This is a genomic window from Allobosea sp. P2_B12, assembly GCF_056404835.1.
Genome location: NZ_JBFUDG010000015.1, coordinates 1 through 100819, shown reverse-complemented (window position 1 = coordinate 100819; position 100819 = coordinate 1). Strand labels below are relative to the sequence as shown.

Below are 100819 nucleotides of genomic sequence, written 5' to 3'. Positions count from 1 at the left end.
GGCCCGGGCGGGCGATGCCGGCAAGGGCTTCGCCGTCGTGGCCTCGGAGGTGCGCACCCTGGCGCAGCGCTCAAGCGCCGCCGCCAAGGACATCTCCGGCCTGATCTCGTCCTCGAACATGGAGGTCGGCGAGGGCGTCAAGCTGGTGCGCCAGGCCGGCGACCAGCTGAGCCAGATCCTCGGCCATTCCCGCAAGGTCGCCGCCACCATCGCCGACATCTCCTCGGCCGCCGGMGAGCAGGCCAACGGCATCGACGAGATGAGCCAGGCGGTGGCCCATCTCGACGAGATGACCCAGCAGAACGCCGCGCTGTCCGAACAGAGCGCGGCGTCGGCCGCCTCGCTCTCCTCCCGCATCGGACAGCTCAACGACCTCGTCGCGGCCTTCAGGACTGGGCCGGACGGGGCGGGGACCGCGGCGACCTACCAGCCGCACGCACCAGCCCCGACCGAGCCGGCGCGCCTGCGCAAGCTCGCCGAGGCCGCTTTCGTGCAGACCAAGGCTCAGGCACCCGCGCCGCGGCCCGCAGCCGCCGCGCCGGCCGCACGAGCCCCGGCCAAGAAGGTCGCCAACAGCCGCGCCAGCGACTCCGGCTGGGAAGAGTTCTGAGCGAACCGGCCTTCCTTCGGAAAGCCTGAAACGGGGCCTGGATCGCGACGCGGTTCAGGCCCCGATCATGTCGAGGCCTGAACCGCCGCGCAGGCGGGCGGCGTCCCGCAGCGGCGGCGCGCCAAAGAGCCGCCGATACTCCCGGCTGAACTGCGACGGGCTGTCATACCCGACCCGGAAGCCTGCCGAGGCGGCATCGAGCGCCGTGCCGAGGATCAATCGCCGCGCTTCCTGCAGGCGCAACTGCTTCTGGTATTGCAGCGGGCTCATCGCGGTCACCGCCTTGAAATGCTGATGCAGAGCGGACGGGCTCATGCTCGCCTCCTGCGCCAGCGTCTCGACGCTGAAGGCCTTGTCGTAATTGCGCTTGATCCAGCCGATGGCGCGATTGACCTGCTGCAGCCGGCTTTCGCCGGTGGCGATCTGGCGCAGCCGCGCCGCCTGCTCCCCGGTCATCAACCGATAGAGGATTTCCCGCTCTGCCAGAGGCGCCAGCATCGCGATGTCGCGCGGGGTCTCCAGCAGCCGTACCATTCGCAATGCCGCGTCGAGCAGTTCCGGCGCGACGGGATTGAGCGCCAGGCCAGGACCCGCACCATTGCTGGCCTGCTCGTCCACATCCGTCTCCAGCATGATCGAACCGAGCAGGACGGGATCGAGATTGAGGCGGACGCAGAGATAGGGCCGCTCGGCAGTCGCCTCAACGACCTGTCCGATGACAGGCAGATCGACCGAGACGACGAGATACTGGCTGCGGTCATAGCGGTAGACCTGGTTGCCGAGCATCACCTGCTTGCGGCCCTGGACGATGATGCAGAGTGCCGGCTCATGCAGCACGTGCAGCGGCTCGGTCGGCTGGCAGGAGCGGATCAGGGCGAGGCGCGGGATCGCCGTCTCGTGCACGCCATCGGCCGCGACCAGCCGACCGACCAGCGCCGCCAGCTCCTCGATCTGTTGCATGGGCCGCCTCCATCATTCCGTGGGCGTCTCGGCGACGCCGCCTTGCTGGGCTTTCATACAATGATTTGCCGCGCCTGCGCGATTGGAAAACGCCTTCCCTGGAGGATCGTGCAATCCTTGCGTCGCATCGGTCTACCGCATGCCGGCCCCGGCGGGGCATTGCTCTCCCCACACCAGCCGCCCCTTCCGGACGGATCGGTCACCACAGGAGAGCATCATGTCTGGACTTGAAGGCAAGGTCGTCGCCATCACCGGCGCGAGCAGCGGCATCGGCGAGGCGACCGCACGGCTGCTCGCCGCCCGGGGCGCACAGGTCCTGATCGGCGCAAGGCGGGGCGATCTGCTCGAGAAACTGGCCGGCGAGATCGCGGCTGCCGGCGGCACGGTGCGCCAGCGCGTCGTCGACGTCACCGATGCGAGCGATGTCGAGGATTTCATCGGCTATGCCGAGGTCGAATTCGGCCGGGTCGACGTCGTCGTCAACAATGCCGGGCTGATGCCGCTATCGCGGCTCGACGCCGGCAAGATCGACGAATGGGACCGGATGATCGACGTCAACATTCGTGGCGTCCTGCATGGCATCAGGGCCGGGCTGCCGATCATGAAGCGGCAGGGCTCCGGGCAGTTCGTCAACATCTCCTCGATCGGCGGCCATCAGGTCTATCCGACCGCGGCGGTCTACTGCGCGACGAAATTTGCGGTGGTGGCGATCTCCGAGGGCTTGCGCCAGGAGCATGACGACATACGTGTCACTGTGATCTCGCCCGGCGTCACCCGCTCCGAGCTCGCCTCAACCATCACAGACCCCGGCGCCCAGGCCGCCATGGCCGAGTTCCGCCAGATCGCGATCGAGCCGGAGGCCATCGCTCGCGCCATCGCTTTCTCGATCGAGCAGCCCGGCGATGTCGATGTCAGCGAGATCATCGTGCGGCCGACGGCCAGCCCGTATTGAACCTGTTGCTCGCGCAGCGCGACTGCGGGTTCTGACCATTGAAGTTTGGAAGATCGGATTTTGGGAAGAGCCCAATGTCCTGGAAGACCCTGGAGACCCGACCATGCCTTTGACAAACATGCTTCAGTCGCTGAGCCATTTCGCCGCCGGCTTCGTTCCCTCCGCCCGGCCGACCCGTTCGCTTGAGATCGCGATGGTGGACGAGGCCGACGCCTTCGCCCGCGCCGCGCTCGGCCGCTGGGCGACCGAGGACGGCGCGATCGTGATCGAGCTGCGGCCCGACGGCCGCTACAACAAGGCCAAGCAGGCGACGCCTGCCTGGTATCATGGCCGCTACGAGGTCGATCGCTCGCAGCTCTATTTCGAGAGCGACAGCGGGCAGGTCGCCAAGGGCGAGATGCGCCGCGGCGTGCTCAGCATCGGCGAGAAGCAGTTCCGCCGCGCGCGGCTCACGCCCGAGCTCAATAGCCGACCGTGAAGCGGCGACGGCTGTGGGCGGGCTTTTCAAGCTCGTCCACCAGCGCGATCGCATAATCCTCGGCCGAGATTTTGCTCTCGCCGTTGCCATCGACGAGAAGCTGGTCGAGGCCGAGGCGGAACGTCCCCGTGCGCTCGCCCGGCGCGATGATCGCCGAGGGTGACAGGAAGGTCCAGTCCAGCGTCTTTTCCTGCTTGAGCAGCTCGAGATAGGCGCCGCCCTTCCGGGCCTCGTCGAGATAGATCGCCGGGAATTCCGGCGTATCGACCAGCTTCACGCCCGGCGCGACCTCGAGGCTGCCGGCGCCGCCGACGACGAGATAGCGCTTCACTCCGGACTGCTTCACCGCCCCGAGCAGGGCGTCAGCATCGCTGGCGAGGTAATGGACCGAGCTGATCGCCACATCATGGCCGGCAAGCAGCGTAGCGAGGCCGTCCTTGTCGAGGATGTCGCCCTTGACGGCGGTGACGCCCGGCAGCGCCGACACCTTTTCGGGGTTGCGCACAATGGCCGTGACCGTGTGGCCGCGCGAGACCAGCTCGGAGAGGATGCGCGAGCCGATGAAGCCGGTGGCGCCGATCAAAGCAATGCTCATGACAGAGGTCCTTTCTTGTGGTAACCAACGGATACCAACGATCCAATGGAACCCACATGGCCCGCTCCGTGCCTTCCGTAAAGAAGGCACTTTCGCGAGACATGGTCACCCCGGGGAAACCGCATGCTGCAACGCCCCGATCCTTTCAGCGCGCAATGCCCGACGCGTCAGGTCCTCGACCGTATCGGCGACAAATGGGCCGTGCTGATCCTGATCATGCTCGACCGCGAGACGCTGCGCTTCAACGAACTGCGCCGCCGCATCGAGAACATTTCGCAGAAAATGCTGTCGCAGACGCTGAAGAGCCTCGAACGCGACGGGCTGGTCAGGCGCGAGGTTTTTGCCACCGTGCCGGTGACGGTCGAGTATTCGCTGACCGACCTCGGACGCACGCTGGCGGCAACGGTGCAGGCGCTGACGCTCTGGGCCGAGAGCCATATCGGTGCGGTGCAGGAGGCGCAGCGGCGCTATGACCGCGGGGAGGTGCGCCTGTCGTGAGGCCCGGGGTCAGCCCTTGCCGGTCAAGGGCTTGGCGCCGTCGAAGAAGTCGGCCCAGATTTCTGGCGGCGGCCCGTCGTCGCGGATCTCGCTCGCCTTGAAGGCATCTGGCGCGGTCTGCGCGAGGTCATCCCATTCGATCGGCATGGCAACGGATGCGCCGGGGCGGGCCCGCGTCGAATAGGGCGCGATCGCGGTCGAACCCCGGCCGTTGCGAAGATAGTCGATGAAGATCTTGCCCTTGCGGGCCTTCTTCGACAGCGTCGCGGTGTAGAGCGACGGCTCCGCTTGCGCGATGGCCTGGGCGAAATCCCGCGCGAAACACTTGACGCGGTCCCAATCCGCCTTGGGCTTCAGCGGCATCACGACATGGTAGCCCTTGCCGCCGGAGGTCTTGAGCAGCGTCTTGAAGCCCAACTCCTGCAGGCGGTCGCGCACCGTCAGCGCGCCGTCGCGGACGCGTTCCAGCGGGACGCCGGGATCGGGATCGAGATCGAAGATGATCTGGTCGGGTGTCTCGACGGTGTCGATCGCGGCACCCCAGAGATGGATTTCGACGGTTCCGAGCTGCACCAGCGCTGCCAGCCCATCGAACTCGCGGATGAAGAGCAGCTCCTCGCCATCCTTGTCCTTCTTGCGCAGGACGGCGTCGTGCATGCCGGGCATGGCATGCTTCTGGAAGAAGGAATGCCCTTCGATCCCGTTGGGCGCCCGGACGAGGCTGAGCGGGCGGTCCACGACATGAGGCCGCATCAGCGGCCAGACCGTCGCGTAGTAGTCGAGCAAGCCCTGCTTGGTCAGGCCGATATCGGGCCAGAGCGGCTTGTCGGGGCTGCTGAGCTTGACCTGCGTCGTCTCGCGCGCGACCGATGGCTTCGGGCTCGCCTTGGCCTTGGCCGGTTTGGCCTTTACCGATTTGCCTGCCGGGGCTTTCGCGGGCTTGGCATCTGCCTCCTCGACAGGCGCCGGACGCTCGGCGACGACATCGTCGGCCGGCTTGTCCTCGCGCAGGCCGAGATAGCTCGCATGGCGCAACGTTTGCGAGGCCGTCCAGGCACGGAACTCGACCTCGGCGACCAGTTCGGGCTTCACCCAGACGATGCCGCGCTCGCGCGCCGCCGCGCCCTCAAAGGGCGAGGCCTTGGCCGTGATGGCATCGAGCTTCGCCTTCAGCGCAGCGGCGGATTTTCGGCTGAAGCCGGTGCCGACGCGGCCGGCGGGCTTGAGTTCGCCGCCCTCATGGTAGCCGGCGACGATCGAGCCCAGCTCGTGTTTAGAGCTCTTCGACGGCACATAGCCGGCGATGACGAATTCCTGGCGCTGGGTGCATTTCGACTTGATCCAGTCGCGGCCGCGCCCGCTGCGATAGGGCGCGTCGGCGCGCTTGGAGATGACGCCCTCCAGCCCCATCCGGCAGGCATGGCGCAGCATGGTCTGGCCCGGCTCGACGAAATGCTCGCTGTAACGCAGCGGCGTCTCGCCCTCGATCCTGTGGAACAGGGCCTCCAGCCGCTCCTTGCGCGCCAGCAGCGGGTCGACCTGAAGATCCTCGCCGTCGAGATGCAACAGGTCGAAGGCGAAGAAGACGAGCTGGCCGGTGCGTCCTTCCGACAGCGCCTCCTGCAGGGCCGAGAAGGACGAGAGCCCGTTTTCGCCCAGCGCCACGACCTCGCCATCGATCAGCGCCGTGTCGCAAGGCAGATCGCCCAGTGCCTTTGCCAGGGTCGCGCCGAAGCGATCGGTCCAGTCCAGCCCCGAACGGGTGAGCAGCACGGCCTTGCCGTCCTCGATGCGGGCCTGCAGCCTGTAGCCGTCGAACTTGACCTCGTGCAGCCAGGTCTCGCCGGCCGGCGGCTTGTCCTGAAGCGTCGCGAGGCAGGGTTCGACAAAGCGCGGCAGCGTGTCGGCAGCCTTTTTCGTCTTGCGCGCGCTTTTGGTCTTGGTCTTGGCTGGGGGCCTTGGCTTGGCCTCCGCCGAACTGACATCGTCGCTGCCCGGCCGCTTGGTCCTGGCCCAGATTTTCGGTTTCGCCGCCTTGCCGGCGCCGACATTCTCGACGCTCAGGCCCGACTTCACCGAGTTCGGCGCGCTTTGGAGGATGTCGCCGTCCTGGCGGGCGGCCGCGTCGTCGACCTTGATCAACAGCCAGTTGTCGCGTTTCTCGCCCGGGCGCGGCTTGAGCCGGACGAGGTGCCATTGGCCGTCGAGCTTGTGGCCCTGCAGGATGAAGGAAAGGTGGCCCTTCTCCATGCCGAAAGCGGGATCACCTTCCGGCACCCAGCGCCCCTCGTCCCAGACGATGACCGAGCCCGCGCCATACTGGCCTTCGGGAATCGTGCCCTCGAAGCTGCCATATTCAAGCGGGTGATCTTCGACATGGACGGCAAGGCGCTTCTCGTCGGGGTCGAGGCTTGGCCCTCGTGTCACCGCCCAGGACCAGAGCACGCCGTCATGCTCGAGCCTGAGATCGTAATGCAGGCGCCTTGCGGCGTGCTTGTGAATGACGAAGGCGCCGCCGCCCTGCGCCGCAGCGGCCTTTTTGCGTGCCGCGGCGCCCTTGGGCTCCCTGGTGAGGGTGAAGTCGCGCTTGGCGCGATAGAGGTCCAGCGTCGCCATCGCCTTGCTCCTCAGGCCGATTTACGCGCCTTGGCGGCCGGTTTCTTGCCCGTCAGATTCTTGGCGCCGGCTTTCGCGGGCGCTGCCTTCTTTGCTGATGCCGGATTGTCGGCGACCGCATCGTCGTCCCCGGCGAGGCTCTTCTTCAGGGCATCGAACAGGTTGACGACATTGGCTGGGCGTTCGGCCGCCTGAACGACGGGCGGCTTCTTGCCCTTCTGCTTGGCCTGGATCAGCGCCAGCAAGGCCTCCTCATAGCGATCCTCGAAGCCCGACGGGTCGAAGCTCGCCTGCTTCTTGTCGATAATATGGGTCGCGAGATCGATCAGTTCCGGGTCGATCTTGGTCTTGGCCATGCCGCGGAAGATTTCGTCGGGTTTGCGGACCGTCTTGTCGTAGCGCAGCGTCGTCAGCAGCAGCCCCTTGTCGAAGGGCTCGATCATGACCGGGCGTTCGCGGCGATAGAGTACGATGCGGGCGATGCCGGCCTTCTTCTGGCGCGCCATCGCCTCGCGGATCACCGCGAAGGCCTCCTCCGAGACATCGTCGGCGGGCGTCACATAATAGGGCGTGTCGAAATAGATCTGCGGGATGTCGGCGCGATTGACGAACTGCTCGATCGACAGCGTGTGCGAGGATTCGATCTGGACGGCGTCGATCTCGTCCTCCTCGACGAGCAGGTACTCGTCGTCACCGATCTCGTAGCCCTTGACCTCGTCGTCATCGCCGACCGGCTTGCCGGAGACGCTGTCGATGTACTGGCGCCGGACGGTGTTACCGGTCTTGCGGTTGATGACGCGGAAGGAAACCTTCTCGCTGTGGTCGGTCGTTCCCGTCAGTTCGACGGCGCAAGAGACCAGCGAGAGCTTGAGATAGCCCTTCCAGGCGGGACGCGGCGCCATCAGGCGGCCCTCGCCTCAGCGAGGCGCGGAATGGCCGCCAGCGCATCGGCGCGGACCAGATCCTCGCGCGACGGCGACGGGATCGGGTCTTCCAGGATGGCGAGCAGCACGTCGCGGTCGAGCTGGCCGTTGCCGATCACGCTGGCGAGTGCCTCGCGCGTCTCCCGCTCCGCCCGCAACTGCGCGCTGAGCGCGATGATGAGGCGATCCTTGTCCGACATACGCATGACGCTACACCCGCGGTTCGTGATACCAGCCCAACGGACGGCCTCGTGACTGGTTCCGCCCGGAGCGCTGGCGTTTCCCGCGATTTCGTGTATACCGCCGCCATCCGGCCTCAAAAGCCGGCTGCGCGACCCCTCCCCGATGAGGCGCTCGCGGGCTTCGGACCCTGCTGGACGACATCCCGGCTCAGGCCCGCCAGATCAACACCCAACCGAAGGATCACACGATGTCGATCACTGCCGAGCGCAAGACCGCGCTCATGAAAGAGCATGCCATCAAGCTGAACGACACCGGCTCGCCGGAAGTCCAGGTCGCGATCCTCACCGAGCGCATCAACAACCTGACCGGCCACTTCAAGTCGCATGTCAAGGACAACCATTCCCGTCGCGGCCTGCTCAAGATGGTCTCGCAGCGCCGTTCGCTGCTCGACTACCTGAAGAGCAAGAGCGAGCCGCGCTACAAGACCCTGATCGAGAAGCTCGGCATCCGCCGCTGATCGACGCCTGACTCCGACGCCCGGTGCGACATCGCTCCGGGCGCTTTTCTAAGGGGTCGCCGCAATGGTGCGGCTCAAAACCCCGCTACAACGCGGCAGCCGCATGGGGCGGCCTGCCGCATGACCCGCCGGGCGTCTTTCGCCCATGGCAGGATCGCCAAGCGCTCGGGCGCGATTTTTCGTCCTGAACCGAGCGTTTCGCCGTCTTGCCCATGGGCTTGAGGCGCGAAGGCGGGTCGCATCCGATCCGAAAGACGCAATCCATGTTCGATGTACAGACCGAAGAACTGATGTGGGGCGGGCGCAAGCTCGTGCTCGAAACCGGCAAGATCGCCCGCCAGGCCGACGCCGCCGTCCTCGCCACCTATGGCGAGACCGTCGTGCTCGCGACCGTCGTTTCGGCGAAGTCGCCCAAGGCCGGGATCGACTTCTTCCCGCTGACCGTGAACTACCAGGAAAAGACCTTCGCCGCCGGCCGCATTCCCGGTGGCTATTTCAAGCGCGAAGGCCGCCCGACCGAGAAGGAGACGCTGGTCTCGCGCCTGATCGACCGGCCGATCCGCCCGCTCTTCGTCGAGGGCTACCGCAACGAGACGCAGGTCGTCTGCACCGTGCTGCAGCATGACCTCGAGAACGACCCCGACATCGTCGCGATGGTCGCCGCCTCCGCTGCGCTCACCCTGTCGGGCGTGCCCTTCACCGGCCCGGTCGGCGCGGCTCGCGTCGGCTATTTCGACGGTGCCTACAAGCTCAATCCGCTGGTCGACGAGATCAAGGAATCGCAGCTCGACCTCGTCGTCGCCGGCACGCCCGACGCCGTCCTGATGGTCGAGTCGGAAGCCAAGCAGCTCTCCGAGGAGATCATGCTCGGCGCCGTGATGTTCGGCCACAAGCACTTCCAGCCGGTCATCGATGCGATCATCCGCCTGGCCGAGAAGGCCGCCAAGGAGCCGCGCGACTACACCCCGGCCGACAACTCCGTCGTTCTCGACGCCGTGCTCAAGCTGGCCGACAAGGACATCCGCGCCGCCTACCAGATCCGCACCAAGGCCGAGCGCTACAAGGCTCTCGACGCCGCCAAGGCCAAGGTCGCCTCGCTGATCTCGGAGACGCCGGACGGCAAGACCACCTTCACCAAGGAGCAGGTCGGCGGCCAGTTCAAGGAAGCCCAGGCCAAGGTCGTCCGCTGGATGATCCTGGACGACAGCGTCCGCATCGACGGCCGCGACCTCAAGACGGTCCGCAAGATCGTCGCCGAGGCCGGCATCCTGCCGCGCACCCATGGTTCGGCCCTGTTCACCCGCGGCGAGACGCAGGCGCTGGTCGTAACCACGCTCGGCACCGGCGACGACGAGCAGTACATCGATTCGCTGGAAGGCACCTACAAGGAGACCTTCCTGCTGCACTACAACTTCCCCCCCTATTCGGTGGGTGAAGCTGGCCGCATGGGTTCGCCCGGCCGCCGCGAAATCGGCCATGGCAAGCTCGCCTGGCGCGCGATCCGGCCGATGCTGCCGGCGAAGTCCGAGTTCCCCTACACCATCCGCGTCGTCTCGGAGATCACCGAGTCGAACGGCTCCTCCTCGATGGCCACCGTCTGCGGCACCTCGCTTGCCCTGATGGATGCCGGCGTGCCGCTGAAGGCGCCGGTTGCGGGCATCGCCATGGGCCTGATCCTGGAAGGCGAGCGCTTCGCGGTGCTCTCCGACATCCTGGGTGACGAGGACCATCTCGGCGACATGGACTTCAAGGTCGCCGGAACGGCCGAGGGCATCACCTCGCTGCAGATGGACATCAAGATCGCCGGCATCACCGAGGAGATCATGAAGGTCGCCCTCGACCAGGCCAAGGGCGGTCGCGACCACATCCTCGACGAGATGAACAAGGCGCTGTCGACCTCGCGCGGCCAGCTTGGCGAGTATGCCCCGCGCATCGAGACGATGAAGATCCCGGTCGACAAGATCCGCGAAGTCATCGGCTCCGGCGGCAAGGTCATCCGCGAAATCGTCGAGAAGACCGGCGCGAAGGTCAACATCGAGGATGACGGCACCATCAAGATCGCTTCGGCCGACGGCAAGTCGATCGAAGCCGCGATCAAGTGGATCAAGTCGATCGTCTCGGAAGCCGAGCCGGGCATGATCTATGACGGCACGATCGTGAAGATCATGGAGTTCGGCGCCTTCGTGAACTTCTTCGGCGCCAAGGACGGTCTCGTCCACATCTCCGAACTGGCCGCCCAGCGCGTCCAGAAGGTCTCGGACGTCGTCAAGGAAGGCGACAAGGTCAAGGTCAAGTTCCTCGGCCAGGACGACCGCGGCAAGATCCGCCTCTCGATGAAGGTCGTCGACCAGGAGACCGGCGAGGACCTGACCGAGAAGCTGAAGGCCCAGCGCGATTCCGAGAAGAGCCGCGAGAAGCAGTCGGCCGAGTGATCGCCCGCATGTGAGGCTTTGGCTTCACGTGAAACAATGAACGCCCCGCATCGCAGGATGCGGGGCGTTTTTCGTTTTGACTCCCACGTCATGCTCGGGCTTGACCCGAGCATCTCTTGCCGGATTCGATTTCCGGCGCTTCTCGATTCCGAGATTCTCGGTTCGCTGCTGACGCATCGCCCGAGAATGACGGCTGGCGACGGTGATTGTAATAGTCTAGACATATGCCGGTTCTAGGATACCGGTCATGACACACCATCGAATCATCTCACTCGACGACCTCGCAGCGCTCTATCCCAACCCGATCGCGCCGGCTTCGGTCGCCAAGGAGATCGACCATGTCGATGCGAATTACGCCGCGCTGATCGCCGCCTCGCCGTTTTTCGTGCTCGCGACCAATGGTCCGGAGGGCCTGGATTGTTCGCCGCGCGGGGATCAGCCGGGGTTTGTTACGGTCCGGGACGCGAAAACGCTCCTGATTCCCGACCGAAGAGGCAATAACCGTCTGGATTCGTTGAAGAATATCCTGTTCGATACGAGAATCGGAATGCTCTTCATGATACCCGGTTACGGCGAGACCTTGCGCGTCAACGGAGTCGCGACGCTTTCCGACGACCCTGAGTTGTGCGGGCGCTTCGAGATGGCTGGAAAGCTCCCGGCCTGCGTCATCGTGGTCACGGTGGAGAGCATCTACTTCCAGTGCTCGCGCGCCGTGGTCCGGGCCGACCTCTGGAACCCCGCCAAGCATGTCGCGAGAGGCAGCGTGCCGAGCGCCGGGCAGATCCTGCGCGACATCACGGCGCGCGATGCCGCCGTCGAGACCTTCGACGGGGAGGCTTATGACAAGGCGCTGCCGGAGCGGGTCAAGGCGACGCTGTATTGAGGAGGCGCTGGAAGAACCCCTCTCCTGTAAGGAGAGGGGTAGGGGTGAGGTGTCGGCCCCTCGACCAGTAAGACGAACATTCGCAGCGGTCAGGTTACGGCCAAACGTCCGACGGCCGACCCCTCACCCTGCCCTCTCCCTACGGGAGAGGGTTCCCCGCGCCGGACTCGCGGCGCGGATAGATTTTCAAAGCAGCCCTTCGTTCCCGGCCAGCACCTTCAGGTTCACATCCGGCCTTGCGCCGACATGGCTGATTATTTCGGCTGCGGCGAGCGCGCCAAGGCGAAGGGAATCGCGGGTCTCGCGCCCCGAGGTCAGGCCGAAGAGGAAGCCCGCCGCGAAGAGGTCGCCGGCGCCGGTCGCATCGACCAGGCGCTCGATCGGGAACACCGGCTCCTCGACGATGCCGTCGGGCGTCACGGCGAGCGCGCCCTTCTCGGAGCGGGTGACCACGGCCAGGATGCCCTCCTGCCGCAGGGCGGCCAGCGCGTCCTCGAAGGCGGCGGCTTGGTAGAGGCTCTTCAGCTCATGCTCATTGGCGAAGACGATATCAACCATGCGGTTGCGGATCAGGCCAACGAACTCATCGCGGTAGCGGTCGACGCAGAAGGAATCCGACAGGGTGATCGCGACCTTGCCGCCGGCCTTGTGCGCGATCTCGGAGGCCTTGCGGAAGGCGTCCTTGGCCGCCGGCGGATCCCAGAGATAGCCTTCGAGATAGATGATGTCGGCGTTCTCGATCGCCTTGGCGTCGACATCGGCGACGGTCAGGCCCTGGCAGGCGCCGAGATAGGTGTTCATCGTGCGCTCGCCATCGGGCGTGACGATGATGAAGGAGCGCGCGGTCGCGGGGCCTTCGGTTGCGAAAGCGGTGTCGAAGGCGACGCCGAGCGAGGTCAGGTCATGCCGGTAGAGCTTGCCGAGCTCGTCGGCCTTGACCTTGCCGATGAAGGCGCCCTTGCCGCCGAAGGAGGCGAGACCGGCGATGGTGTTGGCGGCCGAACCACCCGAGATGACCTTGCCCGGACCCATCGCGGCATAGAGCGACTCCGCCCGAGCCTCGTCGATCAGGGCCATCGCACCCTTGGTCAGGCCGTGCTGTGCCAGGAAATCCTCCTCGGCGGAGGCGATGACGTCGACGATGGCGTTGCCGAGGGCAAGGACGTCGGTGCGCGTGCTGGTCATGGAGAGCCCAATGCTGTGCGGATGAGGGTTGACGGAAAGGAATTCAAAGGGATGGCGGGGCGTGTCGCATCCAAGCGGGCGGGGGTCAAGCGAACAGGCCTCAACCCGCCCCTTCCGACCGTGCCCGCCGTGCCGCCGCCTCGTCCAGCACCTCCGCGAGACGCTTTAGCTCATCGGCCTCCAGCTCACCGATCTCGCGGGCGAGACGGTTCGCCAGCAAGGTCGCTTCCGGTTCGAGTCCGGCGGTATCGACGGTCACGCGGGGATGCGAGAGATCGGCCAGCCGCACCAGCTCGTCGGCCTCGTCCCAGATGACGCCGAGCACATGGATCACGCCCTGGATCAGGGTGAAGGTCGGGCGGCCGCGCTTGCCGTGCTCCAAGGCAGAGAGATAAGCCGGCGTCACGCCGAGCACGCCAGCCATCTGCGCCAGCGTGATGCCGCGCTGCGCCCTGTGGTCGCGCACGCGCTGTCCGAAGGGCGTCACGGCACGGCCTCGCGGGCGCGGCGCAGCCTGACATAAAGCGCGCCAGAGCCGCCATGGCGGGCCTGCGCCTCCTCGAAGCCGACGACGAAGGGACGCAGATCTGGCAGCCGCAGCCAATGCGGCACCACACGACGCAGCACGCCGCGCTCATCGCCGAACAGGGAAGTGCCGGCCGCGCCCTTGCCGGTGACCACGAGGGCGAGCCGCGTGCCCCGCCCCTGCTCGCGGCGCAGGAAGGCGCGCAGCGCCAGATGGGCCTCGTCCTGGCGCATGCCATGCAGGTCGATGACCGCATCGACGCTCTGCTGGCCGCGGCGAAGCTGGGTGCGCAAGCGGTCTTCGAGCGGCGCCAGAGGCGGCGGGGCAGGAACGGTCGGTTTCGAGGGCTTGAAGCTGGCGGGGGTGGTCGGCTTAGCCTCGACGACGGGCGCGGGCGGGACGACGACCGGCTCTGGCTCGATCGGCGCGCGACCCGGCAGCGGCTTGACTGAGCGCGCGACCTGGCGCCAGAGCGCGAGATCGGCCTCCGACAATGTCCGTCCCCGCCGCGAGCGCATCTTTATCGCCCGGGATCGGTCGGCCAGAGCACGGTGAAATCAACCGCGTGCCGGATCAGCCCGGCGCGGTGGCCCGCGCTGGCGCCCGAACCGACGAAGAGATCGAGCCGGGCCGGGCCCAGGATCGCCGAGCCGGTATCCTGCGCGATGGTCAAACGCGCCAGACGCTCCGTGCCACCGACGCCATCGGGCAGGGTCGCATCGATCCAGACTGGCAGCCCATAGGGCCAGACGGTGCGATCGATCGCGATGCTACGCAGTGGCGTCAGCGGCAGGCCAGCCCCGCCGATCGGCCCGGATTCCGCCGGCAGGTCATCGCGGCGGGCGAAGAAGACGAAGGAGCGGTTCAGCCGGATCAGGTCGCGGGCGAAGCCGGCATCGGCCTTCAGCCGCGCGATCAGCCGGTCCATGGTCATCTCGGCAGGGGGAATATTCTCGCGCTCGCTCAGGGCTCGACCGAGCGAGGTATAGGCGTGGCCGCTGCGGCCGGAATAGACGAGGCGGGTGACGGAGCCGTCGGGCAGGCGGATGCGGCCGGAGCCCTGAACCTGCAGCACGAAACGATCGACGGGATCGCGCATCCAGAGAATCTCGAGATTGCGGCCATCGAGTGCGCCGGTCTCGATCGCGGTGCGATCCGGGAAGGGCTCCAGGCCCTTGGCGGTTCGGCGCGCCGCAGACAACGCCGTGTCGAGACCGGGCCAGGCGTCGTCGGGCATCCGCGTCACGAGTTCGGGCGGGCGGCCATAGAGCGGCGTCGGATAGGTGTCCGAGCGGGTCAGCGATCCCTGGAATTCAGGCTCGAAATAGCCGGTCATGAAACCGGTCGCGGAGCCGGTCGGACGGATGCGCCAGAAGGAGAAGTTCCGTTCGAAGAAGGTTCTTGCCGCTTCGCTGGCGACGGGGCCGGTCCCAGCCAGCCGGCGCGCCTTCTCGCAGACGGATGCTAGCGCGGCAGGCACAGGCACCGAGGCCCTGAGCGGCGGCTCGGCCTGGCAGCCGCGGGCGAAGATCGCAAAGGCGGCGGCGTGGTCGTCGCCCGACCAGCCCGCGATCTGCGCGGCTGTGAGGGGCTCGGCGCTGGCGCCGGGCGGCAGGGGCGGGGGAGATGCGGCCATGACGCTCAACGGCGTCCAGCAGGCTGCGAGCAGCGCCAGTGCGACACCGGCGCCACGGATCACGCGGCGGATTCGGTGGCGACCAGCAGCCAGTTGGGATCGCGGCTGCCGAGCTGACGCGAGAAGGTCCAGATGTCATTGACCGTCGAGACGGCCTCGGCGCTGCCATCGACCACGGCACCTGCCGCATCGCGGGTGACGCTGATGAGCTGCGAAACGAAGGCGATGGTGACCTGAGCCGTCTTGCCCTTCACATCGACGCCAGTGATTTCGGCCTTGTCGATCGAGACGAAGTTGGACTCAGCCTTTTCGCCACGCTTCTCGCGATCGGTGATCGCCTGTTCGAAGCCGTCATAGACCTCCTTGGCGAGGAGGCCCTTCAGCATCTTGCGATCGCCGCGCGCGAAGGCGGTGACGATGGTCTCATAGGCCGACTTGGCGCCGCCAAGGAATTCGCGCGGATCGAAGGACGGCTCCTGCCGCACGACCGCGTCGATGCCGGCGATGATCGGGGAATCCGGCGGAGCGATGTCGCTCCAGCGATCGGCGGAGGGCACAGGGGCCGCTGCGGGATCATTGGCGGCGGCACCGGGCAGGCGGATGACATTGTCACGCTTGGCGTCGGCAGGGGACGCCTGGTCGGGCCGTAGCGGCGGCGCCTCGCGGCGCGAGAACGGATCGGCAGGCGGTTGCTCGTTGCCGGTCTTCTGGCCGAGCACGGAGCGCAGCTTCCAGGCGACGAAAACGGCCAGAGCCAGGAAGACCAGAGTCGTCATGTCGAAGGAATTTTGCATCGAAAGCTGACCCGAGGCTCCAGTCGCAGTTGCAGAGATCAGCGACCCCTGCGGAGCGCTGCTTTGCGTCATATGGTGAGGTAGGCTCGTAACATCCACCCCCCTGCTTGTGAAGGCGGCTTCTTGTGTCGCGCTTTGGTCCGTGATAGCCGACGCCCGCGTCCAGCCGGAGAGCGGAGCGCAGTCCCGCGTACCAAGATCAGGTGCCGGACTTCCCGAGACAGCCTGCCAGAAGCGATGGGACCGATGGCCAACGAACTCCCCAACGGCAACGGTGCCGGCACCGGCGACACTGCGCCGAGCATGAGCGCCCTGATCCAGTACACCAAGGACTTCTCCTTCGAGAACCCGAAGGCGCCGCGCGGGCTCGGCCAGCAGCAAGCGCAGCAGGGTCCGCAGATGTCGCTGCAGGTCAACGTCTCGAGCAACGGGCTCGGCGACAACGACTACGAGACCGTGCTGCGCCTGGAGGGCAAGGCCGAGCTCGACAATGAGACGCTGTTTGCCTTCGACCTGAGCTATGGCGGCGTGTTCCGCCTGCTCAACGTGCCGGAGGAGCATATCCATCCGGTCCTGGTGATCGACTGCGCCCGGCTGCTCTTCCCCTTCGCACGGCAGATCATCGCTGAGGCGGTGCAGAATGGTGGCTTCCCGCCGTTTTATGTCCCGCCGATCGACTTCGCGGCGCTGTTCCAGCAGCGCATGCAGGAATTCCAGAACCAGCAGGGCGCGCCGCTCGCCTGAGCCGACTGCGACAATCCGACCGATCCAAAAGGGCCCTGAGGGGCCCTTTTTCATGCCCGCTATACCCCCGTTCCCCTGCCCTCGCCCTTGTGGCCGGCAGGCAGGCTCTCCATCTCGGACTCCATCAACAGGCGGACGGCCCCAGGGCCGCCCGCCATTTTCATGATGCCGGAGGACCGATGGACCACCTGATGACGCTCGCCGCCGACCCCACAGTCTGGGCTGCTCTCGGCGCACTGATCGCCATGGAGGTCGTGCTCGGCATCGACAACCTGATTTTCATCTCGATCCTGACCAACAAGCTGCCCGAGCATCAACGCTCACGCGGTCGCAAGATCGGCATCGGGCTGGCGCTGATCCTGCGGCTCGCCTTGCTCGGCACTGTCGCGATCATCGTCCAACTCACCGCGCCGATCTTCTCGGTCTTCGGCAAGGCCTTCTCCTGGCGCGACCTGATCCTGATCGCCGGCGGCCTCTTCCTGGTCTGGAAGGCTACGAGCGAAATCCACCACAAGGTCGATGCCGATCATGGGCCGGACGTCTATGACGGCGGTAAGGTCGCGGCCGTGACCTTCGGCGGCGTCATCGCCCAGATCCTCCTGCTCGATCTGGTGTTCTCGATCGATTCGATCATCACCGCCGTCGGCATGACCGACCACATCCCGGTCATGGTCATCGCCGTCGTCTTCGCGGTTCTGGTGATGCTGCTCGCGGCCGACCCGCTGGCGCTGTTCATCGAGAAGAACCCGACCATCGTGATGCTGGCTCTGGGCTTCCTCCTGATGATCGGCGGCACGCTGATCGGCGAAGGCTTCGGCGCGCATGTGCCCAAGGGCTACATCTACGCCGCGATGGCGTTCTCGGCCGCGATCGAGGGGCTCAACATGCTGTCGCGGCGCGCCTCCCGGAAGAAGGGCGGCTGAGGCTCAGACCCGTCTCAGACCTCTTCGGTGATGCCGAGATAGCCGCGCCAGAGCTGGGTCTTGCCGAGTGAACGGATGAAGGCCTCATGCGCGGCGATGGCGCCTTCGTCGAGGCGCGGCGCCAGAGGCCGGAGCCGCTGCGGGCGCTCCACCGCGATGCCGGCCAGACCGCCGCGGCCGACTTCGGCCGCCCCGAGGACGAGCGAGGCCTGCTTGCCGCCTATCAGCTCGATATAGACCTCGGCCAGGATCTCGGCGTCGAGCAGCGCGCCGTGCCTGGTGCGGCGGCTGTTGTCGATGCCATAGCGCGAGCACAAGGCGTCGAGACTGTTGGATGCGCCGGGGTGCTTGCGGCGCGCCATCGACAGCGTATCGACGACGAGAGAGGGCTCGATCGGTCCGCGCCCGACACGCTTCAGCTCCATGTTGAGGAAGCCGACATCGAAGGCGGCGTTGTGGATCACCAGCCGCGCGCCCTCGATGAAGCCGATGAACTCGTCGGCGACCGCGGCGAAGACCGGCTGTGGCGCGAGGAAGGTGTCGGACAGGCCGTGGACCTTGAAGGCTCCCTCCGACATAGGCCGCTCAGGATTGATGTAGCAATGGAAGCTGCGGCCGCTCGGGCAATGGTTGAGCAGTTCGACGCAGCCGATCTCGACGATGCGGTCGCCGCCATTGGCCTCGACGCCCGTGGTCTCGGTATCGAGGACGATCTCACGCATGGGTTTCTACCTCGCTCTCGGTCAGGCTCTGCGCACCCCGGCCGGGCCGGCCGGCGAGCACGCTCAGGATAGAGCCGACCTGCCGGCGCGCGGCCAGCACGCTGCGGGCCGTGTCCACAATGAAATGGGCTCGCTGGCGCTTCTGCGCATCGGGCATCTGTCGGGCCAGGATCGCAGCGAACTTCTCTTCCGTCATCCAGGGACGGGCGAGGACGCGCTGGCGCTGGATCTCGGCGGGGGCGCTGACGACTAGCACGGCATCGCAGCGGCTCTCGCCTTGCGTCTCCAGCAGGAGCGGCACATCGAGCACGGCAAGCCCCGCTCCCGTCTCGCGGCAGCGGCGCAGGAAGGCGGCTTCCGCCTCGCGCACCAGCGGATGGATGATGGTCTCCAGCCGGCGCAGCGCCTCCGGGTTGCCGAGCACGGCGGCAGACAGTGCCTGCCGATCGACGACGCCGTCGCGAACCACGCCGGGAAAGGCCTCGCCGATCGGCCCGACGGCGGGGCCACGATAGAGCGCATGGACCGATGCGTCGGCGTCATGGACGGGAACGCCGCGCTCGCGGAACAGGCTGGAGGTGGTCGACTTGCCCATGCCGATCGAGCCGGTGAGGCCGAGGATGAAGGTCATCGCGTGAAAGCCCGGATGAAGGCGATTGTCCGCTCGACCATGGCTTGCCCCTGCCGAATCAGTCCCTGAGGATATCGGCTTCGAGCTTCGCACGCAGTGCCGGCGTCACCGCCGGCGTGACGCCGAACCAGCGGGCGAAGCCCGGCACTGCCTGGTGCAGCAGCATGCCGAGGCCATCGACCGCGATGCCGCCACGGCGCTCCGCCTCCAACAACAGAGGCGTCTTCAACGGGACATAGACGATGTCGTCGACGATCGTGCCGGGGCGCAGGCCGGCAAGATCGAGATCGAGCGGCGGCTGGCCGTGCATGCCGAGCGCCGTGGTGTTGACGATCAGATCGGCGGCGGCGACGAGGCCGGCGCGCTCATGCCAATCGGCCGCTTCCACGGGCGCGCCCAGCGCTTCCGCGAGGTCGTCGGCGCGGGCGCGGCTGCGATTGACGAGGAGGATGCGACCGAGACCGCGGGCCTTGAGCGCAAAGGCGATGCCGCGCGCCGCGCCGCCGGCTCCCAGCACAAGGGCAGCGCCGACCCGCTGGTCCCAACCCGGAACGGTGGCATCGAGATGGGCGAGGAAACCGGAGACATCGGTATTGTCGCCGCAGAGGCGGTCGCCCTCGCGCCAGACCGTGTTGACCGCGCCGACCGCGCGCGCCGCCTCGCTGACATCATCGAGCAGCGGCAGCATCGCTTCCTTGTGCGGCACCGTGACATTGCCGCCCGTAAAGGCGCCTGCGCGAATCCCGTCCACGAAAGCCGGCAGATCGGCCGGCGCGACATCGACCCGCTCATAGGAGCCAGCGAGGCCATGCTCAGCCAGCCATGTACCGTGGATCAGCGGCGAGCGCGAATGAGCGACAGGGTGGCCGATGACGAAACAGCGGGGAGGCATGGAGGTCGTGTCCGAAATTAGCGGGCGAGTTGGCCGAGATCGCGCAGCGCCGCGAGGACAGCAAGCAGCGGCAAGCCGAGAATGGTGAAATGGTCGCCGTCGATCCGCTCGAAAAGCTGGGCGCCGGGACCTTCGATCTGGTAGCCGCCGACGCTCGACAAGGCAGCGTCTCCGGCCGCATCGAGATAGCTGATGATGAAGCCCGGCGAGAGCGCGCGCATCGTCAGTCGCGCGACCGCGACGCCCTCGACGACGGGTGCGCCGTCCCGCGCGATCACGAAGGCGCTGCGCAGTTCATGTGTCCGGCTGGCCAGTGCTGCGATCTGGTCGGCCGCCGCCATCCGTGTCGGCGGCTTGTGGAAGGCCTCGCCATCGCAGGTCAGTGTCTGGTCGGCGCCCAGCACGATGCGACCCGGCTTGGCTTGCGAGACGGCGAGCGCCTTGGCGCAGGCCAGCGCGGCGGCCACGGCCTCAGGCGCGGCACCGCCCGCCAGCAGCGGCGCCTCGATCGCGCGCTCGTCGATCTCGGGTCGGACGATCTCGACGGGGATGCCCGCCGCCAGCAGCATGTCGCGCCGCGTCGTGCTGCCCGAAGCGAGCAGCAGCGGCTGGTTCGACAGCCAGAGCGCGGCCGCGCTCATGTCGCGATGAACTTCATGCGGTGGTCGCGCAGCAGATCGAGGATCGAGGCCGCCGTCTCCTCGATCGAGCGCCGCGTCACATCGATCACCGGCCAGCCCTTGCGGGCGCAGAGCCTGCGCGACTGGGCCACCTCGTCGGCGACTGAGGCCGGATCCACATAGGGCGTCTCGTCATCGGCCTTGAGCGAGAGCAGCCGGTTCTGGCGGATCTGCACGATGCGGTCGGGGCTGGCGACCAGGCCGACGATCAGCGGCTTCTTGATGTGTTCGAGTTCGGCCGGCAGCGGCACATTCGGCACCAGCGGAATGTTGGCGGTCTTGATGCCGCGATTGGCGAGATAGATCGAGGTCGGAGTCTTCGAGGTCCGGCTGATGCCGACGAGGATGATGTCGGCGCTTTCGAGATCGCCGCCGAGCTGTCCGTCATCATGCAGCAGCGTGTAGTTCATCGCGTCGATGCGGCGGAAATATTCGGCATTGAGTACGTGTTGTGCACCGGGCTTCGGGGCGGAAGCCTGGCCGAGATAGGACTGGAATAGCGACAGCACGGGCTGCAGCACTGACAGGCAGGGGCAACCCAGCTCTCGGCAGAAATTCTCCAGCCGAGCCGACCATTCCGGCTCGACCAGGGTGTAGAGCACGACACCGGGCGAGGCCTCGATCTCCGCCAGCACACGCGCCAGCTGCGCCTCCGAGCGCACCAGCGGGTAGACATGCTCGATCGCCGAGACGGTCTCGTATTGCGCGGCTGCGGCACGGCTGACCGCGATCAGCGTCTCGCCGGTCGCGTCGGAGACGAGATGGAGATGAAAATAGTTGCGGGCCACGGTGGCTCCCGGGTCGAGGCGGCGTCAGCCACCTCTAGCCCGCCGGGCCGGCAAAGCAAATTGGCGCTCGGCGAAACGCCGGATTCGGACTGAGACCGAGCCACGGTCCGGCGGGACAGACCTGGGGAACGCTGTGGACAAACGGACAGGCGAAAGGGCTGCGCCAACGCGTCTGTATAACTCTCGCTTTCCATCAACAGGCCGAACCCTGTGGGGACAGGGAGCAGTGTTTCACGTGAATCATTTTGGGGGGTGACTCCGTCACCGCGGATTCGGATGGGTTAATAAACCGTTAACGGACCCTGTCGGCTTGTCGGCAGCGTACGAACATGGGCCGATCGCCTGTGGACTGGTTGTGGACAGTCCTGCGCCGGGCTATTTGCCCCCCTCCAAGAGTCAAAGAAGAAGATTCTCTCTCAAGAATCATATTTAAGAGAGATCGGGATGGATGGCCGATGAGCACCGCGACTGAGCACGAACCGGCCTTTCTGAAAGCGCTGTCCGGCCAGACGCTAACGACCCCTCCGATCTGGATGATGCGGCAGGCCGGGCGCTATCTCCCGGAGTATCGTGCGCTTCGTGCCAAGGCCGGGAGCTTCCTCGATCTTTGCTACAATCCGGAGATGGCTGCCGAGGTCACCCTGCAGCCGATCAGGCGTTTCGGTTTCGATGCGGCGATCCTGTTCTCCGATATTCTGGTCGTGCCCCAAGCGCTGGGCCAGAAGCTCTGGTTTGTCGAGGGCGAGGGTCCGAGACTTGAGCCTGTCGCCGATCTGACCAGGCTTGGCGAGATCGATGCTCAGGCCAATCCGGATGTACTTGCGCCGGTCATCGAGACGGTTCGCAGGGTCAAGGCGTCATTGCCACGGGAGACGGCCTTCATCGGCTTCTGCGGGGCTCCCTGGACGGTTGCGACCTATATGGTCGCCGGGCGCGGCACGCCGGATCAGGGCCCGGCCAAGGCATTGTTCGGCAGCAACCGGATGCTGTTCCAGATGATCATCGACCGGATCGTCATTGCTTCGATCGATTATCTCTGCGCGCAGATCGAGGCGGGGGTCGATGCCGTCCAGATCTTCGATAGCTGGGCCGGATCGCTGGGGCCGGAGGATTTCGAGCGCTGGTGCATCGAGCCGACCTATCGTATCGTTGAGGGCGTCAGGACGCGGCACCCTGAGACGCGCATCATCGGTTTCCCGCGTGGGGCTGGCCGGCTGATCCCGCATTATGTCTGGGCGACGGGCGTCGATGCGGTCGGGCTCGAAACCGATATCGACCGGGCGTTTGCGCGCGACGAGATCCAGTCGCTGGTGCCGGTCCAAGGCAATCTCGATCCGCTGGTGCTGCGCGCCGGGGGACCCGAACTCGAGCGCGAGGTCGAGGCCGTGCGTGCGGCATTCGGCGACGGTCCCTTCGTTTTCAATCTCGGCCACGGTATCCTGCCGGACACGCCGATCGCCCATGTCGAACGGCTGCTCGCCGCGGTTCGGGCCTGAAGGCATGATGGAGCTCAATCCCAATGTATGAATGGATCAAGGCCTTCCACGTTATGGCGGTGATCGCCTGGATGGCCGGCATGCTCTATCTGCCGCGGCTGATGGTCTACCATGTCGAATCGCCGGTCGGTTCGATCCAGTCCGAGACCTTCAAGATCATGGAGCGGCGGCTGCTGAAGGGTATCATCAACCCCGCGATGATCCTGACCTGGGCGCTGGGCTTGTACCTCGCCTGGAGCGCCTTCGGCTTCAAGGGTGGCTGGCTGCACGGCAAGCTCCTGCTGGTCTTCATCCTGTCGGGCGTTCATGGCTATCTCGTCGGGCGGGTCCGGGCCTTCGCCGAGGACCGCAACGACAAGTCGGCGCGCTTCTACCGGATCATCAACGAAGTGCCGGCCGTGCTGATGGCGGCGATCGTGATTCTCGTGATCGTGAAGCCGTTCTGACGATTTGCGGTTTCCCGCTTGAGCAGGACGAGATTTCCGGCTATCAGGAGCGTGCGCTTCTCCAGCGTTCTCCCTGTTGTCGATGGTTCGTGAGCCGACTGCCGTAGCAGCCGCTCGTGGCGCGCACTCTCCGCGCCGTCCGTCCGAGCCTGTCGACCCTTCCATTACCGTCCTGGTTCCGGCCATCTGCGTCGGGACATTTACGATCCGGGTGCCCCATGCGGGAAATCAAACTCCAAGACCTCAAGGTCAAATCGCCGACCGAACTGCTCGCCTTTTCCGAGGGGCTCGAGGTCGAGAACGCCAGCACGATGCGCAAGCAGGAGCTGATGTTCGCCATCCTGAAGCAGCTCGCGGCCAAGGACACCGAGATCCTCGGTGAAGGCGTGGTCGAGGTCCTGCCCGACGGCTTCGGCTTCCTGCGCTCGCCCGATTCCAACTATCTGCCGGGGCCGGACGACATCTATGTCTCGCCGACGCAGATCCGGAAGTTCGGCCTGCGCACCGGCGATACCGTCGAGGGGCCGATTCGCGGACCCAAGGATGGCGAGCGCTATTTCGCCCTGCTCAAAGTCAGCACGATCAATTTCGAAGATCCCGAGAAGATCAAGCACAAGATCAATTTCGACAATCTGACGCCGCTCTATCCCGACGAGCGCCTGCGCCTCGAAGTCGCCGAACCGACCAAGAAGGATTTCTCGGCCCGCGTGATCGATATTGTAGCCCCGATCGGCAAGGGCCAGCGCGCCCTGATCGTGGCGCCGCCGCGCACCGGCAAGACGGTGCTGCTGCAGAACATCGCGCAGTCGATCACCACCAATCACCCGGAATGCTATCTCATCGTGCTGCTGATCGACGAGCGTCCGGAAGAGGTCACCGACATGCAGCGCTCGGTGAAGGGCGAGGTCGTGTCCTCGACCTTCGACGAGCCGGCGACCCGCCACGTCCAGGTCGCCGAGATGGTGATCGAGAAGGCCAAGCGCCTGGTCGAGCATGGGCGCGACGTTGTGATCCTGCTGGATTCGATCACCCGCCTCGGCCGCGCCTACAACACCGTGGTGCCGTCCTCGGGCAAGGTCCTGACCGGCGGTGTCGACGCCAATGCCCTTCAGCGGCCGAAGCGCTTCTTCGGTGCGGCCCGCAATATCGAGGAAGGTGGCTCGCTGACCATCGTTGCGACCGCGCTGATCGATACCGGCTCGCGCATGGACGAGGTGATCTTCGAGGAGTTCAAGGGCACCGGTAACTCGGAAATCATCCTGGACCGCAAGGTCTCGGACAAGCGCATCTTCCCGGCGATCGACATCCTCAAATCCGGCACCCGCAAGGAAGAGCTCATCACGCCGAAGGATGTGCTGGCCAAGACCTATGTGCTGCGCCGCATCCTCAACCCGATGGGCCCGCAGGACGCGATCGAGTTCCTGATGGACAAGCTCCGCCAGACCAAGCAGAACGCCGACTTCTTCGACTCGATGAACACCTGATCCGCCTGACACACGGGCCCGGTCGATCGATTCGGACCCGTGATGGCAGCGTCTTGCTTTCCAAGATCACGGTTCCCGCGGCCGCCTCGCTAGCGCAAGTTCGAGCTCATGAGCGAGCCTGACATTCATCCCACGATCGTGGCGTTGTCGTCGGGCTCCGGCCGTGCCGGTGTCGCCGTCGTCCGAATCTCGGGACCGCGCGTCCGATTCGTCCTCGAAACGATCGCTGGCGGCGTGCCGCAGCCGCGCCAGGCAGCCTTGCGCCGGCTTCGCGACGAGGCGGGCGAGGTCATCGACAGCGCGCTCGTGCTGTATTTCCCCTCCCCTGCGAGCTTCACCGGCGAGGATGTCGCCGAATTCCATATCCATGGTGCGCGGGCCGTGCTGGCGCGGCTGCTGGTCGTTCTATGCGCCCTGCCCGGTCTGCGTCTGGCCGAATCCGGCGAGTTCACCCGTCGCGCCTTCGAGGCCGGCAAGCTCGACCTCGCAGCGGTCGAGGGCCTGGCCGACCTGATCGATTCGGAAACGGAATGGCAGCGTCGCCAGGCCTTGCGCCAGATGGAAGGCACGCTTGGCGACTCGGTCGGGCGCTGGCGGTCGGCCCTGATCGAATCCATGGCTTTGCTGGCGGCCGAGATCGACTTCTCCGACGAAGGCGATGTGACGGGGCCGCTGGTGGAGCAGGCCCTGACGGGTGTGACGCTGGTGCTACCGGAGCTGAGCGCGGCGCTTGGCAGCTTCGCGATGGGCGAACGCGTGCGCGAGGGTTTTGTCGTGGTGCTGGCCGGCCCCCCCAATGCCGGCAAGTCCAGCCTGATGAACGCGCTCGCCCGGCGCGATGTCGCGATCGTCTCGCCGGTTGCCGGAACCACGCGCGATGCGATCGAGGTTCGGCTCGATCTCGCGGGGCTGCCGGTCCTCCTGGTCGATACAGCGGGATTGCGCGATAGTGTCGATCCGATCGAGTCGGAGGGCGTGCGGCGCGCCCGGGCTCTCGTCGCACGGGCCGATCTGGTTTTGAGCCTGCGCGCTATCGATTCGGAGCCGGATCGAATCCATCGAGAGGCCAACTCGCTCGCGATTGCGACCAAGGCGGACCTTTCGGGGCCGCCGTCGCTGCCGGGGGAATTGCCGATTTCGGTGGTTTCGGGCGACGGCCTCGAAGCCTTGCTCACGGCGATCGTCGGGCGGCTCTCGGGGCTGACTCAAGCCGAGCCCGCCCTGCTGACGCGGGAGCGGCACCGCGTCGCCGTCGCGCAGGCGATCGTCGCACTAGAGCATGCCGTCGACGGCCGGCACGGGCAGGCCGAGCTTCTGGCGGAAGACATCCGCGTTGCCGTGTTGGCGCTCGAGCGCCTGCTGGGGCGGATCGATGTGGAGGATGTGCTGGACCAGCTCTTTTCCGGGTTCTGCATCGGCAAATGACGGTGTGCGCTCCGGCGTAAGCCCCGAGAAAAGCGGACGAATCCGATAATCATTGACCCGCGGCAGCCGCTTCGATAGCGATCAGCCATGTCCCTTGATCCCATCGAAACGCGTTACGACGTCATTGTCGTGGGCGGCGGCCATGCCGGCGTCGAGGCTGCCGCGGCTGCGGCACGCTATGGCGCGCGCACGGCGCTGGTGACGCATCGCATCGACACGATCGGCGTGATGTCGTGCAATCCCGCGATCGGCGGGCTCGGCAAGGGCCATCTCGTCCGCGAGATCGATGCGCTCGACGGTCTGATGGCGCGGGCGGCCGATCGTGCCGGCATCCAGTTCAGGATGCTCAACCGGCGCAAGGGTCCGGCCGTGCGCGGCCCGAGGGCCCAGGCCGATCGCAAGCTCTACCGACAGGCGATCCAGGACCTGCTCGCTGAGCAGGCCAATCTGTCGATCCTCGCGGGCGAGGTTTTTGATATCGACATCCGGGACGGCCGGGTCGCGGCGGTGCTGATGGCCGATGGACATCGATTCGCGGCCGGAACGGTCGTGTTGACGACAGGCACCTTCCTGCGCGGGCTGATCCATATCGGCGAAGCCAAGATCCCGGCGGGCCGGGTCGATGAGGCACCGTCGCTCGGCCTGTCGGTGACGCTGGAGCGCCATGGCTTTCCGCTGGGGCGGCTCAAGACCGGCACGCCGCCACGTCTGGATGGCCGCACGATCGACTGGGCTGCGCTGGAGATGCAGGCCGGAGACGATCCTCCCGAGCCATTCTCGACCCTGACGGATAAGATCACGACGCCGCAGATCTCGTGCGGGATCACGCGCACGACGCTGGCGACGCATGATCTTATCCGGGCCAATCTCCATCGCGCGCCGATGTTTTCCGGCCAGATCGAAGGGCGCGGGCCGCGCTATTGCCCGTCGATTGAGGATAAGGTCGGCCGTTTCGGCGATCGCGACGGGCACCAGATCTTCCTCGAGCCCGAGGGCTTGGACGATCCGACGGTCTACCCGAACGGCATCTCGACTTCGCTGCCGGAAGATGTGCAGCTCGGCGTTCTCGCAACGATTCCGGGCCTGGAGCGCGCCGTCATGCTGCGGCCGGGCTATGCGATCGAGTATGATTTCGTCGATCCGCGGTCGCTGCGGAATACGCTGGAAACCCGGGCGGTCGGGGGGCTGTTCCTGGCCGGGCAGATCAACGGCACGACGGGTTATGAGGAAGCCGGCGCGCAGGGGCTGTTTGCGGGCTTGAACGCGGCGCGGCGCGCAGGCGGGGCCGAGCCCGTCGTGTTCGAGCGGACCTCGTCCTATATCGGCGTGCTCGTCGACGACCTCGTGACACGCGGCGTTACGGAGCCGTATCGAATGTTCACGTCGCGGGCGGAGTTCCGCCTCTCCCTGCGGGTGGACAATGCCGACGAGCGGCTGACAGCGCTGGGATCGACCCTGGGAATTGTGGGGTCGCGGCGCCAGGCTGCCTATGCGACACGGAGCGCGGCGATCGAGAGCCTGCGGACAGGGCTGCAAAACCTCTGGCTCACGCCGCAGCAGGCCGAGGCCGTCGGGCTGCAGCTCAATCGCGATGGCGTGCGGCGCAGCGCCTACCAGATCCTGTCCTATCCCGATGTCGGCTTCGAGCGGCTGGCGGCGATCTGGCCTGAGCTTGCTGTCTATCCGCCGGGTATTGCGGCCCGCGTCACGGCGGATGCGGTCTATGCGGTCTATCTCGACCGGCAGGCAGCGGAGATCGCGGGCTATCGCCGCGACCAGGCGTTGAAGGTGCCCGAGGATCTCGATCTCGACGGTATTTCCGGGTTGTCGAACGAGCTCAAGGCTAAGCTCGCCAGTGAACGGCCAGCCGATCTGGCGCAGGCGGGGCGGATCGAGGGCATGACACCGGCGGCGTTGACGCTACTTGCGGCCCATGCGCGGCGCGGCCGCCGGGTTCAGCAGACTGCCGAGCCGGCGGTCTGATTCGTGGTTGTTGATAATTCCGACCGCGCTCGCGCTTTGCGCTTGACGCCTGTTTCACGTGAAACAGAGGAGCGTCTGGCCCTGCTGGTCTCGGAGCTGGAGCGCTGGCAGGCCGCGAAAAATCTCGTCTCCTCGGCGACGCTCGCGGAGGTCTGGACGCGCCATATCGCGGATTCGCTCCAATTGTTCGGATTGGCGCCCGAAGCCTTGCGATGGCTCGATCTCGGCTCTGGCGGCGGATTTCCCGGCCTGGTGATCGGTATCTGCCTGGCAGAGCGATCAGGCGGGCATATTCACCTGGTCGAGAGCAACAGCCGAAAATGTGCCTTTCTCCGGCATGCGGCGCGCCTGACCGGTGCCCCGGTGACCGTTCATGCTGCGCGCATCGACGATGTGATCGATGATTTTACCGGCAAGATCGATGTCGTCACCGCCCGTGCGCTGGCGCCACTGCCGCAGCTTCTCGACTGGTGCAAAGACCTGTTGAGAACCGGGACGCTGGGACTCTTTCCCAAGGGACAACATCTAGATGCGGAATTGACGGACTCGTCCAGATATTGGAAGATTCAGGCATCAACGGTTTCCTCCGTCACGGATGGCGCCGCCCGGATCCTGATGGTCCGCGCGGCCGAGAAACGGGCCGATCAATGACCGATCTCACACCTATTGCCCTGCCGCGCCGCCCGCGCGTGCTGGCACTCGCGAATCAGAAGGGTGGCGTCGGTAAGACGACGACCGCGATCAACCTCGGGACGGCGCTGGCGGCGATCGGCGAAAAGGTGCTGATCATCGACCTCGACCCGCAGGGCAACGCCTCGACGGGGCTCGGCGTCGATCGCCGGAGTCGCAAATCCTCGACCTATGACGTGCTCTGCGGCGATGTCGGCCTCGGCCAGGCGATGCAGGAGACGGCGGTCCCCGGACTTTTCCTGGCGCCGTCGACGCTCGACCTTCTTGGGGTCGAGTTGGAGATCGCGTCTTCGAAGGATCGGGCCCATCGCCTGAAGAACGCCATCGACGAGCTGGTCTATGACCAGCGCTGCTCCGATTTGACCTATGTCCTGATCGACTGCCCGCCATCGTTGAGCCTGATCACGATCAACGCGATGACGGCGTCCGATGCGGTTCTGGTGCCGTTGCAATGCGAGTTCTTCGCGCTCGAAGGCCTGAGCCAGCTGCTCAAGACGGTCGAGCAGGTACGCGCCGGCCTCAATCCGCGCCTGATCATCCAAGGCGTCGTGCTGACCATGTACGACCCGCGCAACAATCTGTCGGGCCAGGTTATGGCCGATGTGCGCGAGTTCCTCGGCGACAAGGTCTATGACACGGTGATTCCGCGCAATGTCCGCATCTCCGAGGCGCCTTCCTACGGCAAGCCGGCGCTGCTCTATGATCTGCGCTGTTCGGGTTCGCAGGCCTATCTGAAGCTGGCGTCCGAGGTGATCCGGCGCGAGCGCGCCTTGCGCGCCGCAGCCTGAGCCCATTTTTGCGTAGAGGTTGACGAGGATGGCAATGGCCGAAGAACAGGGGCGTTCACGCCTGGGCCGGGGTCTGGCAGCGCTGATCGGCGATGTCGGCGATGAAATCGGTGCATTGGAGCGGGCTCGCGGCCAGCGCCGCGTGCCGGTGGAGTTCCTGCGGCCGAGTGCGCGCAATCCGCGGCGCAATTTTGTCGAGGTCGATCTCGAGGAGCTAACGGCGTCGGTGCGGGAGCGCGGCATTCTCCAGCCGATCATCGTGCGGGCGATCTCCGGCATGCTCGATGCCTATGAGATCATAGCCGGCGAGCGGCGCTGGCGGGCGGCGCAACGCGCCGGCCTGCATGACGTGCCGGTGATCCTGGTCGAGGCCGATGATCGCGAAGCCCTCGAGATCGCGATCGTCGAGAACGTCCAGCGGACGGATCTGAATGCGATTGAGGAGGCCGCCGGCTATGAGCGGCTGATCGCCGAGTTTAATTACACGCAGAATGACCTTGCCCGTGTGATTGGCAAGAGCCGCAGCCATGTCGCCAACACGCTGCGCCTGTCGAAGCTGCCCGAATCGGTTCGACAGATGGTCAGTGATGGGACGGTCTCGGCCGGTCACGCCCGTTCCCTACTGTCCGTTTCGGACCCGGAATTGATGGCGCGGAAGATCATCGACGAAGGCCTCAGCGTTCGCGATATCGAGCGGATCGTGCAGGATGAATCGCGCGGCGAGACCAAAAGCATCTCGACCAAACCGAAGATCGAGAAAGATCCCGACACCCGCGCCGTCGAGAAGGCGCTGGAGGAGGCTCTCGGCCTCTCCGTTTCCATCGCGCATCGTGCCAATGGCGGCGGCGAGATGAAGATCAGCTATAAGACGCTCGAACAGCTCGACGCGTTGTGCCGGCGGCTGAAGGACTGATTCGGCTCTATTCGCCGCGCCCGGCTGGTCTTCCCAGCCTCGCCAGCGTCCAGAGCGCGCGTGTCGCGCCAGCCTTGCCAATGTCGCCGTCGCGGCGCGCGGCCAGCGTGGCGGTGCCGAGCAGGGTGACCGCCTCCATCAGCTTGGCGGTCGTCCAGTTCGTCAGGGCGACCTCGGTCGCAGCAATGCGCGGATAGGGCAGGCGCATCGCCGCCACCATGTCGCGTGCGCTGCGTCCTGCATCCATACCCTGGCGAGCCTTCAGCAGTGTCAGGGTGTGGCGCAGCACGGTGCCGAGCATCACGCCGGGGTCGAGCCCCTCGCCGGCGAGCTTGGCCTGGGCGAGGTCGAGAGCGGGCAATTTGCCGGAGAAGACCGCATCGACGAGCATGGCCTGTTCACGCTGGGCCGTGTCGCCGACGACAGCCTCGATATGCGCCTCGCTGACGGTTGTTTCGGACCCGACATAGAGCAGCAGCTTTTCGATCTCGCGGCGCGAGGTCTGGCGATCGCCGCCCAGCAACCCGGCCAGATGGTCCCGGCTGGCGCGATCGATGGCCTTTCCGGATGCGCGGACCATTTCATCAATGATTCCAACGAGATCGCGAGCCGCATCGCCATAGCAGGGCACGGCAAGCGCCGTCCGCGCGCGCTCGCAGGCGGTGCGCAGGGGGTTGCTGCGCTGGAGATCGCCGGCCTCGACGATGACGATCGCATCCTTCGAGGGCGTCGTCAGCAGGGGTTCAACGGCGGCCAGCAATGGTTTCGACGTTGGTGAGACCCGAATGGCCCGCCGGCCGCCGAAGAGCCCGATCGTGTTGGCCTCGTCGACGAGCTTGAGCGGGTCCGAGGCAATGTCGTCACCGCTCATGCGGACGAGCTGGAAGGCGTCGCCGGCGTCATCGACATGGGCGCGGGCGAGCGCGGAGGCGCGTTCCGAGACGAGGCCGGCATCGGGTCCGTAGATCAGGACAAGGCGGCAGGCGGGGTCGAGCCTCGCCAGCGCCCGGTCGGCCTCATGCGCCTTGATGGCGACCATGGTCGCGTTCCAGCCTGCTCAGCCGGCGACGAGGTCGGCGGCCATCTGCCCGCGAATCAGGGTCGCGAGGTTCTTCGCGGCGCGAATCTGTGCGTCGCGGGCGGCGCGGACCGTGGCGAAGCGCTGCGACGAGCGCTCATAGGGCGCGCGGACGATATTGGTCCCGAAGGACACGACCTTGCCGGAGCCGATTTCCGTCACCGTCCAGGTTGCTGTGGCGACGAGGATCGCTGAATCGGCGCGGCCATTCGCATAATCCACGGTGACGACCTCGAGCGCTTCGGCGATCTTGGCGTCGAGCTTCAGCCGCTTGGTGCGATCGGGCTCGCCGCCGCCGTCGAGCTCGAAGACCAGCTCGTTGCGGAGATAATGGCCGACCAACCCCTTGATCTCGGGGATCTCGACCTCTTTCATCGCATTCCTGACGCTGCCGCCGGTCACGCTGGCGGTATTCTCGGCATAGAGCGGCTGCAGGCATCCGCCTGCCAGCGCGGCCATGCCCATGACGGCGGCCAGCATTGCGCGGCGGCTCGGCTGGGCGTCGCGGTTTCCGGCTTCAGACGACGACATTCACGATTCTCCCGGGCACGACGATGATCTTCCGGATCTCGCGGCCGTCAAGCGCCTTGGTGACGATCTCCGACGCTCTCACAAGCGCCTCGACCGCCACCGTATCCGCATCCGCGGGCACGGTCACCTCCGCGCGCTTCTTGCCGTTGACCTGGACGGGCAGCGTCACGCTGTCGTCCTTGAGCAGGCCTGCTTCCGCGTCGGGCCAGTTGGCTTCACCCACCAGGCCCTGCTGGCCGAGCGCCTGCCAGCATTCCTCGGCCAGATGCGGCATCATCGGCGCCACGAGCTGCGTCGCGATCACGCCCGCTTCATGCAGGGCGAAGGCGACGTCAGGGGTCAGCGCCGCGTCCTCGGCAGCGGCGTCCAGCGCTCTTCCGATGGCGTTGGTCAGGGTGTAGACATGGGCGATGCAGCGGTTGAAGCCGAGGCGCTCGATATCGTTGCCGACAGCATCCAGCGCGCGATGGCTGGCCTTGCGCAGGGTTTCCGCCGCCTCACCGAAGCTCGCAGGGCGGGGCGCCGTGTTGCCGGTGCGCTCGGCGATCTCGCTCAACAGCCGCCAGAGGCGCTGGACGAAGCGCGCCGCGCCCTGAACGCCCTCATCGGTCCAGATCACGTCGCGATCCGGCGGCGAATCGGAGAGCATGAACCAGCGCGCGGTGTCGGCGCCGTAGGAGGCAATGATGTCGTCGGGATCGACGACGTTCTTCTTCGACTTCGACATCTTCTCGATCGCGCCGATCTCGATCGGTGCGCCGGTGTCGACCTGGAAGCCCCGGCGATCGGCCCCGGCGCCCTCGATACGGACGTCGCCGGGCTCGACCCAGTTGCCATCGGCGTCGCGGTAGGTCTCGTGGACCACCATGCCCTGCGTGAACATGCCCGCAAAAGGCTCGTCCAGCCCGGCATGGCCGGTCGCCTTCATGGCGCGGGTGAAGAAGCGCGAATAGAGCAGGTGCAGGATCGCGTGCTCGACGCCGCCGATATACTGGTCGACGGGCAGGAAGCGGTCGACGACCTTCGGGTCGGTCGGGCTTTCCGTCCGCCACGGATCGGTGAAGCGAGCGAAATACCAGGACGAGTCGACGAAGGTGTCCATGGTGTCGGTCTCGCGCCGGGCTGGCCTCCCGCATTGCGGACAAGCGACGTGCTTCCAGCTCGGATGATGATCGAGCGGGTTGCCTGGCTTGTCGAAGGAGACGTCGTCGGGCAGCTTCACCGGCAGGTCGGCGTCGGGAACGGGCACCGTGCCGCAATCGGCGCAGTGGATCACCGGGATCGGGCAGCCCCAGTAGCGCTGGCGGGAGACGCCCCAGTCGCGCAAACGGAAATTGACCTTGCGGGCGCCGACCGGGCGGTTGCCGCGGGTTTCGCCTTCCAGCCGGCGGGCGACATCTTCTTTCGCCTCCGGAATGGTCATACCGTCGAGGAAGCGCGAATTGATCATGCGGCCGTCGTCGACATAGGCGGTGTCGGTGACGACGAAGCTCTGGGGATCGACGCCTTCGGGGGCGACGACCGGGGTATTACCCAGGCCATACTTGTTGACGAAGTCGAGGTCGCGCTGGTCATGGGCCGGGCAGCCGAAGATCGCGCCGGTGCCGTATTCCATCAGGATGAAATTGGCGACATAGACCGGCAAAGTCCATGTGGGATCAAAGGGATGCGCAACACGCAAGCCCGTATCGAAGCCGAGCTTCTCGGCCTTGTCGATGTTCTCCTGGGCCGTGCCCGTGCGCTTGCACTCCTCGATGAAGGCCTGCAGGGCAGGGCTCTGAGCGGCAACCATCTTCGCAATCGGATGATCGGGGGCGATGCCGATAAACTTCGCGCCGAACAGCGTGTCGGGCCGCGTCGTGTAGACCTCGATCTCGTCTGCCTCAACCGCTTTCGATTCGAGAGCGAAACGAATCAGCAGCCCTTCCGAGCGGCCGATCCAGTTCTTCTGCATCAGGCGGACCTTGTCGGGCCAGCGGGTCAGGCCCTCCAGCGCGTCATGCAGCTCCTGGCCATAGGCCGTGATCTTGAAGAACCACTGCGTCAGTTCGCGGATCTCCACGGGTGCGCCAGAGCGCCAGCCCTTGCCGTCGATGACCTGCTCGTTGGCGAGCACGGTCTCATCGACGGGGTCCCAGTTGACCTTGGCGGTCTTGCGATCGACCAGCCCTGCCTTGAGGAAGTCGAGGAACATCTTCTGCTGGTGGCGATAATAAGAGGGGTCGCAGGTCGCGAACTCCCGGCTCCAGTCGAGCGACAGGCCCATGGACTGCAGCTGCGCCCTCATCGAGGCGATGTTGGCGTAGGTCCATTCACGCGGGTGGACGTTCTTGGCCTTGGCGGCGTTCTCGGCGGGCAGGCCGAAGGCGTCCCAGCCCATCGGATGCAGCACGGCGAAGCCCTTGGCCCGCTTGTAGCGTGCGACCACGTCGCCCATGGCATAGTTGCGGACATGGCCCATATGGATGCGCCCCGAGGGGTAGGGGAACATCTCGAGGACGTAGTAGCTCGGGCGCGGGTCGTCGTTGCGCGTCTCGAAGAGCTTGCGCTCCTCCCAGACGGCACGCCATTTCGGCTCGGATTCCTTGGGATTGTAGCGTTCGACGGCCATGGTAGCGGGCTATTCTTGCATGATCGGATGTGGCCGGACTAGGACACCATTGAGGCCACGCGGTCAACGCCGCGCCAGGCATGAGGGATGCGAGATGAGCGATACGGTTACGCGATTGGCCGAGACGAAAGCCGCGATCGCCCGCGCAGCGCGCGATTTCGAGCGCGAGCCGGATTCGGTGACGCTGATCGCGGTCTCCAAGACGATGCCGGCGGAAGCGATCCTGCCGGCGCTCGAGGCCGGGCAGCGCGTCTTCGGCGAGAACTATGTCCAGGAGGCCAAGGCCAAGTGGCCGGGGCTGAAAGAGCGCTTTCCCGATGCCCAGATTCATATGATCGGGCCGCTCCAGTCCAACAAGGCGAAGGAGGCGGTCGAGCTGTTCGACGCGATCCACTCGCTCGACCGCGAGAGCCTCGCCAAGGAGCTGGCGCGCGAGATCGGCCGCAGCGGCAAGGCGCCGACCCTGTTCGTACAGGTCAACACCGGCGACGAGCCGCAGAAGGGCGGCGTCAGCCCGAGCGAGATCGACGCCTTCCTCGATCTCTGCCGGGTGCATCATGGCCTGGTGATCGAGGGCTTGATGTGCATTCCCCCGGCGGAGGATCCGCCGTCACCGCATTTCGCGCTGCTGGCCAAGATTGCGGCGAAGCACGGCCTGCGCGGCCTGTCGATGGGTATGAGCGCCGATTACGAGGCGGCGATCCAGCTCGGAGCGACGCATGTGCGGGTCGGCAGCGCGATCTTTGGGGCGCGCGGTTAGATTAGCCGATGCGCATCACGCAGCGCCGCGCCAGCCGGGGCAGGACCTTGGCGAAGACATGGCCCTCGACAGCGACGCAGCCGGCCGTCGGCGTGAAGCCCGGTCGCGCGAGATGCCAGAAGATCGCGCTGCCGCGACCGCGAATCACCGGCGCATCGTTCCAGCCGAGTTCGACCACGACGTCGTAGAGATGGTCGTCGCGCTTCAGTCGTTCCTCCGCTTCGCCAGGCGGGCGGTCGATCAGGCGGTTGTAGCGGCGGTCGGACGCGTCGTCGCACCAGGCGTCGCGCGGGCCTATGGCGCGCATCGGCAGAAGCGTGCGCGGGCGACTGACGCGGTCGGGCCGGAACAGCACGCTGCGCAACGGCAAGGCGGCGCGCGGCGTGCGGCCATCGCCCTCGCGCTTCAGCGTGCCGATTCCCGAGCGACCCAGCGCGCAGGGAAAGGCCGCTCCCCCAGCGAGCAGAAAGCCCTTCCGACGGTCGCGGATGGAGGCGAAGACGCGCAACGCGGTCAGGCGCGGGGGACCACCATGGCCGCGACGAGACGCCCGATTCTCACGTTTTCTCACGGGAATTCCATAGGGCGTGACTTGCGGTCGCGATTCAGCGGGCTCATGGTGATCCGTCATTTCTCGTGCGAACGAAGCTTCATGCCCGCCCTCCATCATATCCTGCTGGTCGATGACGACCAGACCCTGCGAGAGGCCCTTGCAGAACAGCTGGCGCTCTATGACGAGTTCAAGCTTGCCACGGCCGGAACCGCGACTGCCGCCGTCAAGGCCGTTCAGGCCGATCGAATCGACCTTGCGATCATGGATGTCGGCCTGCCGGACATGGACGGGCGCGAGGCGGTCAAGCTGATGCGCAAGAACGGCTTCAAGAGCCCGGTCATCATGCTAACGGGCCAGGGCTCGGACGCCGACACCGTGCTGGGGCTGGAGGCCGGCGCCAACGACTATGTCGTCAAGCCGTTCAAGTTCGCCGTGCTGCTGGCGCGAATCCGCGCCCATCTGCGGCAATACGAGGCGAGCGAGGACGCGGTCTTCCAGGTCGGGCCGTACACCTTCCACCCGGGCTCGAAGCTGCTGGTCAGCGAGAAGGGCTCGAAGACCAAGCTGACCGAGAAGGAAACCGCGATCCTGCGCTTTCTCTATCGCGCCGGCCGCAAGCCGATCGCGCGCGAGGTCCTGCTGCAGGAGGTCTGGGGCTATAACAGCCAGGTCACCACGCACACGCTCGAAACCCATATCTACCGGCTGCGCCAGAAGATCGAGCCCGATCCGGGCAATGCCCGGCTGCTCGTGACGGACGCCGGCGGCTACCGGCTTAACCCCTAAACCCGTGGCACTCGACGACGACATCGCCCTCTTGGCCCGGCAGCCCTTGCTGAGCCTGATGGAACGCGATGCGCTAAGGCTCGTCGCCTTCGCGGCGGAAAGCCGCATCCTGCGCGCCGGCGACATCCTGTTTCGCATCGGCGAGCCGTCCGATGGCGGGGTGCTGATCATCTCGGGTGCCGTCGCCCTCACCAGCCGGGAGGACGGGCAGCCGGCCGAGGAGATCGTCGGGGCCGGCGCGTTGATCGGCGAGATCGCGCTCTTCACCTCGGTCGCCCGTTCGGCCACCGCGATCGCGCGCGAACCGACCCAGGTGATGCGGCTGTCGCGCAGCGTCATGCGCCGCGTGCTGGCCGAGTCACCGGCCTCGGCGCAGGCCGTGGCGACCGCGATCAGCGACAGGCTGCGCGGCTTCGTCGACGAGTTGACGGCGGTTCAGGACGCGCTGACGGCGATCGACCGCCGGTAAGGCTGCGACAGCCTGACGTCATGGTCGGACCTGTCTGCGACCATCCACGTCTTTACCGACGAATGTGGTGGTCAAGACGTGGATGGTCGCCACAAGGGCGAGCACGATGCCAAGATCACAGCTCCAGCGTTACCGTCACCGGCACATGGTCCGAGGGGCGCTCCCAGCCCCGCGCCTCGCGCAGGAAGGTGACGTCGCGCAGGGCCGGCTTCAGCCCGTCCGAGAGCCAGATATGGTCGAGCCGGCGGCCGCGGTTCGAGAGTTCCCAATCGGCGGCGCGGTAACTCCACCAGCTGTAGAGCTTCTCCGGCTCGGGCCGCAGCGTGCGCGCCGCATCGGTCCAGCCGAGCTCCGTGCGCAGCCGCTCCAGCGTCGTGGTCTCGATCGGCGTGTGGCTGACGACATCAAGGAGCTGCTTGTGGCTCCAGACATCGTGCTCATAGGGAGCGATGTTGAGGTCGCCGAGCAGGATGGCGGGGCGGGCGGTCGGCCGCTTTGCGATGCCCCAGGCGCCGATCTCGTCGAGGAAGGCGAGCTTATGGGCGAACTTGTCGTTCTTCGCGGGGTCGGGAATATCGCCGCCGGCGGGAATGTAGAAATTATGGATCGCGACGCCGGCTGCGGCGCCCGCGCCCTTGTCCAGAACGGCGGTCATGTGGCGGGCGTCGTTGCGTCCGCACATCGCCATGGCGTCCTTCTCGCTGAAGGGCAGCTTCGAGACGATGGCGACGCCGTTATAGCCCTTCTGGCCGATGAAGGCCTGATGGACATAGCCGGCCTTCTCGAAAGCCTTGGCTGGAAACTGCTCGTCGGGCGTCTTGGTTTCCTGCAGGCAGAGGATGTCGGGCGCATGGGTGGCCAGGAAATCCGTGACCATGCCGATCCGCAGCCTGACGGAATTGATGTTCCAGCTTGTGACGGTGAGTTGCACGCAAAGAGGTTCCGGCGGAAGGGTGCCGGAAACTGGTTTGCTGGCGCGCAAAAGGCAAGCCGTTTCAGGCGGCTTGCGGAGCGATGCCCGTGTCAGTGACCGTCAAAGCTTGCGCTGGTAGTCGATCACGAAGTTCTTGGCGTCGGGCCGGCGCTGGGTGTCGAGATTGTAGAGCGCGACCGAGGTCTCGTAGCCCTGCGGGTCGATCACCACCCATTGCTTCAGCACGTTGGCGACCAGGTCGAATTTCAGCGTGATTTTCGAAGTCCCGCCCAGCGTCGAACGATCCTCGAGGCGCACGGAGAGCACGTCGCCATCGATGCCTGCGCCGGTGATGGTGCCGTCGCGGGCGAGATCCATCTTTTCGCGCACCAGGAATTTCAGCGGCGTCTGCCCGAGCGAATAGATGTCCTGCGTCGCCAACTTCTTGTCGCGAACCGCGACCGAGGTGCCGTCCGCGATCACTTCGATCGTCGCCGGAGGCTCGTATTCGAAGCGCATCTTGCCAGGGCGTTGGATGTAGATGCGCCCTTCGAGGCGGCGCCCATTGGCGGCGAACTGGATGAAGTTGCCCTGCAGGGAGGTGAAGCTGTTGAGATAGGTATTGAGCCGATCGATCGCCTCTTCCTGCGTCGCTGGTGCACCGGCCTTGGCACGAACGGGTGTCGCGGCGGGCCGTGCGGGTTCCGTCGCCACGGTGTTTGCGGCCGATGAGGATGCCGGCTGCACGGCAGCGGCTTCGGCGACGCGCGGCAGGCCTAGACCCGGCGGCCGGCTTGGCGGCAGAGGCAGCGGGCGCGCGACTGCGGGCCTTGCGGCTGCCGGCTTGGACGGCTGCAGTTGCAGCGGCTGCGCTGCCAGCGAGGCAGGCAGGGCCGCGCAGCCGAGCAGAGTCACAAGGGCAAATTTGGCCCGACGCGTCGGGAGCGATGTCATGAGCAGGTCTGCTCCATTCCTGTGTCGCCGCAGTTCTCGCAGCGACCGGACACATATGTTGCGCATTCTTCCGCTGCCGGCATGGCGCGCGGCAGCTCAACGCTGCGGGTGCGCGAGAGGTTGCAGCACCCTGATGGCAATTTGAGGACGCAGGCCAGCAACCGCAAGGGCTGACACGCCTGAGAGCCGCTCAATCCTCGTCTTCGCGTGCTCGTCCGGTCTCGACGAGGATGTCGCGTTTGCCGGCGTGGTTGGCGGGTCCGACGATGCCTTCGTTCTCCATCCGCTCCATGATCGAGGCGGCGCGGTTGTAGCCGATCTGGAGGCGGCGCTGGATGTAGGAGGTCGAGGCCTTCTTGTCGCGCAGGACCACCGCAACCGCCTGGTCGTAAGGATCGTCGCTCTCGGCCTGACCCATGCCGGTCTTGTCGAAGACGGCGCCGTCCTCGCCCTCGGCTCCGGCCTCTTCCTCCTCGGAGGTGACGGCGTCGAGATATTGCGGCCGGCCTTGCGTCTTGAGATGGGCCACGACCTTCTCGACCTCGCCATCGCTGACGAAGGGGCCGTGCACGCGGGTGATGCGCCCGCCGCCGGCCATGTAGAGCATGTCGCCCTGGCCGAGCAGCTGCTCGGCGCCCATCTCGCCCAGGATCGTGCGACTGTCGATCTTGCTGGTGACCTGGAAGGAGATCCGCGTCGGGAAGTTCGCCTTGATCGTGCCGGTGATGACGTCGACCGAAGGCCGCTGCGTCGCCAGCACGACATGGATGCCGGCGGCGCGCGCCATCTGGGCGAGGCGCTGGATCGTGCCCTCGATCTCCTTGCCGGCGACCATCATCAGATCGGCCATCTCGTCGACGATCACGACGATGTAAGGAAGAGGCTCGAGGTCCATGACCTCCTCCTCATAAACAGCCTCGCCGGAATGGCGGTCGAAGCCGGTCTGGACGGTGCGGGTGATGACCTCGCCGGCGGCCTTGGCCTCGACCACGCGCGCATTGAAGCCGTCGATGTTACGCACCGAGAGCTTCGACATCTTCTTGTAGCGCTCCTCCATCTCGCGCACCGCCCATTTCAGGGCGACGACCGCCTTCTTCGGGTCGGTCACGACAGGCGTGAGCAGATGGGGAATGCCGTCATAGACCGAGAGTTCGAGCATCTTGGGATCGACCATGATCAGCCGGCACTGCTCGGGGGTCAGCCGGTAGAGCAGCGACAGGATCATGGTGTTGATCGCCACCGACTTGCCCGAGCCGGTGGTGCCGGCGACCAAGAGATGCGGCATCTTGGCGAGATCGACGATCACCGGCTCGCCGCCGATGGTCTTGCCCAGCCCCAGAGCGAGCTTGTGCTTGGAGCTCTCGAAATCCTGGCTGGCCAGCAATTCGCGCAGGAAGACCGTCTCGCGGCGGGCATTGGGCAGTTCGATGCCGATCGCGTTCTTGCCGGGGATCACCGCCACACGCGCCGAAATCGCACTCATCGAACGCGCGATGTCGTCGGCGAGAGAAATCACGCGCGAGGACTTCGTGCCCGGCGCAGGCTCGAGTTCGTAGAGCGTCACGACCGGGCCGGGGCGCACCTGCGTGATCTCGCCGCGCACGCCAAAATCCTCGAGCACGCCTTCGAGCAGCGTGGCGTTCTGCTCCAGCGCATCCGTCGAGATCGCGTTGGCCGGCAGTTTCTTGGGCTCGCCGAGATAGGTCAGCGGCGGCAGTTCGAATTCGTCGCGATCGAGCAGGGAGGGCTGGGCCTCGCGCTGGATGCGCTTTCCCGTCTTCGGTGCAGGCGGTGGCGCGGTCACGCGCGGGGCGTTGAGGTCGCGCAGATCCTGAGGGCCGTCGTCATCGAGATCGAAAGGCGGGTCGAGATCGCGCCCCGTTGCCTTGGTGGAGCGGGGCGCGGGAAGCGGCTCGGGGTCGAAGGCGGGCAGCGTCGGGCGCACGCCCTGTTCGCGACGAGGGCCGTCCTGGAATTGCGGTTCGCGGCGGACACGGCCGGCAGCAGGCATTGGAGCGCCGCCATGCTGCGCTCCCTGAGCGGCCGCCGCGGGTGGTTGCGGCAGGCGACGCAGGATCGCGCCGCGCAGCGCCATCGCGCCATGGGCAAGCCAGCCGATCAGGATTACGGCGATGCCGGGCTCGTCCTCGCGGCGGTCCTCGCTCTCGGACCAGGATTCGTCGGCATCGTCGGCATCCGCGATCGGATCCTCGTCGCTGACGAAGCCGAAGCCCGCGGCAGCCGTGACCGCCAGGATGGCGATGCCGGCATAGAGGAAGCCGACGAGGCCGCCGAGCGCATTGCCGGCGATGCCGGCGAGGTTGCGGGTGCCGAACAGGAGGCCGTCGCCGATGACGCCGCCCATACCGGTCGGCAAGGGCCAGCGCGGTGTCGCCGGCAGCGCGCTGCCGACGGCGGCCGTGGCGGCGACGCCGACGACCCAGAGGCCAAGCTTGAGCGCGCCACGGTCGAAGAGATGGAAGCGAACCAGCCGGAGCGACCAGATCACGGGCGGGAACAGCAGCGCGATGACGCCAAGCCCGATCAACTGCATCAGCAAATCGGCGATCATCGCGCCGGGCCGGCCGAGCCAGTTTTTGACGGCGCCGCTGGTGGCGTTGTTGAGGCTGGGATCGTCGACCGACCAGGTCGCGAGCGACAGGGCTACGGCGGCCATCAGGGCCAGCACGGCGAGACCCGTGATCTCGCTGGCGCGGCGCGACAGGAACTCCCGCACCGGATCGGGCAGGCGGTCCATCAGCGATGAAGAGCGTCGGATCGTGCGCATGCGGGGTTAGCCGTCATCCCTGGGCTTACGGGCCGCGTCGCATCGGCCATCGCGATCACGTTAGGAAGGCGAGGTTAAGACCCGCTTAACCTTGGGGCCCCTGACGGCATCCGACAGCAGGTTGCGGAACGCTGCGGTCACGTCCGCATTGTCCGGATGGTTCTTGGAAGCGGGAGGTCACGATGCTGGATGGAAATGGAGAGAAAGTCGCGACGATCGCGCGGATCTGGCGCGGCCGGGTCCGGCCCAAACGGGCGGACGAATATGCCGATTATTTGCGGACGGTCGGCGTGACGCCGCTCCTGGAGAAGGCGCTGGGTGCGCAGATGTTTCGCGAGGACCGGCCGGGCGAGACCGAGTTCATCACGATCTCCTATTGGGAAAACGTCGCGGCGATGTCGCGCTTCGCCGGGCCGGACCCGCGCAAGATCCATCATCTGGAGCGGGATGCGGAATTCCTGATCGAACTGCCTGAAAGCGTCCAGGTGCTCGATATCGCGTTGAACAAGCCGGCGGCTGGGTAAGGCTCTCGGCCAACAAAAATCCCCGGCGGTTGCCCGCCGGGGATTGTTTCACGTGAGACGCAAAGATCGTGGGTGCGATCAGTCGTGATAGGCGCGCTCGCCATGCTCGGCGATGTCGAGGCCTTCGCGCTCGGCATCGGGAGCGACGCGCAGGCCGACGATGACGTCGACGATCTTGTAGAGGATCAGCGAGCCGACACCGCTGAACACCAGCGTGAACAGCACTGCCTTGACCTGCGCCATAAAGGCCGTGCCGAACTCATAGGCGCCCACGGCCAGTTCGCCTGGCTTGGACGAGTAGTCCGGGATGCCGGCGCCGCCGAGATCGACATTGACCAGGATGCCGGTCGCCAGGGCGCCGAGGATGCCGCCGATGCAGTGGATGCCGAAGACATCGAGCGAGTCGTCATAGCCGAGCGCGTTCTTCACCGTCGAGCAGAAGATGAAGCAGACGATGCCGGCGACGAGGCCGAGCACGATGCAGCCCATCGGTCCGGCGAAGCCAGCGGCCGGGGTGACCGCGACGAGGCCGGCGACGGCGCCGGAGACCATGCCCAGCATCGAGGGCTTGCCCTTGACGGCCCATTCGACGAAGAGCCAGGCGACCGCCGCCGCCGCCGTGGCGACGAAGGTGTTGACCATGGCCAGCGCGGCGGTGCCGTTGGCTTCCAGGTTCGAGCCGGCGTTGAAGCCGAACCAGCCGACCCAGAGCAGGGCGCCACCGATCAGGGTCATCGTCAGCGAGTGCGGGGCCATCAGCTCCTTGCCGTAGCCGATGCGCTTGCCGAGCAGGATGCAGCCGACCAGACCGGCGATGCCGGCGTTGATATGGACGACGGTGCCGCCGGCGAAGTCGAGCGCGCCCCATTTGAAGAGCATGCCGGCATCGGCGTTGACGGCGTCGAGCGCGGCCTGTGCGGCGACCTTGCCGTCAGCGCCGGCATCGACGAGCGCCTTGGCAGCGTTGCCGACGAGATCGGGGCCGCCCCAGTACCAGACCATATGGGCCATCGGGAAGTAGATGAAGGTGACCCACAGCACCGTGAAGAGCAGCAGCGCCGAGAACTTCATGCGCTCCGCGAAGGCGCCGACGATCAGCGCCGGCGTGATGCAGGCGAAGGTCATCTGGAAGGCCATGTAGAGGAATTCGGGGATGACGACGCCGTTCGAGAAGGTCGCCGCCGTGGTCGTCGCATCGACGCCCTTCAGGAAGGCCTTGGAGAAGCCGCCGACATAGTCGTTAAGGCCGCCGCCATTGGTGAAGGCGAGCGAGTAGCCATAGGTCACCCAGAGCAGCACGACGATGCTGGTGATGGCGAAGACCTGCGTCAGCACCGAGAGCATGTTCTTGCTGCGGACCAGGCCGCCATAGAACAGCGCCAGGCCCGGGATGGTCATGAGCAGGACCAGCACGGTCGAGCTCATCATGAAGGCGACGTCGCCCTTGTTGGGCACGGGGGCGGGGGCGGCGGCCGGGGTCTGCGCGAGCGCGGCGCCGGCGGCCGCTGCGAGCGCCAGTCCGACAAGCCCGGCCCGGTTAAGGCTCTTGAAATTCATTGTTGGAAACTCCTGACAGAAAGATCTGGGCTCAGAGGGCGTCGCCGTCGGTCTCGCCGGTGCGGATGCGCACGGCTTTCTCGATGGACGAAACGAAAATCTTGCCGTCACCGATCTGGCCGGTGCGGGCGGCTGCCGTGATCGCCTCGATCACCTTGCCGACGAGCTCGTCGGATACGGCGACCTCGATCTTGATCTTCGGCAGGAAGCTCACGGCGTATTCGGCGCCGCGGTAGATCTCCGTATGGCCCTTCTGGCGGCCATAGCCTTTCACCTCGGTCACGGTCAGGCCGTGCACGCCGATGGCGGTGAGCCCGTCGCGCACCTCCTCCAGCTTGAACGGCTTGATGATAGCCATCACGATCTTCATCTGAAGGGTTTCCCCGTTTACGCCGCCCGGAAGTCAGCCCCGGCGATCTCGTTGCGCTTCGCGCGCCGTGTTGAGCCGCAGCGCGTCGTTCAGGCGCAATTCAAGGCGCGTGCCAACTGCCCCGGCGGGAAGCGGGGTTCCGCGATGATCCGAATCGCGCGCGCGCCTGTGATTCCAGCGCGTGCAGCATGCTCAGAGTTTGTGCGAGTGATGAAAACTTTGGCTTATGCCTGAAAAGTGATCAGCCGAGATCGGGGCGCGGCCGGATCAGGCCTTCCTGGGCCACGGAGGCGACCAGCCGGCCCCCCCGATCGAAGACCAGGCCGCGCGAAAAGCCACGCGCCCCGGAGGTCGAGGGGCTGTCCTGCGCGTAGAGCAGCCATTCGTCGGCGCGGAAGGGGCGGTGGAACCAGAGCGCGTGGTCGAGACTGGCGCCCTGGATCTTCTCGTCGAAGACCGTCGTGCCGTGGGCGATCAGGCTGGAATCGAGCAGCATCAAATCCGAGGCATAGGCGAGCACGGCCTGGTGGATCGCCGGATCGTCGGGCAAGGGCTGGATCGCCTTGATCCAGACGTGGAATTTCGGCTCGCGCGAGCCGGCACCTTCGGCGTAGCGCGCGAATTCGACCGGCCGGATTTCGATCGGCCGTTCGCGCTGGTAATAGGCGCGCACCGCCTTGGGCATATTGGGCAGGACGCTGCGGTTCATCGCCTCCCGGTCGGGGAGGTCCTCCGGCATCGGCACGTCGGGCATCGGCATCTGGTGCTCGTAGCCGGGCTCCTCGACCTGAAACGACGCCGACATCGCGAAGATCGCCTCACCCTTTTGGATCGCGAGCACGCGGCGCGTGGTGAAGGAGCGGCCGTCGCGCAGGCGGTCGACCTCGTAGATGATCGGGATGGCGGGATCGCCGGCCAGCAGGAAATAGGCGTGCAGCGAATGCGGCTGGCGGCCCTCGACCGTCTTGCAGGCGGCATAGAGCGATTGCGCGATGACCTGCCCGCCGAAAACGCGGGGCCAGCCGACCTTGGGGCTGTGACCGCGGAACAGATTGCGTTCGAGCGGCTCGAGGTCGAGGATCGACATCAGGGAGTCGCTGATCTGGGACATGGTCTTGGACGCTCGGCTCGCAGGCGGGTTGACGGTCCGGCCAGCTTGGGGACTAGAGATCGGCCGGTCGTGCCGCATCAGCACCGACCGATCCGGGGCCGTCAAGCCGGCGTAACCGTCCAGCATCCGCGAGGAGGACAGCAGATGACCGTTGTGAGCGAGCCGCGCGAGGCGATCGTGATCGCAGGTGGCGGCATTGCCGGGCTGTCGCTGGCGCTCGCCCTGAAGCAGGCGCTCGGAGCGGGGTTTTCGATCGTCGTGGCCGATCCTGCGCTGGGCGCGGCTCCGCGTGCCGACAGCCGGGCCTATGCGGTCGCAGCGGCGGCGCAGGCGATGCTGCAGGCGCTGGGCATCTGGGATGCGATCGCCGCGACCGCCCAGCCGATGACCGAGATGATCGTCGCCGACAGCCGCAGCGGCGATGTCGTGCGGCCGGTGTTCCTGACCTTCGACGGCGAGGTCGAGCCCGGCCAGGCCTTTGCCCATATGGTCGAGAGCGCGGCGCTGGTCGGCGCCTTAACCGAAGCCTGTCGCGAGGCGGGCGTCGTGCTTCGGGCCGAGGGCGTTACCGGCTTCGAGAGCAGTGAATCCGGCATCGCGGTCACGCTGACGGCCGGCGCGGTCCTGCCCGCTCGGCTGCTGGTCGCGGCCGATGGAGCCCGCTCGAAGCTGCGTGAACAAGCCGGGATCGGCTGGGTCGGCTGGGACTATGGCCAGTCGGGGCTCGTCGCGACGATCGGCCATGAGCGGCCCCATGGCGGCCGCGCGGTCGAGCACTTCCTGCCGTCAGGGCCCTTCGCCATTTTGCCGCTGACGGATGGTGGCCGGCTGGGGCATCGCTCCTCGATCGTCTGGACGGAGGCCGCCGAGAACCTGCCGGCGCTGCTGTCGCTCGACGCGATCGACATGCTGGCCGAAATCGAGCGGCGCTTTGGCCTGGAACTTGGCGAGATTGCGCTGGAAAGCCCGGTCTCGGCCCATCCGCTCGGCTTTGGCGTGGCGCGGCGCTTCGTGGGCGAGCGCCTGGCGCTCCTCGGCGATGCCGCGCATCTGATCCATCCGATCGCCGGACAGGGCCTCAATCTCGGCCTGAAGGATGTCGCGGCGCTGGCCGAGACGATCGTCGACGCGGCCCGGCTCGGGCTCGATCCCGGCACGGCCGATGTGCTCGAAGGTTATGAGCGGGCGCGGCGCTTCGACACGGTGGCGATGGGCGCGGTCACGGACGGGCTGAACCGGCTGTTCTCCAATGATGTCACGCCGGTCAGGCTGGCGCGCGATCTGGGGCTCGGTCTGGTCGACCGGCTGCCGCGGCTGAAGCGCTTCTTCATCCGCGAGGCGGCGGGCGTGAGCGGGGCGCCACCGCGGCTGATGAAGGGCGAGGCGCTTTGAATCTTTGAATCAAGTCGCTTTGCACAGGAACGCGCCGTCATCCCGGTTTGCCCCCGGGATTCATCATAGAGCTGTCGAGTCTTACGATGGATTCCGGAGCGGCGCGGCTACGCCTCTTGTCCGGGATGACGACGTGTTTCCCGTGAAACATAAGTCAGATCGAGCGCCGCTCACTCCTCCAGCGCGCGCGCCTCTTCCGGCAGCATGATCGGGATGCCGTCGCGGATCGGGTAGGCGAGCTTCGCCGCGCGGCTGATCAGCTCCTGTCGGGTAGCGTCGTATTCCAGCGTCGTCTTGGTCAGCGGGCAGACCAGGATCTCGAGCAGCTTGGGGTCGATGCGGGTGGCGGGTTCGTTCGTCAGATCGGTCATGTGCGTGTCTTCCGTTGGGCGCGCCCGCTCAGGGCGTCTTGCGCGGCAGGTCGGCGAGCATGCCGGCCGCCACCATCAGCTTCGGCAACGAGAGGCCCGAGGCGACAATCGCCTGGATCGTGCTGCGGGTCCGCTCGGCATCCTCACGGCGTTCTTCCTGCCAGGACTCGAGCGTGCCCTTGCCGCCATCGCGTGAGGCAATCTCGCGCGTCAGGCTCGCCTGCGCGTCGGACAGCGTCTCGATGGCCCGTTCGCGGGCCAGGCGCTCGTAATCGTCCGTCGCCGGCACCGCCAGGGCCGAGGCGGCGAAGGCCGACAGACCGAAGATCGAATCGACTCCGAAATGAATTCGGGCGACGTCGGCAATGTCGCGCTTGGCCTGGTCGGCGATGTCGACGATGTCGGTCGCCTGCGCCAGAGACGGCAGGCCGGCGATGCGCGCTGCCAGCGTCTCCGGTACGCCGTCGGTGGTGAGGACGGCGATCCGGGCCTGACGCGCCTGTGCCGCTGCGTCTGGCAGCAGAGCATCGAGATCGGCTGCGAGCGCTGCCACGCCCGCGGCGTAATGCGCGACAGTCGGCTCGATCGCGCCGGGCTTCGCCACGCCCTTGCGCAGGAACCAGCCCATCCGGTTCGTGACCAGTTCCTGCACGGCGGCATAGAGCCCGAGCTGGACCTTGCCTGGCAGCTTGGCGTCGAGCGCATCAATGGCGCCGTTGAGCGCGATCAGATCGAAGGAATCGCGTGCGATCGCATAGGCAGCGGCGATGGCAGGCGCCTGGGCATGGGTCAGCGCGGAGAGCACCGGCACGAGCGCTGGGCCACCACGGTTGACGATCGCGTTCGCCAACTGGGTCGCGACGATCTCGCGGCGCAGCTTGTGGCTGGCGATTTCCGGCGCATAGCGCTCGCGTAGGGCCTGCGGGAAATAGCGGACCAGTTCGCTGTTGAGATAGAGATCATCCGGGACTTCGGATTCCAGCAATGCGTCGTGCAAAGCGAGCTTGGCATAGGCGAGCAGCACCGCGAGCTCGGGCCGGGTCAGGCTTTCGCCACGCTTCTCGCGCTCGGCCAGCACCGCGTCGCTGGGCAGGTATTCGACCGTGCGGTCGAGCCTGCCATCGGCTTCGAGCGTCTGCATCAGGTAGCGCAGGCCCGGCGTCGCGGCCTGGCCCTTCGCTTCCGTCAGCGAGAGCGCCAGCGTCTGCAAATAGTTATTGCGCAGGACGAGCAGCCCGACCTCGTCGGTCATCTCGGCGAGCAGGGCGTTGCGGTCGTCCTCGGCGAGGCGGCCATCCTTCACGGGGCCGGCGAGCGCGATCTTGATGTTGACCTCGACGTCGGAGGTGTTGACGCCGGCGGAGTTGTCGATCGCGTCGGTGTTGAGCTTCACGCCCTTGCGGGCCGCCTCGATGCGGCCGCGCTGGGTCGCGCCGAGATTGGCGCCCTCGCCGATCACGCGGGCCCGGATATCGGTGCCGGTGACCCGGATCGCGTCATTGGCGCGGTCGCCGACCTGCGCGTCGCTCTCGTCGGTGGCGCGGATATAGGTGCCGATGCCGCCGAACCAGAGCAGGTCGACCCTGGATTTCAGGATCGCGGTCATCAACTCAGGCGGCGAGACCTCCGGTTTGGGGAGATCGAGCAGTTCCTGCAGTGCCGGCGAAAGCGGGATGCTCTTGGCCTGGCGCGAGAAGATGCCGCCACCCTCCGAGATCAGCGACTTGTCGTAGTCCTGCCAGGAGGAGCGCGGCAGATCGAACAGGCGCTGGCGTTCGGCCAGAGACTTGGCCGTATCCGGGGTGGGATCGAGGAAGATGTCGCGGTGGTCGAAAGCGGCGACCAGCCTGATCTCGGGCGAGAGCAGCATGCCGTTGCCGAAGACGTCGCCCGACATGTCACCCACGCCTGCCACGGTGAAGGGGGTGGTCTGGATGTCGATGTCGACTTCGCGGAAGTGGCGCTTGACCGCCTCCCAGGCGCCGCGGGCCGTGATGCCCATCTTCTTGTGGTCGTAGCCTTGGCTACCGCCCGAGGCAAAAGCGTCGCCAAGCCAGTGGTGCTTTTCGAGCGAGAGCGCGTTGGCGGTGTCCGAGAAGGTCGCGGTGCCCTTGTCGGCGGCGACGACGAGATAGGGGTCGTCGCCGTCGTGACGCACCGTGTCGGCCGGCGGGATCACGGTCTCGCCGTCGAGATTGTCGGTGAGCTCGAGCAAAGTCCGCACGAAGATGCGGTAGCTCTCGGTGCCCTCGGCCAGCCAGGCCTGACGGTCGGAGGCGGGCGGCAATTGCTTGGGCACGAAGCCGCCCTTGGCGCCGACCGGCACGATGACGGCGTTCTTGACCTGCTGTGCCTTGACGAGGCCGAGCACCTCGGTGCGGAAATCCTGCGGCCGGTCGGACCAGCGCAGGCCACCGCGTGCGACCTTGCCGAAGCGCAGATGGATGCCCTCGACGCGCGGCGAATAGACGAAGATCTCGTAGAGCGGACGCGGTAGCGGCAGGGAATCGACCCTGGCGCAGTCGTATTTGATCGAGATGGTGCCGCGCGGCTGCCCATCAGTGCCGATCTGGAAGAAGTTGGTGCGTAGCGCCGCGTCGATCAGGTTGACGAGGCGGCGCAGGATGCGGTCCTCGTCGAGGCTGGTGACGGCGTCCAGCGCGGTCTCGATCGCCGCTCGTTCGCTCTCCGTCCTGGCAGTGCGCTCGGCATCGCTCAGGCGCGGGTCGAACTTGGCGATGAACAGGGCGACCAGGCCCGAGGCGATGCCGGCATGGCGCGTCAGCGCGTCGGCGATGTAGCCCTGCGCATAGGGCGCGCCGACCTGGCGCAGATAGCGCCCGAGCGCGCGCAGCAGCGCCGCCTCGCGCCAGGCGAGGCCCGCCGCCAGCACGAGTTGGTCGAAGCGGTCGGATTCGGCCAGCCCCCGGAACTGCGCCATCAGCGCGGCTTCGATGGTCGGGTCGAGGCTGATGACGTCGATCTCGCCGTCGTCGGCGCGCTCCAGCGTCATGTCGTGCAGCCAGACGCGCGTGCTGTCGGTGGCCTCGCCGGAGGCCGGCTGGGGCGTGATGTTGTAGGTGCGCTCGTTGACGACGCGGAAGCCCATATTCTCCAGCACCGGCACGCGGGCCGAGAGCGAGATCGCCGCGCCGCGGGAAAACACCTTGAGATTGGCGCGCGTGACGGGGTCACCCTCGCGGCGGTAGAGATTGACGGCGCGAGCGCGCTCAGGCGTCAGCTTCTGCAGGATGTCGATGTCTTCGAGCGTGTCGGCAGGCGAGAAGCGGTCGCGATAGGCTGCGCCAAACGCTTCCGAATAGCGCTCGGCCAGGGTGCGGGCGGCGGGGCCGGCTCGTTGTTGATCGAGCACGTCCTTGAGCCCGTCGCTCCACGTCCGCACGATCGCGCTGATGCCGGATTCGAGCGTGGGACGATCGATCTTCGGGGTTTTGCCCTCGTCGCGACCGATGATGTAGTGCGTGCGGGCGAGCGGCCCTTCCGGATAGGCCGGATAGGCGGCCGAGATGCGGCCCTGATAGATGCCGGCGAGGAATTCGCCGACGCGGCGGCGCACGCGGGTGTCGTAGCGGTCCTTGGGGATGAAGACGAGGATCGAGACGAAACGGTCGAACTCGTCGACGCGGGCGAGCGCGCGGATGCGCGGCCGCTCGGTGAGTTGCAGAATGGCGAGCGCGAAGCTCTCCAGCGTGCCGGCGTCGATCTGGAAGAGCTCGTCGCGCGGATAGGCGTCGAGCACGTTCAGCAGGGAACGGCCCGAATAGCTCGCCGGGTCGAAGCCGATGTTCTTGACGACCCGGTCGATCTTGAGGCGCAAATAGGGGATATCGCGCGCGCTGCCGGTATAGGCGTTCGAGGTCAAAAGGCCGACAATGCGCAGTTCGCCGTCGAGCCGGCCATCGGGCGTGAACAGCTTGACGCCGACATAGTCGAGATGGACGCGCCGGTGCACCCGGCTCTTGACGTTGGCCTTGGTGATGATCAGCGCCTGCGGCTTGGCGAGGAAGGCGCGAATCTCCGGCGTCGTGACGACCATTTCCTTGTTCTTGCGCAGCACGCGCACCGAGGGGTCGCGCAGGATGCCGAGGCCCGAACCGTCGATCGGGTCGGCGGCGGCGTCTCCGCCGGGGAAGCGATAGGCGCGGATGCCGAGCAGGGTGAAGTTGTCGCTGGCGATCCATTCGAGGAACTGCAGCGCTTCAGTGACCTCGTCCTCCGGCAGCGGCGGCGGGTTGCCGCGATAGGCCTGGATCACCTCGGTGATGCGCCCGCGCATCGCCGCCCAATCCTCGACCGCGAGGCCGACATCGGCATAGACGCTGTCCAGCCCGGCGCGAAGCCGGTCGCGGGCTTCGGCCGAATCGATCCGTTCGAGGTGGATCTGGATCAGACTTTCGCGGCGGGTGCCTTCCGGCGCGCGGCCAGCGGCTTCCCCTGCCAGCGAGACGAAATGCCCCTCGCCATCGCGCGCGACGGCCAGGATCGGGTGGGCGACGAGGCGCGGCTCGTAGCCCTGCTCGGTGAGTTCCGACAACGTTGAATCGAGTAGAAACGGCTTGTTCTCGTTGACGACTTCCAGGATCGTGAGCTGGTGTTCGCGATCCTGTCCCGTGAAGGACTCGTCGCGGAAGCGCAGGTTGATCGTTTCGGGACGCCGGGGCGCGGTGAGGTGCTCGTAGGCGGCCGCCGCGGCACGCGCCAGCATGTCGGCCGGCAGGGCTTCGAGATCCTCGGCGACGGCCCGGCCATAGAGCAGGCCCGGAAATTCGGCCGGCATCGGCCCCGACAAGCCGGCGGCAGCGCTCTGGATTGCGGAAACGGCCGCAGCCGTCGCATTGGTCACGCGCTTGCCCATGGTCCACCCCTGTTATTTTGCCGCAGCGATGACATAGGCTGTGGCGCCTTTCAATCTCGGCGCGACGCAGGGCGACGACCCGGGACGACACGACAGGACGTAACATGACGGTAAAACATGACAAACCGAAGCCCGGAGAGACGCCGGCACGGCAGGACGTCCCTCCTGCCGCGATGGCGCTCGACCTGAAGGCGGGCACGCTTTGTGCCGAGAATCAGGCCTATTTCGACAAATGCCTGGAAAAGCTCGGTTTTGTGCCGAATGTGCTGGTCTGTTACGCCCATGACGACGCCAAGCTCTCGGCGTTCGCGGCCTTCTACAACGACCTGATGCTGGCGCCGTCGGGCTTGTCGAAGCTGGAGCGGGAGATGATCGCGGTCGCGGTCTCCAGCGTAAATCGCTGCTACTACTGCCTGAGCGCCCATGGCGCGGCAGTGCGCCAGCTCTCGGAGGATCCGGTGCTGGGCGAGCTGATGGCGATGAACTACCGCGCGGCCGATCTGTCGCCGCGGCATCGCGCCATGCTCGATTTTTCCGTGAAGCTGACGGAGACGCCGCACCTGATCGGAGACGTGGATCGCGCCGCACTTCGGGCGGTCGGGTTCAGCGAGCGCGACGTCTGGGATGTCGCTGCCGTCGCTGCCTTCTTCAACATGTCGAACCGGATGGCTTCGGCTGTCGATATGCGGCCCAACCCCGAATATCATCGGCAAGCGCGCTGAACGGAATGGCTCATAAGAAAAACGGCCGGCGAGAACGCCAGCCGCTGAGTTGGCCTGGACTGGATGGCCCGGCTCCACCGGATTCCCGGGGGGCTGGGGGGCTGACAAACCGGAGATCGGCAGAGCCGGGCCGTCGAGGCAACATCACTATTCGAACCGCGCAACAGGGCGGACGCTTGGCCTGATCGGGGCGAAAATGCGGCGATGCTGACGAAGCCGTGATCGAAACGCCAGCGGGTGATCACGGAGCCAGACCCGGCACCGGCTGGTTCGTCAGCCCGGATTGCGCGCCAGTCGGCATTGCTTGCCAGCGCAGCATCGCGAGAGCATCATCGGCTGCCAAGCATCAGGGCGGTCGCAGGCGATCGCCGATCGGGAGGCGCAATGAGCGAGAGCGACACGCCGCAATCGCAGCCGACGGCCGGGGTCATCCCGTTCCCCGGCGCAACGAAACCGGCCACAGTCACCTTCGACCGTCGCGAGCTTTCGGAACTGCTCAACCTCTATGGCCGGATGGTCGCGGCCGGCGAATGGCGCGACTACGCCATCGATTTCCTGAAGGACAAGGCCCAGTTCTCGGTCTATCGGCGTTCGTCGGAGGTGCCGCTCTACCGCATCGTCAAGGATCCGGCGCTGGCCAAGCGCCAGGGCGCCTATTCGGTGGTCGCCGCGACGGGGCTGGTGCTGAAGCGTGGCCCGGAACTGTCGCGGGTGCTGCGCGTGCTGGACAAGAAGCTGAGCGTGGTCAGCTAGAGTCTTCCGGCGCTTACGCCGTTGGCGGCGCTGCGCTTCCCTCGCCCAGTTCCTTCTGCATCAGCATCTGGTCGAGCCAGCGGCCGTGCTTGAAGCCGATTTTCTCGGCGACGCCGATCAGGCGGAAGCCGGCGCGCTCATGCAGGCGCCGCGAGCCGATCGAGGCGCCGGTGCCGTCTCCGATCACGGCGATCATCTGGCGGAAGCCGCGGCTGGCGCAGTCATGCATCAGCCCGGCAAGCAGCGCACTGCCGATGCCCGAACCTTGCGCGCCGGTCGCGATGTAGATCGAGTTCTCGACGGTCGCGCGATAGGCCGGACGCGGGCGATAGGCGTTGGCATAGGCATAACCGAGCAGCAGGCCGTCGCGCTCGGCTGCGAGATAGGGGTAGCCGCCGGCCAGGATCGCCTCGTAGCGCCGCAGCAGCTCGGCCTCGTCGGGGGGCTCGATCTCCCAGGAGGCGGTGCCATTGAGCACGGCGTCGCCATAGATCGCGGCGATGGCGGGAATGTCGGTGGGGGTCGCCGGGCGGATCGAGAGCAAGGTCATGCCGCGATCATGGTCCGGCCGGACCTTAAAAGAAAAGCCCCGGCCTTGCGGCCGGGGCTCGTGTCTCATGCAGGGCGGAGATCGTTCAGCGACGATCGCCGAAGAGCTGCAGCAGCATCTGGAACATGTTGATGAAGTTCAGGTAGAGCGACAGCGCGCCGTTCACCGAGAGCTTCGCGGCCGATTCCGCATCCATGTCCGAAGACAGGTACATGTCCTTCAGGCGCTGGGTATCCCAGGCGGTCAGGCCGGCGAAGACCAGGACGCCGATCACCGAGATGGCGAAGGACAGCGCGCTCGAGGCCAGGAAGATGTTGACCACCGAGGCGATCACGAGGCCGATCAGGCCCATGATCAGGAACGAACCCATGCCCGAGAGCGACTTCTTCGTGGTGTAGCCGTAGAGGCTGAGGCCGCCGAAGGCCGCCGCCGTGATGAAGAAGACCTTGGTGATCGACTCGCCGGTGAAGACGACGAAGATCGACGCCATCGAGACGCCCATCACCGCCGCGAAGGCGAAGAACATGGCCCGCGCGGACGAAGAGCTCATGCTCTCGGCCTTGAACGAGAAGAGCAGGATGAAGGCGAGCGGCGCCAGCATCACGACCCATTTCAGCGGGCTGGTGAACAGCGTCACGCCGAACGGCGACAGGATCGCCTTTCCGGTCGGCGCATAGCCGGCGATCGCCAGCATCGAGATGCCGATCGCGGCAAGACCTGTGATGGCCAAGCCGATCGACATGTTGTTGTAGACGCCGAGCATGAACGAGCGCAGGCCCTGATCCATCTCGACGGCGCTGGTCTGCTGGGCGCGGCCGGCACCCCAGACTGGAGCATTGCGGTCGAAGTTGCTCATGGAGCGAGTTTCCCCTGACAGTGATTCCGAAGACGGCATCGCCCCCGGCGATGGCCTGTCGTCGCACACAACCGTGGCGATGCACGGAATATGAGGGGGTTCGCCGGTTCTTACAAGGGGCGTGCAAGGGGCCTTCATGGTTAAGACGCCGCGCTTTATAGAAACGCGACGCCCCAACCATGCAAAATTACATGCGTGTAATGTCTATCGCGAGTCGTTCATAGATAGTCATCATAAATTCCGCAGGTGAGAAGCCGGCGCTTTCGATAGTATTTTCAGCGTGCCGGTGAGCCCGAACAGCACAGTGACGCCGACGGCCGCAGTCGCGGCCAGTAACGCCCCGGTGGGGTCACTGACAAATTCGATCTTCATCACTTGCGTCACGACGCCCCAGCCCGCGAGAGCCCCCGCGACAACGCCGAACAGCGCCGAGACGAGTCCGATCGCGGCGTATTCGAGGGCGTACGACGAAAGTATAAAGCGGCGTGTTGCCCCGAGGGTCTTCAGGATCATCGCGTCATAGAGCCGCGCCCGTTGTCCGGCGGCCAGGGCTCCGCCCAGGACGAGCAGGCTGGCGGCGATGGCGAGGCCCGACGCGCCGCGGATCGCGGTGGCGAGCTGGCCGACGATGGTGTTGATCGCCTCGAGCGCGTCCTTGACCCGCACGGCCGTCACCGAGGGGAATTCCACGGCGAGCCGGCGCAGCAACGCGGCGTCGGTTCCGCCTGCGCCATTGGGCGCAGGCGTGATGGTGGCGAGATTGGTGTGAGGTGCGCCCGCGAAGGTGTTGGGCGAGAACAGCATGACGAAATTGATGCCGAGCGAGCGCCACTCGACTGCGCGCAGATTGGCGACGCGCGCCGTGATGTTGCGGCCGAGCACGTTGACGGTGAGCCTGTCGCCGATCTTCAGTCCGATGCCGGCGGCGTTCTGCGCATCGAAGGAGACCAGCGGCTCGCCGCGATAATCGGCCGGCCACCACTCGCCTTCGGCGAGCTTCGAGCCCTCGGGGAGGGTGTGGGAATAGGTGATGCCGCGGTCGCCATCGAGCACCCAGGCGGATTGCTCGGAGGCCTTGATGTCCTCGGCGCGCACCCCGTTCACCGAGACGATGCGGCCGCGCATCATCGGCACGCGGGCGAGCGTCGCTCCGGGACGCTCCTCGTGCAGGACGGCGTCGAAGCGGGCCGAATCGGCGTTGGGGATGTCAAGGAAGAAGAAACTCGGCGCCGCCTGCGGCAAGGCCTGCGTGAGCTGCCGGGTCAGGCTGGTGTCGATGAAGGCCAGCGCCGAGAGCAGCGCGACGCCCAGACCCAGCGACAGCACCAGCGAGGGCGTCAGTGCGCCGGGTCGGTAGCTGTTGGCCAGCGCCATGCGCAGCGAGGGGTTCTTCGGGCGCGGCAGCTTGCGGGCGAGCCCCATCAGCCCCGTGGAGACGCCACGCAACAGCAGGAAGATCCCGGTCATCACGGCGATGTAGATCAGCGCGATGCGCCGGTCATAGGCGAAGGCGAGCGCGACGCCGACGAGACCGGCGAGCGCCAGCGCGCAGATGGCGAGGTAGATCGCGCGCGGACGGCGGGCATCGGGTTCGATCTGGTCGCGAAACAGCGCCGAGACCGGCACGTCATGGGCGCGGCCGAGGGGCAGGATCGCGAAGACGAGCGCCGTCAGCAGCCCGTAGAGTGCGGCGACGCCGAGTTCGCCCAGCGCCAGCGTCGGCTCGAAGGGCACGGGCAAGACGGTCTTGAGCGCTGCGCTGAGCGCGAAGGGGGCGGCTGCGCCAAGCGCGAGGCCGATGCCGGTGCCGAGCACGGCGACCAGCATCACCTCGGTGAGATGGATCGCAACGACGCGGCCGCCGGTGGCGCCGACCGCCTTCATCGTGGCGAAGTCGAGCTTCTTGGCCTCGACGAAGCGGCGCACGGCATTGGCGACGCCGACGCCGCCGACGAGCAGCGCGGTCAGGCCGACCAGGGTCAGGAACTGGGTGAAGCGCTCGAGATTGCGCTGGAAGCCGGGATTCGCATTGGCGCGGGAGCGGATTTCCCAGCCGGCATCGCGTTGCTGCGTGCCTGCATCGGCGATCAGCGCGTCGAGGGCGTCGTCGCCGGATGCCTGGGGCGGGAGCGCGACGCGGTAGGTCCAGCGCACCAGGCTGCCGGGCTGGAGCAGGCCGGTGGCGCGCAGCGCCTCCTGCGAGATCAGCAGGCGCGGGCCGAAACCGACGCCAGCGGCGATCTTGTCGGGCTCGGAGACGAGATTGGCGCGAAGCTGCACCCGTGCCGCGCCGATCAGGACGACATCGCCGGGCTTCAGGTCGAGCCGGCCGAACAGGACGGGATCGGCAACCGCGCCGAACACACCATCGCGCTGCCCGAGCAATTCCGCGACGGGGTTCTGCGGCTCGGTGACGAGGTCGCCGATGCCGGGATAACTCGCATCGACAGCCTTGATCTCGACGAGCGCCGCGCCCTTGTCGCCGGCATTGGCCATGGCGCGCATCGTCGCGATGGTCGAGACCGTGCCCTTGCCGGTGAGGAAGGCGAGTTCCTGCGGCGTTGCCTCGCGATGGATCAGGCTGAAGGCGGCATCCCCGCCGAGGATGCGGCGGCCTTCGCGCGACAGGCCTTCGGTCAGGCCGCGCGAGGCGGAGGCGACGGCCGCGATCGTCATGACGCCAAGCGCAAGGCAGGCGATGAAGACGCCGAAGCCGCGCAAGCCGCCGCGCAGATCGCGCCAGGCAAGACGGAAAGCGAGCGCGATTGCGGAGGTGCCGGAGGGTGCCGCGGGCGCGGGCTTGACGGTGCCGTGCATGGTCAGGCCACCACAGCGTCGGCGTTGGCGGGAACGTCCGTCTCGATCCGTCCGGCGCGCAGGCGCACGGTGCGGTCGCAGAGCGCGGCCAGCGAGAGGTCGTGGGTGACCAGAACAAGCGTGGCGCCGCGCTCGCGCCGCAGCGCGAAGATCAGGTCGACGATCGAGCGGCCGGTGTTTTCGTCGAGATTGCCCGTCGGCTCGTCGGCGACGAGGATGGTGGGGTCAGGTGCGACGGCGCGCGCGATGGCGACGCGCTGCTGCTCGCCGCCCGACAACTGCGCCGGGTAGTGGTCCATGCGGTCGCCGAGGCCGACATTGCGCAATTCGGCCTCGGCGCGGGCGAAGGCATCGCCGGCTCCGGCCAATTCCAGCGGCAGGGCGACGTTCTCGCGCGCCGTCATCGTCGGGACGAGATGGAAGGACTGGAAGACGATGCCGATATGGCGGCCGCGGAAGACGGCGAGACCGTCCTCGTCGAGCGCGCCGAGCTCCTGCCCGGCGACCTTCACGCTGCCGGCGTCAGGTCGCTCCAGCCCGGCCATGGTCATCAGCAACGTGGACTTGCCGGAGCCGGAGGGGCCGACCAGCCCGGTCGCCTGCCCGGCGGCGAGCGACAAAGAAACGCCCTTGAGGATATGGACGCGGGCGGCCGCACGCCCCAAACTAAGTTCGACATCCCGCAATTCGATCGCCGGCTGCTCTGTCGGTGGGACGCGCACTTCGCTCATCATCCAATGATCCTGACTTCGACATCCATCAGCGTCCCTGCTCGCACCGAAACGCGGCCCGAGCGGGGCAAAACGCCGTCGCGCCCCTTAGAGGGCCGATATGGGCGTGCCTGGGCGCTTGTCCAATCTCTCTGCGCCGCATTGTTGTGTTTCCTACTGTTTCCGGTTGCGAGCATGTCCCAGACTTCGGCCCAGACATCGACGCCGGCGCGTACCCTGAAACTCGTCGCGCTCGGCGACAGTCTCACCGCCGGCTACAACCTGCCGGGCAGCGCGGCGTTTCCGCCGGTTCTCGAGCAAGCGTTGCGCCAGAAGGGCATCGCTGTCGAAATCGTGAATGCCGGCGTTTCGGGCGATACGGTCCAGGGCGGGCTCGAGCGGCTCGACTGGTCTGTGGCCGACGGGACGGACGGCGTCATCGTCGAACTCGGTGCCAATGACGCCCTGCGCGGGCTCGACCCGGCGACGACCCGCAAGGGGCTGGAGGCGATCATCACGCGGCTGAAGGCGCGCGGCATCCCGGTCCTGCTCACCGGCATGTATGCGCCGCGCAATCTCGGCCCGGATTATGCGAAGCGTTTCGACGCCATCTATCCGGAGCTTGCGAAGAGCCACGGGCTGGTGCTTTACCCCTTCTTCCTGGAGGGCATTGCGGGCGACCGCGCGCTCAACCAGCCCGATCTGCTCCATCCGACGGCTGAAGGCGTCCGCGTCATCGTCCGCACCATCCTGCCCACGGTCGAGCGCTTTCTTTCGACGCTGCCGGCCAAACCCTGACGGGCCTCCCGGCTCGCCAGTCTGCTTCCCGTCTCATCTGCTGATCGCGCGCCTTTCGCCCGCTGCTTCCGGAGTTGCATCGCCATGGAATACCGCCGCCTTGGGCGCACCGATCTGAAGGTCTCGGTGATCTGCCTGGGAACCATGACCTGGGGCCAGCAGAACACCGAAGCTGAGGGCCATGAGCAGATGGACTACGCCCTCGACCAGGGCGTCAATTTCTTCGACACGGCCGAGATGTATGCGATTCCGCCCAAGCCGGAGACGCAAGGCGCGACCGAGCGGATCATCGGCAACTGGTTCAAGGCCAGGGGCAATCGCGACAAGGTCATCCTCGCCTCGAAGATCGTCGGGCGCGGCACCAGCGACTGGCTGCGCGACGACAAGGGCCCGACGCGGGTCACGCGCAAGCAGATCGTTGAGGCCGTCGACAAGAGCCTGAAGCGGCTGCAGACCGACTACATCGACCTCTACCAGGTCCATTTTCCCGAGCGGCCGATGCCTTGGGGCTCGAATCCGACGCGCTTCTCCAAGGCGGCCTTCGATCGCCCCGACGACGAGACGCCGATCGCCGAGCAGCTCGACGCCTTCGCCGAAATCGTCAAGCAGGGAAAGATCCGCCATCTCGGCCTCTCCAACGAGAGCGCCTGGGGCACGATGAGCTTCGTGCAGGACGCAGCCGCCCGCGGGACGCCGCGTGTCCAGTCGATCCAGAACGCCTACAGCCTGCTCAACCGCACCTTCGAGACGGCGCTGGCCGAGATCGCAATCCGCGAGGATGTCGGGCTTCTGGCCTATTCGCCGCTGGCGCAGGGCTTCCTCACCGGCAAATATCTCGATGGTGCGCGGCCCGCAGGTGCGCGCACGACGCTGTTCGACCGTGGCCAACGCTACCAGGGCGCCGGCACGGAAGACGCGATCAAGCAGTACCTCGCCGTCGCCAGGGAAGCGGGCCTCGATCCCGCGCAGATGGCGCTGGCCTTCGTCAATTCGCGCGCCTTCGTCACCGCCAACATCATCGGCGCGACCAAGATGGAGCAGCTCAAGACGGATATCGCCTCGATCGGCGTGACGTTGTCGCCGGAGATCGAGGCGAAGATCGACGCGATCCACCAGCTCGTGGGCAATCCCTGCCCCTAGGAGCCCGCTTTCGTCATGGTCGGGCTTGTCCCGACCATCCATGTCTTCGCTTGTCCAGCCCTGTGACCAAGACGTGGATGCTCGCCACAAGGGCGAGCATGACGGCCGCGAGCATGGGCGCTGTCGCTTAAGGCGGCATGTGCCCGGCTTTTCGTCTCGCCAGAGTCACAAAAAGCTGGCACTGATTCGCACATGCCGAGGCTGTTCACAGCTCTGGAGATTCCCGCCGAGGTTGCCTCGGCGTTGACGCTGCACCGGGGCGGACTGGTCGGGGCGCGCTGGATCGATCCGGCCGATTACCACATCACCTTGCGCTTCCTCGGCGATGTCGATCGCAGGACAGCGAATGATCTCGACGAATTCCTCGGCGATATCCGCAGCTACCCCTTCGAGGTGACGCTGGACGAGATCGGCAGCTTCGGCGGCGACAAGCCGCGCGCCGTCTTCGCGCGGGTGCAGCCGAATGCGAAGCTCAGCGAGCTCCAGGCCGATCTCGAGCGGCTGATGCGCCGGCTCGGCCTGCCTCCCGAGGGGCGCAAATTCGTGCCGCATGTGACGCTGGCACGCCTGCGCGACACCTCGCCGATGGATGTCGCGCATTATCTCAGCGCCCATCCGATCATCCGCCCGATCACCTTCACGACACGGCGGCTGGCCTTGATGTCGTCGCGCGATTCGGTCGGCGGCGGGCCTTATGTGCTGGAGGCGGCCTATCCGCTGGGGCCGTCCTATCCGAACCGGATGGCACGCGGCGAATTCCAGCGGAGATGACGATGCCTAAGCGACTGGGCCCCGATGCCCGCAACGAAGCCCTGACGACGCTGACCGGCTGGAAGCTGGTCGAGGGGCGCGAGGCCATCACCAAACGCTTTGTCTTCCGCGATTTCAGCGAGGCCTTCGGCTGGATGACCCGGGTGGCGCTGCTGGCCGAAGCCATGGACCACCACCCCGAATGGTCGAATGTCTACCGCACCGTCGAGGTGACGCTGGCGACGCATGACGCCGGCGGATTGACCGAACTCGACGTCAAGCTCGCCCGCGCGATGGATGCGATCGCCAGCTGACCGGCCAGACCGTTACTCCGAAGGGGTGCGCCAGGCGGCGAGCGGCCGGGTCAGGGGCGCCGGCAAGCGCTTGATGGCGGTCTTCAGTGCCGGACGCAGCCGTTGCAGCCCGAGCCCGCAGGCGATTTTGCCCTTGAGCGAGAGCGGCAGAGCGCGATCCGCGACGAAGGTGGTGCCGTCGGCATGTTCCAGCTTGTAGGGATCGGCTGGGCCAAGCAGATCGAACACCGTGTTGCCGCGCGCTTTGGCGCCGGCGAAGCTGTGCTGGATCAGGATGCCGCCGACGCCGCCGCGCTCATGGTCGGGGTGCGAAGCGATGACATGGCCGAAGCTGGTGCCCTTGCAGTCGAGCGACAGATCGATGCCGATCGGCTGCCCGCCGCAGCGGATCAGCGCGATCCGCAACGGTGAACCGCCGGCCGCGTTGCCGGCGAGATCGCGGAAGAAGGTTGCGAAACGAGGATCCGAGATCGCCGGCGCGATGATGCCATGGCGCCGCAGCGCAGCCTGCTTCATCGCGACCGCCTCGCCGGACAGTTCAGCAGCCTCGGGGCCGGGCGAAACCAGATCGAAGGTCAGCGGGCCGCGCTCGGCCAGCCGGCGCAGCCGCCTGCGATGGTTCGAGCGCTCGCGCGCCGGATAGGCCTGGCTTGGACCGTCTTGCCCGACGCGACGAGCGAGACAGGCGAAAGGCGCCTCGATCTGCTCGGTGGCGGCTGCCCCGGTCAGCAATCCTGAAACGGCCAGCACCGAATCGGCGCGGAGCTTGCGGGCCTCGAAGATGTCGGCCTTCAATGCTCGAACAGCGCGCCAGCCCATGCCCAGCAACATGGCTTCGTCGCCGGTCTGCTCGACCAGGACGTCGCCGAACTGCGCGATCGGGATGCCCATGAAGCGCAATGTCGCGATGCCGAAGCGGCGCTGGCGGACCAGCGGCCAGACCATCACCAGCCTGCCGTCACGGCGCAGCGTCACGATGCTCAGGCGCGTCTGGGCGTCAAGATAATGCGCGGCCCAGTGGCGCAGCACGACATGGCTCTGGAAGACCTGATGCGGCAGGGCGGCGCGCTCGAAAAGTGCGTCCCACTCCTCGCGCAGCGCCAGGAACGCCTCGACCTCATCGACCAGGCCGAGGCGAAGCGTCGCGTCGCGAGTGGGTGCCGCGCGCCGCTCGTGGCTGGCGCCCTCTGTCGCGCTAGGGCTTGCGACGAGCGTCACGAGGCCGGCGCCCGCCGCCAATGCGCGAAAAGCCGCTTCAGCCCGGCGAAGGGGAAGCGCGCCAGATAGGGCAGCAGCAACAACGGGTGACGCGCGGCGAAGGGCGCGTCGTGCTCGACCATGTGGCGGATGGCGAGGATGGGATAAGGCGAGCGCAGCGGCCGGAAATCGGGGTTCCACAGGCCCGGCGCGTCGGATTGGGCGTACATCAGGCCGATCATCCGGTTGCGCGAGAGCGAATAGAATTTGTGGCGGTCCTGCACGCGACGGAGCATGGCGATGCCGTCCTCAGCCGTGCAGGCGGGGAAGCCGATGATCACGGTGCGGAAATGCGCCATCGAGGCCTTGGCGGGGATAGCTTCGAGTTCGGCGAAGCTGGCGCGGATCAGGGCGAAGGTACTCGCCTCATCGTTGGGACCGGCCGGGCTCACCGCGAGGCGCACCGTGTCGAGCTTGGCGGCCTGACGGGTGAAGGGGCAGACCGCGCCGCTGCGGCCGAGATCGACATGGCTGCCCATGAGATAGCCCTCGACCCAGCCGAGCAGGGTTGCGAGATCGCCGCCGGGCGCACTGGCAGCCTGTGCCCGGGCGGCTTCGATGCCCAGCAGCGCAGCGCTTTCGTCCGCCGAAATGGCTTGCGTGTCCAGCATTGGCCTCGTCCGCGCGATGGGAGACCAGCCTCTAGCAGAGCCGTCTTAGGGAAGCGTTGCGGGTCGCCCGGCGCGGCGCGCGGGTTGCGTTAGGGGCTGGTTAAGGCTGGTGCCCAGCCGCAAGCGCGCAACGCTGCTTCCATATGCGCGGGCGGCGGCGCCTCGACGTGGATCGGCGGCTTCTTGCGGTAGAGCGGGACGGTGACGGCGCGCGCATGGAGCTGCAGGCCGGGACCACCCTCGCGCGGTGCATCGCCATAGATTTCGTCGCCGAGCATCGGCCAGCCGGATGAGGCGCAATGGACGCGAAGCTGATGCGTGCGGCCGGTCAGCGGTTCGAGTTCGAGCCAGGCGAGGGGGCCGGTCTCGCCGGTGCCGCGTCCCATGACCCGGTAGCGCGTCTGCGAGGGCAGGCCATCGGGATCGACCTTCATCCACCAGCCGCGATCGGGCGCACGCTTGCCGAGCGCGAGGTCGATCAGGCCCACATGGGCTTCAGGGCTGCCCTGCACGATCGCCCAATAGGTCTTGTCGATCTTGCCGTCGCGGAACATCTGGTTGAGCTCGGCCATGGCGCGGGGATGACGGCCGAGGATCAGGCAGCCGGAGGTGTCCTTGTCGAGCCGATGCGCGGCTTCGGGACGGCGCGGCAGGCCGAAGCGCAGTGCGTCGAGATGGTCGGTCAGGACCGGGATGATCCGGCGCTTGGCCTGGGGTCCGCGATGCGAGGGGAGCCCGGCCGGCTTGTCGATGACCAGCATCATCGCGTCGCGATAGAGCAGCGGAAACGGCAGCGGCGGCTCGTCGCGTAGCTGTGAAATCTCTGGTCGGTCGGGCGCGGTCATGGCATTGCGCTAACGAAGGCCACCGTGCGGCGCAAGCACGAGCCGCTCTGCGGCAAGGCCACGGGAAGAATGATGAGCGAGAACGAACAAAAGAAGCGCGGCTTCTTTTCGAGATTGTTCGGCACTGAGCCGGAGCCCGATACGCCTGCGCCCGCCGTTCCGGCCGTGCCTGCCGAGGTGCCGCCCGAGGCTCCGCTCGAGGACGCGCCGATCGCGCCGGAACTGCTGAGCGGCGAGGCCGGCCCGCTGCCGATCGCCATGCCGGAGCCCGCGCCGGTCCAGGCTGCGCCGGTGATCGTGGCGCCCGTGGCTGCGCCCGAGCCGAAGCGGAGCTGGTGGCGCCGGCTGACCGAGGGGCTGTCGCGGACCTCGTCTGCGCTGACGACCGGGATCACCGACCTCTTCACCAAGCGCAAGCTCGATGCCGGCACGCTGGAAGACCTCGAAGACATCCTGATCCAGGCTGATCTCGGCCTCGCCACCGCAGCCCGCGTCGCCAAGGCGGTCGGCGACGGCCGCTACGACCGGCAAATCGAGCCCGCCGAGGTCAAGGCGATCCTGGCGCGCGAGGTCGAGGCGATCCTGACGCCGGTGGCGCAGCCGCTCATCATCGACGCCACGAAAAAGCCGTTCGTGATCCTGATGGTCGGGGTCAACGGCTCGGGCAAGACGACGACGATCGGCAAGCTTGCGGCCAAGTTCCGGGCCGAGGGCAAATCCGTGATGCTGGCTGCCGGCGATACCTTCCGCGCGGCGGCGATCGAGCAGCTCAAGGTCTGGGGCGAGCGTACCGGGGCGGAGGTCGTCTCCGGCAACCAGGGCGCCGATGCCTCGGGGCTCGCCTTCGAGGCGCTGCAGAAGGCGAAGGCCGCCGGCACCGACGTGCTGCTGGTCGATACCGCCGGGCGATTGCAGAACAAGACGGGTCTGATGGACGAACTCGCCAAGGTGGTCCGCGTCATCCGCAAGCTCGATCCCGAAGCGCCGCATGCGGCGCTGCTGGTGCTGGACGCGACCGTCGGCCAGAACGCGGTCAGCCAGGTCGAGGCCTTCCGCGAGACGGCCGGCGTCACCGGGCTGGTGATGACCAAGCTCGACGGCACGGCGCGCGGCGGCATCTTGGTGGCGCTGGCCGCGAAATTTTCTCTGCCGGTGCATTTCATCGGCGTCGGCGAGAGCGTCGAGGATCTGGAGCCGTTCTCGGCCCAGGACTTCGCCCGCGCTGTATCTGGATTGGGAGAAGCGGCATGACGAGCGACAGCGGAGCCGAAACGGCCGAGGCCGTGACGGAGAAGATGCTTCATCGGCGCAATGTCCACCCGATTTTGAAGCTGGCGCTCGAATTCGGGCCGCTGGCGATCTTCTTCTTCGCCAATTCCTATGGCGACCGGCTGTTCGGCGTCGCGAGCGACCGGCGCATCTTTGTTGCGACCGGCATCTTCATGGTCGCCTCGCTGGTGGCGCTCGTGCTGTCGCGAATCCTAATGGGCTACCTGCCGCGCATGGCGATCGTCAATGCGGTCGTGGTGTCGGTGTTCGGCGGGCTGACGATCGCGCTCGACGATGCCTTCTTCATCAAGGTGAAGCCGACCATCGTGAACGCGCTGTTCGGCTGCGTTTTGCTGGGCGGTTTGTATTTCGGCCGCTCGCTGCTGGCGCTGGTGCTGGAGACGGTGCTGCAGCTCGACGAGGAGGGCTGGCGCAAGCTGACCCTGCGCTGGGGCCTGTTCTTCTTCGTGCTGGCGGCGCTGAACGAGGTGGTCTGGCGCACGCAGACCCAGGACTTCTGGGTCGCCTTCAAGGTTTGGGGCGTGATGCCGCTGACCATGCTGTTCGCGCTGGCGCAGACGCCTCTGATCCTGAAGCACGAGATCAAGCCGGTGAAGGCAGCCGAATAAGCTACTCTTGCCATTTGGCGCGATCTCTCCCATTTTATGCCAAATGGATGAGATTGCATGAGCGCCTTGCTGCAGGTCGATACGACGGCTCGCGACTTCCTGCCGGAGCCGATTTCTGATGCGGAGGCGGCGGCGATGTTCCGCGCCGCCGTCAATCTGTTCCGGCTCTGGCGCCTGACCGACGAGCAGGCCGCGATGCTGCTCGACCTGCCGGCACGGAGCTATGGCCGCTGGAAAGCCGGGCAAATCGGCCGGATCTCGCGCGACGGCAAGGCCAGGCTCTCCAACCTGATGGGCATTCACAAGGCGCTGCGGATCATCTTCCGCGAACCGCAGCGCGGCTATGACTGGATCCAGGCGGCGAACGCGGCCTTTGCCGGGCGCTCCGCGCTGCAGGTGATGCTCGGCGGCGAGTTGACCGATCTGATGCGAGTCCGGCGCTATCTCGACGATGAGCGGGGCGGCTGGTGATCGACCCCGCCGGGATACCCGTCGCCGAGATCGGCTGGCGGGGCGCGGTCAGGATCATCCGCAGCCTGTTCCCGCCGATCGATTTGTTCGAGGACATTGCCGATCCGGCCGATTGGCCGCTGCTGCTGGCTGCCGAGCAAAAGACCAATCCGCGCCTGATGGAAGCGATCGGCAATCTCGATCTGGTTCCCCCGGCCAGGCGCGTCGCCGGCCCGGGCGCGAGCTGGCTGATGGCGCCCTTCACCCATGTCAGTCCCGACCGGCCGAGCCGCTTCTCCGCCGGGCGCTTCGGCGTGCTCTATGCCGGCGACAGCTTCGAGGTGGCGCTGTTCGAGACGGTGCATCACCATGCCCGCTTCATGGCTGCCACGAAGCAGCCGGCGGGCTGGACCTCGCAGTTCCGCGAGGTCTTACTCGACATCTCGGCCTCGCTGCATGATCTGCGCGGGCTGGGGGCGGCCGGTGCCCCGATGCTCGACCCGGCCGATTACGCGCAAAGCCAGGTGCTGGGCGGCCAGCTGCGCGATGCGGGCTCCGACGGCGTGGTCTATCCGAGCGTGCGCCGCGCAGGCAGGGAATGCGTCGGGCTGTTCTATCCGGACGGTGCCTCGAACCCGGTGCAGGGCCGGCATCTCGACTATCACTGGAACGGCGAGCGGGTGGATCTCTATCGCGATCGCAGCGCCGGCGAGGTCTACCGGATCGTGGAAGCGTAGCGGTCCGGCGGTCAGGTCCCGCTCTCGCGCATCCGCGTGACCTTGTAGGGCTCGCCCCTGGCGTCATAGGTCGTCCATTCGCCGACCTGCTGGCCCTTGTCGAAATGGCCTGAGCGCAGTCTGGTCCCGTCCTTGCGAAACCACTCCCAGTAGCCGGTGAACACGCCGTCGAGCTTCTGGCCCCTGGCCCAGAGGCTGCCGTCCCTGTGGAGCTTTTCGAACGGGACTGCGTCAGCCACTGCCGGTCCTCCTATTTCGGCGCCATGCGCAACGCGCCGTCGAGGCGGATGGCGCTGCCGTTGAGCATGTCGTTCTCGACGATGCTTTTGACCAGCGCCGCATATTCCGAGGGCTTGCCGAGCCGGGACGGGTGCGGCACCGAGACGGCCAGCGAGGCGCGGGCTTCCTCGGGCAGGCCGTCGAACATCGGCGTCTCGAACAGGCCGGGCATGATCGTCATGACGCGGATGCCCACCGAGGCAAGTTCGCGCGCGATCGGCAGCGTCATGCCGGCGACGCCGGCTTTCGAGGCGGCATAGGCAGCTTGGCCGATCTGGCCGTCCTCGGCCGCGATCGAGGCGGTGCAGATGAAGACGCCGCGCCCGCCATCGACTGTGACCGGGTCGAGGCCGGCAAGCGCCGCGGCCGATTTCGCGATCAGGCGGAAGGTCCCGGTCAGGTTGATCGCGACCGCCTTCTCGAACAAAGCGGTGTCATGCGCGATCAGCTCGCCGGTCTCGCGCTTCTTCGAGACGATGCGGCGGCCGGGCGCGATGCCGGCGCAGTTGACGACAATCCGGGCGATGCCCTGGGCGGCGCGGGCGGTGGCCAGCGCCTGATCGACGGAAGCCTCACTGGTCACGTCGCAGGTCACAAAGAGCCCGCCGATCTCGGCTGCGACCTGTTCGCCGCGCTCGGCGTTGAGGTCGAACAGCGCGACCTTGACGCCGTGCCCCGCCAGCATGCGCGCGGTGGCCTCGCCGAGGCCCGAGGCGCCGCCTGTGACGATGGCGGCGATGGAGGAATCGAGCTGCATTGGGCCTGTCCTGATCCTGAAAGGTCGATGGACGCGTTTAAGCCTCCGACCCGTCGGCTCCAAGCCGGATTCTTCGTGCGCCGCTTGGCGGACCTCTTGTGCGTGGTTTCTCGCGAGGCCACATCTTTCGACATTGCGGGTAGGTTGCGATCGCGGAATCATGCGGCATCACCACCGGCCCTCAGGAGGGGCAGAGATGAGCGACGGTTTCACCTCCCGTTTCACGGAGGAAGAGATGGCTGCGATCCGCAAGAGCCTGCGCGACGAGGCGCGTTTCGGCTCGGAATTCCTCGCCCGGCTGAAGCGCGTGGCGAAGCGGATACCGTTTGCCGAGGATCTGCTGGCGGCCTGGATTTGCGCCCGCGATCCGGCGACGCCGCGCCGTGTCCGGCTGACGCTGCTCGCCGCTCTCGGCTATTTCGTGTTGCCGGTCGATGCTCTGCCCGACATCATGCCGATCCTCGGCTTCACCGATGACGCGGCGGTGATCGCAGCCGCGCTCGCGGCCGTGGCGGGCTCGATCACGCCCGAGCATCGCGAGAAGGCCAGACAGGCGATGGCGGAGCTCTGAGGCAGGCTCAGAACGTCAGCACGACTTTGCCCTTCGCCTTGCGGTCGCCGATCAGCGCATAGGCCTCGGTCCAGCGCTCGACCGGGATTTCCGCATGGACATGGGCGCGGATATGGCCGGCGGCCGCCCAGCCCAGCAGCCGCTCCATGTTGCGGCGCTGGGCCGCCGGCTCACGCTGGACGAAATCGCCCCAGTACACGCCGCGCAGATCGCAGCCCTTCAGCAGCAACAGGTTGAGCGGGATTTTGGGGATCGCGCCACCGGCGAAGCCGACCACGAGATAGCGCCCCTCCCAGGCCATCGAGCGGACGGCGGGCTCGGCCAGATCGCCGCCGACCGTGTCGTAGAGCACGTCGACGCCGCGCCCTGCGGTCAGCCGGCGCAGGCCAGCCCGGATGTCCTCGGTGGTGTAGTCGATCTCCTCCTGCGCGCCGTGCTCGCGGGCGAGCGCGAGCTTGTCGGCCGAGGAGGCGCAAGCGATGACATGAGCGCCGAGCAGCGCGCCGATCTCGACCGCCGCCAGCCCGGCACCTCCGGCTGCACCGAGGATCGCCAACGTCTCGCCGCCCTTCAGCGAGGCGCGCTGGATCAGCCCGTGCATCGCCGTGCCATAGGTGACGAAGAGGCCGGCCGCCTGCGCGTCGTCGAGGCCAGGGGGGATTTTCACCGCCGCCTCGGCCGGGACCACGACCTGCTCGCGCGCGGCGCCATAGCCCAGCCAGGCGGCGACGCGCTCGCCGATCCGCCAGCCGGCGACGCCTTCACCGATCGCGGCGACGGTGCCGGCGCATTCGGCCGATGGCGAGAAGGGCAGGGCCGGCTTGGTCTGATAACGGTTCTCGATGATCAGCGTGTCGAAGAAGTTGAGCGCCGCAGCCTTCACCGTGATCGCGATTTCGCCCGGGCCCGGTGTCGGCTCAGGGACGTCGCGGATGACCAGCGTCTCGGCCGGCCCATGGCGTTCGCAGAGCAATGCCCTCATCGTTGCCTCACCCGCCGCGACCCTCGTTGCGGAGCCGAATGTGCCATGGGTTCGGGGCGAACGAAACGGCCTCGCGGCCGGCTCGGGCATTCGCATTTTCGCCAGGATCGTGACACTCTATGCACTGAGCTTGCGCCATCACGCCCGTCAACGGGTGGTAAAGGCAGTGTTAAGATTTTTAATGACTGATGGCGGTCCATGATCATCTCGTCTCTCCGCTCCGGCGTCACCGCCTCGCCCCGCCCGACAGTCCTCCTCGCCATGCTGGCAGGCTGTACCGGTCTCGCTTTGTCGCCCATGGTCGCCATGGCGCAGCAGAAGCCGCGCCCCGCGGCAGCAGCCGCTGCGGCCACCCCCGCGGCCGCCGGCCAGGGCCAGGCGATGCTGCTCGAGACTGCCGGAAAATGGCAGGCCTTCTCCTCGCAGCAGGGCCGCGCCAAGGTCTGCTACGCGCTGTCGAAGGCTGAAAGCCGGCTGCCCGCCAATCTCAAGGATGTCGAAGGCCTGCTCTTCGTCGCCACGCGCCCGAGCGAGGGCGTGCGCAACGAGATCAGCTTCGTGCTGAATTTCGACCTCAAGGAAGATGTCGAGCATCAGGCGATCATCGGCACGGAGCGTTTCGCGCTGGTCGCCAAGGGCCAGAACATGTGGCTGAAGAATCCCGCCGAGGAGCCGCGCATGCTGGATTCGCTGCGCAAGGGCTCGGCGCTGGAGATCAAAGGTACGTCGAAGCGCGGCAATGCGACGGCCGACAAATATTCGCTCGCGGGCATGAATCAGGCCGTCAAACGCGCCGAAGACGCCTGCAAATAGGTCGGCGAATGGAATTCGCGAGCGTGAGCCGTTTGACGCGGCTTTCTGCGCTTCCGGTGCTCACGGACTGGTGTCCGCTCCGCTCCGGTTCTCGTCCGTCACGCCAGCCGGCTCACGCTCGCGAATTCCATTCGCCGTCCTGCGTTGTGCAATCTGCGGCCATGATTTCGCGGCTGGGCTTTCTCGTGCTATGAGCCGCAGCCATTCGGGCCTTTGACGCCCGACCCGAGCCAGAGTTCCGATGACCCTCTCCGTTCTAGAACCCGCCGCGCCAGCGGCCGAACCCGTTTTGCAGCGCCTGTCGCTGGTCGGGCGCACGCGCGCCGGGCTTGCCGAGGCGCTGGCCGAGATCGGCGTGCCGGAGAAGGAGCGGCGCATGCGCGTCGGCCAGCTCTGGAACTGGATCTACCACTACGGCGTGCGCGATTTCGCGCAGATGACCACGATCGGGAAGGCGCTGCGATCGGCGCTGGCTGAACGCTTCACGCTCGACCTGCCCGAGGTCACGGCCGAACAGATATCCACCGACGGCACCCGCAAATGGCTGATCCGCATGGCCCCGACCGGCCCGCGCGACCGCGGCGCCGAGATCGAATGCGTCTATATCCCCGAGGTCGATCGCGGCACGCTTTGCGTCTCCAGCCAGGTCGGCTGCACGCTGACCTGCACCTTCTGCCACACCGGCACGCAGCGCCTGGTGCGCAACCTGACGACGGAAGAGATCGTTGCGCAGTTGATGGTGGCGCGCGATCGGCTCGGCGATTTTCCGGGCCGCATCGCGCCCGGCGGTGCCTTCGTGCCCAATGATGGTGGGCGTTTCGTCTCCAACATCGTCTTCATGGGCATGGGCGAGCCGCTCTACAATTTCGACGGCGTGCGCGATGCCATCGACGTCATCTCGGACAATGAGGGGCTCTCGCTCGGGCGCCGCCGCATCACCGTCTCGACCTCGGGCGTCGTGCCGCAGATCGGCCCTCTGGGCTCGCAGATGAGCACGATGCTGGCGATCTCGCTGCATGCAGTGCGTGACGATCTGCGCAACGAGCTCGTGCCGCTAAACAAGAAATATCCGATCAAGGATCTGCTCGAGGCCTGCCGGACCTATCCCGGCGTCTCGAACGCGAAACGCATCACCTTCGAATACGTCATGCTCAAGGGCGTGAACGATACCGACGCCGAGGCGCGCGAGCTGGTGCGGCTGCTCAAGGGCATTCCGGCCAAGATCAACCTGATCCCGTTCAACCCCTGGCCGGGCACCCGCTACGAGTGCTCGGAGTGGGACCGGATCGAACGTTTTTCCGAGGTCGTCTTCAAGGCCGGCTACGCCTCGCCGGTGCGGACCCCGCGTGGGCGCGACATCCTCGCCGCCTGCGGCCAGCTCAAGAGCGAGACCGAGAAGCTCTCAGCCCGCGCCCGGCTGATGCTGGACCAGGACGAGGTGTCCGACGCATCGCTGGCGGGCTGACCGCGATGCTGCGCTGGCTTCTGCTGATTCCGTTCGCGCTGGTGATGGCGATGGCTGCCGGCCTCATGGCGATGATGGTCGCGAGCGTCGTCTCGCCTGGCATCGCGCTGCTGATCGGCGGCGGTTTCGAGCGGCTGCTCGACGCGCTGTTCGGGCTTGCCGACATGGGCGTCGACCCCGGCCCGACCGCCGTTGCAGCCGTCTCCCTGCTTGGGCGACTCGGCTTTGCGATCATCGTCGCGCCGGTCGTGCTGGTCGCGGTCGGTTCCGAGCTGTTTTCCTTGCGCAGCGGGCTGATCCAGAGCGGGCTGACCGGACTGTTGTCGGCACTGCTGCCGTTGGCCCTGCTCGGCCTGTCACGGACGCCCACCGGCGCCGAGGCGCAGATTATCGGTGCGCTGGTCCTGGTCGGGGCGGCGACGGGTTTCGTCTACTGGCTGATCGCGGGGCGTGGGGCGGGCGGAGAACGGCCGCTCGCCTGATCCGGCGTTTTTCGGTCGGTCAGTCCCCGATCGCGACACCTTCTCGCCTGCCGTCCGCGCCACCAACGAAGCCTTCCGGCGTCTTGACGATGGCCTGAATGCCCGAGGTCATCTCCAGCAGCCGGACCTCGTGACCTTTCGCTTCGAGCGCCGCCTTCCAGGCTTCGGCTTCCGTGCCCTTTTCCAGTTCTGTCGGGCCATTGCGGCTGCCGAGATTGCCGAGATCGACGGCGTTTTGCGGATTCATCTTCCAGTCGAGCAGCGCCACCAGCGTCTTGGTAACGAAGCCGATGATCTGGCTGCCGCCGGGCGAGCCGACCACGGCATAGAGCCGGCCGAAGGCGTCGAAGACCAGTGTCGGCGCCATCGAGGAGCGCGGGCGCTTGCCGGGCTCGACGCGATTGGCGACCGGCTTGCCGTCCTCTTCGGGAACGAAGGAGAAATCGGTCAGCTCGTTGTTGAGCAGGAAGCCGCCGGCCGTCATCAGCCGCGAGCCGAAACCGTCCTCGATCGTCGTGGTCATCGAGATGGCGTTGCCTTCGGCATCGACGACCGAGATGTGGCTGGTGCCGTTCTCGATGCCCTCGGAGGGCGCGAGCAGTTGCGCGCGCTTGTTGGGCGGCTCCCCGGCCCTGGCGCGGCCCATCGACTTCTCGGGGCTGACGAGGCTGGCACGCGAGCGGATATAATCCCGATCGATTAATCCCGGCAGCGGAATACCGATGAAGGCGGGGTCGGCGAGGTAGAGATTGCGATCGGCGAAGGCGAGGCGCCCGGCCTCTGCGAACCAGTGGGCGGCTTCCACGCCCGGACCCATCCGGGCCAGATCGCGCGTTTCGAGGATGCCGAGCATCTGCTGGACGGCGACCGCGCCTGAGCTTGGCGGGCCCATGCCGCAGATGCGCCAGATCCGGTAGGCGCCGCAGACCGGCTCACGCTCCTCGACCTTGTAGGCGGCAAGGTCGGCCGCCGTGATGTCGCCGGGATTGGTCGGGTGGCCGGTGACGGTGGCGACGATGTCCTGCGCGAGCGGCCCCGCGTAGAAGGCCTGCGAGCCGTTGGTGGCGATGGCGCGCAGGGTTTCGGCGAAGGCCGGGTTGCGCAGGATCGTGCCGATCGCCTTCGACTTGCCGTCCGGCTCGTAGAAATAGGCGGCGGCGCGGGCGTTCTTCGCCAGGTTCGTTTCGCCGGAGAGCAGGCCGTTGAGGCGCGGCGAGATGGCGAAGCCCTCTGCGGCCAGCTTGATCGCGGGTGCGATCACTTGGGCCCAGGGCAGGCGGCCCCAGCGCTTATGAGCCTCTTCCAGCAGCTTGAGCGTGCCGGGGACGCCGACGGAGCGGCCGCCGACGACCGCATCGACGAAGCGCATCGGCTTGCCGTCGGGCCCGATGAAGCGGTCGGGTTTGGCGGCGGCGGGTGCGGTCTCGCGCCCGTCCAGCGTCGTCACCTTCCGTGCCGCCTCGTCCCAATGGACGAGGAAGGCGCCGCCGCCGATGCCGGAGCTTTGCGGCTCGACCAGATTGAGCACGAGCTGGATCGCGATCGCCGCATCGGCCGCGCTGCCGCCGGCCCGCAGGATGTCGCGCCCGGCGGTCGCGGCGAGGGGATTGGCGGCCGCCACCATGAAGCGCTGAGCCGTGCCATGCGCCTTGGCGATGCGGCCCGTCGCGGCTTCAGGGGCTGGCGCGAGCGTTTGCGCGGCGGCAGTGCCGGCCGACATGGCGAGGGCCAGCAATACGACGACGAGACGCCGGAGTGGGATGTGTTGGCTCGGAAGCGAGAGCATGGTCCGAACTCCTGACGGATGGTGTCGGGAGATTAGTCCGCAAGAGCCCGTCCGCGCCACGTCCGCATTCGCCAAAGCCGTATTCTGTTGGCCGCTTTCGTCTTGGACCGGTCGCCCGCGACGGCTAAGGTCCGAATCGTTGTTCCCGAGACACTGCCAAAGGGGCCCCGGCATGTCGTTTGCGTTTTCCACGGTCGTTCGCCGACCGCTCATCGTCGCGCTTGCCGCGCTGCTTGGCCTCGCGGCGGCCGGTTGCGGCGTCAACAATGTGCCGACGCTGGAGGAGCGGGCCAAGGCGAGCTGGGGCGAGGTGCAAAACCAGTATCAGCGCCGCGCCGACCTGATCCCGAACCTGGTCGAGACGGTGAAGGGCTATGCCGCGCAGGAGCGCGAGGTGCTGACCGCCGTGGTCGAGGCCCGCGCCAAGGCGAGCCAGGTGAAGGTCGATGCCTCGACCATCACCGACCCCGCGAAGTTCAAGGAATATCAGGACGCGCAGAACCAGCTCAGCGGCGCGCTCGGGCGCCTGCTCGTGACGGTCGAGCGCTATCCTGATTTGAAGTCCAATCAGAACTTCCTCGCCTTGCAGTCGCAGCTCGAAGGCACCGAGAACCGCGTCGCGGTGGCGCGGCGCGACTACATCCAGGCGGTGCAGGCCTTCAACACCGAGATCCGGACCTTTCCGGGCGTGATCTGGGCCAAGCTGTTCTGGGGTGCCAAGGCGATGGAGAGCTTCACCGCGACGTCGGGAGCGGAGCGGCCGCCGGCCGTGAAGTTCTGAAACGCCCGTTTCTCCCTTCGATGTCCAGCAGGTGCCTGAAACGCGGGGAACCCTCTCCCGTAGGGAGAGGGCAGGGTGAGGGGTCGGCCCTCCTCCGAATGATGCGCAATATTGCCGCGTCGTGCCGCTGGCTTGGTGCTCCGCTGATCCATGGGCCGACACCTCACCCCTGCCCCTCTCCTTACAGGAGAGGGGTTCTCTGGCGTGTTTCGGCGCTCCTTCTCCTCGTGCTCTGGAGCGGCCTCGCACTGGCGGCCGATCCGACCTATCCCGCGCTCACCGGGCGGATCGTCGATGGGGCCAACCTGATCGCGCCCGAGGCAAGGCAGCGGATCGAGGCCAAGCTCAAGGCGCATGAGGACAAGACCTCGGACCAGCTCGTGGTTGCGACGGTGCCGTCCCTGCAGGGCATTGGCATCGAGGAGTTCGCCAACGGTTTATTCCGGTTCTGGAAGCTCGGCGAGGCCAAGACCAATAACGGCGTGCTGCTGCTGGTCGCGCCGAACGAACGCAAGGTCCGGATCGAGGTCGGCTACGGGCTCGAAGGCGCGCTGACCGATGCGCTCTCCAAGGTCATCATCACCACGGCGGTGGCGCCGAAGTTCAAGGCGGGCGACTTTGCCGGAGGCATCGAGGGTGGCGTCGACGGCATCCTGAGCATTCTCGCGGGGGATGCCGAGGAATGGCAAAGGCGCGCCAGCGTCCGCAGCGACGACCTATCCGGCATCGACGTCATCGCCATCGTCTTCGTGGTGGTGTTGCTTTTCATCCTTTTTGCGGCGTTCGTGAACGAATTTCGCGGCACTGGCGGCACTCGGCGCCACCGGCTGCGCAATGGCAGCTGGGTGACGCTGCCGCAAAGCTCGGGCTGGAGCACCGGGTCGAGCTCGAGCGGCGGTGGCTGGAGTTCGGGCTCAAGTTCAGGCGGCGGCTTTTCCGGCGGCGGCGGATCGTCAGGCGGCGGCGGTGCCTCGGGAGACTGGTGATGGATGAGCAGGATCGGGATGCGATCGCCGAGGCCGTGGCCCACGCCGAAAGCCAGACGGCGGCCGAGATCGTCGTGGTGATCGATCATGCGGCGTCGAGCTATCGGACGGTGCCAGTGGTGATGGCGCTGTCGCTGTCGCTGCTGGTGCCCTGGCCTCTGCTCGCGATGACGGCCACCAGCGCGCCGCGCATCTTCCTGACCCAACTCGTCTGCGCGGCGCTGCTGCTCTGCGGGCTGCTCTGGTATGGCCGTGGCGGCCGTTTCGTGCCGGGCTTCGTCAAGCGCCGACGTGCCCATGACGTGGCGCTGCGCGAATTCACGGCGCGCGGCCTGACGCGAACCCGCGGGCGCACCGGCGTGCTGTTCTATGTCGCCATCCAGGAGCGCTATGCCGAAATCCTCGTCGATACCGGCCTCGACGGGAAGGTCGATCAAGCCGTATGGGACGGGATCATCGAGCCGGCGCTGCTGGCCGCACGCGAGGATCGGCTGCGGGACGGGCTGATCGACGCCGTCCGCGCGGTTGGGGCCGTGCTGGCGACGCATGCGCCACGCACGGCCGACGACATCGACGAGCTGCCGAACAAGGTGGTGATTCTGTGAGAGCGCCTCAGCGGGCGCTGCGTGCTGCCCCGAGGATCGCGCCCGGCATCAGGCCGTATTTCCCGGGCACCTCCGCCTGCACGAGTACGACATAGCCGTCCGCCTCGGGCGCCTGTGTCGCGGCGATCGGCGCTGTGATGACCGCTTCCTTGCCGTCCCAGTCGCCGATGCGGGTCATGCCGCGCACGACATTGGCATAGGAGACAGTCTTGCCCTGGTTCTCGCCGCGCGCGATCGGCACCGTGACCATCCGCGTCGTCGCCACGACCCAGACACCGGCGGCGCGCTCGAGGGGCTCGTTTTGCGGCGCGAGCGTGACCTGCAGCGTGCCGGAATCTTCCTTCAGAGACAGTTTCGTGACGAAACCCGTGCCCGATGGCGGCTTGGCCGCCCGCTCGATCTCGACCTTGTCGGAGCCGACGACATGCGAGGCGCCGTTGATCACCGCCTGTGGCGTGTAGACCTGCCCGTCACCGCGCGCCTTGGCGTAGAACTTCTGACGCTTGGCGAAGCTGTCCTTGCCGAGCGTGTCCTTCCAGCCGAGATAGTCCCAATAAGTCACCGGCAAGGTCAGCGCGATCACGTCCGGCTGTTTCGCCAGCTCGACGAAAAGTGCGTCCGCCGGCGGGCAGGACGAGCAGCCCTGGCTGGTGAAAAGCTCGATAACGGCCTTGGGCTGCTTGTCCGCAGGCTCGGCGCGCGCGACCGCAACGCCGAGCGAAAGCAGGGCGACGGATGCTGAAACGAGGGGCGCGAGACGGATCATGGCTTGAACTCGGCGAGACTTATACATCTCAGGCGTTACCAAAGCGCCCAATCCATCTCACTTGGAAATCACGTTGCCTTGAAAACCGGGATCTGCGCAACCGCCATTCCGGCTTCGGCAGCGGCTGCCGTGATCATCGTCGGCCGCCAGCGCCGGTGCATCCAGAGCCATTGCTCGGGATACTCGCGCACCCAGCCTTCGACGACCGCCGTCATCATCGCCATTGCACCCTGAACGTCGATCTCGCCGGCGGCGTCGCGCGGCAGGTCGAGCGGCGGCGTCAGCTGCAGCCGGAAGCGCTGGTTCGGAAGGCGGATGACCCGCACGCCATGGACAGGACATTCGAAGCGGCGGGCGAATTTGCCGAGGATCGGGTTGGTCAGGGCCGGGCGCCCCATGAAGGGCACCACGACACCACGGGTGAAATGCTGGTCGATCAGCATGCCGAGATGGCCGTTGCGCTCCAGCACACCCTGCATGGCGAAGGCCGCGCCCTGCTTGGCGGCGGCGAGCCCACCCATGGCGCCTGAGCGGATCTCGTGGACGACGCTGGCGATGGCGGGGTCGTTGGGGGCGCGGAAAACGGCGGTGGTGTCGAGATCGTAGGCGGCGGCGCAGATCGCCGGCAATTCCCAATTGGCGAGATGGGCGGAGAAGATCAGGCCCGGCTTCTCGTCATCCTTGAGCGCGATGAAATGCTCGATGCCCTCGACCTCGACCCGCGAGGGCGCGTCGGGATTGAGATAGTCATAGTCGAACAGGGTCTTGAGATGAGCGTATTCGGCAGCGGTGCGGCCGAGATTCTCCCAGGCGCCGCGAGCGATGCGCCGCACTTCCGGCTCCGCCATTCCGGGAAAGGCCGCGCGGATATTGGCGAGCGCGACGCGGTTGACCGGGAGCAGCGGGCTCGCGGTCCGCAACAGCCAGCCGCCGAGATCGCTCGAGCGCTCCGCCCCGAGCAGGCGCAGGAATGCGAACAGGGCCCGGATCAGGCCGATCATCGCCGTGGCGCCGGCGCGCGCGGCCAGGGTCTTCAGTCGTCTCAAGTTTGTCCGGCCTCAACTGCGCCCGAACGGCTCGCGAGACCGGGCTGGAGCCGCGACTTGCGGCAGGAACGCGGTTTCGTCAAGTTTTGTGGGTGTCAGAACGTCACGACGACCTTGCCGAAGACCTGCCGGCCTTCCAGACGCGCCAGCCCCTTCTCGAAATCTTCGAGCGGAAACACCGAATCGATCACCGGCTTCATGCCCGATGCCATCTTCTCGAGCGACTGGCTGATGTTCTCGATGCGGCAGCCGAAGGAACCGGTGATGCGGTATTGCTGCTGGAAGAGCTGCATCAGGTTCATCGTGGTCGAGGCGCCGGAGGTCGCGCCGCAGGTGACGAGCCTTCCGCCGCGCTTGAGGCAGAGCAGCGAGCCGTTCCAGGTGTCGGCGCCGACATGCTCGAAGACGACATCGACACCCTTGCGCTTGGTGAGCTGGCGCACCTCGCCCTCGAAGCGCTCGGTCTTGTAGTTCACGACGAAATCGGCGCCCAGCGCCTTGGCCTTGGCGCCCTTCTCGTCGTCGCCGACGGTGGTGTAGACCGTGCAGCCGATCGCCTTGGCCATCAGGATCGCGGCGGTGCCGATGCCGGAGCCGCCGGCATGGACGAGCACGGACTCGCCGGGTTCGAGCTTGGCATTGTCGAACAGCATGTGCTGGACCGTGCCGAAGCCGATCGGCGCGCAGGCGGCGTCCTCGAAGGAGACGCCTTCAGGCGCCTTGATCACGAGGCGCGCGGATTTGTTGAGAAACTCCCGGGCGAAGCCGTCGATATGGAAGCCCATGATCCCCGCGACGTTCTCGCAGAGATTGTCGCGGCCCTCGAGGCAGGCCTTGCAGTGGCCGCAGGTCTCGGCGCCATAGGCGGTGACGGTGTCGCCAACCTTCAGATTGGTGACGCCCTCGCCGACGCAGACGATCTCGCCGGCCGCCTCGACGCCGGCGGCCTGCGGCATCTTGCGCTTGGCGAAGGCCATGCCGCGAAAGCCCCAGATGTCGAGATAGTTCAACCCGATCGCGCGGATGCGGATCTGAACTTCGCCTGGGGCCGGCGGGGGAGGCGGTTCGATCTCCTCGAGACGGAGGTCGCGGTCGCCATGAAGCTGGAGGGAGCGCATTGGAAATTCAGACTTTCAAAGACGATCCGGCCATGCTCGCGAGCTGTGGAACACGGCCAGGATTTCGATGCGGCCATCTCGGACGCGATAGGGGAGAATATAAGGCGTACCCGATAGCACGAGTTCGCGGGTGCCGTGTTCACGGCCGGGATGCCCGATATCGGGATGCTGCGTGAGAGCAGAGGCTCTCGCTTCGATCAGTTCGAGCAGTGTCGCCGCGGCCGGTCGGCTGTCGCGCGCGACATAGGCGAATATCTCGTCGAGTTCCCGCAGAGCCCGACGCGTCCAGGTCAGCTTCACGCCGCTCGAATCCGATACTTCGCGAAGACAGCCTTAACCTCGTCGGGCGTTGCGAACTCGCCTCGATCCGCTTCGGCGATGCCTTCCTTGATGCGCGCGATTTGCCACGCGTTGAGTTCGACATAGCTCTCGATCGCCTTGGCGGCGATCCAGTTGCGCGAGCGGTCGGTGTCGGCGGCCAATGCGTCGAGCTTGGCCAGCATCTCGTCGTCGAGGCGGATGGTGAAGGCTGCGGTCATGGCAAACTCCTGTGGAGGTTCGCTCCGGTTCGGAATGAACCTAGCATAAGCGTCGCATTCGGTCGATCTCAGCGATGAACGCCGAGATGGGCGGTCACGCCGCCATCGATCGGAATCACCGTGCCGGTGATGTAGGCTGCTGGTTCGCTCATCAGGAAGGCGGCGAGGCCTGCGACCTCCTCCGGCTTGGCAAAACGCCCTGCAGGGATCTGGCCCTGCATCTTGTCGCGATAGGCGGCGTAGGGCGCCATCATGTCAGTGTCGACGAAGCCCGGCGCGATGATGTTGACCGTGACCCCGCGCTTGCCGGTCTCCACCGCGAGCGTCTTGGCATAGGAGATCAGCGCGCCCTTGGAAGCGGCGTAGGCTGCGTTGCCGGGGTTGCCGCGCAGCGCCGCGACCGAGCCAATCGCGACGATACGCCCGGCGCGGGCGCGAATCATGTTGCGCATCAGGCTCTTGGCGAGCCGGGTGAAGGCCCAGAAGTTGACCTGCATCGCCGCTTCGGCCTTGTCCTGGACCATCATCGCGGCCAGCGAATCATAGGGTTGGCCGGCATTGTGGATCAGGCCGAAATAGCTCTCGCCCTCGCGCTCCTCGCAGAAGGCGTCGAGGGCGGCCTTGTCGGAGAGGTCGAGCGGCAGGGCGTTGACGCTGCGGCCCGGGTGGGCCTGTGCGATCTCGGCGGCGAGCGCCACGGCCTGGTCGCCCGAGCTGCGATAGCTGAAATCGACATCGTGGCCGGCCGCGGCAAGCGCGCGCACGATCGCCGCCCCGACCCCCTTGGCGCCGCCGGTGACGAGAACTTTTGTCATGGAAGAACCGGGGTCATGCGCGCGCAGGCTCCGCGCTCAGGACGAGCGAGGTGTTCTGGCCGCCGAAACCGAAGGAATTGGAGAGCACGGTGCGCACCGTCGCGTTGCGCGCGACATTGGGCACGACGTCGAGCGCGATCGCGGGATCGGGCGTGGTGTAGTTGATCGTCGGCGGGATGCGGCTGTTCGCGATGGTCAGGAAGGAGATCACCGCCTCAACCGCGCCGGCCGCCGTCAGGGTGTGGCCGAGCATCGACTTATTCGAGGACATCGGCAGTCTTGCCATGCGCTCGCCGAAGACGGCGGCGCAGCTCATCGCTTCCATCTTGTCGTTCTCCGGCGTCGAGGTGCCGTGGGCGTTGATGTAGTCGACATCGTCGGGGGCGAGCCCGGCATCGGCCAGGGCGTCCTGCATGGCGAGGATCGCAGGCTTGCCGTCCGGGCTCGAGCGGGTGCGATGGAAGCCGTCGCCGCGTTCGCCGCAGCCGGCGACGATGCCGAGGATGGTCGCGCCGCGCGCGAGCGCATGGTCGTAATCCTCCAGCACCAGCGCGCCGGCGCCTTCGCCCATGACGAAGCCGTCGCGGTTCTTGGAGAAGGGCTTGGCGGCGGCCTCCGGCGGATCGTTCTGGGTCGAGAGGGCCGAGAGCAGCGAGAAGCGGATCAGCGCCTCGGCATGGATCGAGCCGTCCGTGCCGATGCAAAGCGCAGCCTGCGTCTCGCCGCGCCGGATCGCCTCGACGCCCATCTGGATCGCGGTCGCACCCGACGAGCAGGCAGTCGAGAGCGAGATCGGCGAGCCCTTGGTGCCGAACGTATCGGCGACATGGTCGGCGACCGTGCCGAACAGGAACATCTCGTGCATCGCCTTGAATTTCTGCGAGGCGGCAGCACGCAGCAGTCCGTCATAATCGACATCGCCGTCGATGCTCGCAGCCAATTCCTGCTTCTGCGGCCATTCCATCTCGACGGGCGGCACCGCCATGAAGAGTTCACCCGGAAAATCGCCGGGCGCACCGAGGCCGCTTTGACCGACGGCTTCCTCGGCTGCCAGCATGGCGAGCTTTTCGGAGAGCTCTGGCGCCGTGAACGAGCCGTCGAACAGGAAATCGACCGTGCCGCCGATCGTGGTGCGTAACCCTTGCGTCGGAAACCGCTCGATCGCGTGGACGCCGGAACGGCCTGCCGTCAGGGCCTCCCAATTGACATCCTTGCCCTGGCCGAGCGAGGTGACGATGCCGAGCCCGGTGACGGCGACGATGGGCCGGCCCTTGGAGTCGCGGTGGGACAATGTCTGGTCGATTGCGTTCATGGCCATGGTCCTTACGCAGTGCCCAGGCGAGCCGCGCCCTCGCCGCGCCAATGGCCGGCGCCGGTGACGATCGCCTCCTTCGCCTGCCCGGTCGACAAGGCGGCGGCGGCGAGCGCGACCGAGACCGGGAAGGCGGCCTCGACGGCATGGCCGACAAGGTCGCCCGTGGCGATACGTCGGGTCTGAGGCAGGGTGGCGATAGCGGCGGCTTCTTCGGCCGTGATGCCGGCGGCGCCGGTCGCGGCGGAGACGGCCAGGGCGCCGGACGAGACGGGGCCAAGCCCAGCCAGCAGGCCGCGCAGTGCGGTCTCGACCGTGCCGGGCTGGCGCTTCGAGCGGGTGGCTGCGACCTTGTCGAGCGTCGCATGCACGCGGGCGCCGCGCGCGGCGGCGCGCGCGGCGGATTCGAGCACGAGGAAGCCCGACGCGCTGCCGGTGATCACGCCTGGCGCGTCTTCACGGGAGAAGACGGGGGCGAAGTCGCCTTTGCGCAGATAGCCGCCGAGTTCGAACAGCAGCAGCATGTCGCGACGCTCGGCATTGTAGGAGCCGCCGACCAGCATGATTTCAGCCTGGCCCGACGCGATGCGGGCATGGGCGGTGCGGATCGCATCGACGCCGGCCTGCTCCTCGCCCATGAAGGTGCGCGAGGCGCCGGTGATGCCATGGACGATGCCGATATTGCCGGCCAGCAGGTTCGAAAGCTGTGCCAGGAACAGCGTCGGGCGCAGATCGCCCATCAGCCGCTCGTTGAGAAAGGAGCCGGGTTCGTTGGCGCCGCGCAGGCCGGTCAGGATGGCGCCATCGACGGCATGATCGCGCTCGCCACCGCCGGCTGCGACGATGACCTGGAGGATCGACTTGGTCTCGGCATCGTCCTTGATACCGGCGCCGTCGAGCGCGAGGCCGGCGGCATAGACGCCGAGGCGCTGCCAGGGCTCCATCTGGCGCTGGTCGGATTTCTTCGGGATCTGCCGGTCGAGTTCGAGCGGCTTCAACGGGTGCACCGGATAGGGTGCGAAGCTCGCGGTGTCGACGATTGGCGCGGGCGTTCCGGCAAGCGCGGCCGCATGGGCCTCGATGCCTTCGCCGAGGCTGGAGGCGAGGCCTATTCCTGTGATGACGACGTCGCGCTGCATGGTCAGGCCTGTTCCGGTACGAGGCCGATCGCCTTGATGCGGGCCTCCATCAGGGTCCGCATGTCGGCCGGGAAGGGCATCAGGCGGAAACGAAGCTGCGCATCGCAGATCGGCTTGCCGTCGATGGTGATCGCGGCCTTGGTCGCGGCATAGCCCGAGCCCTCGATCACCAGTTCGGCGGTGACGTCGAGAACGGCGCCGGGCTCGACGAAGGTGCGAAAGCGCGCCTTGTCGACCGTCATCAGGAAGGGCATTTGCGTCAGCCCGTTCAGGCCGAGCAGGAGATAGCCGGAGGCCTGCGCCATGGTTTCGGTCAGCAGCACGCCCGGCACCAGCGGGTGGCCGGGGAAATGCCCCTCGAAGACCGGGCTGGCGTCGGCTGCCGGGACGGTCGAACGCGTCGTGATGCGCTTTTCGCCCGGCTCGAAAGCCACGACCGTGTCGATCATGTCGAAATATTCGAGGCGCATGCGCTTCCGATCGTCGATGACGCGTGTCGAAGCCCGCTCCGACGCGGCTATGCTCTAACGGCTGAGGCCGTCCCGCTCAAGATCGTCCATCCTGAACGTCCATAGCCCCCCGGCCCGAGGATCGCCATCGGCGGCTCGGGAAAAGGGGCTCAGGGGGTGTCGATAGTGTCTGGCTCAGGCCGCTTTGGCGGCGACGAGATCGTCGATGCGCTTGCAGAGGTTTTCGAGCACGAAATACTGCTCGGCGGGGGCCTTGCCCTCGTTGACTTCCTGCGTCCACTGTTCGAGCGGCAGCTTGATGCCGAAAGCCTTGTCGATCGCGAAGGCGATGTCGAGGAAGGCGAGCGAGTCGATGCCGAGATCGGCAATGGCATGGCTTTCCGGCGTGATCTTCTCGCGTGGAATGTCGCAGGTCTCCGAAATAATTCCGGCGACCGTCTCGAACGTGGCGGACATGCGGGTGCTCCCGTCTTTGATGATGGAGGCGGACGACATCCGGGCGCGGGTGTTAGCCCTGCGCCTGCCCCAAGCCCCCCGCCAAGGATGACTGTGACGCCCCCTTACACCGGGGGGCGGGAGAGGACAACCTTGCCGGTCGCCGGCTGCCATGCCGTCATGCTCGGCCTTGTGCCGAGCATCCACGCCTTGAACGTCTGTCGTCAGCGAAGACGTGGATGGTCGGGACAAGCCCGACCATGACGATGAGTGCTCAGCGCGACGCCGAACTCAGGCGGCGATGCCGCGCAGGACGTAGTGCAGGATGCCGGCGTTCTTGAAGTAGTCGATCTCGTCCAGCGTATCGATGCGGCAGAGGATCGGCACCTTCTTCACCGTGCCGTCGGCATAGGTGATCTCGGCTTCGAGCATCTGGCGCGGCTTGACCGTGGCGAGGCCGCGGATCGTGACGCTCTCGTCGCCCTTGAGATCGAGCGAAGCCCAGCTCGTACCTTCCAGCAGTGTGAAGGGAACCACGCCCATGCCGACCAGGTTCGAGCGGTGGATGCGCTCGAAGCTCTGCGCGATCACGGCCTTGACGCCGAGCAGGTTGGTGCCCTTCGCGGCCCAGTCGCGCGAGGAGCCGTTGCCGTATTCGACGCCGGCGAAGACGACCAGCGGCACCTTCTCCTGCTGGTAGCGCATCGCCGCGTCATAGATCGGCAGTTCTTCCTTGCTCGGATAGTGGATGGTGTAGCCGCCCTCGCGCCCGTTGGGACCCATCATATGGTTGCGGATGCGGATATTGGCGAAGGTGCCGCGCATCATCACCTCGTGATTGCCGCGACGCGTGCCGTACTGGTTGAAGTCAGCCACCGCGACGCCATGCTCCGAGAGATAGGCGCCGGCGGGCGAGGCCGCCTTGATCGAACCGGCTGGCGAGATGTGGTCGGTGGTGATCTTGTCGCCGAACAGGCCGAGGATGCGCGCGCCGACGATCTCGGTGACCGGCGAGGGCGTCTTGCTGATGCCCTGGAAATAGGGCGGGTTCTGGACGTAGGTCGAGGCGTCCTCCCAGGCATAGGTCTGGCTTTCCGGGGTCTTAACCGCCTGCCAATGCGCGTCGCCCTTGAAGACGTCGGCATATTTCGCCTCGAAGATGGCGCGCGTGACGTTCTCGCGGATGAAGCTCTGGATCTCCTTGTTGGAGGGCCAGATGTCCTTGAGGAAGACGGGCTTGCCATCCGAACCGAGCCCGAGCGGCTCGGTCGTCAGATCCATCTGCACCGAGCCGGCGAGCGCATAGGCGACGACCAGCGGCGGCGAGGCGAGATAGTTGGCCTGCACGTCGGGCGAGACGCGGCCCTCGAAGTTGCGGTTGCCGGAGATGACGGCGCCGGCGATCAGGCCCTGCTCGTTGATCGCCTTGGAGATCGGCGCCGGCAGCGGGCCGGAATTGCCGATGCAGGTGGTGCAGCCGAAGCCGACCAGGTTGAAGCCGAGCGTGTCGAGATCGGTCTGGAGACCGGCCTTGGCGAGATATTCGGCGACGACCTGCGAGCCGGGCGCCAGCGAGGTCTTCACCCAGGGCTTGACCTTGAGGCCCTTGGCGACGGCGTTGCGGGCGAGCAGGCCCGCCGCCATCAGCACCGAGGGGTTCGAGGTGTTGGTGCAGGAGGTGATGGCGGCGATGACGACGTCGCCATGGCCGAGATCGAAGGACTGGCCCTCGACCGGCACACGGCGGGCGATTTCGGTGCCCTTCTTGTATTCGGTGTCCATCGCGGCCTTGAAGCCGCTGGCGACGCCGTTCAGGTCGATGCGGCCTTCCGGACGCTTGGGGCCGGCCATCGAGGGCTGGACCGAGGAGAGGTCGAGCTCCAGCGTGTCGGTGAAGACCGGGTCGGCGGTCTCGATCGTCGCGAACAGGCCTTGCGCCTTGCTGTAGGCCTCGACCAGCGCGATCCGGTCGGTGCTGCGGCCGGTCGTGGTGAGGTATTCCAGCGTCTCGGCATCGACCGGGAAGAAGCCGCAGGTGGCGCCGTATTCCGGACCCATATTGGCGATCGTGGCGCGGTCGGCCAGCGTCAGGTTGTAGAGGCCCGGCCCGAAGAATTCGACGAACTTGCCGACGACGCCCTTCTTGCGCAGCATCTGGGTGACGGTCAGCACGAGGTCGGTGGCGGTGATGCCTTCCTTGAGCGCGCCGGTCAGCTTGAAGCCGATCACCTCGGGCAGCAGCATCGACTGCGGCTGGCCGAGCATCGCGGCTTCCGCCTCGATGCCGCCGACGCCCCAGCCGAGCACGGCCAGGCCGTTGACCATGGTGGTGTGCGAATCGGTGCCGACGACCGTGTCGGGATAGGCGACCTCGACCTCGACACCGTCGATGGTCTCCTTCCGGGTCCAGACGGTCTGGGCGAGGTATTCGAGATTGACCTGGTGGCAGATGCCGGTGCCGGGCGGGACAACGCGGAAATTGTCGAAGGCGCCCTGGCCCCATTTCAGGAAGCGGTAGCGCTCGGCGTTGCGCTCATATTCGAGCTCGACGTTCTGCGCGAGCGCCTTGGGCGTGCCGAACTCGTCGACGATGACCGAGTGGTCGATGACGAGATCGACCGGGACGAGCGGGTTGATCTTGGCCGGGTCGCCGCCGAGCGCGACGACGCCGTCACGCATCGCGGCGAGGTCGACGACGGCGGGAACGCCGGTGAAGTCCTGCATCAGCACGCGTGCCGGACGGAAGCCGATCTCCTTGCCGGCGGTGCCCTTGTCGGTCAGCCAGGCGACGAAGCCCTCGATGTCGGCCTTGTAGACCGAACGGCCATCCTCGAAGCGCAGCAGGTTCTCGAGCAGCACCTTCATCGAGAAGGGCAGTTTCGAGATGCCGGTCAGGCCGTTCTGCTCGGCGAGCGGCAGGGAATAATATTCATAGGACTTGGTGCCAACCGTCAGTGTCTGGCGGCATTTGAATGAGTCGAGCGAAGCCATGCGGGCTGATCCTGATCAAGGGGTTGCGGTCGCGAACCGACAGACGCCTTGCGGGATCGCCGGATCGAAGGCCTAATGCGCATGACGCGCGCGCCGCCTCGGGAGTGCCCGAGCCCCGCGCCGGATCGGCGTGCGGCGTAGCCACGGGTTCTATAGAGCAATTCCAAGAAGCCCGCTACATGAACGAAGCGCATTCACGCTCTGTCCTGACGTTCCGGAAGACGCTTCGGCCTTGACGCCATTTTCGTACCCCGCTCTCACCCTCAGCGCTGAGACTCTCGGCTGCCGTCGCGGCGGCCGCCTGATCTTCGACGGATTGGACTTTCGCCTTGGAAATGGCGAGGTGATCGCGCTGACGGGGCGCAATGGGGCCGGCAAGTCGAGCCTGCTCGCGATGCTGTGCGGACGGCTGCGGCCGGATGCCGGAACGATTCGGGTGGAGGGCGCGCCCGAGGCCCCAGCGACTGAGCTGATCCACCTCGTTGGGCATCGCGACGGGCTGAAGACGGCGCTGACGGCGCGGGAGAACCTCGCTTTCGCGCAGGCGCTGCTCGGCGGCGACGCTTTGTCGGCGGCAGAAGCCCTGGCGGCTGTCGGGCTGCCGCATGTCGCGGCGCTGCCGGTCGGCTATCTCTCGGCCGGGCAGCGCCGGCGTGTCGCGCTGGCCCGGCTTTTGGTGTCGCGGCGGCCGTTTTGGCTGCTCGACGAACCGATGGCGGCACTCGACCTTGCCGCGCAGTCGATGCTGACGGGGTTGATGCGGGCGCATCTGGCGCAGGGCGGGGCGATTCTGGCCGCGACGCATGGTCCGCTGGGGCTCGATGGCGCGCGGGAATTGAGGATCGGCCCGTGACCCGCGCCTTTCTCGCCATCCTCAGGCGCGACCTCGCGCTGGCCTCGCGTGCTGGCGGCGGTGGCGAACTCGCGCTGGTCTTCTTCCTGACGATCGTGGTGCTGGTGCCGTTCGCGCTCGGCCCGGATCTCAATCTGCTGTCGCGAATCGGTCCGGCCATCCTGTGGCTTGGGGCTCTGTTGTCCGTGCTGATCGGGCTCGACCGGTTGTTTCAGGCCGATGAGGAGGATGGTTCGCTCGACCTGATCCGTGCATCGGTGCTGCCGCTCGAACTCGCCGTGCTGGCCAAGGGACTGGCACATTGGCTGACCACCGGCCTGCCGCTGGCGCTGGCGGCGCCGCTGCTCGGCCTGCTCGTGGCCTTGCCGCCCGAGGCGATGCTGCCGGTCGCCGCGACGCTGCTGGTCGGCACGCCGGCACTGAGCTTCATCGGCGCAGGTGGTGCGGCGCTGACCGCCGGGTTGCGCCGGGGCGGGCTAATCCTGCCTGTTCTGGTCGCGCCATTGACCGTGCCGGTGCTGATCTTTGGCGTTTCGGCGGCGAACGCCGCGCTCGGCGGGACGATCCCGTTCCTGACGCCGTTCCTAATCCTGTGCGCGCTCTCGCTCGCGGCCATCGTCATCGGCACGCTGGCCGCGGCAGCAGCCCTGCGACAGGCGGAGTAGTCCGGTCAGGCCGATGGCTTGCTGTGCGGCTCGGCGCGTTGCCCGCTCAATTCGACGGCGCAGCCATATTGGGCGGCGAGCCGGGCCACGATCACCGCGACATCTGCGATGCGGATCTCGGGGACGGCATGCCGGAGGCGGATCTCCTCGACGGTCGTGTGAACGTCGACGATCCGAGATTCGCTCGCCTTCAAGCGGATCGTCGCCTCGACCTCGCGCTGGATGTCATCTGACAATCGCTCGGGCATGGATTCTCCTTTTCCGCTACGGGAGGTTAGCGGGTCGAGGATCAGTCGGCAACCCCAAGGGGAAATATATCAATTTCTTCAAACTGTTAGCAAACAGCTGCGACGTCGCCGAATGAGTCCGTGTCTATCCGTGCTCATAAAGCGGTGATCCCCACGAATATTGATTGCCCGCCAAATAGGTGCAATGTGTCTCTTACTCATTCGGGGTATTTAGCGGAATCGATCGATGACGGCATTGGAGCGGCCTGAGCGCCTTCAAATCATGTTAAGTCAGAGTGAGTTGCGGGCTCTGGAAGACTGGCGTTTCGACAAGCGGATGCCGAGCCGGGCGGCGGCCGTGCGCGAATTGCTTCGTCGTGGCCTAGCGGCGGAAGGCTTCAGCATCGCCGGAGAAGGCGTTCGTTCGCAGGATTTCGGTGTCGTCGGCCAGGACAATTCGCCCGAATCGGCGCAAGAGGAAAGCGGCTGATCCGCTTCGCGTCGTCGGTGTCGCATGATCCGCAAGCGCATTGCTGGCGCGGGCCCACATTGGTAAAGCTGCCGGGGCAGCTGTGGGGCAGTCCCCGAGCATGATGCGATGACATGGCTGGCCTGATCGACCTGGCAAATCCAACGCGCTTCATGCGCCTTTCGGCTGTCGTGCTGCCCTGGCTTACGGGCGCGGCCGTGCTGCTGCTGGCTGTCGGTTTCTATCTCGCCTGGTTCGTCGCTCCGGCCGACTATCAGCAGGGCGAGACCATCCGCATCATGTTCGTGCATGTGCCCGCCGCCTGGCTGGCGCTGATGTTCTATACGGTGATGACGATCGCGGCGCTTGGAACGCTGGTCTGGCGGCATCCGCTCGCCGATGTCGCGCAGAAGGCAGCGGCTCCGATCGGCGCCTGCTTCGCCTTGATCTGTCTGTTGACCGGCGCCTTCTGGGGCAAGCCAATGTGGGGCACCTATTGGGTCTGGGATGCGCGTTTGACCTCGGTTCTGGTGCTGCTCCTGATCTATCTCGGCATCATCGCGCTGTGGCGCACGCTGGACGAGCCGTCCCGCGCCGGCCGAGCGGTTGCGATCCTGACGCTGATCGGTTTCGTCAACGTGCCGATCATCAAGTTCTCGGTCGATTGGTGGAACACGCTGCACCAGCCGGCCTCGGTGCTGCGCCTGGACGGGCCTTCGATCCATCCCTCGATGCTCTGGCCGCTTCTGATCCTGGCGGTCGGCTTCACCTGCCTGGCACTGGCGCTGCATCTTGTCGCGATGCGCGCCGAGATCATGCGCCGGCGGGTGCGCACGCTGACGATCCTCGAGGCCGAGCGGCTTGACGGGCTTGCTGCCCAAGGATTGCCGGCATGAGCACGCTCGGCCCCCATGCCGGTTTCATCCTGGCATCCTATGCCGCCGTCGTGATCGTGCTGGGCGGGCTGATCGCGACTGTCGTCCTCGATCACCGGGCGCAGAAGCGGGCGCTCGCGGCGCTGGAGCAACGCGGCGTCGGCCGTCGCCCGGGGCAGGCTGCGCCATGAGCCAGGTCGAGAGCAATCCGGTCGAGGGCGACCAAGTCGAAAGCGACAACGAGATCGCGCCGCGCCGGCGTTCGTCGCTGGTCTTTCTCATTCCGTTGCTGGTGTTTGCCGCCCTTGCCGGGGTTTTCCTGGTCGGGCTGTTTTCCGGCGACAGCAGCAAGGTGCCGTCCGCCCTGATCGGCAGGCCAGCGCCGGCCATCACGCTGACCGCGCTCGAAGGGCTGCAGCGCGACGGGCGCCCGGTGCCGGCCTTCGGCATGGCCGATCTCGCGGCTGGGCGCGCCACCATCGTCAACGTCTTTGCGAGCTGGTGCGCGCCCTGCCGGGTCGAGCATCCCTTCCTGGTGGCGCTGGCGGATGCGCCCGCCGTCAAGGCGGGCAAGGTCGCGGTCGTCGGTCTGAACTACAAGGACGAGGCCGAGAATGCCCGGCGCTTCCTCGGCGCGCTCGGCAATCCCTATTCCGCCGTCGGCGTCGACCGGCCGGGACGGGCCGCGATCGAATGGGGTGTCTATGGCGTGCCAGAGACCTTCGTGATCGGGCCGGATGGACGCATCCTGGAAAAGCATGTCGGCGCGCTCGACGCCGCGAGCGCCGGCAGGTTGCTGGCGCGGGCGATGGCGGGGAAGTAACCGAGAGCGTCATGCTCGGGCTTGACCCGAGCATCTCGTGACCAGAAACTTCCGGTGCCTCATCCGGCCTGAGATTCTCGGATCTTCGCTTCGCCCGAGAATGACGGCTTTACGCTGCCAGTTTCCCGCCCATCAGGCTGTCGAACATGCCGCGGCCATCGGTGCCGCCGGTGAGCGAATCGATCAGGTTCTCGGGATGCGGCATCAGGCCGAGCACGTTGAAGCCGGGCGAATAGATGCCGGCGATGCCGTTCAGCGAGCCGTTGGGATTGGCCTGCGCCGTGACCTGCCCTTGCGCGTCGGCATAGCGGAAGGCGACGAGGCCCTCGCCTTCGAGCCGCGCCAGCGTTTCGGGATCGGCGATGTAGTTGCCCTCGCCATGGGCGATGCAGACATCGATGACCTGCCCCTTGGCATAGGCTGATGTATAAGGCGTATCCGCGCGCTCGACCGTCAGGTGCTGGCGGCGGCAGACGAATTTCAGATCGGCATTGCGCATCAGGATGCCCGGCAGCAGGCCTGCCTCGCAGGCAATCTGGAATCCGTTGCAGATGCCCAGCACATAGCCGCCGCGGGCGGCATGGGCCCGGGTCGCGTCCATGATGTTGGCGCGGCCGGCGATGGCGCCGGTGCGCAGGTAGTCGCCATAGGAGAAGCCGCCCGGCAGCACGACGAGATCGATGCCGGCGGGGAGATCGGTGTCGGCGTGCCAGACATGGGCGACGCTGGCGCCAGCCTGCTTCAGCGCCTTGGCGACGTCGCCGTCGCGGTTGGAGCCGGGAAAGGTGATGACGGCGGCTTTCACGGTGTCAGCCCTCGATCTCGACGCGGTAATTCTCGATCACGGTGTTGGCTAGCAGCTTGTCGCAGGCCGTCTTGAGCGCGGCCTCGGCGGCCGCTTTGTCGCTACCTGCGAGCTCGATGTCGAAGACCTTGCCCTGGCGGACGGAACTGAGGCCGTCGATGCCGAGGGATTTCAACGCGCCTTCGATCGCCTTGCCCTGCGGATCGAGCACGCCGGTCTTGAGGGTGACGGTCACACGGGCTTTCATTGGGCTCTCCGGCAGGGCGTTACCGGCGTGGCTTAGCGGCGAATCGGTGCCGGCTCAACCTTTTCGCGCGGGATGCTGTGATTCAGCGGCCGCGCCATGCGGCAATCGCATCACGGCGCGCCGCTTCGGCGTCCTGTGCAACCGCGAGCGCGACGACGAGGCGGTTGGCCTCGCGGCCGTGCAGGATCGCAGTGGCGGCGCTCTTGCCGGATGCGTCCTTCGCCCGGATTTCGACGAGGATGCCGGCGACGCCTTCGGCCTCGAAGCGGGTCACGGTCGTGGTGCTCTTGGTTGGGCCTTTCGGCTTGGTCTTCTTGCGGCTGCGGCTCTCGTCGGTTGGCGGCTTGGAGAAGATGCGGGCGAGGCTGGCCGGGTCGGTCCTGAGTGCCTGCTCCATCCGCTGTGCCTCTGGACCGGCAAAGGCGACGACCGAGGCAAAACCCTGCTTGCTGCAGGTTTCGCGCGGGCAGAACACCATGCTGCGCGCCTCGAGCCCTTCATTCAGGACCCAGGAGCCGATCGGCAGCGGTTGCCAGCCCTGCGAGGCCGGGAGTTCGGCGATGCCGGCGCCGAAGTGGCTTGAGCACGCCGACAGCAGCATCGTACAGCCGAGAATCAGCGCCGTGACATGGAAACGGGAGCGCATGCGCTCCCGTTTTGAGGTCGATGGGGGCATTGCCCGGAAGCTCACCGCACCGCGCTTGCGCTTACTGGACCAACCGGGGGCCGGCCGGACCGGCCTTCTCGTTCTCGCCGAGGATGCCGAGGCGGCGCGCCACTTCGGTATAGGCCTCGATCAGCCCGCCCATGTCGTGGCGGAAGCGGTCCTTGTCCATCTTGTCCTTCGACTTGATGTCCCAGAGCCGGCAGGAATCGGGGCTGATCTCGTCGGCGACGACGATACGCATCATGTCGCCTTCCCAGAGACGGCCGCATTCGATCTTGAAATCGACGAGGCGGATGCCGGCGCCGAGAAAGAGACCGGAGAGGAAATCGTTGACGCGGATGGCGAGCGCCATGATGTCGTCGATCTCCTGCGGCGTCGCCCAGCCGAAGGCGGTGATGTGCTCTTCCGAGACCATCGGGTCGTTCAGCGCGTCGTTCTTGTAGTAGAACTCGATGATCGAGCGCGGCAGCTGCGTGCCCTCCTCGAGCCCCAGCCGGGTCGAGAGCGAGCCGGCGGCGACGTTGCGCACGACGACCTCGAGCGGAATGATCTCGACCTCGCGGATCAGCTGCTCGCGCATGTTCAGCCGACGGATGAAATGCGTGGGAACGCCGATATCGTTCAGATTGGAGAAGATGTGCTCGCAGATGCGGTTGTTGAGCACGCCTTTGCCGTCGATCACTTCATGCTTCTTGGCGTTGAAGGCGGTGGCGTCATCCTTGAAGTGCTGGATCAGCGTTCCGGGCTCGGGTCCCTCATAGAGGACCTTCGCCTTGCCTTCGTAGATGCGACGGCGGCGATTCATTGGGATGTACCGTGGCTTGAGGAAATCCAAAGGTCGGCCTTTCTCTGGACGCAGGTCGCCCTGCGGCGGGATCTGGGCCCCTGATCAGCCGGTCCTGCACGAATCCGTGCTGATTCCGATCAGGTTGGAATCAGCGTAGACCGCGCTGCCGGCCGGCTCAATGCGCCGACGCCCGAGATGGCCGTCGTTGCGCCCGCTATATGGGCCTTCTGCACTGCAAACGCAACAAACCGGTCTTTGGCGACCGCGAAACCGGGACGCGGCTCGACCTCAAAACCGTCGCGCGTGGCCGTCGATCCCGGATTCCGGACTGGCCCTGCCCGACCGGCGGCCCTATATGGCTGGCAAGCCCTTTTCCGCGCCCGCTCGGGCACGCTTCTTTACCAAGAGGACGAAAACCGCATGTCGACCTTCGATCAGCGCAAGGACGCCTTCGAGAACAAGTTCGCCCATGACGAAGAGCTGCGCTTCAAGGCGACGGCGCGGCGCAACAAGCTGCTCGGCCTGTGGGCGGCGGAGAAGCTAGGCAAGAGCGGTGTCGATGCGGACGCCTATGCCAAGTCGGTCGTCGTGGCCGATTTCGAGGAGGCCGGCGATGAGGACGTTGTGCGCAAGGTCAAGGGCGATTTCGTGGCGGGCGGTGTTACCGTCGCCGACGACGAGGTGCGGCGCGTGATGACGGAGCTTCTGATCCGGGCCGCCGAAGAAATCCAGGCCGGGCGCTGAGACGTCGGGCGCCGAGGCTGGCGGCTGCGCCCGAGTGCGCGCCGCCTGAAAACGCAGGGCGTGCAAAAACGCAGGACGTAGTTGAAGCGGGCGCATGGGCGCCCGTTTGCATTTCCGCTGCGCTCCGGTCCACTTTGGCGCACCCGCCTGACGCTCCAAGAGCGGGCCTTTCAACGGATGAAACGCACCATGGCCACATCGACCGTCCTGTCCTCGCTCGCGGACCGCCTTGCCAAGGGCGACACCATCGTCTCCGCCTGGTGCGGCCTGCCCGATCCCAGCATTTCCGGGCTCTTGGCGAAGGAGGGTTTCGATGCCGTGACGCTGGATATGCAGCACGGGCCGATCACGCTCGGCGAGGTGATCAGGGCGGTGCCGCTGATCAATGCTGCCGGCAAGCCGGCGATCGCGCGCATTCCGGTCGGCGAGTTCCAGAACGTCTCGCGGCTGTTCGATGCCGGCGTTTCCGGCGTCATCGCCCCGATGATCAACACCATGGCCGATGCGCGGCAGTTTGCGGCCTATTCGAAGTATCCGCCGATGGGCGAACGGAGCTGGGGCAGCTATGGCGGGCTCGGGGCGTCGGGGCTCGACGCCAACGCCTATCTGCGCGAGGCGAACCGCTTCTCGTTGTCCTTCGCGATGATCGAGACGCGCGAGGCGATGGCGATCCTCGACGATATCCTGGCTCTCGATGGCATCGATGCCGTCTTCGTCGGCCCGTCCGATCTCTCGATCGCTCTGTCCGGCGGCAAGGAGCTCAATCCGGGCTCAGCCGAGACCGACGAGGCGATCCGCCACATCATTTCGCGCGCCTCGGCGGCAGGCAAGACGGCGGCGGTCTATGCGCCGTCCGCCGAGCGGGCCAAGGCCTTCCTCGATATGGGCGCGAAGCTCGTCACCGTGATGAGCGACAGCGCCTTCCTGCGCAGCGCGGCGAGCACCGCCCTGAAGGTGCTGGGGCGCTGAAGCCCACCCACTTTTCGGGCCGATGCTTCAGGCGTTGACGCCCTCGCGCGCCTTGAGCGCGGCGTAATAGGCCCAGAGCAGGCGCGCGGCGACGCCGCGCCAGGGCCGCCAGCTTTCCGCGAGAGCCTCCAGCGCGGTTGCCTTCGGCCGCGCCGGCAGGCCGAAGGCAACACGCGCCGCCTCCTGGATCGCGAGATCGCCTGACGCGAAGCCGTCGCGATGGCCGAGGCAGAACAGCAGATAGATGTCCGCCGTCCAGGGGCCGATCCCCGAGACGGCGGTCATCCGCGCATGGACCTGCTCGGGTGTCGCCGTTTCCAGCGCCTCGAGGTCCAGCCGCCGCAGGGTGATCGCCTCGGCGACGGCGCGCATGGTGCGCTGCTTGGGTCGCGACAGACCCGAGAGCCGCATCTCGTCATCGGTCGCTGCCAGAATCCGTTCCGGGGTGAGCTGGCCGAAGACCGATTCCACCCGGGCCAGGACGGCGCGTGCGCTCGCGACCGAAAGCTGCTGCGAGACGATGATCGCGGCGATCCCGGCAAAGCCGCCCTCGCGCCGGCGCAGCGGCGGGATGCCGGTCCGCTCGATGATCGCCGCCCAATGCGGATGGAGCGCGCGCAGGGCCGCCATGCCCTCTTCGAGATCGGCGTCGCAGGTGATTCGATGAGTCATTTGCGTCCAGTACCATCACTCCCTGGCCGGTTGGCGTCAGCAGCGCTGAGGGCTGATGCCCGATTCGTCGCTTGGCTGTCCCCGGGGCAGATCCTAGACAGGCAGCATGGCGTCGTCCCCTGCCCAACCCGTTTTCCGCTTTGCGCCGAGTCCGAATGGACGGCTGCATCTCGGGCACGCCTTGTCGGCGCTGACCAATGAGCGCTTCGCCGCGAGTATGGGTGGGCGCCTGCTGCTGCGGATCGAGGACATCGATCGCGAGCGCTGCACACTGGGGCTGGAACAGGCGCTCCGCGACGATCTCGCTTGGCTCGGGCTGGGCTTCGAGCCCAAGGTGCGGCGGCAGTCCGAGCATTTCGGCGACTATGCCGTTGCGCTCGCCAAGCTACAGGCGCGCGATCTGGTTTATCCCTGCTTCTGCTCGCGCCAGGGGGTGAAGACGGCCGTCGCGGCCGAGGCCGAGGTGGCGAGGCTCGGCCGGTTCTGGCCCGTCGATCCGGATGGCGCGCCGCTTTATCCGGGCACCTGCCGCGCTTTCGATCGCGAGGCAGCAGCCGCGCGTATCGCAGCGGGCGATCCGCATGTGCTGCGTCTCGCCATGGACCGCGCCATCGCCGAGGTGGGCGATGGCGCCTTTTCCGTCATCGACGAGGACGGGGGCACGGAAACGGTCACGGTCCAGCCGGCGCGCTGGGGCGATGTCGTGCTGGCACGGCGGGACGTGCCGACGAGCTATCATCTCTCCGTCGTGCTCGATGATGCGCTGCAGGGCGTGACTCATGTCGTGCGCGGGCGCGATCTGGAGGCCGCGACCGACATTCATGTCGTGCTGCAGCGCCTGCTGGGGCTGCCGACGCCGCTCTATCATTTCCATGAGCTTCTGACCGATGACAGCGGCCGCAAGCTGGCGAAGAGCCGTGCGTCGGAAAGCCTCGCCGATCTCAGGGCGCAGGGTGCCACGGCTGTACAGATCCGGCAGCAGCTCGGCTTCGACTGAGCGGCTCAGCCGACGCCGAGCCAGTTCAGCCAGGCGGCGGTGGTGACGAGCGAGAGCAGGGTCGAGAGCGTGATCGCGCTTGAGGCGTCGGCGACGCCTTGGCGGTAGCGCTCGGCGAAGAGATAAGCGTTGATTCCGCAGGGACAGGCGGCGAAGAGCACGGCGACGCCCGACCAGTGCGCCGGCATATCGAAGACCTTGGTCGCCAGCAGGTAGACAATCAGCGGGTGCAGGCCGAGCTTGAGGCCGCTGAGCACGGCCGGCAGGGCAAGGCCGGATTCAAGGCCGTAACGCCGCATGGCAATGCCGAGGCTGATCAGTGCGCAGGGCACGGCGGCATTGGCGATCAGATCGATCAGCGTCCAGAACGGCACTGGAATCTGCGCAATGACGGGCCGTACGAGCACACCGAGGATGATCCCGATGATGATCGGATGCGTGAACAGCCGCCGGAACAGCATCGTCACCGAGGCCGAGCGGCCTTCGGCCAGCAGGGTCGCGATGGTCATCGTTACCGGCAGGTGGACGGCCAGTAGCAGCCCGAGCGGGACCGCGCCGGCATCGCCATAGGCCTTCAGGATCATCGGGATGCCGACGAAGACGGTGTTGGACTGCGCCGCCGAAAACCCGGAAACGACGAGCTCGGGGCCCTTGCGCGCGAAGACGCGGCTCGCGATCAGCATGGCGAGCGCCCAGACGACGGTCAGCCCGGTGAAATAGGCGATCCAGTAGCCCCAGGGCTGCGCCGTGGGGATGTCGGCCTTGGCCAGCGTCCTGAACAGCAGGCACGGCACCGCCAACACGAAGACGAAATCCGACAGGCCCTCGCCGGTGGTCTCGCGCAGCAGCTTCGTCCAGCGCGTGAGATAGCCCAGCGCGATCAGGCCGAAGACGGGCAGAACGACGAGAAGGGCGGCGAGCATGGGCGCGGCATTCGCGGGAGCGACAGAAGGAGCTTTGCCGGTGTGCCTTTGGAGTCAGGAAGTCAAGCTGTCACTGCAGAGCAGGGCCGCTTATGGGCCGCTGGCACGCGATCAGCGCAACAGGGCGACCGCTCCGCCGGCACGCTCAATCAAACCCTGGATCTCGTCGCGCTGGCGCTTGAACTCGGCCAGGGTCGGGCCCTGCAGCTCGCGGCCGCGGGGCACGCGGATCTTCATCGGGTTGACGAAGTTGCCGTTGACCTTGACCTCGTAATGCAGATGCGGGCCGGTGGAGAGGCCGGTCGAGCCGAGATAGCCGATGACCTGGCCCTGGCGGACCTTTGCGCCCGGCACGATGCCGTTGGCGAAATTCGACTGGTGCGAATAGGTCGTGACATAGCCATTGGCGTGCTGGAGTTCGGTGTGCTTGCCATAGCCGGAGGACCAGCCGGCTTCGAGCACCGTGCCGTTGCCGGCGGCCAGGATCGGGGTGCCGATGCGGTTGGACCAGTCCACGCCGGTGTGCATCTTCGAATAGCGCATGATCGGGTGGTAGCGCATGCCGAAGCCCGAGCGCATCTCGCCGTCGGCGATCGGCTTGCGCAGCAGGAACTTCTTCAGCGACTTGCCCTCGTCGTCGAAATACTCGATCAGCCCGTCCTCGGGCGCCTGATAGCGGAAGACCCGACGAGTCTCGCCGCCGATGGTCAGCGAGGCCGACAGGATCTCGGCTCGCTCGCCCTCGTCCTCTTCGGTGAAGATCACCTCGAGCGTGTCGCCGCCGCGCACGCGCTGCTGGAAATCGAGATCATAGGAGAAGATGCGGACGAGCTCGTCGATCAGCGGGCGCGGCAGCTCGTGGCGTATGCCGGTCTCATAGAGGCTCTCATAGAGACGCGCGCCGGTGCCACCCTCATCGTCCTCCTCCTCGTCATCGCTCTTGCGCTGGGGCCGCTGCGGGCCGACCAGCTCCTGCTTGGGCAGATTGACGGAGACGAAGAGGCCCTTGTCGTTGACGGCGACCGTGCCGTCGGGCTGCCCATTGGCCAGGAGCGAGACACGGACGATCTGGCGCGGGTCGCCGGGATTGAGGCCTGGCGCAAACAGCGCCTGTAGCACCTGGCCGTCGGGCAGGGCGGAGGTCCGGACCTTGCCGCCGAACGCCTGGATCATGCCGCGGATCTGGTCGGGCGCCGCCCCGGCGCCGCGCATGACCTGTTCGAAATTCTCGCCGCGCTTGGCGAGCAGCAGCTTCTCCTCGACGAGCGGTTCGCGCGAGGCGGCGATCGGGGTCTTGGGGGCGTTGGTGAGGTTTTCGGGAACGACCCTGACCTCGATCCCGGAGAAGCGGGTGTCGGTCGCCGGCGCATAGGCGAACATGTCGGTGCTCGGGCCGGCTGCCCCGCCCAGCGTGCGGCTCAGCATCAGCTGCGGCGGAATCGGAAGCGGGCGCTGGCGTCCCGAGGCCGCGAGGTTGGCCCGCTCCTCCTCGATCTGCGCGATGACCTCGGCGTCGCCGAGCTGAGGCTTGCCGGGCGGGATGGTGATCGTGGCGAGATCGCGCTTGACGATGGTGACGTCGGCGTCCGGCATGTCGAGGATCGGCTCGGCGTAGCGCTCATTGGGCTGACCGCCTTCGGCGAAGAGGCGTAGCGGATTGAAGGGCGGGATGTTGGTCGCATAGACCCCGGTGGTCAGCGACAGGCTGGAGGCGAGCCGGACGAAGGGGCGCACGCGGATGACCTCGCGATTGCCGACGCGCTGGGACATCGGGGCGCGCACCGAGTGCCGCGCCGCCATGACGGGCTGGCCGGCGACGAGCTTGTCGGCCTTGCGCGCTCCGCCGCCATCGCCAGCCGCAGACGAGGCGCGGGCCGCCACCGTCTCGGGCTGTTCGGGAAAGCTGGTGTCGCCGCGCATCGCCACCAGGATCGCGGCGCCGAGAAGGGCCGCACCGCAGGAGCCGACGAGAGCACAGGCGGCAAGCCAGCGCAGCGAGACGCCGCGCCGGTCGAGCACCTGCTGGCTTGCGCCGGCAGGCTGGATCGGCGGCTCGATTCCGAGATCGACCAGGAGCGCGGCTGCCTCGGGGGCAAGCGGCTCGGCCGGCATGCTGAACTCGGGGTGGGCGTTCATCGTGAGATGTCTGGCGATCCTGAGACGACGATCCCAGGCGAAGCGAACCTGGAAGCGATCTGCGCGAACAAGCCTCGACGCGAACGCCTTGGCCTTGAGAACCTGAAGAGCGGAACCCCCTGCGGATGCCGTGACGGCGTCCGTCGAGACCATGCCCGTGTCGCCGGCCGGAATCAATCCGGCTGGCGGCTGCGGGCCTGCTGTGGCCGTCGAATACGGCTGTTTGCGGGCAATGCCCACGCGCACGCACGTGCTGTACAAGGCGCTCGACGAGGCTGCACCTCGGACAACCTCGCCGGCGAAGGATCCGGGGCCGTTGTCAAAAAACTTTCAAATCCTGTGTTGACACCGTTGGGTGGTGGCCCCTATAAAGCGCCCATCGAGACGGCGCCGCCGCTGAGCGGCGCTGTTGACGCGCTTCCTAGAGACGCTAAGGCGAGCTAGCCGAGAGATCGGTTGCTTTGCTGTCTGTTGTGTAGCCACGCTGTTTGACAACTGAAGACAGAAAGAGAAACGTGGACGGCGGAGTTCTTGCGGATCCGGTCTAAGGACTGGATCGAACGAGACTTCGGTGTGC

Annotated in this window: 105 protein-coding genes; 48 read left to right on the top strand and 57 right to left on the bottom strand. The window is 66.7% G+C overall.

All coding sequences use genetic code 11. The features are described 5' to 3' along the window. Window positions 1-610, top strand: a 610-nt coding sequence (locus tag AC1DYU_RS24380; protein WP_476793881.1) for a methyl-accepting chemotaxis protein, incomplete at its 5' end; no start/stop codon positions are given. A gap of 54 nt (window positions 611-664) precedes the next feature. On the opposite strand, the gene AC1DYU_RS24375 is transcribed toward AC1DYU_RS24380, so the two are convergent. After that, complete coding sequence (locus tag AC1DYU_RS24375) at window positions 665-1570, bottom strand: AraC family transcriptional regulator (RefSeq protein WP_476793880.1); 906 nt, start codon at window positions 1568-1570, stop codon at window positions 665-667. A 217-nt stretch (window positions 1571-1787) separates the two neighbouring features. On the opposite strand from AC1DYU_RS24375, the gene AC1DYU_RS24370 reads away from it, so the two are divergent. After that, window positions 1788-2522: an SDR family oxidoreductase gene (locus AC1DYU_RS24370; RefSeq protein ID WP_476793879.1), complete on the top strand. Its 735-nt coding sequence runs from the start codon at window positions 1788-1790 to the stop codon at window positions 2520-2522. Window positions 2523-2625: 103 nt separating this feature from the next. After that, the gene (locus tag AC1DYU_RS24365) at window positions 2626-3000 is read left to right on the top strand and encodes an Atu4866 domain-containing protein (RefSeq protein ID WP_476793878.1); all 375 of its coding nucleotides are present in this window, start codon (window positions 2626-2628) and stop codon (window positions 2998-3000) included. Here AC1DYU_RS24365 and AC1DYU_RS24360 read toward each other — a convergent pair. Then, the gene (locus AC1DYU_RS24360) at window positions 2984-3595 is read right to left on the bottom strand and encodes an NAD(P)-dependent oxidoreductase (RefSeq protein WP_476793877.1); all 612 of its coding nucleotides are present in this window, start codon (window positions 3593-3595) and stop codon (window positions 2984-2986) included. The two genes, AC1DYU_RS24365 and AC1DYU_RS24360, sit on opposite strands and share 17 nt — an antisense overlap. A gap of 123 nt (window positions 3596-3718) precedes the next feature. Here AC1DYU_RS24360 and AC1DYU_RS24355 point away from each other — a divergent pair, with 123 nt between their 5' ends. After that, complete coding sequence (locus tag AC1DYU_RS24355) at window positions 3719-4093, top strand: winged helix-turn-helix transcriptional regulator (RefSeq protein WP_476793876.1); 375 nt, start codon at window positions 3719-3721, stop codon at window positions 4091-4093. A 9-nt stretch (window positions 4094-4102) separates the two neighbouring features. Here AC1DYU_RS24355 and ligD read toward each other — a convergent pair whose 3' ends face one another. From ligD to AC1DYU_RS24340, 3 genes are read right to left on the bottom strand one after another with little or no spacing between them, the layout of a single operon-like run. After that, window positions 4103-6709: a DNA ligase D gene (gene ligD / locus AC1DYU_RS24350; RefSeq protein WP_476793875.1), complete on the bottom strand. Its 2607-nt coding sequence runs from the start codon at window positions 6707-6709 to the stop codon at window positions 4103-4105. An 11-nt stretch (window positions 6710-6720) separates the two neighbouring features. Next, window positions 6721-7611, bottom strand: a complete 891-nt coding sequence (gene ku, locus AC1DYU_RS24345) for a non-homologous end joining protein Ku (protein ID WP_476793874.1) — start codon at window positions 7609-7611, stop codon at window positions 6721-6723. Then, on the bottom strand, window positions 7611-7838 hold the full coding sequence (locus AC1DYU_RS24340) for a hypothetical protein (protein ID WP_476793873.1): 228 nt from the start codon (window positions 7836-7838) through the stop codon (window positions 7611-7613). The genes ku and AC1DYU_RS24340 overlap by 1 nt, the downstream gene beginning before the upstream one ends. A gap of 224 nt (window positions 7839-8062) precedes the next feature. On the opposite strand from AC1DYU_RS24340, the gene rpsO reads away from it, so the two are divergent. The 3 genes from rpsO (at window position 8063) to AC1DYU_RS24325 (ending at window position 11647) form a co-directional block, all read left to right on the top strand. Beyond that, the gene (gene rpsO / locus AC1DYU_RS24335; protein WP_476793872.1) at window positions 8063-8332 is read left to right on the top strand and encodes a 30S ribosomal protein S15; all 270 of its coding nucleotides are present in this window, start codon (window positions 8063-8065) and stop codon (window positions 8330-8332) included. Window positions 8333-8595: 263 nt separating this feature from the next. Beyond that, window positions 8596-10764: a polyribonucleotide nucleotidyltransferase gene (gene pnp, locus AC1DYU_RS24330; protein ID WP_476793871.1), complete on the top strand. Its 2169-nt coding sequence runs from the start codon at window positions 8596-8598 to the stop codon at window positions 10762-10764. A gap of 247 nt (window positions 10765-11011) precedes the next feature. Further along, window positions 11012-11647, top strand: coding sequence for a pyridoxamine 5'-phosphate oxidase family protein (locus AC1DYU_RS24325; protein WP_476793870.1), 636 nt, complete (start codon window positions 11012-11014; stop codon window positions 11645-11647). Between the two features lie 186 nt (window positions 11648-11833). Here AC1DYU_RS24325 and AC1DYU_RS24320 read toward each other — a convergent pair whose 3' ends face one another. The 5 genes from AC1DYU_RS24320 to AC1DYU_RS24300 form a co-directional block, all read right to left on the bottom strand. Then, a complete protein-coding gene (locus AC1DYU_RS24320; RefSeq protein ID WP_158484553.1) occupies window positions 11834-12832 on the bottom strand; it encodes an adenosine kinase in 999 nt (332 codons plus the stop codon). Window positions 12833-12932: 100 nt separating this feature from the next. Further along, window positions 12933-13319 carry a helix-turn-helix domain-containing protein gene (locus tag AC1DYU_RS24315; protein WP_158484554.1) on the bottom strand — a complete coding sequence of 129 codons (387 nt, stop codon included), beginning with the start codon at window positions 13317-13319 and terminating at the stop codon, window positions 12933-12935. Beyond that, window positions 13316-13876: a Smr/MutS family protein gene (locus tag AC1DYU_RS24310; RefSeq protein ID WP_158484555.1), complete on the bottom strand. Its 561-nt coding sequence runs from the start codon at window positions 13874-13876 to the stop codon at window positions 13316-13318. Before AC1DYU_RS24310 ends, AC1DYU_RS24315 begins: the two co-directional genes overlap by 4 nt. Before the next feature lie 2 nt (window positions 13877-13878). Continuing rightward, window positions 13879-15057, bottom strand: coding sequence for a murein transglycosylase A (gene mltA, locus AC1DYU_RS24305; protein WP_476793869.1), 1179 nt, complete (start codon window positions 15055-15057; stop codon window positions 13879-13881). Further along, the gene (locus tag AC1DYU_RS24300; protein WP_476793868.1) at window positions 15054-15788 is read right to left on the bottom strand and encodes a Tim44/TimA family putative adaptor protein; all 735 of its coding nucleotides are present in this window, start codon (window positions 15786-15788) and stop codon (window positions 15054-15056) included. The genes mltA and AC1DYU_RS24300 overlap by 4 nt, the downstream gene beginning before the upstream one ends. A 246-nt stretch (window positions 15789-16034) precedes the next feature. On the opposite strand from AC1DYU_RS24300, the gene secB reads away from it, so the two are divergent. Together secB and AC1DYU_RS24290 are read left to right on the top strand one after the other, a co-directional pair. Then, complete coding sequence (gene secB, locus AC1DYU_RS24295; RefSeq protein ID WP_158484558.1) at window positions 16035-16532, top strand: protein-export chaperone SecB; 498 nt, start codon at window positions 16035-16037, stop codon at window positions 16530-16532. Between the two features lie 179 nt (window positions 16533-16711). Next, the gene (locus AC1DYU_RS24290) at window positions 16712-17455 is read left to right on the top strand and encodes a TerC family protein (protein ID WP_476793867.1); all 744 of its coding nucleotides are present in this window, start codon (window positions 16712-16714) and stop codon (window positions 17453-17455) included. Window positions 17456-17469: 14 nt separating this feature from the next. On the opposite strand, the gene dnaQ is transcribed toward AC1DYU_RS24290, so the two are convergent. Genes dnaQ through AC1DYU_RS24265 form a run of 5 tightly spaced genes read right to left on the bottom strand, consistent with a single transcriptional unit; the run spans window position 17470 to window position 21168 of the window. After that, window positions 17470-18177 (bottom strand): DNA polymerase III subunit epsilon, encoded by a 708-nt coding sequence (dnaQ, locus tag AC1DYU_RS24285; RefSeq protein ID WP_158484560.1) that lies wholly within the window; start codon window positions 18175-18177, stop codon window positions 17470-17472. Continuing rightward, window positions 18170-18808: a dephospho-CoA kinase gene (gene coaE / locus AC1DYU_RS24280; RefSeq protein ID WP_476793866.1), complete on the bottom strand. Its 639-nt coding sequence runs from the start codon at window positions 18806-18808 to the stop codon at window positions 18170-18172. Before coaE ends, dnaQ begins: the two co-directional genes overlap by 8 nt. Window positions 18809-18866: 58 nt before the next feature. Further along, the gene (locus AC1DYU_RS24275) at window positions 18867-19700 is read right to left on the bottom strand and encodes a shikimate dehydrogenase (protein WP_158484562.1); all 834 of its coding nucleotides are present in this window, start codon (window positions 19698-19700) and stop codon (window positions 18867-18869) included. Window positions 19701-19717: 17 nt separating this feature from the next. Continuing rightward, a complete protein-coding gene (locus AC1DYU_RS24270) occupies window positions 19718-20341 on the bottom strand; it encodes a Maf family protein (protein ID WP_476793865.1) in 624 nt (207 codons plus the stop codon). After that, entirely contained in the window at window positions 20338-21168 is an 831-nt protein-coding gene (locus AC1DYU_RS24265; RefSeq protein WP_158484564.1) for a pyruvate, water dikinase regulatory protein, read from the bottom strand. Before AC1DYU_RS24265 ends, AC1DYU_RS24270 begins: the two co-directional genes overlap by 4 nt. A 455-nt stretch (window positions 21169-21623) precedes the next feature. Here AC1DYU_RS24265 and hemE point away from each other — a divergent pair, with 455 nt between their 5' ends. From hemE to AC1DYU_RS24225, 8 genes are all read left to right on the top strand, one after another. Continuing rightward, entirely contained in the window at window positions 21624-22664 is a 1041-nt protein-coding gene (gene hemE / locus AC1DYU_RS24260; RefSeq protein WP_476793864.1) for a uroporphyrinogen decarboxylase, read from the top strand. 23 nt (window positions 22665-22687) lie between these two features. Continuing rightward, complete coding sequence (gene hemJ / locus AC1DYU_RS24255; RefSeq protein WP_476793863.1) at window positions 22688-23110, top strand: protoporphyrinogen oxidase HemJ; 423 nt, start codon at window positions 22688-22690, stop codon at window positions 23108-23110. 218 nt (window positions 23111-23328) lie between these two features. Beyond that, on the top strand, window positions 23329-24594 hold the full coding sequence (gene rho, locus AC1DYU_RS24250; protein WP_054211830.1) for a transcription termination factor Rho: 1266 nt from the start codon (window positions 23329-23331) through the stop codon (window positions 24592-24594). A 108-nt stretch (window positions 24595-24702) separates the two neighbouring features. Beyond that, window positions 24703-26019, top strand: coding sequence for a tRNA uridine-5-carboxymethylaminomethyl(34) synthesis GTPase MnmE (gene mnmE, locus AC1DYU_RS24245; protein ID WP_476793862.1), 1317 nt, complete (start codon window positions 24703-24705; stop codon window positions 26017-26019). A gap of 87 nt (window positions 26020-26106) precedes the next feature. Continuing rightward, window positions 26107-28002: a tRNA uridine-5-carboxymethylaminomethyl(34) synthesis enzyme MnmG gene (gene mnmG, locus AC1DYU_RS24240; protein ID WP_476793861.1), complete on the top strand. Its 1896-nt coding sequence runs from the start codon at window positions 26107-26109 to the stop codon at window positions 28000-28002. A gap of 42 nt (window positions 28003-28044) precedes the next feature. Continuing rightward, a complete protein-coding gene (rsmG, locus tag AC1DYU_RS24235) occupies window positions 28045-28653 on the top strand; it encodes a 16S rRNA (guanine(527)-N(7))-methyltransferase RsmG (protein ID WP_476793860.1) in 609 nt (202 codons plus the stop codon). Beyond that, complete coding sequence (locus tag AC1DYU_RS24230) at window positions 28650-29480, top strand: ParA family protein (RefSeq protein WP_476793859.1); 831 nt, start codon at window positions 28650-28652, stop codon at window positions 29478-29480. Before rsmG ends, AC1DYU_RS24230 begins: the two co-directional genes overlap by 4 nt. A 34-nt stretch (window positions 29481-29514) precedes the next feature. Beyond that, window positions 29515-30393: a ParB/RepB/Spo0J family partition protein gene (locus tag AC1DYU_RS24225; protein ID WP_476793858.1), complete on the top strand. Its 879-nt coding sequence runs from the start codon at window positions 29515-29517 to the stop codon at window positions 30391-30393. Window positions 30394-30400: 7 nt separating this feature from the next. Here AC1DYU_RS24225 and holA read toward each other — a convergent pair whose 3' ends face one another. Genes holA through leuS form a run of 3 tightly spaced genes read right to left on the bottom strand, consistent with a single transcriptional unit; the run spans window position 30401 to window position 34613 of the window. Beyond that, window positions 30401-31432 (bottom strand): DNA polymerase III subunit delta, encoded by a 1032-nt coding sequence (gene holA, locus AC1DYU_RS24220; protein ID WP_476793857.1) that lies wholly within the window; start codon window positions 31430-31432, stop codon window positions 30401-30403. 18 nt (window positions 31433-31450) lie between these two features. Beyond that, window positions 31451-32002, bottom strand: coding sequence for a hypothetical protein (locus tag AC1DYU_RS24215; RefSeq protein WP_476793856.1), 552 nt, complete (start codon window positions 32000-32002; stop codon window positions 31451-31453). Further along, window positions 31989-34613: a leucine--tRNA ligase gene (gene leuS, locus AC1DYU_RS24210; protein WP_476793855.1), complete on the bottom strand. Its 2625-nt coding sequence runs from the start codon at window positions 34611-34613 to the stop codon at window positions 31989-31991. The genes AC1DYU_RS24215 and leuS overlap by 14 nt, the downstream gene beginning before the upstream one ends. Window positions 34614-34707: 94 nt before the next feature. Between leuS and AC1DYU_RS24205 the strand changes: the two genes are divergently transcribed. Further along, entirely contained in the window at window positions 34708-35373 is a 666-nt protein-coding gene (locus AC1DYU_RS24205) for a YggS family pyridoxal phosphate-dependent enzyme (RefSeq protein WP_476793854.1), read from the top strand. Window position 35374: 1 nt separating this feature from the next. Here AC1DYU_RS24205 and AC1DYU_RS24200 read toward each other — a convergent pair whose 3' ends face one another. After that, window positions 35375-35944 carry a L,D-transpeptidase family protein gene (locus tag AC1DYU_RS24200; RefSeq protein ID WP_476793853.1) on the bottom strand — a complete coding sequence of 190 codons (570 nt, stop codon included), beginning with the start codon at window positions 35942-35944 and terminating at the stop codon, window positions 35375-35377. A gap of 81 nt (window positions 35945-36025) precedes the next feature. Here AC1DYU_RS24200 and AC1DYU_RS24195 point away from each other — a divergent pair, with 81 nt between their 5' ends. Together AC1DYU_RS24195 and AC1DYU_RS24190 are read left to right on the top strand one after the other, a co-directional pair. Next, complete coding sequence (locus AC1DYU_RS24195) at window positions 36026-36712, top strand: response regulator transcription factor (RefSeq protein WP_158484577.1); 687 nt, start codon at window positions 36026-36028, stop codon at window positions 36710-36712. Between the two features lie 4 nt (window positions 36713-36716). After that, window positions 36717-37181: a cyclic nucleotide-binding domain-containing protein gene (locus AC1DYU_RS24190; RefSeq protein WP_476793852.1), complete on the top strand. Its 465-nt coding sequence runs from the start codon at window positions 36717-36719 to the stop codon at window positions 37179-37181. Window positions 37182-37296: 115 nt separating this feature from the next. On the opposite strand, the gene xth is transcribed toward AC1DYU_RS24190, so the two are convergent. The 3 genes from xth to AC1DYU_RS24175 all read right to left on the bottom strand — a co-directional run bounded on the left by xth (window position 37297) and on the right by AC1DYU_RS24175 (window position 41836). Continuing rightward, entirely contained in the window at window positions 37297-38112 is an 816-nt protein-coding gene (gene xth / locus AC1DYU_RS24185) for an exodeoxyribonuclease III (RefSeq protein WP_158484579.1), read from the bottom strand. Between the two features lie 102 nt (window positions 38113-38214). After that, entirely contained in the window at window positions 38215-39048 is an 834-nt protein-coding gene (locus AC1DYU_RS24180) for a LolA family protein (RefSeq protein WP_476793851.1), read from the bottom strand. Between the two features lie 190 nt (window positions 39049-39238). Next, window positions 39239-41836, bottom strand: coding sequence for an FtsK/SpoIIIE family DNA translocase (locus AC1DYU_RS24175; RefSeq protein ID WP_476793850.1), 2598 nt, complete (start codon window positions 41834-41836; stop codon window positions 39239-39241). Window positions 41837-42018: 182 nt separating this feature from the next. Here AC1DYU_RS24175 and AC1DYU_RS24170 point away from each other — a divergent pair, with 182 nt between their 5' ends. After that, the gene (locus tag AC1DYU_RS24170; protein WP_476793849.1) at window positions 42019-42360 is read left to right on the top strand and encodes an antibiotic biosynthesis monooxygenase family protein; all 342 of its coding nucleotides are present in this window, start codon (window positions 42019-42021) and stop codon (window positions 42358-42360) included. A 78-nt stretch (window positions 42361-42438) separates the two neighbouring features. On the opposite strand, the gene AC1DYU_RS24165 is transcribed toward AC1DYU_RS24170, so the two are convergent. The 3 genes from AC1DYU_RS24165 to tesB form a co-directional block, all read right to left on the bottom strand. Continuing rightward, complete coding sequence (locus tag AC1DYU_RS24165) at window positions 42439-43917, bottom strand: ammonium transporter (protein WP_476793848.1); 1479 nt, start codon at window positions 43915-43917, stop codon at window positions 42439-42441. 31 nt (window positions 43918-43948) lie between these two features. Beyond that, window positions 43949-44287, bottom strand: a complete 339-nt coding sequence (locus AC1DYU_RS24160; protein ID WP_054141588.1) for a P-II family nitrogen regulator — start codon at window positions 44285-44287, stop codon at window positions 43949-43951. Window positions 44288-44528: 241 nt separating this feature from the next. Further along, window positions 44529-45398 carry an acyl-CoA thioesterase II gene (gene tesB / locus AC1DYU_RS24155; RefSeq protein ID WP_158486947.1) on the bottom strand — a complete coding sequence of 290 codons (870 nt, stop codon included), beginning with the start codon at window positions 45396-45398 and terminating at the stop codon, window positions 44529-44531. A 144-nt stretch (window positions 45399-45542) separates the two neighbouring features. Here tesB and AC1DYU_RS24150 point away from each other — a divergent pair, with 144 nt between their 5' ends. Continuing rightward, window positions 45543-46790, top strand: a complete 1248-nt coding sequence (locus AC1DYU_RS24150; RefSeq protein WP_476793847.1) for a ubiquinone biosynthesis hydroxylase — start codon at window positions 45543-45545, stop codon at window positions 46788-46790. A 170-nt stretch (window positions 46791-46960) separates the two neighbouring features. Here the strand turns inward: AC1DYU_RS24150 and AC1DYU_RS24145 are convergent, their stop codons facing one another. Both AC1DYU_RS24145 and AC1DYU_RS24140 read right to left on the bottom strand, forming a co-directional pair. Beyond that, the gene (locus AC1DYU_RS24145; RefSeq protein WP_476793846.1) at window positions 46961-47161 is read right to left on the bottom strand and encodes a Trm112 family protein; all 201 of its coding nucleotides are present in this window, start codon (window positions 47159-47161) and stop codon (window positions 46961-46963) included. Between the two features lie 28 nt (window positions 47162-47189). Then, on the bottom strand, window positions 47190-52037 hold the full coding sequence (locus AC1DYU_RS24140; protein ID WP_476793845.1) for an NAD-glutamate dehydrogenase: 4848 nt from the start codon (window positions 52035-52037) through the stop codon (window positions 47190-47192). Window positions 52038-52210: 173 nt separating this feature from the next. Between AC1DYU_RS24140 and AC1DYU_RS24135 the strand changes: the two genes are divergently transcribed. Together AC1DYU_RS24135 and AC1DYU_RS24130 are read left to right on the top strand one after the other, a co-directional pair. Further along, window positions 52211-52759, top strand: a complete 549-nt coding sequence (locus AC1DYU_RS24135; RefSeq protein WP_476793882.1) for a peroxidase-related enzyme — start codon at window positions 52211-52213, stop codon at window positions 52757-52759. Window positions 52760-53143: 384 nt separating this feature from the next. Then, window positions 53144-53512: a DUF2794 domain-containing protein gene (locus tag AC1DYU_RS24130; protein ID WP_476793844.1), complete on the top strand. Its 369-nt coding sequence runs from the start codon at window positions 53144-53146 to the stop codon at window positions 53510-53512. A 13-nt stretch (window positions 53513-53525) separates the two neighbouring features. Here the strand turns inward: AC1DYU_RS24130 and AC1DYU_RS24125 are convergent, their stop codons facing one another. The 4 genes from AC1DYU_RS24125 to AC1DYU_RS24110 all read right to left on the bottom strand — a co-directional run bounded on the left by AC1DYU_RS24125 (window position 53526) and on the right by AC1DYU_RS24110 (window position 58469). Further along, window positions 53526-54062: an N-acetyltransferase family protein gene (locus tag AC1DYU_RS24125; protein WP_476793843.1), complete on the bottom strand. Its 537-nt coding sequence runs from the start codon at window positions 54060-54062 to the stop codon at window positions 53526-53528. 85 nt (window positions 54063-54147) lie between these two features. After that, window positions 54148-54918, bottom strand: coding sequence for a Bax inhibitor-1/YccA family protein (locus AC1DYU_RS24120; protein WP_476793842.1), 771 nt, complete (start codon window positions 54916-54918; stop codon window positions 54148-54150). A 231-nt stretch (window positions 54919-55149) separates the two neighbouring features. Continuing rightward, window positions 55150-57735, bottom strand: a complete 2586-nt coding sequence (locus tag AC1DYU_RS24115) for an ABC transporter permease (protein ID WP_476793841.1) — start codon at window positions 57733-57735, stop codon at window positions 55150-55152. Between the two features lie 2 nt (window positions 57736-57737). After that, window positions 57738-58469 (bottom strand): ABC transporter ATP-binding protein, encoded by a 732-nt coding sequence (locus AC1DYU_RS24110; protein ID WP_476793840.1) that lies wholly within the window; start codon window positions 58467-58469, stop codon window positions 57738-57740. A gap of 171 nt (window positions 58470-58640) precedes the next feature. On the opposite strand from AC1DYU_RS24110, the gene AC1DYU_RS24105 reads away from it, so the two are divergent. The 4 genes from AC1DYU_RS24105 (at window position 58641) to AC1DYU_RS24090 (ending at window position 61447) form a co-directional block, all read left to right on the top strand. Next, window positions 58641-59243, top strand: a complete 603-nt coding sequence (locus AC1DYU_RS24105) for an arylesterase (protein WP_476793839.1) — start codon at window positions 58641-58643, stop codon at window positions 59241-59243. A gap of 84 nt (window positions 59244-59327) precedes the next feature. Beyond that, window positions 59328-60383 carry an aldo/keto reductase gene (locus AC1DYU_RS24100; protein ID WP_476793838.1) on the top strand — a complete coding sequence of 352 codons (1056 nt, stop codon included), beginning with the start codon at window positions 59328-59330 and terminating at the stop codon, window positions 60381-60383. A gap of 192 nt (window positions 60384-60575) precedes the next feature. After that, window positions 60576-61154, top strand: coding sequence for an RNA 2',3'-cyclic phosphodiesterase (gene thpR / locus AC1DYU_RS24095; protein ID WP_476793837.1), 579 nt, complete (start codon window positions 60576-60578; stop codon window positions 61152-61154). Window positions 61155-61156: 2 nt separating this feature from the next. After that, on the top strand, window positions 61157-61447 hold the full coding sequence (locus tag AC1DYU_RS24090; RefSeq protein WP_158486935.1) for a 4a-hydroxytetrahydrobiopterin dehydratase: 291 nt from the start codon (window positions 61157-61159) through the stop codon (window positions 61445-61447). A 12-nt stretch (window positions 61448-61459) separates the two neighbouring features. Here the strand turns inward: AC1DYU_RS24090 and AC1DYU_RS24085 are convergent, their stop codons facing one another. The 3 genes from AC1DYU_RS24085 to AC1DYU_RS24075 all read right to left on the bottom strand — a co-directional run bounded on the left by AC1DYU_RS24085 (window position 61460) and on the right by AC1DYU_RS24075 (window position 64160). After that, complete coding sequence (locus tag AC1DYU_RS24085) at window positions 61460-62665, bottom strand: GNAT family N-acetyltransferase (protein ID WP_476793836.1); 1206 nt, start codon at window positions 62663-62665, stop codon at window positions 61460-61462. Then, window positions 62662-63315: a DUF6875 domain-containing protein gene (locus AC1DYU_RS24080; RefSeq protein WP_158486933.1), complete on the bottom strand. Its 654-nt coding sequence runs from the start codon at window positions 63313-63315 to the stop codon at window positions 62662-62664. Before AC1DYU_RS24080 ends, AC1DYU_RS24085 begins: the two co-directional genes overlap by 4 nt. Before the next feature lie 89 nt (window positions 63316-63404). Beyond that, window positions 63405-64160, bottom strand: coding sequence for an RluA family pseudouridine synthase (locus tag AC1DYU_RS24075; protein WP_476793835.1), 756 nt, complete (start codon window positions 64158-64160; stop codon window positions 63405-63407). Between the two features lie 72 nt (window positions 64161-64232). Between AC1DYU_RS24075 and ftsY the strand changes: the two genes are divergently transcribed. From ftsY to AC1DYU_RS24055, 4 genes are read left to right on the top strand one after another with little or no spacing between them, the layout of a single operon-like run. Further along, window positions 64233-65411 (top strand): signal recognition particle-docking protein FtsY, encoded by a 1179-nt coding sequence (gene ftsY, locus AC1DYU_RS24070; protein ID WP_158486931.1) that lies wholly within the window; start codon window positions 64233-64235, stop codon window positions 65409-65411. After that, window positions 65408-66058: a septation protein A gene (locus tag AC1DYU_RS24065; RefSeq protein WP_476793834.1), complete on the top strand. Its 651-nt coding sequence runs from the start codon at window positions 65408-65410 to the stop codon at window positions 66056-66058. Before ftsY ends, AC1DYU_RS24065 begins: the two co-directional genes overlap by 4 nt. Before the next feature lie 57 nt (window positions 66059-66115). Beyond that, the gene (locus tag AC1DYU_RS24060) at window positions 66116-66529 is read left to right on the top strand and encodes an MbcA/ParS/Xre antitoxin family protein (RefSeq protein WP_476793833.1); all 414 of its coding nucleotides are present in this window, start codon (window positions 66116-66118) and stop codon (window positions 66527-66529) included. Then, on the top strand, window positions 66526-67245 hold the full coding sequence (locus AC1DYU_RS24055) for an RES family NAD+ phosphorylase (RefSeq protein ID WP_476793832.1): 720 nt from the start codon (window positions 66526-66528) through the stop codon (window positions 67243-67245). Before AC1DYU_RS24060 ends, AC1DYU_RS24055 begins: the two co-directional genes overlap by 4 nt. Window positions 67246-67256: 11 nt before the next feature. Here the strand turns inward: AC1DYU_RS24055 and AC1DYU_RS24050 are convergent, their stop codons facing one another. Beyond that, window positions 67257-67484, bottom strand: a complete 228-nt coding sequence (locus tag AC1DYU_RS24050; protein WP_476793831.1) for a toxin-antitoxin system YwqK family antitoxin — start codon at window positions 67482-67484, stop codon at window positions 67257-67259. Between the two features lie 11 nt (window positions 67485-67495). Further along, entirely contained in the window at window positions 67496-68281 is a 786-nt protein-coding gene (locus tag AC1DYU_RS24045) for an SDR family NAD(P)-dependent oxidoreductase (RefSeq protein WP_476793830.1), read from the bottom strand. A 196-nt stretch (window positions 68282-68477) separates the two neighbouring features. Here AC1DYU_RS24045 and AC1DYU_RS24040 point away from each other — a divergent pair, with 196 nt between their 5' ends. Next, the gene (locus AC1DYU_RS24040) at window positions 68478-68852 is read left to right on the top strand and encodes a YkvA family protein (RefSeq protein WP_476793829.1); all 375 of its coding nucleotides are present in this window, start codon (window positions 68478-68480) and stop codon (window positions 68850-68852) included. 7 nt (window positions 68853-68859) lie between these two features. Here the strand turns inward: AC1DYU_RS24040 and AC1DYU_RS24035 are convergent, their stop codons facing one another. Continuing rightward, window positions 68860-69834, bottom strand: a complete 975-nt coding sequence (locus tag AC1DYU_RS24035; protein WP_476793828.1) for an NADPH:quinone oxidoreductase family protein — start codon at window positions 69832-69834, stop codon at window positions 68860-68862. Window positions 69835-70032: 198 nt separating this feature from the next. On the opposite strand from AC1DYU_RS24035, the gene AC1DYU_RS24030 reads away from it, so the two are divergent. The 3 genes from AC1DYU_RS24030 (at window position 70033) to AC1DYU_RS24020 (ending at window position 72594) form a co-directional block, all read left to right on the top strand. Continuing rightward, on the top strand, window positions 70033-70647 hold the full coding sequence (locus AC1DYU_RS24030) for an invasion associated locus B family protein (RefSeq protein ID WP_476793827.1): 615 nt from the start codon (window positions 70033-70035) through the stop codon (window positions 70645-70647). Window positions 70648-70888: 241 nt separating this feature from the next. Continuing rightward, window positions 70889-72112: a dual-specificity RNA methyltransferase RlmN gene (gene rlmN, locus AC1DYU_RS24025; RefSeq protein WP_476793826.1), complete on the top strand. Its 1224-nt coding sequence runs from the start codon at window positions 70889-70891 to the stop codon at window positions 72110-72112. Between the two features lie 5 nt (window positions 72113-72117). Beyond that, window positions 72118-72594, top strand: a complete 477-nt coding sequence (locus AC1DYU_RS24020; protein WP_158486923.1) for a hypothetical protein — start codon at window positions 72118-72120, stop codon at window positions 72592-72594. A 19-nt stretch (window positions 72595-72613) separates the two neighbouring features. Here the strand turns inward: AC1DYU_RS24020 and ggt are convergent, their stop codons facing one another. Beyond that, window positions 72614-74380: a gamma-glutamyltransferase gene (gene ggt / locus AC1DYU_RS24015; RefSeq protein ID WP_476793825.1), complete on the bottom strand. Its 1767-nt coding sequence runs from the start codon at window positions 74378-74380 to the stop codon at window positions 72614-72616. A gap of 172 nt (window positions 74381-74552) precedes the next feature. On the opposite strand from ggt, the gene AC1DYU_RS24010 reads away from it, so the two are divergent. The 3 genes from AC1DYU_RS24010 (at window position 74553) to AC1DYU_RS24000 (ending at window position 76752) form a co-directional block, all read left to right on the top strand. Then, the gene (locus tag AC1DYU_RS24010; protein ID WP_158486921.1) at window positions 74553-75161 is read left to right on the top strand and encodes a LemA family protein; all 609 of its coding nucleotides are present in this window, start codon (window positions 74553-74555) and stop codon (window positions 75159-75161) included. A gap of 227 nt (window positions 75162-75388) precedes the next feature. After that, window positions 75389-76147 carry a TPM domain-containing protein gene (locus AC1DYU_RS24005; RefSeq protein WP_476793824.1) on the top strand — a complete coding sequence of 253 codons (759 nt, stop codon included), beginning with the start codon at window positions 75389-75391 and terminating at the stop codon, window positions 76145-76147. After that, entirely contained in the window at window positions 76147-76752 is a 606-nt protein-coding gene (locus AC1DYU_RS24000) for a TPM domain-containing protein (protein ID WP_476793823.1), read from the top strand. Before AC1DYU_RS24005 ends, AC1DYU_RS24000 begins: the two co-directional genes overlap by 1 nt. A 7-nt stretch (window positions 76753-76759) precedes the next feature. On the opposite strand, the gene AC1DYU_RS23995 is transcribed toward AC1DYU_RS24000, so the two are convergent. From AC1DYU_RS23995 to acnA, 11 genes are all read right to left on the bottom strand, one after another. Continuing rightward, entirely contained in the window at window positions 76760-77518 is a 759-nt protein-coding gene (locus AC1DYU_RS23995; protein WP_476793822.1) for a DUF1223 domain-containing protein, read from the bottom strand. 68 nt (window positions 77519-77586) lie between these two features. Continuing rightward, entirely contained in the window at window positions 77587-78564 is a 978-nt protein-coding gene (locus AC1DYU_RS23990) for a lipid A biosynthesis lauroyl acyltransferase (RefSeq protein WP_476793821.1), read from the bottom strand. 95 nt (window positions 78565-78659) lie between these two features. Further along, window positions 78660-79682, bottom strand: coding sequence for a zinc-binding dehydrogenase (locus tag AC1DYU_RS23985; RefSeq protein WP_158486917.1), 1023 nt, complete (start codon window positions 79680-79682; stop codon window positions 78660-78662). A gap of 15 nt (window positions 79683-79697) precedes the next feature. Continuing rightward, complete coding sequence (locus AC1DYU_RS23980; protein WP_158486916.1) at window positions 79698-79982, bottom strand: type II toxin-antitoxin system RelE/ParE family toxin; 285 nt, start codon at window positions 79980-79982, stop codon at window positions 79698-79700. Beyond that, window positions 79979-80221 carry a CopG family ribbon-helix-helix protein gene (locus AC1DYU_RS23975; protein ID WP_158486915.1) on the bottom strand — a complete coding sequence of 81 codons (243 nt, stop codon included), beginning with the start codon at window positions 80219-80221 and terminating at the stop codon, window positions 79979-79981. Before AC1DYU_RS23975 ends, AC1DYU_RS23980 begins: the two co-directional genes overlap by 4 nt. A gap of 68 nt (window positions 80222-80289) precedes the next feature. Then, window positions 80290-81036: an SDR family oxidoreductase gene (locus AC1DYU_RS23970; RefSeq protein WP_158486914.1), complete on the bottom strand. Its 747-nt coding sequence runs from the start codon at window positions 81034-81036 to the stop codon at window positions 80290-80292. Window positions 81037-81049: 13 nt separating this feature from the next. Next, on the bottom strand, window positions 81050-82348 hold the full coding sequence (locus AC1DYU_RS23965; RefSeq protein ID WP_476793820.1) for a beta-ketoacyl-ACP synthase: 1299 nt from the start codon (window positions 82346-82348) through the stop codon (window positions 81050-81052). A gap of 11 nt (window positions 82349-82359) precedes the next feature. Beyond that, on the bottom strand, window positions 82360-83487 hold the full coding sequence (locus tag AC1DYU_RS23960; RefSeq protein ID WP_476793819.1) for a beta-ketoacyl-ACP synthase: 1128 nt from the start codon (window positions 83485-83487) through the stop codon (window positions 82360-82362). A gap of 2 nt (window positions 83488-83489) precedes the next feature. After that, complete coding sequence (locus tag AC1DYU_RS23955) at window positions 83490-83957, bottom strand: 3-hydroxyacyl-ACP dehydratase FabZ family protein (protein WP_476793818.1); 468 nt, start codon at window positions 83955-83957, stop codon at window positions 83490-83492. A gap of 174 nt (window positions 83958-84131) precedes the next feature. Further along, window positions 84132-84413, bottom strand: a complete 282-nt coding sequence (locus AC1DYU_RS23950; RefSeq protein ID WP_054211782.1) for an acyl carrier protein — start codon at window positions 84411-84413, stop codon at window positions 84132-84134. A 270-nt stretch (window positions 84414-84683) separates the two neighbouring features. Then, window positions 84684-87383, bottom strand: a complete 2700-nt coding sequence (acnA, locus tag AC1DYU_RS23945; RefSeq protein ID WP_476793817.1) for an aconitate hydratase AcnA — start codon at window positions 87381-87383, stop codon at window positions 84684-84686. A gap of 232 nt (window positions 87384-87615) precedes the next feature. On the opposite strand from acnA, the gene ccmA reads away from it, so the two are divergent. Both ccmA and ccmB read left to right on the top strand, forming a co-directional pair. Further along, window positions 87616-88236 carry a heme ABC exporter ATP-binding protein CcmA gene (ccmA, locus tag AC1DYU_RS23940; RefSeq protein ID WP_158486909.1) on the top strand — a complete coding sequence of 207 codons (621 nt, stop codon included), beginning with the start codon at window positions 87616-87618 and terminating at the stop codon, window positions 88234-88236. Then, window positions 88233-88901, top strand: coding sequence for a heme exporter protein CcmB (gene ccmB, locus AC1DYU_RS23935; protein ID WP_158486908.1), 669 nt, complete (start codon window positions 88233-88235; stop codon window positions 88899-88901). Before ccmA ends, ccmB begins: the two co-directional genes overlap by 4 nt. A 5-nt stretch (window positions 88902-88906) precedes the next feature. On the opposite strand, the gene AC1DYU_RS23930 is transcribed toward ccmB, so the two are convergent. Next, window positions 88907-89149 (bottom strand): hypothetical protein, encoded by a 243-nt coding sequence (locus AC1DYU_RS23930; RefSeq protein ID WP_476793816.1) that lies wholly within the window; start codon window positions 89147-89149, stop codon window positions 88907-88909. Between the two features lie 226 nt (window positions 89150-89375). Here AC1DYU_RS23930 and AC1DYU_RS23925 point away from each other — a divergent pair, with 226 nt between their 5' ends. The 4 genes from AC1DYU_RS23925 (at window position 89376) to AC1DYU_RS23910 (ending at window position 91295) form a co-directional block, all read left to right on the top strand. Next, window positions 89376-89618, top strand: a complete 243-nt coding sequence (locus tag AC1DYU_RS23925) for a hypothetical protein (RefSeq protein ID WP_158486906.1) — start codon at window positions 89376-89378, stop codon at window positions 89616-89618. A gap of 113 nt (window positions 89619-89731) precedes the next feature. Then, window positions 89732-90493, top strand: coding sequence for a heme ABC transporter permease (locus AC1DYU_RS23920; RefSeq protein ID WP_476793815.1), 762 nt, complete (start codon window positions 89732-89734; stop codon window positions 90491-90493). After that, window positions 90490-90663: a heme exporter protein CcmD gene (ccmD, locus tag AC1DYU_RS23915; RefSeq protein ID WP_476793814.1), complete on the top strand. Its 174-nt coding sequence runs from the start codon at window positions 90490-90492 to the stop codon at window positions 90661-90663. Before AC1DYU_RS23920 ends, ccmD begins: the two co-directional genes overlap by 4 nt. Then, window positions 90660-91295 (top strand): DsbE family thiol:disulfide interchange protein, encoded by a 636-nt coding sequence (locus tag AC1DYU_RS23910; protein ID WP_476793813.1) that lies wholly within the window; start codon window positions 90660-90662, stop codon window positions 91293-91295. The genes ccmD and AC1DYU_RS23910 overlap by 4 nt, the downstream gene beginning before the upstream one ends. A 109-nt stretch (window positions 91296-91404) precedes the next feature. Here AC1DYU_RS23910 and purQ read toward each other — a convergent pair whose 3' ends face one another. The 4 genes from purQ to purC form a co-directional block, all read right to left on the bottom strand. Beyond that, window positions 91405-92100 carry a phosphoribosylformylglycinamidine synthase subunit PurQ gene (gene purQ, locus AC1DYU_RS23905; protein WP_476793812.1) on the bottom strand — a complete coding sequence of 232 codons (696 nt, stop codon included), beginning with the start codon at window positions 92098-92100 and terminating at the stop codon, window positions 91405-91407. Window positions 92101-92104: 4 nt separating this feature from the next. Further along, entirely contained in the window at window positions 92105-92347 is a 243-nt protein-coding gene (purS, locus tag AC1DYU_RS23900) for a phosphoribosylformylglycinamidine synthase subunit PurS (protein WP_476793811.1), read from the bottom strand. Window positions 92348-92429: 82 nt separating this feature from the next. Further along, entirely contained in the window at window positions 92430-92993 is a 564-nt protein-coding gene (locus tag AC1DYU_RS23895; protein WP_476793810.1) for a putative periplasmic lipoprotein, read from the bottom strand. Window positions 92994-93054: 61 nt separating this feature from the next. After that, window positions 93055-93849: a phosphoribosylaminoimidazolesuccinocarboxamide synthase gene (purC, locus tag AC1DYU_RS23890; protein ID WP_054211771.1), complete on the bottom strand. Its 795-nt coding sequence runs from the start codon at window positions 93847-93849 to the stop codon at window positions 93055-93057. A gap of 372 nt (window positions 93850-94221) precedes the next feature. Between purC and AC1DYU_RS23885 the strand changes: the two genes are divergently transcribed. Then, window positions 94222-94545: a DUF1476 domain-containing protein gene (locus tag AC1DYU_RS23885; protein ID WP_158486952.1), complete on the top strand. Its 324-nt coding sequence runs from the start codon at window positions 94222-94224 to the stop codon at window positions 94543-94545. A 189-nt stretch (window positions 94546-94734) separates the two neighbouring features. Beyond that, entirely contained in the window at window positions 94735-95514 is a 780-nt protein-coding gene (locus AC1DYU_RS23880) for an HpcH/HpaI aldolase family protein (RefSeq protein WP_476793809.1), read from the top strand. A gap of 27 nt (window positions 95515-95541) precedes the next feature. Here AC1DYU_RS23880 and AC1DYU_RS23875 read toward each other — a convergent pair whose 3' ends face one another. Beyond that, the gene (locus AC1DYU_RS23875; protein WP_476793808.1) at window positions 95542-96186 is read right to left on the bottom strand and encodes a DNA-3-methyladenine glycosylase family protein; all 645 of its coding nucleotides are present in this window, start codon (window positions 96184-96186) and stop codon (window positions 95542-95544) included. Window positions 96187-96292: 106 nt separating this feature from the next. Between AC1DYU_RS23875 and gluQRS the strand changes: the two genes are divergently transcribed. Continuing rightward, window positions 96293-97183, top strand: coding sequence for a tRNA glutamyl-Q(34) synthetase GluQRS (gene gluQRS, locus AC1DYU_RS23870; protein WP_476793807.1), 891 nt, complete (start codon window positions 96293-96295; stop codon window positions 97181-97183). A 5-nt stretch (window positions 97184-97188) separates the two neighbouring features. Here the strand turns inward: gluQRS and AC1DYU_RS23865 are convergent, their stop codons facing one another. Then, window positions 97189-98106, bottom strand: a complete 918-nt coding sequence (locus AC1DYU_RS23865) for an AEC family transporter (protein ID WP_476793806.1) — start codon at window positions 98104-98106, stop codon at window positions 97189-97191. A gap of 111 nt (window positions 98107-98217) precedes the next feature. Beyond that, complete coding sequence (locus AC1DYU_RS23860) at window positions 98218-100242, bottom strand: peptidoglycan DD-metalloendopeptidase family protein (protein ID WP_476793805.1); 2025 nt, start codon at window positions 100240-100242, stop codon at window positions 98218-98220. Window positions 100243-100819: the final 577 nt, after the last annotated feature.

Bases quoted from the DNA above. Each gene is read 5' to 3' on its own strand.
- AC1DYU_RS24290 (WP_476793867.1), top strand. From the start codon at position 16,712: ATGGACCACCTGATGACGCTCGCCGCCGACCCCACAGTCTGGGCTGCT.
- AC1DYU_RS24125 (WP_476793843.1), bottom strand. From the start codon at position 54,062: ATGACCTTGCTCTCGATCCGCCCGGCGACCCCCACCGACATTCCCGCC.
- AC1DYU_RS24195 (WP_158484577.1), top strand. From the start codon at position 36,026: ATGCCCGCCCTCCATCATATCCTGCTGGTCGATGACGACCAGACCCTG.
- tesB (WP_158486947.1), bottom strand. From the start codon at position 45,398: ATGTCCCAGATCAGCGACTCCCTGATGTCGATCCTCGACCTCGAGCCG.
- gluQRS (WP_476793807.1), top strand. From the start codon at position 96,293: ATGGCGTCGTCCCCTGCCCAACCCGTTTTCCGCTTTGCGCCGAGTCCG.
- AC1DYU_RS23875 (WP_476793808.1), bottom strand. From the start codon at position 96,186: ATGACTCATCGAATCACCTGCGACGCCGATCTCGAAGAGGGCATGGCG.
- AC1DYU_RS23885 (WP_158486952.1), top strand. From the start codon at position 94,222: ATGTCGACCTTCGATCAGCGCAAGGACGCCTTCGAGAACAAGTTCGCC.
- AC1DYU_RS24320 (WP_158484553.1), bottom strand. From the start codon at position 12,832: ATGACCAGCACGCGCACCGACGTCCTTGCCCTCGGCAACGCCATCGTC.
- AC1DYU_RS23920 (WP_476793815.1), top strand. From the start codon at position 89,732: ATGGCTGGCCTGATCGACCTGGCAAATCCAACGCGCTTCATGCGCCTT.
- AC1DYU_RS23880 (WP_476793809.1), top strand. From the start codon at position 94,735: ATGGCCACATCGACCGTCCTGTCCTCGCTCGCGGACCGCCTTGCCAAG.
- AC1DYU_RS23895 (WP_476793810.1), bottom strand. From the start codon at position 92,993: ATGCGCTCCCGTTTCCATGTCACGGCGCTGATTCTCGGCTGTACGATG.
- AC1DYU_RS24175 (WP_476793850.1), bottom strand. From the start codon at position 41,836: ATGCGCACGATCCGACGCTCTTCATCGCTGATGGACCGCCTGCCCGAT.
- ku (WP_476793874.1), bottom strand. From the start codon at position 7,611: ATGGCGCCGCGTCCCGCCTGGAAGGGCTATCTCAAGCTCTCGCTGGTC.
- dnaQ (WP_158484560.1), bottom strand. From the start codon at position 18,177: ATGCGTGAGATCGTCCTCGATACCGAGACCACGGGCGTCGAGGCCAAT.
- AC1DYU_RS24065 (WP_476793834.1), top strand. From the start codon at position 65,408: ATGACGAGCGACAGCGGAGCCGAAACGGCCGAGGCCGTGACGGAGAAG.
- AC1DYU_RS24165 (WP_476793848.1), bottom strand. From the start codon at position 43,917: ATGAATTTCAAGAGCCTTAACCGGGCCGGGCTTGTCGGACTGGCGCTC.
- AC1DYU_RS24360 (WP_476793877.1), bottom strand. From the start codon at position 3,595: ATGAGCATTGCTTTGATCGGCGCCACCGGCTTCATCGGCTCGCGCATC.
- ccmD (WP_476793814.1), top strand. From the start codon at position 90,490: ATGAGCACGCTCGGCCCCCATGCCGGTTTCATCCTGGCATCCTATGCC.
- acnA (WP_476793817.1), bottom strand. From the start codon at position 87,383: ATGGCTTCGCTCGACTCATTCAAATGCCGCCAGACACTGACGGTTGGC.
- ggt (WP_476793825.1), bottom strand. From the start codon at position 74,380: ATGCTCTCGCTTCCGAGCCAACACATCCCACTCCGGCGTCTCGTCGTC.
- rpsO (WP_476793872.1), top strand. From the start codon at position 8,063: ATGTCGATCACTGCCGAGCGCAAGACCGCGCTCATGAAAGAGCATGCC.
- mnmE (WP_476793862.1), top strand. From the start codon at position 24,703: ATGAGCGAGCCTGACATTCATCCCACGATCGTGGCGTTGTCGTCGGGC.
- AC1DYU_RS24300 (WP_476793868.1), bottom strand. From the start codon at position 15,788: ATGCAAAATTCCTTCGACATGACGACTCTGGTCTTCCTGGCTCTGGCC.
- AC1DYU_RS24375 (WP_476793880.1), bottom strand. From the start codon at position 1,570: ATGCAACAGATCGAGGAGCTGGCGGCGCTGGTCGGTCGGCTGGTCGCG.
- AC1DYU_RS24100 (WP_476793838.1), top strand. From the start codon at position 59,328: ATGGAATACCGCCGCCTTGGGCGCACCGATCTGAAGGTCTCGGTGATC.
- rlmN (WP_476793826.1), top strand. From the start codon at position 70,889: ATGACCCTCTCCGTTCTAGAACCCGCCGCGCCAGCGGCCGAACCCGTT.
- AC1DYU_RS24230 (WP_476793859.1), top strand. From the start codon at position 28,650: ATGACCGATCTCACACCTATTGCCCTGCCGCGCCGCCCGCGCGTGCTG.
- AC1DYU_RS24105 (WP_476793839.1), top strand. From the start codon at position 58,641: ATGTCCCAGACTTCGGCCCAGACATCGACGCCGGCGCGTACCCTGAAA.
- AC1DYU_RS24075 (WP_476793835.1), bottom strand. From the start codon at position 64,160: ATGACCGCGCCCGACCGACCAGAGATTTCACAGCTACGCGACGAGCCG.
- AC1DYU_RS24160 (WP_054141588.1), bottom strand. From the start codon at position 44,287: ATGAAGATCGTGATGGCTATCATCAAGCCGTTCAAGCTGGAGGAGGTG.
- AC1DYU_RS23995 (WP_476793822.1), bottom strand. From the start codon at position 77,518: ATGATCCGTCTCGCGCCCCTCGTTTCAGCATCCGTCGCCCTGCTTTCG.
- coaE (WP_476793866.1), bottom strand. From the start codon at position 18,808: ATGACCTTCATCCTCGGCCTCACCGGCTCGATCGGCATGGGCAAGTCG.
- AC1DYU_RS24355 (WP_476793876.1), top strand. From the start codon at position 3,719: ATGCTGCAACGCCCCGATCCTTTCAGCGCGCAATGCCCGACGCGTCAG.
- AC1DYU_RS24080 (WP_158486933.1), bottom strand. From the start codon at position 63,315: ATGCTGGACACGCAAGCCATTTCGGCGGACGAAAGCGCTGCGCTGCTG.
- AC1DYU_RS24215 (WP_476793856.1), bottom strand. From the start codon at position 32,002: ATGTCGTCGTCTGAAGCCGGAAACCGCGACGCCCAGCCGAGCCGCCGC.
- AC1DYU_RS23930 (WP_476793816.1), bottom strand. From the start codon at position 89,149: ATGCCCGAGCGATTGTCAGATGACATCCAGCGCGAGGTCGAGGCGACG.
- AC1DYU_RS23950 (WP_054211782.1), bottom strand. From the start codon at position 84,413: ATGTCCGCCACGTTCGAGACGGTCGCCGGAATTATTTCGGAGACCTGC.
- AC1DYU_RS24145 (WP_476793846.1), bottom strand. From the start codon at position 47,161: ATGACCGATCTGACGAACGAACCCGCCACCCGCATCGACCCCAAGCTG.
- AC1DYU_RS23955 (WP_476793818.1), bottom strand. From the start codon at position 83,957: ATGCGCCTCGAATATTTCGACATGATCGACACGGTCGTGGCTTTCGAG.
- AC1DYU_RS24365 (WP_476793878.1), top strand. From the start codon at position 2,626: ATGCCTTTGACAAACATGCTTCAGTCGCTGAGCCATTTCGCCGCCGGC.
- AC1DYU_RS24310 (WP_158484555.1), bottom strand. From the start codon at position 13,876: ATGCGCTCGCGGCGGGGACGGACATTGTCGGAGGCCGATCTCGCGCTC.
- AC1DYU_RS24150 (WP_476793847.1), top strand. From the start codon at position 45,543: ATGACCGTTGTGAGCGAGCCGCGCGAGGCGATCGTGATCGCAGGTGGC.
- AC1DYU_RS23960 (WP_476793819.1), bottom strand. From the start codon at position 83,487: ATGCAGCGCGACGTCGTCATCACAGGAATAGGCCTCGCCTCCAGCCTC.
- AC1DYU_RS24140 (WP_476793845.1), bottom strand. From the start codon at position 52,037: ATGGGCAAGCGCGTGACCAATGCGACGGCTGCGGCCGTTTCCGCAATC.
- AC1DYU_RS24340 (WP_476793873.1), bottom strand. From the start codon at position 7,838: ATGCGTATGTCGGACAAGGATCGCCTCATCATCGCGCTCAGCGCGCAG.
- AC1DYU_RS23925 (WP_158486906.1), top strand. From the start codon at position 89,376: ATGACGGCATTGGAGCGGCCTGAGCGCCTTCAAATCATGTTAAGTCAG.
- AC1DYU_RS24225 (WP_476793858.1), top strand. From the start codon at position 29,515: ATGGCCGAAGAACAGGGGCGTTCACGCCTGGGCCGGGGTCTGGCAGCG.
- AC1DYU_RS23975 (WP_158486915.1), bottom strand. From the start codon at position 80,221: ATGACCGCAGCCTTCACCATCCGCCTCGACGACGAGATGCTGGCCAAG.
- ftsY (WP_158486931.1), top strand. From the start codon at position 64,233: ATGAGCGAGAACGAACAAAAGAAGCGCGGCTTCTTTTCGAGATTGTTC.
- AC1DYU_RS24115 (WP_476793841.1), bottom strand. From the start codon at position 57,735: ATGCACGGCACCGTCAAGCCCGCGCCCGCGGCACCCTCCGGCACCTCC.
- AC1DYU_RS23970 (WP_158486914.1), bottom strand. From the start codon at position 81,036: ATGACAAAAGTTCTCGTCACCGGCGGCGCCAAGGGGGTCGGGGCGGCG.
- rho (WP_054211830.1), top strand. From the start codon at position 23,329: ATGCGGGAAATCAAACTCCAAGACCTCAAGGTCAAATCGCCGACCGAA.
- AC1DYU_RS23985 (WP_158486917.1), bottom strand. From the start codon at position 79,682: ATGCGCTCCCTCCAGCTTCATGGCGACCGCGACCTCCGTCTCGAGGAG.
- AC1DYU_RS24275 (WP_158484562.1), bottom strand. From the start codon at position 19,700: ATGCCTCCCCGCTGTTTCGTCATCGGCCACCCTGTCGCTCATTCGCGC.
- AC1DYU_RS23865 (WP_476793806.1), bottom strand. From the start codon at position 98,106: ATGCTCGCCGCCCTTCTCGTCGTTCTGCCCGTCTTCGGCCTGATCGCG.
- AC1DYU_RS24205 (WP_476793854.1), top strand. From the start codon at position 34,708: ATGAGCGATACGGTTACGCGATTGGCCGAGACGAAAGCCGCGATCGCC.
- leuS (WP_476793855.1), bottom strand. From the start codon at position 34,613: ATGGCCGTCGAACGCTACAATCCCAAGGAATCCGAGCCGAAATGGCGT.
- AC1DYU_RS24035 (WP_476793828.1), bottom strand. From the start codon at position 69,834: ATGAGGGCATTGCTCTGCGAACGCCATGGGCCGGCCGAGACGCTGGTC.
- AC1DYU_RS24000 (WP_476793823.1), top strand. From the start codon at position 76,147: ATGGATGAGCAGGATCGGGATGCGATCGCCGAGGCCGTGGCCCACGCC.
- AC1DYU_RS23965 (WP_476793820.1), bottom strand. From the start codon at position 82,348: ATGAACGCAATCGACCAGACATTGTCCCACCGCGACTCCAAGGGCCGG.
- AC1DYU_RS24045 (WP_476793830.1), bottom strand. From the start codon at position 68,281: ATGCAGCTCGATTCCTCCATCGCCGCCATCGTCACAGGCGGCGCCTCG.
- AC1DYU_RS24010 (WP_158486921.1), top strand. From the start codon at position 74,553: ATGTCGTTTGCGTTTTCCACGGTCGTTCGCCGACCGCTCATCGTCGCG.
- hemE (WP_476793864.1), top strand. From the start codon at position 21,624: ATGAGCACCGCGACTGAGCACGAACCGGCCTTTCTGAAAGCGCTGTCC.
- AC1DYU_RS23910 (WP_476793813.1), top strand. From the start codon at position 90,660: ATGAGCCAGGTCGAGAGCAATCCGGTCGAGGGCGACCAAGTCGAAAGC.
- AC1DYU_RS24180 (WP_476793851.1), bottom strand. From the start codon at position 39,048: ATGACATCGCTCCCGACGCGTCGGGCCAAATTTGCCCTTGTGACTCTG.
- hemJ (WP_476793863.1), top strand. From the start codon at position 22,688: ATGTATGAATGGATCAAGGCCTTCCACGTTATGGCGGTGATCGCCTGG.
- AC1DYU_RS24020 (WP_158486923.1), top strand. From the start codon at position 72,118: ATGCTGCGCTGGCTTCTGCTGATTCCGTTCGCGCTGGTGATGGCGATG.
- holA (WP_476793857.1), bottom strand. From the start codon at position 31,432: ATGGTCGCCATCAAGGCGCATGAGGCCGACCGGGCGCTGGCGAGGCTC.
- AC1DYU_RS24270 (WP_476793865.1), bottom strand. From the start codon at position 20,341: ATGAGCGCGGCCGCGCTCTGGCTGTCGAACCAGCCGCTGCTGCTCGCT.
- AC1DYU_RS24090 (WP_158486935.1), top strand. From the start codon at position 61,157: ATGCCTAAGCGACTGGGCCCCGATGCCCGCAACGAAGCCCTGACGACG.
- AC1DYU_RS24120 (WP_476793842.1), bottom strand. From the start codon at position 54,918: ATGAGCAACTTCGACCGCAATGCTCCAGTCTGGGGTGCCGGCCGCGCC.
- mnmG (WP_476793861.1), top strand. From the start codon at position 26,107: ATGTCCCTTGATCCCATCGAAACGCGTTACGACGTCATTGTCGTGGGC.
- secB (WP_158484558.1), top strand. From the start codon at position 16,035: ATGGCCAACGAACTCCCCAACGGCAACGGTGCCGGCACCGGCGACACT.
- AC1DYU_RS24325 (WP_476793870.1), top strand. From the start codon at position 11,012: ATGACACACCATCGAATCATCTCACTCGACGACCTCGCAGCGCTCTAT.
- AC1DYU_RS24370 (WP_476793879.1), top strand. From the start codon at position 1,788: ATGTCTGGACTTGAAGGCAAGGTCGTCGCCATCACCGGCGCGAGCAGC.
- AC1DYU_RS24110 (WP_476793840.1), bottom strand. From the start codon at position 58,469: ATGATGAGCGAAGTGCGCGTCCCACCGACAGAGCAGCCGGCGATCGAA.
- AC1DYU_RS24060 (WP_476793833.1), top strand. From the start codon at position 66,116: ATGAGCGCCTTGCTGCAGGTCGATACGACGGCTCGCGACTTCCTGCCG.
- AC1DYU_RS23860 (WP_476793805.1), bottom strand. From the start codon at position 100,242: ATGAACGCCCACCCCGAGTTCAGCATGCCGGCCGAGCCGCTTGCCCCC.
- AC1DYU_RS24040 (WP_476793829.1), top strand. From the start codon at position 68,478: ATGAGCGACGGTTTCACCTCCCGTTTCACGGAGGAAGAGATGGCTGCG.
- thpR (WP_476793837.1), top strand. From the start codon at position 60,576: ATGCCGAGGCTGTTCACAGCTCTGGAGATTCCCGCCGAGGTTGCCTCG.
- pnp (WP_476793871.1), top strand. From the start codon at position 8,596: ATGTTCGATGTACAGACCGAAGAACTGATGTGGGGCGGGCGCAAGCTC.
- AC1DYU_RS24170 (WP_476793849.1), top strand. From the start codon at position 42,019: ATGCTGGATGGAAATGGAGAGAAAGTCGCGACGATCGCGCGGATCTGG.
- AC1DYU_RS24030 (WP_476793827.1), top strand. From the start codon at position 70,033: ATGATCATCTCGTCTCTCCGCTCCGGCGTCACCGCCTCGCCCCGCCCG.
- purS (WP_476793811.1), bottom strand. From the start codon at position 92,347: ATGAAAGCCCGTGTGACCGTCACCCTCAAGACCGGCGTGCTCGATCCG.
- AC1DYU_RS24130 (WP_476793844.1), top strand. From the start codon at position 53,144: ATGAGCGAGAGCGACACGCCGCAATCGCAGCCGACGGCCGGGGTCATC.
- AC1DYU_RS24135 (WP_476793882.1), top strand. From the start codon at position 52,211: ATGGCGCTCGACCTGAAGGCGGGCACGCTTTGTGCCGAGAATCAGGCC.
- ligD (WP_476793875.1), bottom strand. From the start codon at position 6,709: ATGGCGACGCTGGACCTCTATCGCGCCAAGCGCGACTTCACCCTCACC.